The sequence below is a fragment of the Halomicrobium sp. IBSBa genome (genome assembly GCF_017612575.1).
Taxonomy (GTDB): Archaea; Halobacteriota; Halobacteria; order Halobacteriales; family Haloarculaceae; genus Halomicrobium.
In genome coordinates, this window is record NZ_JADPQC010000001.1 from 220,868 (window position 1) to 330,781 (window position 109,914).

The window sequence follows — 109,914 nt, forward strand, 5'->3', positions numbered from 1 at the left end:
ACGTCGCCGTCGACTTCGACATCTGTATCGCCGACGGTGCCTGTCTGGAGGACTGTCCGGTCGACGTGTTCGAGTGGGTCGACACGCCGGACCACCCCGAGAGCGAGATCAAGGCAGATCCGGCCCACGAGGACCAGTGTATCGACTGCATGCTCTGTGTCGACGTCTGTCCCGTCGACGCCATCGACGTGGATCCGGGTCGGGCCGGTCGCATCTGACCGTCTCTTTCTGATACTGGCGGCTGTCACTTCGTGAAGAGCTTCGCCACCCCGGGGTGGCGAAATCGGTCACAGATGTACAGCCGGTAGTATGACTGCGTTTTCACCGCCCGACAGCACCGCGGCGGTTCGCCGACCTCGTGTCAGGAGAATATCCAGCACAAACTACTATTACAGTCCCGTGGGTGAGAACAACACACGAGGTAACAGAGAGCAATGCACACGGTCGTACTGACGAAAGGCGTCCCCGACTTCCGGGAGGGACAGGTGTCCTTCGACGAGGACGGCCACCTCGAACGGGGGAAGACGCCGACGGTGATGAATCCGAACGACAAGCACGCGCTGCGGGCCGCACTCCAGACGAAGGTCCGCAACGGCGGCACGGTGTCGCTGCTGAGCATGGGACCGCCCGGCTACAGAGAGGTCCTGCAGGAGGGGATGGCGGATGTGTACGCCGACGACCTCTACCTGCTCTCCGATCGAGAGATGGGGGCGGCAGACACCTGGGCGACGGCGATGACCGTCGCCACCGGGATCGAGAAACTCGACGCGGAGCCCGACCTGATCTTCGCGGGCTTCAAGACCGCCGACGGGGAGACCGGCCACACCGGACCCCAGACCGCCTGGTGCCTGGAGATGCCGACGATTACCCACGTCGTGGCCCTCGATATCGACGAGGACGAAGGGAGCCTTCGCGCGAAGCGACTCGTCGAGGGCGACGTAAGCGAGATCGAGACCGTCGAGACCGATCTCCCGGCGTTCGTCGTCGCCGACCCGGAGTTCGAGCCCACCTACCGGAAGGCGACCCATCGACTCCGGTGGAAGGACCTCCGGGCAGCGACTCAGGAGCGAGCCGCGAACCTCGATCTGGACGAGGACGTGACCGTCTGGGATCACGAGGATCTGAACCTCGATCCGGACTACATCGGGCTGGACGGCTCGCCGACGATCGTCGCGGGCGTCGACCCGATCCCGAAAGCGCCCGCCGAGCGCGAGGCGACGGTGGTCGACGGCGTCGAGGACGACGTGGGGATGGAACAGGTCTACGACGAACTCGCGGCGTACGCGGCAGGTGACTGACCGTGCCGGAGATCGACCCCACCGACCACGAGATCGCAGCACTCGGTCCGAAGATCAAAGACGTCGACGACCCCGACCAGATCGAGGCGATGCTCGATCTGGAGGCGTCGGGCGAGGACCGGACGGCCGTCGTGACCCTGCTGGAGGATCGCCTGGAGAAACTCACCGCGGCGGACGAGGCGGTCGATCCGACTGCCGTCGACCTCTCGGAGATGACCGTCGCAGACGTGGCGAACCTCGTTCGTGACGTGGACGACGCGGACGTGTTACGGGCGTTACTCGAACGAGAGCGAGCGGGCGAAGACCGGAAGACGGCAAAGAGCCGGATCGAGAGCCGAATCGAGTCGATCGAGGGCAGCGAAGAGGAGGACGGCGACGGTCCGGCGTACGTCCCGCCAGAGGAGAAGTACCCGGAGCTGGACCACCCGACCAGCGAGAAGCGGTGGGTCGAGGGCACCGTCGACGGGACCTACCGCGACATGTGGGTCTACTGTGAAACCCAGCAGGGCGAACTGATCGACGTGTCTCGCGAGATGCTGGGCAAGGCCCGGCGGATGATGGACCAGTACAACGGCGAAGCGACCGACGAGGCGGACGACGAAGCTCCGACCCAGGACTACGGCGGCGACGAGGACGGCGCTCCGGAGGAGGTGGTGGCAGTCCTGATCGGCGACGGCGTGGGCGAACTGGCGGACGAGGCGATCGCGTACGGCGCAGACAGAGTCGTCTACCACGAGGACGAGCGCCTCGGTCGCTTCCGGCACCAGCCCTACACCGAGATCTTCTGTCACATGTGCCGAGACAGTGCGTTCGCGTTCCGCGACTACCACGAGCCCCGGTACACGCTGTTCCCGGCGACGCACAACGGCCGAGATCTCTCGGCGCTCGTCCAGGGCGAACTCGACTCCGGGCTGGCCTCGGACTGCTCGGGGCTGTACATCGAGGACGCTATGATCTCCAACCCCGCCAAGACGGGACAGGCCGGCGACAGCAAGGAGTTCGAGCGCATCCTGCACATGAAGCGACCGGACTTCTCGGGGTTCGAGTACTCCACGATCCTCTGTATCGACAAGCCCCACCGAGACTTCCACCCGCAGGGGGGATCGGTCATTCCAGGGAGCTTCGCGGTGCCCGACCCCGATCCCGAGCGCGAGGGCGAGGTCGTCGAACACGACATGCAACTGGACGAGTCGTGGTTCTCGGTCGCGGTCACGGAGTACGACCAGCTCGACGACGGCGTCGATCTGACCGGTCACGAGGTGGTCGTGGCGATGGGTCGAGGGATCGGCGACGATCCGACCCGCGGGATCGAACTCGGTCTGGAGCTGGTCGACGCCTTCGAAGACGCCGCGTTCGGACTCTCCCGTGGCGTGATCACGTCGTCGTACAGCTTCGACGGTCACGTCGAGCAGTACGTCGGCGAAGACCGACAGATCGGCGAGTCCGGCCAGGTCGTCGAGCCCGACGTGTACGTGGCCGCGGGCATCTCCGGGGCGATCCAGCACAAGGTCGGGATGGACGAGTCGGACACGATCGTCGCGGTCAACACGGACCCCGAGGCCGACATCAGGGAGTTCTCGGATTACTTCGTGGAGGGAGATCTGTTCGAGGTGCTGCCCCGACTCACCGAGGCGCTGGAGTCGGGCGAACTGGCGACGGCGATGCAGGAGGTCAGCGATGACTGAGCACGAACACTACGAGGCCGTCGTGGTCGGCTGTGGCCCCGGCGGCGCGGCGGCGGCGGCGACGCTCGCGAACAACGGCATCGAGACGCTCGTCCTCGAACGCGGGACCGACGCGGGCGCGAAGAACGTCTCGGGCGGGCTCGTCTACGCCGAACAGTCCGCGCCCTACACCATCGACGAGCTGTTCCCCGACTTCCGCGAGGAGGCGACCGAACGGCCGGCGACGGAGAACTACATCCACAACGTCGCTGGCGACCGCGTCAAGAGCTTCGACATCTCGAAGCTCCACCACCACGACACCGCGTGGGCCGACGCCGTGCTCCGGCGGAAGATGGACTCGTGGCTCGGCGAGCGCGTCCACGAGATGACCCGCGAGACCGGCGGCGGACTGCTGACTGACGTGCGGGTCACGGGACTGTTGCGAGATCGTGGCGAGATCGTCGGCGTCGAGACGGCCGAACTCGATCCGATCGAGGCGGATCTGGTCGTCGCCGCCGACGGCGTCAACTCGGAGCTGGCCCGCGACGCCGGGCTGATGGACTGGGAGGAGCCCGAAGAGTGGTTCCAGGGGGTCAAGGCCGTCGTCGACATGCCGCCGGAGGTCATCGACGAGCGGTTCGATATCGACGAGGACGAGGGCGTCGCCCACCTGTTCTCCGGCGACCTGTTCGACGGCGTCCGCGGTGGCGGCTTCCTCTACACCAACGAGGACTCCCTGTCGATCGGGACCGTCTTCCACCTCGACTCCATCGCCGACGAGCGGGCCGAGCCCCACGAACTGCTCGACAACCTCCTCACGCACCCACTGCTGGCCCAGTGGCTCGGCGACGAGTACGAGGAACGCGAGTACGCCGCCAAGCTCGTCCCCGACTCCAAGAAGGCGGCCCACCCCTCTCCCCACAAGGACAGGCTCGTCCTCGTCGGCGACGCCGCCGGCCAGATGCAGGCCCAGGGACCGATCATCAAGGGAATGAACCACGCCGTCACCGCTGGCGCGCTCGCGGCCGAGGCGTTCGCGACCGCGAAGTCTCGGGGCGACCCTCACGACGCGGGCGAACTGTACGAGGGAAAGCTGCACCGCGAGGGCGTGATGGACAAACTCCGTCCGACGAGCTACAGGACGGTCGGTCGACTCGGCGAGCTCGGTCCCGTGGCGTCGCTGATCGACACCGTCGCGGACTCGCCGGTCGGGCGCTTCGCGGTCTCCGCTCTTGGCGAGGACGTGCTGGAACGGCTCTTTGCCTCGCCCAGACTGATGGCGATGATGCCAGACACGCGGACTCCCTACGTGACGATTCCGACGATCATCGCCGAGGAGCTCGGCGAGCCGGTCACCGACGAGAACCGCGTCCAGCCGCCGGCACTCGACGATCGGATCGGGGATCTGACCTACGACGTTGGCGATCCGCACATCGAACTGATCGACAACGACTTCGACGCGTCGGGGACGGCCGTGACGGCCTGCCCGGTGAGCGCGGCGGACTTCGGCGGGGGCTGTTACCGCGACGAGTACGTCCAGACCGACGGCCACGAGGCCCACGTCGTCAGCCTCGACACCCAGCCCTGCGTCGAGTGTGGCACCTGCGCCGTCGTCGCCGACACCCACTGGGAACACCCCGACGGTGGGAAGGGCGTCGAGTACCGGGAGGGATAGACCGACGATGTCGGACGCGACGGCGTACGCGGACCGAATCGAGCGACTGGCCGACGAGGCCACAGTGGCGCGGGAGACAGTCGATCCCGACCCGCCGGACGACGAGCGAGCGATGGCGCTGCTCCGCGAGGGGCTGGGGCCGACCGTGGCCCTGTACTGTGAGGCCCGCACCGGCGAGTCGATCGCGCGGCTCACGACGGCGGAGTTCGACCGCCTCCAGGGTGCGGTCGACGACTGGCTGGCGGCCTACGCGGCCTGCTACGGCGTGACGGTCGATCCCGACTACAGCGTCCGTGCGGCCGCCGAGTTACTCGTCGAGACACACAACATCCGCGACGTTGCCCAGTTGCTCACCGACGTACCAGAACGGTAAAACGCGGTTCTCAGTCGCTCTCTGACGCCGTACGGAGTCTTCACTCCAAAAGTGATAAACCATTAAGTATAGTGGAGTGGTACCAACCCACATGGAACTGACAGAGCCGCTGCAGTTCGACCACGAGGACCGAAAGGCCATCTACGAGTACGTCGAGCGCCACGGCTCGGTCGAGCCCGAGGAGCTGCGGCGCTCGCTGGGGATGGAGCCGCGACCGTTCGGCCACCACGTCGCGATCCTCAAGCGCAACGGAACGCTCGAAGTGATCGACGGAGCGCTGCGAGTCGCCTACGAAGACAGCGCCGAAGAGGAGTTCACGGCCGACGACGTGTCGTTCACGATCCGACAGGCCCGCCAGGAGGACCTGACCGGGCTCGTCGGTGCGATCCGTCAGGCCATCGGTGGCAAGACCTACGTCGACGCCGAGACTGTAGCCGATGTCGTCGACAGCGAGGGCGTCCTCCTGCGGCACAACGAACTCGAATCGCGGATCTTCTTCGTCGCCTGCGTGGAAGACGAGGTCGTCGGCTGGGTCCACCTCAAACATCCAGAGCTCGACAAGCTCAGTCACACCGCGGAGTTGACCCTCGGCGTCCTCGAACAGTACCGCGGCCTCGGAATCGGGAGCCATCTGCTAGAGCGCGGGCTGGAGTGGGCCGCCAAACACGGCTACGAGAAGATCTACAACTCCATTCCCTCGACGAACGAAGAAGCGATCGCGTTCCTCGACGCCCACGGCTGGGAGACTGAGGCCGTCCGCGCGGACCACTACAAGCTCGACGGCGACTACATCGACGAGGTGATGATGGCGAAGGGGCTCTATAGTAACAATTGAAACGATTTACACACCGATCGCACTGCTGTCGTGCGATCGGGTGTGCATTGAATTTCAATGGCTACTCTAGGGCCAGCGGTCCGCTTCGCCCTCGATCGGTACCGGGACGACGCCGTCTCGCTGTGCCCACACCCTGGCGTGGGCCGGACAGACGACGAGGTTCGCTCGCCAGGGGACGTGTAGCTCCACCGCCGCTCGCCGTCGGCAGTCGTCTTCGCCACACTGCATGCGAGAGGGTTGGCGTCGACGGGTGATAGGCGTTCTCGCTCACAGCGCGACGACGACCATCGTCACCAGCATCGCACCCGTCAGCACGGCCTGCATCACCGACGAGCTGAGGATGCCCAGCGTCGTCACGAGCGCCGCCTTCGCACCGGCGCGTGCGTCCTGCTGGCGGTAGTACTCGACGACGAAGACCGTCAGGGTCATCCCGAGGATCATGCCCAGTGGGCCGCCCGAGACGAAAAAGAGGACGACGCCGACGAGACTGGCGATCACGGCCGTCGTGGTCGAGGCCCCGCCGACCTTCGCCGCGACCGCCCCGCCCAGCCAGTCGATCGCCAGCGTCGCCAGCCCGACCGCGAGCAGGACCGCGAGCAACAGCGTGCCGGGCTCGCTGAAGCCGGTGTGCCACCAGTAGACGAGGACGCCTGCGATGGAGAACGGCGCGCCGGGCATCTGCGGGACGACGCTACCGACGACGCCCACGACGAGCAAGACGAAGGCGAGAGCGAGGACCAGGAGATCGATCATGTGTGGCGGTCGAGTTCCTCCGTGAGTGCATCGTCGCCGTACAGCCGTACCAATCTTTCGACGGTCCGGCCCAGCGCGCGCATACACTCGGCCGTCGAGACGAATCCCAGTTCGTCGGCGACGCGGTCCCAGTCGTGGCCCTGTAGCGCCTTCCGGACGAGGAGTCGTTCCTGGTCGTCGGTGAGCGCGTCGGGTTCGGCGGGCGCGACGAGGTGGGCGAGCGCGAGTCGACGAACCGGCTCGGGCGCGGTGTCGAAGACCCCCGCACCGCCGGGGATGCCCGCGACGAGCCTGCGTTCTGGTTCCGAGAGGTCGATCTCGGGCGTCCCGTCGACAGCGCGGAGCACGGTGCGGGCCACGTCGGGATCGAGGTCGTCGAGCGGGTCCGAGAGGACGCCGGCGATCCGGTCGCGGAACCACGAGGCGTGGCGGTCGGCCAGTGCCTCCCCCGCCGTCGAGCAGGGCCGGAGCATGATCGCCGAGTACTCCCCGCTCCGGTCGTTGCGCGTCGTCGAGCAGTGGACGCTCCGGTAGCCGCTGTCCGCCCAGAAATCGACGAGTTCGGGCGTCGCACCGTACCCGACGCCGAGCCAGTCGACCGCGTCCGCGAACTCGTCTGCGATCTCGTCGAGCAGTCGCGAGCCGAGTCCGCGGGAGCGCACCGCCGGGTGTGTCGCGATCCGGAGGACGCGCTGACCGACCGGGACACCGGCGGCTTCGTCGCGCAACTGCGTCGTCAACACGTCGGGGATCATGTTGCCACGGACCCGTCCGCCCTCGTACATCTCCGCCCGAAGCGTCGCCGGCAAATCGCCCTCGCGGGCCAGCAGGGCGACCGAGACGACGTGTCCGTCGTGGGTGAGCACCCGGACGCCGACGTTGGGCGCGTCGAGCAGTCGCGCGAGGTCGTCGGGCTCCGTTCGGTAGTGAGCGAGGACGAGCAGCCCGAAGACCTCCCGCAGCAGGTGCTCGTCGTCGAGCAAGCGCCGGGAGCCACACTGCTCGTAGTCGACGCTGTCGAGGGTCGCGTCGGCGACCACCTGCTCGACGGCCGGCCGCGCGCCGAGCAACAGCGCACGGAAGACCCACGACTCGACGGGATCGCCGGGCGCGTAGCGGATCGGCTCGGTCAGTCGGCGCTCGCACACCGCGAAGTCGCTGTCGGCCAGCCGCGACCGGAACCGGACCGAGAAGCCCCGGCCGGCCCCCTCGTAGCCGTGGACCGTCGTGGTGAACGCGACCGAGGGCGCGTCGAGGAACCGTTCGAGGACCCGAACCGGGAGCGCAGCGGCCTCGTCGACGATCACGAGGTCGGCCTCGTCGGTCGCCGTCGCGGCCGCCGTCGGGTCGGCGTAGCGAACCCGTCCATCGGCCGTCCGGAGTTCGTGGGGCGTCTCGGGGTCGTCGCGTCCCCGGAGTGCGTCCATCGCCGAGAGTCGCTCGCCGGCCCGGTCGAACACCTCGCGCGCGCTCCGGTACTGGGGCGCGGTCACGAGCACGTCGAGCCCGTCCCGTGCCAGCGCCCCCGCGGCCAGGCCGGCGGCGCTGGACTTCCCCCGGCCGCGGTCGGCTTCGACGACGAGCGCGTTGCCCGGGTCGGCCAGTGGCTCGAACCCGCGCACGGCCGCGACCTGATCGTCGGTCAGGCAGGCGTCGTAGACCGCCCGCGGGAAGTCGTGGTCGTCGGGCGGGGCGGGCCGGCCTCTGGGCACGCGCGGAGCGGGGTCGGTGAGCCCCGACCGCTCGATCGTCCCGCTGTCGGCGTCGACGATGGCGATACCGGGGTGTGCCCGGAGCGTCTCGACCAGTCGCGTCCGGAACTGCCCCGCCACGTCTTCGACGGTCGCGGGCGGAACGGCGAGGCGCTCGTCGAACGCGTCGCGTCTGTCGGGCCAGTCCGCCAGCGAGGGCGCGAGCACGAGCAAGAGTCCCCCACCGTCGACGGCACCGACGGCCGCTCCGAGCGCGTTGGGCCGACAGGCCTCGTGACAGTCCAGCACGACGGCGCTGCGGGTCCGGCCCAGTAGCTCGCCAGCGTGGACCGTATCGAGATGTTCGCCGGGGAGACCGTCGGCCGGACCGACGACCGTGAGCGCCTCGCTGCTCACGCCTGCCGCGTCGAGCGCGTCGCCCGCCGCGTCGCGGGTGGCCGACGGCGTGCCGGTGAGAACGAGGACGCGCCGCTCGTCGGCGCGCTGTGCTTCCGCACGGAGCCGTGCCGCCAGTTCCATACCGACACTGTTCCGGCCGCGAGTATGGGCCTGACGGTCCTCTCGGACGGGCCAGACGACCGAAGCGATCCCCGGCCAGCGACCGTGTGGCGGCCTGCCACGGGATTTCGGCTTCGAAACCCCTTTTAGGGCTCGTGTCGCAGTCACGGGTACAGCCTGCACCGGGTTGATGATGCTCCCAGCCTTCTCAGGACTATCCCGGCGGGGGAGCGCGAGCCCGCGTGCAGGAGGTGATCCATCAATGCCAGTATACGTAGATTTCGACGTCCCTGCAGACCTCGCAGACGACGCCCTCGAGGCGCTCGAGGTCGCGCGGGACACAGGAAGTGTCAAGAAAGGAACGAACGAGACGACCAAGGCAATCGAGCGCGGCAACGCCGCACTCGTCCTCGTCGCCGAGGACGTTCAGCCCGAGGAGATCGTCATGCACATCCCGGAACTCGCCGACGAGAAAGACGTGCCGTTCGTCTTCGTCGCCGAGCAGAGTGACCTCGGCCACGCCGCCGGCCTCCAGGTCGGCAGTGCCGCCGCGGCAGTCGTCGACGCCGGTGAGGCGGAAGACGACGTCGAGGACATTGCCAGCAAGGTCGAGGAACTTCGGTGAGGTGACCGAGGATGAGTGCTGAGGAATCCGAAGACAGTGGCTCCACGCCGGCCGAGGTCATCGAGGTCGTGGGCCGTACGGGGATGCACGGCGAGGCCATGCAGGTCAAGTGCCGCATCCGCGAGGGCTCGAACCAGGGTCGGATCATCACCCGAAACGTCCTCGGTCCCGTCCGCGAGGGCGACGTGCTCCAGCTACGCGAGACCGCACGTGAGGCCGACCAGATCGGAGGTCAGTAACGATGCCTCGAACCCGAGAATGTGACTACTGCGGCGCGGACATCGAGCCCGGTACTGGGACGATGTTCGTCCGAAAGAGCGGAACGACGATCCACTACTGCTCGTCGAAGTGTGAGAACAACGCCGACCTCGGCCGCGAGGCGCGCAACCTCGAGTGGACCGAGGCCGGTCGCGAGACCACCGCTGCAGAGCAGGAAGCGGCCGCCGAAGCCGAGGCCGAGGCAGCCGCCGAAGCAGCGGACGAGCAGACGGCAGACGAAGCGGACGCCGACGAAGACGAGTCCGCCGAGGCAGACGAGGCAGCCGACGAGGACGACGCGGAGTCCGCCGAGACCGACGACGAAGAGACCGAGGAGGCCGAGGCATGAGCGAGGACCTCGAACGGACGTTCGTCATGGTCAAGCCCGACGGCGTGCAGCGTGGCCTGATCGGTGACATCGTGAGCCGCTTCGAGGACCGCGGGCTCAAGCTCGTCGGCGCGAAGTTCATGCAGATCGACCGAGACCTCGCCGAGGAACACTACGGCGAGCACGAGGGCAAGCCGTTCTTCGAGGGGCTCGTCGAGTTCATCACGTCCGGTCCGGTCTTCGCGATGGTCTGGGAAGGACAGGACGCCGTCCGACAGGTCCGCTCGATGATGGGCGAGACCGATCCGGCCGAGTCCGCACCCGGAACGATCCGCGGTGATCTCGGACTCGACCTCGGACGGAACGTCATCCACGGTTCCGACCACGAGGACGAGGGCTCGAACGAGCGAGAGATCGAGCTCTTCTTCGACGAGGACGAACTCGTCGAGTGGGAGCGCATCGACGAAACCTGGCTCTACGAGTAAGCCAGCCGCTCCGATTTTTTCGACCAAACGCCGACAGCCGCGCCGAAAGCGGCTTCTGACTCCGGTCCGAGGGACGGATATGAGCATCACACTCTACCAGCTCGATGGCTGTCCGTACTGCGAGTCGGTCGCCGAGCGGCTGGCCGACCTCGACGTCGAGTACGACTCGGTGTGGGTCGACGCGCTCCACTCACAGCGAAACGAAGTCAAGCGCGTCTCGGGCCAGCGCGGCGTTCCGGTCCTCGTCGACGAGGACCGCGGCGTCACCATGGCCGAGTCCGAACAGATCCTCGAGTTCGTCGAGCAGAGCTACGCCCGACCGGGTGTCGAGAAGACGTAGGCGAGTGCTGCCCCGATCGCCACGAACACCATCGGGAACAGGAACATCGCGACGAGCGTCCACAGGAGCGCGGGAGCCGAGACCGCCTGTGCGGTCTCGCCCGTGATCCGCCGGACGAAGACGAACGAGCCGAGCGCCCCGACGGCGACGTAGGGAATGGCGAATCCAGTGGCGACCATCGCGCTCTCTTCTGTGCCTCCGACCGTCACCGGCGGTGTTCGCTGGCGCTCGAAGAGGAACCCGGCAGCGAGGAGCACGACGATCGGGAGGGCGAAAAAGAGGACGGCCGGGAAGAACGGCTGGCCGTACAGGAGATTGTTCAGCCCCGATCCGGCCTGGACGCCCTGCGAGACCGTCGTCGCGATCGGGACGTGGTGAGCGCTGTACACCACGTAGACGTACTGGACGGCCTTCGTCCAGAGCGACCAGTCCGCTCTGGTGACTGCAGAGCCCGAGAGCGCGAGTGCGACGACGATCGCGGCGTACTGGACGACGAGTGTCCCGACCGACGCGAGGGCCGCACGGAGCCACGGGAACTCCGTGAGGGAGGGCTTCAACAGTGGCTGGTCGGCTGCTGTCGAGGCCGCCGAGTCGTCGGTCGCGTCGGTCGTGCTGTCTGTCACTGGTACCTACACGTACGAATCGCGAACACCGCAAAAAGCGTTCCGGTGGTCCTACTCGTCTGCCTCGAACTCCAGGGCCGCGCCGTTGATGCAGTAGCGCTTGCCGGTCGGTTCGGGACCGTCGTCGAAGACGTGGCCGAGGTGGCCCTCGCAGTTCGCACAGACGACCTCCGTGCGGTCCATCCCGTGGCTGGTGTCTCGACGGGTCTCGATCGCGCCCTCGTCGTACACGTCCCAGAAGCTCGGCCAGCCCGTCTCGGAGTCGAACTTCTCCCCGCTGTCGAACAGCGCCGTCCCACAGCCCGCACACTGGAACTGCCCGTCGTCTTTCACGTCGATCAGGTCGCTACTGAACCGCGGCTCGGTGCCCTCCTCTCGCAGGACTCGGTACTCCTCCTCCGTGAGGATCTCGCGCCACTCCTCGTCGTTGGCCGGCGTTTCGTCGGTGGTTTTCTCACTCATGGCTCTCCGTTGGGGACGGAGACACAAAAGCGTAGAGCGATCGAACGGAGATCGCGTCACTCGCCCGACGCCACCGCGCTGGCTCGCGGGCTGTCACCGGCGTGGGGAGTCGCGCGTTCCCGGACCGTCGCCCCGTGGACGCTCTCGGTCGTGTCGTCGACGACGACGACCTCGCCGGGACTGGTGGGGAGTTGCGCTGTCAGCGAACCGGTCAGGTACGTCGGCTGGGCCGCCGTGAGCGCCTCGATGTCGCGGCCCGACGTGAGCCGGTGGGCCACGAGCAGGTCGGACTGGGAGATACCGACGGCCGGGACGGCACTCGGGCGCTGTGTCGCACAGACGAGGCTGACGCCCGGTGTTCGCCCGCGCGTGAGGAGCTGTCGCAGGCCCGGGTCGGCGACGCCGTCGAAGAACGCGTGGGCCTCGTCGACGAGCAGCCAGGGGAGCCGTTCGATCCGACCGTCGATCCGACCACGATAGAGGAGGTCACAGATCGCCCTGACGACGGCGTTGGCCGGGGCCGAATCCAGCCTCGACACGTCGACGACCGTGACCGCACCGTCGGCGAGGGCCGTCGCCGTCAGCCCCGCTGGGTCGAACACGTCCCAGCGGTCGGCCACGTCGAGGTGGTTGCGAACGGTCCGGACCACGCCCGCCGACGCGTCGGCCGACCGGACCGATTCCCGCATCTCCGAGAGCGACTGTCCGTCGCTGGCGGCTTGCCAGAGCAGACTGCCCGCGGCACTGTCGGGGGCCAGCCCCAGCAGCCGACACCACGTCCGGGGTGACAGCGACGACGGCGCGACCCGCGGCTCGTCGACGACGGTGGCCGGAACCGGATCGCCGCTGGCGTCGGCCGTCAGCGTTCCGAACTCTCCCATCGTGTCGACGAGAACCGGACCGGTCCCGCCAGCGCGCGCGAGTCCCTCCGCGATCACGCCCAGCGTGTAGGACTTTCCGTATCCTCGCTTGCCCACGATCGTGACGGCGTGTGGCCGGTCGAGATCGAGGTGGACCGGGCCGACGCCGCTGCCGTCGCTCGCGCGATAGGTGCCGAGTCTGACCGTCGGGCCGCCGTCGAGACCGCGCTCGCGTCCGAGTACGAAGCTCACGTCGCCGTGTCGATCCGTCTTCCCTCAAAAAGGTCCGCGCCGTGTCACAGTCGGCTCAGTCGACCCGTCACGTCGTCCATCCACTCTGGCACGTCCAGGTTCGCCAGCGTGCCGTCTTCCCAGGTCGTCACCACGTCCACGTCACCGTCGCGCGTCACGTCGATGCGCCACTTCCGGCCGTCCTCCGCGGTAACGTCGAAGCGACCTCCGCCGTTCGAGAGTGGCTTGACGTGTTCGACCGTGACGGTATCCCCCGTGTACAGCTCCAGCGTGTCGCCCATATCCGACTGCGAGGGTCGCACGGACTTAAATCACGCACCCGCCGGCGATCGGTGACCGCTCCGAAGGCCGCTGTCACCACCGGTCGCCGTCGGGAGCGAACGAAATCAGCGATTTTTAATTGTGTTCAGACCGACGACACGAGCATGGTCCTCGCAAGCAGCCTCCCCGAAAAGCCAGTGATCCGCACCGACGGCAAAGCACTCGGTGTGGTTCACAACCTGACGATGGAGATAGACACCGGTGATCTGGCGACGTTGATCGTCGAAACCGACCCGTCTGACGACATCCCGGAGACACTGGAGCGGACCGACGACGGACACCTCCGCGTCCCCGCCGACCGAGTGGACGGCGTCGGCGACCAGGTCGTGGTCCGCCCGCCCGAGTCAACGAACGACCATCAGTAACACTGCCGGTCGTCGCTGTATCGTGTGGCCGCTGTCGCGGTATCTGAGTGAGCGCCTGCCAGTACCGACGCTCACCGGCAGGCGACGATGCTCCGGCTCGGGAGCATCGCGAAGTTCTGATAGCACCGGCGACCGCGTTGGTTGTCTGGATGCCGTCTCCGAGTCGATGACTCGCCGACGGTGTGGGGGTGCTGGGCTCGTCCGTACGACGCGTGAAAACCGGGAGGAGCCAGGGGTGGGATTTGAACCCACGAACTCTCGATTACAAGTCGAGTGCTTGGACCACCCAAGCTCCCCTGGCGCAGGCGGTAGTTATGCGGGGACCATTTAGAGGGTATCGCTTTCGGTCGACTTTTCGAAGGCGACGCGGTGGGGTTCGTAGCCGTGGCGACGGTAGAATCGGCGGGCCGCGTCGTTGTCGGCCATCGCCTCCAGCGTGACACAGTCGGCGTCGCGGTCGGCCAGCTCGGACTCTGCGGCCTCCAGCAGTGCCGTCCCGATCCCCTGATCCCGGTCGTCGGGCCGCACGTAGATGTTTCTGATCAGGCCGCGGGTCCGGTCCTGGCGGTACTCGCCGGTTTCGACGGTGAACATCACGAAGCCGACGACGGTGCGGTCGACGACCGCGACGGCGAGTTCGTCCGCGACGGTGTGTCTGAGCACCGCGTCGCGTGCCGTCGAACGGTTCTCCTCGGGGAGAATGTGTGAGCCGTGGCTGCGCTGGCTCCTGGCCAACTCGATCCACAGTTCGGTAACGTCGTCGACCTGGCCGGTCGACGCGAGGGTGATCTCCATACGGTCGATTCAGATGTCTCGACAGTCGTCACAGAGGAGCTGGCCGTTGAACGCTGCCAGGTTGCGAGCGAGCGAGCCACACTGCTCGCAGATGCCCTGGTCGTCGAAGGGCTCGTTGGGGATGGTCTGGCCCGCCGTCGCGGTGGCACCGACTGTCGCCACCTCGTCGGCTACCGCCTGACTCGCCGTCTGTCCCATCGCCTGCTGGGCGGTCGCTTCGCTGCCCAGCGCCGACGTGGCCAGAATGTCGTGTTCCGTGACGATACCAGCCGGCTCGCCGCCGTCGGAGACGACGAGCCAGCTGGTCGACCACGACGACATCCGGTCGCGCGCCTCCGGCAGTGTCTCCTCGGCGGCGACGGTCGGGACGGACTCGGTCATCACGTCTTCGACCGTCGCAGCCGCCGGATCACCGTCGGAGACGAGGTGGGCGAGCACGTCCCTGTCGGTGACGACGCCGACCGGCTCGGAGCCACGCAGCACGACGGCCAGATCGGCCTCCTCTCGAAGCAGCAGTTCCGACGTTTCCAGAACACCGTCCGATTCGCTCACGCCGACGAACTCGCGTTCCATCACCTCCCGCACTGTCACGTTCTCGTTCATGGTAGCTGGTAACACACAGGTGCCCTAAAAGCTACCTGCACTACGCTTATACCCGCCGCGTTCGAACGATAAAGACTGGACCGTCAGAACTCGATCGTGACGTCGTCGCCGGTCGCCCGACACTCTTCGAGGGCGTGCTTGGCGGTGATTCCGGCGTCGGCGGCGACGCCACCCCGGCCGACACCGACCTTCAGTTCGACGCCGACGGTCTCCTGGACGTGATCGATCGCCGCCCGGTAGTCGGCTTCGTCCAGTTCCGGACACGTCGCGATGACGTTGTCCCCGCCGACGAAGAAGGCCAGCGAGTCGTGGGCTCGTCGCATGTGGCGCATCAACTCGGCGTACCCCTGTTCGATCTCGATGAACGTGTCGAACTCGTTGAGCTGGTCGGTGTACTTCTCGGTCGCGTCGTTCACGTCGAAGTGGGCGATCTGTACGTCTTCGTCGGTGCGGAACTCCTCGTCGACGACGCGTCCCTTGAGGATCTCTCGGCGGTGTTCGTCCTGCGCGCTCCCGGCCGCCTGGAGTTGCTCGGTCGCGGTTCCAAGCGCCTCGGCGGGCGTCGTCCCGGTCGCGACGCTCAGACTCATCGTCACCGGATATCGGTTCGCGACCGACTCCTGGATGAGTGCGTGGTCGTCGAGATCGACGCCGTTGCTGACCGCGATCATGTTGTCGAACCGGGTGAAGAAGACGTACGCGTCCCGGTTCCCGAACAGCTGAGAGAGATCGGCAAAGAGGCGCGACTGGAGGGTCTGGAGATCCACTTCGCGGCGTGGCTCCGGCGTCACCGTCCACGGCCCGTAGTTGTCGATCTGTATGTGGGTCACCTGCGTGTTGGTCACGGTTGGCTCACCGTTATCGAGGGACGGCTATTGTTCTGTCGGAACGGTCCGTCGAGTCGGGATCGGTGCGGACGGGCTCGGAAGACGACGGAGCGCGTTTCCCGGTGGCGTACGGTCATCGGGCAACGATCGACGACAATCCGTATCATGGACGGTGTTGGCCGGCCACTGCGTCGTCGGCCAGCGTCACCGTGGCGACCATCGAGTCGTACTCGACGACGCCGGTCGCAGTGAGCTTCGGGAGGTGTCGCTCGAAGAACGCGTCGCGGACCGAACGGCACCGTAAAAAATGTGTCGCGGTCACATACTTCACGCGCCCACTACGCGTGTTCGAGACGGTAGGGCCAGTAGTCGGCCGATCGAAGCGCACGCCCCAGTGCCTTGTGGAACTCCGGGAAGTCCTCGAACTCCGAGCCGTCGACGTGCTCGAAGATGTCGGCGACGGAGACGACGGTCTCGTAGTCGATTCGAACCGGGTGATCGCCGTACTCCGCGACGAACTCCTCGGCCGACAGCGGGAAGTCTGCCTCCTCGTCGATCTTCTTTGCGATCACCGCATGGCCGTACTTTCGACGCCCTTCGCTCCCTTCCTCGCCGTCGGGATCGTGTGGCCAGTCCATACCGGATGGGTAGGGTGACCCACGCAAAAATCTCCCGGTTACCAGCGTTGGAGTGCGACGAGGAGGACGCCGATCACGGCGACACCGCCACCGATCGCGATCTCGGTGAGGCCCACGTCGAACTCCGAGACGGATTCGGGCACAGACACGTCGAACCCGCCGTCAGAGCCAGCGGAATTAGGGTCGCCCGTCTCCGTCTGGCTCTCGCCGTCGTCGGACTCCGACGTGCCGTCGCCGTCAGTCGCCTGTCCGCTGTCGGTCTCGGTCTGTTCGGCGTCTCCCGTCTCGACGACGACGTTGCCCACGAACTGCTCGTCGAGCGCGACACGGTAGTTCCCGTCGCGACTGATCGCCTCGGACACGGTAATCTGTCGGGTCTCGCCGGGGCCGAGCGTCACGGTCTCGTTGCTGACGGCGGTCCCGTCGACCCGCAGCGACGCCGTGTACTCGCCGGCTACGTCGCCCGCGTTGGTGACGTTCGCGCTGACGGACAGTTCCTTCTCGACCCCGTTCTCGCTGGTCGACAGCGTGTGTCCGCCGACCTCGAACACCGAGACGAGCGAGCCGACGAACAGCGTCTCGGTCTCGTTGGTCCGAGCCTCGTAGACGTAGCGACCGTCGACGGGGCCTTCGAAGGTCGTGTTGGTTCGCTGGACGGCACCGTCCGTGCCGCTGTAGATTTCGACCTCGTCGCTGTCCACGTCGGTCGCGTCGATCACGGACTGGTTGACCGCGATCCGGACGCGTCGGTCGTCCACGTCGGCGGCCTGCTGGACGGTGACGGCACCGAAGACGGTGGTCCCGTCACCAGACGGGAGCGAGAACGGCACCGCCTCCGGATCGGTGTAGGTCGCGACCGTCCGGTTGAACCTGTCTCTGCTGGTCCTGAAGGTGAGCGAGTCGACGGCCAGCGAGTCGTTCGTCGCCGGGAAGGCCGCGGTGACTGGCCCGGTCCCGTCGACCGCGCCGGTCCGGACCCTCATGGTTCGCCCGTCGGACCGATACTCGGTCGTCCGCGCGACCGCTCGGTCCACGAGGACCGTCCCGGCCGTCTTCGAGTTGGCGACGATCTCGTACTCACCGGGTTCGTCGAAGGTGAGCGGCACCCGCACGGTCCGCGATCCGCCGCTGTCGACGGCGTAGTTTTCGACGAGTACTTCCTCGCCGTTGGCCGTGACCGTGACGCGACCGGCACCGTCGTCCTCGCCGGTGTTTCGGAGTTTGATCTTCACGTCGACACTGTCGCCCGTCGCAGTCGTCTTCTCGGTCAGCGACGCACCCGCGACGAACACGCGCGGTGCAGCCAGCGCCGGCCCGATACTACTGACGACCAGAAGTCCGGCGACGAGAAGCGCCAGACCGGTCCCGAATCTCGACGACGTTGTGTTGCTCGACATCTGTAACACTCTGTTTGATTGAACAACTTAGCACCACGGTATAAGCTTCGTGTTTTGTGAAAGCGATTTTTTGCCGTCCGGCCGACACTCGATCGTCGTCCCGGACGACGACGAGAGCAGCCATATGCTGGGGAGAGTTCGGGCTGTGCCGCCGCCACGCAGTGCTGGGCGGAGTGAGACAGCGGTGGGACTGGGATTTGAACCCAGGAGGCTTGCGCCACCTGCTTTCAAGGCAGGCGCAATGGGCCGCTCTGCCATCCCACCACGGGACAGTCGTCGATAGCCGGGGGTCGGCCTAAGGAGTGTCGATTGTGGGCGGGCAGCGGTGAGCCCAAAGACCGAAGACAGGGGCCGTCGAAGCGAGTGTAATGGTGACAGAGGAACTCGCACTCGTCGGGACGTACACGGATGGTGACAGCGACGGCATCTACACCGTCGCGGTCGACGGCGACGGCGCTGTCGAGCAGCGGTCGGTCGCGGCCGCGGGGGACGACCCCTCGTTCCTGGCGATCCATCCCAGCGGGGAGTACTGCTACGCGGTCAACGAGGTCGACGAGGGCGGCGTCACTGCCCTGGAGATCGATCGGGCGACCGGCGAACTCACGCGACTGAATCAGGTCAGGACCGGCGGCGGTGCCGACCCGTGTCACTGCACGGTCGACGCAACGGGCCAGTATCTACTCGTCGCCCACTACACCGGGGGCTCGGTCGCGATGTGTCCGATCGCCGAGGACGGCCAGATCGGCGCGCCCTCGGATCTCGTCGAACACACGGGCTCGGGTCCCAACGAGGAGCGACAGGAGGCCGCTCACCCGCACTCGATCCAGCCCGGCCCGGACAACGAGTACGCGTACGTGCCGGACCTGGGCGACGACCGGGTCGTCGGCTACGAACTCGACCTCGACGACGGCACGCTCGTGGCGAGCGACGCGGCGACGGTCGAGCTGGCGGCCGGCTCGGGCCCTCGTCACATGGCGTTCGACCACGACGGCGAGTACGCGTATCTCATCAACGAACTCGACTCGACGGTGACGGTGCTGGAGCGCGACGCGGACACGGGCAACCTGACCGTGGTCGACACCGCGCCGACGGTGGCCGACGACTACGACGGCGAGAACATCACCGCAGACGTCCACGTCCACCCTTCGGGCGAGTGGGTCTTCGGCTCGAACCGCGGTCACGACAGCATCGCCACGTTCGCCGTCGACGACGGGACCATCGAGTTCCAGGGCACCGTGTCGACGCGGGGCGAGTGGCCGCGGAACTTCGCGCTGACGCCCGACGGCGAGACGCTCCTGGCCGAGAACATGGACACGAACGACATCGTCACGTTCGACGTCGACGCCGCGACGGGCGAACTGTCCGCGACCGGTGCGGTCACCGAACTGCCCAGTCCGGTCTGCCTGCAGTTCCTCTAGGGGCGAACGACCGTCGTAGTCCCGTCCCTGTCGACGACTTCGAACCCGAACTCGTCGAGCGCCGCCGTGGTCCGTGTGGGGACCAGTCGATCGGCTCGATTGCGAGCACGCAGGAGTGACACGACCGTCGGGAGGTCCGCGTCCCGTTCGACGACCGGGATCGTCGGGAGAAAGTCGACGGCGAGTCCCGCGTCCGTCGCTCGCTGGACGAGCGTCTCGACGGTCGGCGTCTGGAAGGCGTCCTCGAAGTCGATCGGTTCGGCGAACCCGGCGTAGCTGATCCGGCCGGCCGTCGAAGGACCGAGGACGACGCCGTTGCTCCGGAGCTTCATCGCCGCGGTGTCGATGTGCTGGCGACCGAGCAGGGCGGCCGTCGGCCTCACCACCGCGGCCGTCCGGACGCCTTCCCGTTCCAGCAGGTGCGTGATCGTGTTGCCGGCACGGGCCGACTCGGTCGAGCCGACCTGTACCTCGAAGCGGACCTCGTCGGTGTCGACGACGCCGTCGAGCGCCGAGCGGACCTCGCGCTCGGAGGCTCCGTCCTCGCTGGGGACCTGTTCGTCGGCACGGTAGTTCACGAGCAACTCGGCCCCGCTCCCGTCGATTGCTTCGCAGACGTCGGCGAGCATCGCGGCGTACAGCTCCGACGCTTCGTCCGGCGTCAACCGATCGCGTTCGACGAGGTCCGTGAGCACGGCACCGGATTCGGGCGGTTCGGCCATGACTGCGACAGTGGTCATACCTCTCTCTCCGGCGAGGCGACCCTTTTCACTTTCCACTGGCCGGGCGCGGAAGTTATTGTTTCGGGAGTGATAGCATACACCATGCTCGTCGAGGAGCTCATGTCGACGGCCGTCGTGACCGTCGACCTCGACGCGACGCTCGCCGAGGCCGTTCAGCGCCAGCTCGATGCCGGCGTCGGGTCGGTCGTCGTCCTCGACGACGGGGCTCCCTGTGGGATCGTCACGGAACAGGACGCGCTGGCGGCCGCACTGCGGACCGGGCGGGCGCTGGACGACATTCCGGTCGCGAAGCTCGCACACGGCTCGGTCGTGACGACCACGCCCGAGACGGCGGTCCGGAGCGTCGCTCGACAGATGTCCGACGAGGGCATCAAGAAAGTCCCGGTGCTCGACGACCTCGATCTGGTCGGCATCCTGACGCTGACCGACATCGTCTGGCACCTCTCGGACATCGAGCGAGAGCGCTCCGAGATCGAGGCGACGCGAGAGCGCTGGGAGTCGGCCGAGCGGTTCTGATCGGGCGCTACCGACTTCGGCGTCCCTTCGTCTGGCGGTAGTCCCGGCCGAGCGTCTCGCCGAGGTGTTCGAGGAACGCGTCGCGTTCCGCGTCGGTCTGTTCCCACGGTTCGATCATCGGGAGAAGTTCGAAGCCACGTCCCCGGATCGTCGTCGCGTGGCGCTCTTCGATGGCGAGTTCGTCCTCGCTCAGGGTGGTGTACTCGAAGGCCAGCGCGTCCAGTGACGCCTGTCCGACCGGCAACAGGAGCTCGGGGTTGATCATCCGGACCTCGCTGTTGAGGTATGGCTCGCAGTTCCGGACCTCTTCGTCTGTCGCACCGCGTTCGGGGTGGTGACAGCGGCTGACGTAGGTCAGATAGACGTTGTCGAACTGTGGCCGGTCGGCGTCGGGATCGTCCACCAGCCCGACGCTGTCGAGGATGTCCAGCAACTCTCGCTCTCGCTCGCCGACGAACGGGAGCCCGACCTCGTCGGCCGCCTCGCTGGGCGACTCGCCGAGGACGAGCAGTTCCGCGCCGACGTCGCCGTAGCCGTGGACGACGTTCGAGCGCGTCTCGCAGAGTTCGGGGCAGTTCTGGCACGTCTCGTCCATCCCGTACGGATTGGACAGAGACTCCTGGTCGGCGTCCATGTTAGTCCTCGTCGACGGTGGTCGCGTGCGTGTCGGCGTCTTCGGGATCGTTCTGGGGGCTCGACGGGTGGTAGTCGGTGTCGTACTCGCCGGGCCGGTCGTCGAGCCGGTCCGGGTTGATCCGGCCACCGAGCAGCATGAAGTCGAGCACCGTGCAGTACAGCATCGCTTCGACGACGGGGACCGCCCGCGGCGGGAGGACGGGATCGTGTCGGCCCGTCACCGTGATCTCCTTTCGCTCGCCGGTCTCCCAGTCGACGGTCTCCTGGGTCTTCGGGAACGAGACCGGCGCGTGCCAGGTGACCTCGCCGTAGATCGGGTCGCCGGTCGTGATCCCGCCCTGGATGCCGCCGTGGTCGTTGCCGACCGGTGTCGGGTCGCCGCTCGCGTTGTCCGAGGCTGTCGCCTCGCTCTCGTCGAACGTCCAGTCTTCGGTGTAGTCGGTCCCGGTGGCCGTCCGGGCGTCGCGCCCGATCCCCAGCTCGAAGTCCGTGACCGCGGGGATCGAGTACATCGCCTGTCCGAGGCGTGCGGGTATCGAATCGAACCGCGGCGCGCCGAGGCCCCGCGGAACGCCGCGACACTCGAAGTAGATCGCCCCACCGATCGAGTCGCCTTCCTTCTGGTACTCGTCCGCGAGGTCGCGCATCTCCTCGGCGGCGTCGGGATCGCCACAGCGGACCTCGTTGTCCTCGCTGTGTTCGAGCATCTCCTCCCAGGTCACGTCGTCGGCGACGACGTCGCCGATCTGGCAGACGTGGGCCTTGATCTGTACGTCGTGGTCGGACTGTGCGAGGACCTGTTTGGCGACGCCGCCGGCAGCGACCCAGTTGACCGTCTCGCGGGCCGACGAACGGCCGCCACCGCCCCAGTTGCGCGTGCCGAACTTCGCCGAGTAGGTGTAGTCGCCGTGGGAGGGCCGCGGTGCCGTGATGAAGGGCTCGTACTTCCCCGAGCGGGCGTCTTTGTTCTGTATGACCATCCCGATCGGCGTGCCCGTCGTGTAGCCGTCCTGCAGGCCGGACTTGATCGACACTTTGTCGGGCTCGCCCCGCGAGGTCGTGATCATCGACTGGCCGGGCTTGCGCCGGTCGAGGTCCGTCTGGATCTCTTCTTCGGACAGTTCGACGCCCGCCGGCACACCCGAGACCGTACAACCCATCGCTTCCCCGTGGCTCTCGCCGAAGGTGGTCAGCCGGAAGAGCCGGCCGAACTCGTTCCCGTTCATTACGTACTGGGTTGGGTCGGGGGCATTTCAACCTTACAGTCGGCGTACGACGGTCGAAGTCGGCAGACGAGCCACCGGCGGCCGTGCGTCGACCGTTCGTCGCGCGAGCGGACGGCACAGAGACGCACGATCGACCGAGAAAACGCCGACGATCCGTCTCATACTGCCGGCTGTACCTTCGTGACGAGCTTCGCCACCTCGGGGTGGCGAAATCGGTCACAGATGTACAGCCGGTCGTATCAGTACCGGACGGCCGCGCCGATGTCGTCGAGCACGTCGAAAAAGCCCGGGAACGACACGTCGACGTGTTCGATGCCGTCGACCGTCGTCGTCCCGTCGGCGACGAGCCCGGCGATCGACAGCGCCATGATGATCCGGTGGTCGGCGCGCCCGTCGACCGTCGCCCCCTGGAGGTCGCTCTCGCCGCCGTGGATCGTCAGCGTCTCCTGGCGCTCCTCGACGCTCGCGCCCATCTTCGTCAGCGCCTCGGCCATCGCGCTGACGCGGTCGGTCTCCTTGTAGCGGACGTGTTCGCAGTCGACGATCCGCGTGGTCCCGTCGGCCGCCGCGCCCAGCGTCGCGATGGTGGGCAGGAGGTCCGGCGTGTCGGCGACGCTGACCTCGACGCCGGAGAGGGGTGCGCTCGTCACCTCGATCTCGCCGGCCTCGCGGTCCCAGTCGACGCCGGCACCCATCTCGCGGACGACGTCGACGATCGCCGTGTCGCCCTGCGCGCTCGGATACGCGGACGTGATCGTCAGTCCGTCCTCGCTGGCGAGTGCGCCCGCGGCCAGCAGGTAGGAGATCGAAGAGAAGTCGCCGGGGACGTGGTACTCGCCGTCGGTCGGCGCGTAGGACTGGCCGCCCGGGACTGCGAAGCCGTCCGGCGTCGCCTCGGCCTCGATCCCGAAGTCGGCCAGCACCTCCAGCGTGATGTCGACGTACGGCGCGCTCTTGAGTTCCGTTTCGAGATGCACGTCGATCCCCTCGTCGGTGACGGCACCCGCCATCAGGAGCGCGGTGATGTACTGCGAGGATACGTCGCCGGGAATCGACACCGCGCCGCCGTCGACGGCACCGCCGACGACCAGGGGAGCCTGGCCGTTCCCGCGGGTGCTCTCGGCGCGTCCGTCGAGGTCTGTCGTGATGGCGTCCAGCAGCGGTCCCTGCGGCCGGGAGCGCAGCGACTCGTCACCGGTGAGGACGGTCAGCCCGTCGCCGAGGGCGGCCGTGGCGGTGACGAGCCGCGTCGTCGTGCCGCTGTTCGCACAGTCGACCACGTCGTCGGGCGTCTCCGGCCGCCCGTCGAAGCCGGTCACGTCGAGGACCGTCTCCTCGTCCCGTAGCGCGACGCTGCCGCCGAAGGCGGTGACCGCTCGCATCGTCGCCCTCGTGTCGGCGCTGACGAGCGGGTCGTGTACGACCGCGCCGTCGGCGTATCCCGCTGCGAGAATTGCCCGGTGCGTGTAACTCTTCGACGGCGGCGCTCGTGCCGTGCCACCGACCGTCGACGGACTGATTTCGGCGTTCACGTCCGGCCGGTCGGCTGGCCGGACCAAGAGCGTGTCTGTTTGGGCCCCGAGAGACTAATGAAGGTCGGGAACACACGACGGAACATGGATCCAGACTTCAGCGAACTGGACGCCGCCCTGGACGATCGTGATCTCGACGGCTACCTGATCGACGCCGACTCGACCGACTCCGATCAGTACTACCTCTCGGGGTTCGACGCGCCCGATCCCTTTCTGACGCTGTACGACGGCGAGGTTCACCTGCTCTTCTCTCGGAGCCTGGAGTACGGACGGGCGAAGAAGGAGGCCCGCGCCGACACCGTCGAGCGCCACGTCGACTTCGGGTACCAGCGCAAAGTCGAGGAGTACGGCCCACGGGAAGGCGTTAGCCGCGTGATCGCTGCGTTCCTCGACGCCTACGACGTGGAGTCGGTCGCCGTACCGCCACGATTCCCCCTCTCGACGGCCGACAGACTGCGGGACCGCGGCGTGACCGTCGAGTCGGACGCAGAGAGTGTGATCACGGAGATCCGAGCGACCAAGACCGACGAAGAGATCGAACACATCGAGACCGCCCAGCGGGCCAACGAGGCGGCGATGGCTGCGGCCGAGGAACTGCTCCGGGAGAGTCGCACTGCGGCCAAAGGGCAGTTGCTCTACGACGGCGAGCGGGTCACGAGCGAGCGGATCAAAGAGGAGATCGAGGTGACGCTGTTGCGCCACGGCTGTGCGCTCGACGAGACGATCGTCGCCTGTGGGAGCGACGCCGCAGATCCCCACGACAGAGGGAGCGGGCCGCTGCGTGCCGGCGAGCCGATCATCGTCGACATCTTCCCACAGGACAAGGCGTCGAAGTACCACGCCGACATGACCCGGACGTTCGTCGTCGGCGAACCCGACGAGACGGTGTCCGAGTGGTACGAACTCACCGCCCGAGCCCACGCCGCCGCCCTCGACGCGATCGAGCCCGGTGCCACCGGTGCCGAGGTACACGACGCCGTCTGTGACGTGTACGAGGCGGCGGGCCAGCCGACGCTGCGCAGCGACGAGTCGACCGAGACCGGGTTCATCCACAGCACCGGTCACGGCGTCGGGCTGGACGTTCACGAACTCCCACGGGTCGCGCCCAACGGCGGCGTCCTCGAACCCGGCCACGTCGTCACGGTCGAGCCGGGCCTGTACGATCCCGAGGTCGGTGGCGTCCGCATCGAGGACTTCGTCGTCGTCACCGAAGACGGCTACGAGAACCTCACTGAGTACCCCAAGGAACTGGTCGTCTGACACGGAGCGTCGTCGTTGCGCACCGGCAGGCGTCGCCCCGGAGACACTCGCCGGGAAACCGCGGCAACGGTCCGTCTGAGGGTGGCACGTTCGGACTTCAGAATTAATCATTAACTTTTATTAAGGTTCGGAGGAGAGGGTGATGTACCGATGAGCGTATCACTCGCAGCCGCCGCCGACAGCGACACACCGAACCGCGCCACTCGAACGACACCCCCCTTCCAGACACACGATGGCAACCCGGATACAGACTGAGACGACGACCCGAACCGACGAACAGCACGCGACGACCGACCCCACTAGCGAAGACAGGTACACGCGCCCGTCCGACCACGCGACCGGTTCGAGGGCCGGCGAGTCCTGGACCGAGCGCTGTGGTGCGCCACGGACCTTCGACCCGACGAACCACGCCGCGATGGGCCAGTTCGACACGACCGCCGACCAGCGCTGACGCCGCCGTCCGTGCCAGGTTCCTCGCCCGGTCTGGCGAACGTCGTCGACCCGACAGTCTGTGGTACGAACGGCCGACACCGGCGAATCCAGAGCCCGCAACGACTATCCGCCAGCGCGGCAAAACGGAGGTATGTCCGATTACACCACGGTGTCGATCCCGAAAGACCTGGCCGACAGGGTCGAGGAGACAATCGAGGGGACGAGCTTCTCGTCGACGAGCGACCTCGTTCGCTTCATGCTCCGGAGCATCGTCATTCAGCACCAACAGCAGGGCGAACTCACCGAAGCCGAGTTCCAGGACATCACCGAACAGCTGCAGGACCTGGGCTACATCGAGTAGCTACTCGAGCGCTTCTTCCGGCGGCGCGACGTCGAGGACGGTGAGTGGCAACTCGTCGCCCCGGCGGTCGAACGCGGCGATCGAATCCTCGTCCCAGGGCGGGACCGCGACGAAGATCACCTCGTGGAGGTCGTCGGTCTTCGTCACTTCCAGACGGCCCTCGGGGTGTGAGACGAATCGGCCGTTGCTCTGGGCGACCGGCGTCCCCAGGTCGAAGCCGAAGACTGCACTGACGGAGTTGCCAGCGCTGGGCATGTAGAAGTGGGTGAAAACGTCGGTCGCCGGGTCCAGATCGGCCTCCGGAAGGTCGCCGGCCGGCGTGACCGAGACGGCGACGGTCACGGAGTCCGGATCGGCGTCACGGCCCATGCGGAGCAGCGACTCGACGAGGCCACGCGTCGCGTAGATCACGATCGTGTTTCGACACGAACGTTCATAGTTCCGTCGTCGCCCTACCCGAAGATGAACTCTCTGGCGGTCTTTGCGTACAGCGACGGAGCCCGCGTCCGCGACCCGTCGAGTGCATCCTGGACGGCCGCCGCCGCGTCCTCGTGAATCCCCGCGCCGTGGCCGACGAGGACCCGCTCGGGCGAGAGGCGGGCGAGCTTCCGCGGCGGGAAGAGCCGCAACATCGGGTGGACGCCGAGCCGCTCGCCGCTGGCCCGGAAGTACGACGAGGTGCCGAGCGACTCCGGAACGACCAGCGTCTCCGTGTCGTCGCTGTACAGCGCCGCCTCCTTCCAGAAGCCGTTGTTCTTGAGTTCGTGCATTCGATAGCCCGTCTCGCCCAGCTCTCGCTCGATCAACTCGACGGGTGCCGAGAAGTCGTCGGCGATCTCGCGCATGAACGCCGGCACGTGGACCGCAACGTCGTGGCGGTTCGCGACTGCGGCGGCGTCTCGCTTGTGCCGGTCCAGCAGGACGGCGACGCCCGCGACCTCGCCGTGTTCGGCCACGAGATCGTCCAGCCCGTCGAAGTCGACCGGATCGACGAGCCACACTTCGCCGTCGACCTCGATCGCGTGGCTCGCCCGCTGCATCGTCTCGTCGGGATAGGGCAGCCAGCCGACGCCGTGTTCCCATCGATCGATCGCCTGCCAGTCCGTCGCGGAGCCGGATCCTTTCATCGTGACGATCGTAGGGGCAGGAAACACAAAAGCACGGCCCCACCGGACGGCAGTTCGCCGCGGAGTGTGTGACAGCGGCGACAGAAACGGCTGAAGCGCGCTCGCTGTGGGTGCGCTCGGAGTCCGTCGCCAACGCCTTTGGGACGGACGACGTAGGACCCCCATGGTCGGTGCGCCCCGCCACCTGACGCTCGAAGTGAAGTACCTCGACCGGGCACGGGAGTTCTACGGGTCGGTGCTCGACCTCCCGGTTCGCGAAGACGGGGCCGACGAGGTCGGCTTCGGTGCGGGCGAGGCGACGCTCTGGATTCGGACGCCGGGAGCGGTCCCCCGTGGTGGCCTCCACACTCACTACGCGCTCTCGATCTCCAGAGCGGCCTCCGACGACTGGTACGAACGCCTCGACCGGCGACTGACGGTCGAAGAGCACCGTTTCGGCGACGACCGTTCGCTGTACTGCTACGACCCGGACGGCAACTGTGTCGAACTCGCAGAGACCGTCGACACCGGTGACGGTGTGGTGGGACTGTTCGAGGTCGTACTCGAAGTCGAGGCGCTCGATACCGCCGTCGAGTTCTACCGGACGCTCGGCTTCGAGGTGGTCGATCGCGGCGACCAGCGCCGTCGGGTCCGGTTGACGACGGGTGCGGTCGACCTCGAACTGTGGGAGCCCCAGCTCGGGCTGGCCGACGCCCGCGGCGGCGTCCACGTCGACTGGGGTATCGAAGCGGCCGCTCCGCGAACGGCCGCAGACCGGGTCCGGGGGACCGCACGCTCCGTCGAACACGTCGACGGCGGCAGTCGGCTCCGCGATCCGGACGGTCACTCCCTCACGCTGTTCGAGCCGTAGTCCCGAGAAACGTCGTCGGCCCGGACCGAGCGCCCCAGTCGGCGGTCGACTCCGCCCGTCCGGCTCACTCCAGTCGGTCGGTGTCGATCGTGACGCCGGGCGGCGTGACGATCAGGAACCCACGGAAGTGGACGAGTTCCCCGCCCGTCTCCTTCACGTCGCGGGCGAAGCCAGCGGCCAGCTCGTTCAGGTCGCCGTCGACGTTCAAGACGAGGACGGCACCGCCGTGAATCGTCTCCAGCCACTCGTCCGGGCCGGTCGAGCCGTCCAGAACGCCCAGCACGATTCGATCGCTCCCGTCCCCGCCCTCGTCGGTGTCCATCTGATCTTCGACGGCCTGCAGGTCGAGCCCCTCGAACTCACTCATGCTCTGTCTCTGGGAGCCGAGTGAAAAAAAGCCTCCTCTCGCCGTCGCCGGTGGGACGTGCGCAGTTGCTTCCGTCGTCCGGGCCGTCACCGACGGCTCCGTCATACTACCGGCTGTACATCTGTGACCGATTTCGCCACCCCGGAGTGGCGAAGATCCTCACGAAGTGACAGCCGGCAGTATGTGGTGTACCTGTCGAGGGAGTGATCGCTCTCGGAGAGTGCCACGCCAAAGTGTGTCACGGACGGGCTGTGTCGAGCGATTCGACGACTGTCGAGGGCGACGAGAGACGTATCACTCAAAAGAGGTATGGACAGGTTTAAATACACGGAGCGTCCCGTATCAGACGATTATGTCCAACAACATAGAGGGCACGTCGGAATCTCCGGCGGATCGAGTTCTTCCAGGGCACACTGGATTCCACTTCTGAGATTACAGAAGCACGTATTTTCGACACGACGCTACGTGACGGCGAGCAGTCGCCACGCACGTCGTTTAGTTACGAAGACAAACGAGAGATTGCAGCGATCCTAGACGACATGGGAACCCACGTCATCGAGGCGGGGTTCCCGGTCAACTCCGACGCGGAGTTCGAGGCCGTCCGAGACATCACCGAGGCCAGTTCGGTGACGGTCTGTGGGCTGGCCCGCGTCGTCGAGAAAGACATCGAGGCGGCACTGGACGCCGGTGTGGATCTGGTCCACACGTTCGTCTCGACCAGCGACGTACAGCTACAGGACTCCATGCACGCGACTCGACAGGAGGCACTCGACAGCGCGATCGAGTCCGTCGAGCGCGTCAAGGAGGCCGGCGCCGAGTGCATGTTCTCGCCGATGGACGCCACGCGCACGGACGAGGACTTCCTCGTCGACGTGATCGAGGGCGTCTCCGAGGCGGGGACCGACTGGATCAACATTCCCGACACCTGCGGCGTCGCCACGCCCCGTCGGTTCTACGACCTCATCGAGATGGTCGACGCGGAGACCGAGGCCCGCATCGACGTCCACACCCACGACGACTTCGGGCTGGCGTCGGCAAACGCCATCTCGGGCTACGAGGCTGGGGCGGCCCAGGCACAGGTCAGCGTCAACGGGATCGGCGAACGCGCCGGGAACGCGGCCTACGAAGAGGTCGTGATGGCGCTGGAGAGCCTGTACGACGTGGAGACGGGGATCGACACGACCCGGATCACCGAACTCTCCGCGATCATCGAGGAGAAGTCGGGCATCGACGTCCCCGCGAACAAACCGGTGGTGGGTGCGAACGCGTTCTCACACGAGAGCGGGATCCACGCCGCGGGCGTGATCGAGAACTCCGACACGTTCGAGCCCGGCGTCATGACCCCCGAGATGGTCGGGGCCAAGCGCCAGCTCGTGCTGGGCAAGCACACGGGCCAGCACTCGGTCCGCGAGCGTCTGGTCGACGCCGGCTACGACCCGACCGACGAACACGTTCGGGAAGTGACCCGACGCGTCAAGGACTACGGCGCGGAGAAAAAGCGAGTCACGATGGAGGAACTGACTCGCTTCGCCGAGGACATCGGCGTCCCCGAGTCCCAAGAGGAGGTCCGGGCATAGCGATGCCTCCTCGACCGGTTCGCGACCGTCACAAGCGGCTGGTATCGGCCGGCCGACGCGTCCGGCGAGTCGTGGGTACCGATGGCGCTCGACAGCACGTGTCACGGAACCCTTATTATCCGGCACGCACAGACACTCGACACGATGATGGCGCAGGCTGGTACCGGGGCTCGTTCCGCGGCCAGCCGCGCGACCACGCTTCTCGGCGGTCGTATTGTAGGGGCTGTATAGCCCCTCCTACCACACTTCTCAGCGATCGTCGGACCGGTTTTCCACCAACGCAGGAGACTCCAGCAATGCATACACACACACGACCACGGTATCGAACAGGACAGCGAGGTGAGAGCGATGAGTGAACGAGCGTCGGTCCAGGCCGACGAGGCCGACGCCGACGAAGACGAGGCAGAGCAGGCCCCGGTCACGACCGGCGCACAGTCGGTCGTCAGGGCGCTGGAAAACGCGGGCGCGGAGTACGTCTTCGGCGTCCAGGGCGGCGCGATCATGCCCGTCTACGACGCGCTGTACGACTCCGAGATCGACCACGTCACGATGGCCCACGAACAGGGCGCGTCCCACGCGGCGGACGCGTTCGGCATCGTCTCGGGCGAGCCCGGCGTCTGCTTTGCCACGTCTGGCCCCGGCGCGACGAACCTCGTCACCGGGCTGGCCGACGCCAACATGGACTCGGACCCGATGATCGCGCTGACCGGCCAGGTGCCGACGGACTTCGTCGGCAACGACGCCTTCCAAGAGACGGACACGGTCGGCATCACTCAGCCGGTCACCAAGCACAGCTACTTTGCCGACGACGCGGACACCGTCGGCACCGAGGTCGGCGAGGCCTGGGCGCTGGCAAACGAGGGACGACAGGGACCGACGCTGGTCGACCTCCCCAAGGACATCACCAAAGGGGAGACGGACATCGAGCCGGCCCCGCCGAAGAAGCCAGACACCTACGACGTGCCCGAAGAGGCCGACGACGAGAACGTCCAGGAGGCCGCCGACGCGCTGGCGGCCGCCCAGCGGCCGGTCGTCCTCGCGGGCGGCGGCGTCATCAAGGCCGACGCGGCCGACGCGCTGCGGGACTTCGCCTTCGAGTACGAGATCCCGGTCATCACGACGATGCCGGGGATCGGGAGCTTCCCGGAAGACCACGAGCTCTCGCTGGAGTGGGCGGGCATGCACGGCACCGGCTACGCCAACATGGCGATCACCAACACCGACTGCATGCTGGCGATCGGCACCCGCTTCGACGATCGACTGACGGGCGGAATCGACTCTTTCGCACCCGACGCCGACATCGTCCACGTCGACATCGACCCCGCAGAGATCAGCAAGAACGTCCACGCGGACTACCCGCTGATCGGCGATGCTCGGGCCACGCTCCGACAGCTCTACGACGCGATGCCGTCGGCACCGGACGCCGACGAGTGGCGCGAGCAGTGCCAGGAGTGGAAAGCCGAGTACCCGATGGACTACGAGACGCCCGACGACGAACCGCTGAAGCCACAGTACGTCGTCGAGCGGTTCAGCGAGCTGACGCCGGACGACACGATCGTCTGTACCGGCGTCGGCCAGCACCAGATGTGGGCCTCCCAGTTCTGGGAGTTCACCGAACCCCGCACCTGGGTCTCCAGTCACGGACTGGGGACGATGGGGTACGGCGCGCCCGCCGCCATCGGCGCGAAGCTGGCCGCGCCCGACCAGGAGGTCGTCTGCTTCGACGGTGACGGCTCCTTCCTGATGACCGTCCAGGAGCTCTCGGTCGCTGTCCGCGAGAACCTCGACATCACCTACGTCGTCCTCAACAACGAGGCCGTCGGGATGGTCCGCCAGTGGCAGGACGCCTTCCACGAGGGTCGTCGGATGGCCTCCGAGTACCCGTGGATCCCCGAGTTCGACAAGCTCGCCGAGGCCTTCGGCGCGCGGGGCTTCCGGCTGGAGGAGTACGACGACGTCGAGGAGACGATCCAGGCGGCACGCGAGTACGACGGCCCCTCGGTCGTCGACGCGATCATCGACCCCGCAGAGAACGTCTATCCGATGGTTCCCAGCGGCGGGGACAACGGACTGTTCGCACTGAACGAGCGACATCTGGAGCAACTATGACCGGTGGTATGCCAGGGCCGGCCCCGGACGAGCGGATGCGTCCGGACGGGCGGCGCAACACGCAGGGTATTCGCATCGACCCCGAGGCGGAGGTCACACACGAGCCACGCGAGGCCGTCCTCTCCGCACTCGTGAAACACGAGCCCGGCGTCCTCTCGGAGGTGTCGAGCCTCTTCAGCCGCCGGCAGTTCAACATCGAGAGCCTGACCGTCGGCCCGACTCACGACGACGGGGTGGCCCGGATGACGATCGTCATCGAGGAACCCCAGCCCGGCATCGAGCAGGCGAAAAAGCAACTGCGCAAGCTCGTGCCGACGATCTCGGTGACGGAACTGGACCAGCAGAACACACGCCGCGAACTCGCGCTGATCAAGGTCAGCGGCGAGAAGCCAGACGACGTCAACGCCGTCGCGGACATGTACGGCGGGCAGGCAGTCGACGTGACCGCCGAATCGGTCACCGTCGAGCTGACCGGCAGCAAGCAGAAGATCGACGCCGCCGTCGGCGCGTTCGAGCAGTTCGACGTGCAGGAAGTCGTGCGGACCGGAACCGCAGCACTTGAAAGAGGGGCCGACACACTGGAGAACGATGACTGACAAACTCACGACCGACGTTTACTACGACGAAGACGTAGACGCATCGCACATCGAAGACAAGACCGTCGCGATCCTCGGCTACGGCAGCCAGGGCCACGCACAGGCACAGAACCTCGACGACAGCGGCGTCGACGTGGTGGTCGGCCTGCGAGAGTCCTCGTCCTCCCGGACCGAGGCGGAAGCCGACGGACTGCGCGTCGAGACGCCCGCGGCCGCCGCCAGCGAGGCCGACATCGTCGTCATGCTGGTCCCAGACACGGTCCAGCCCGACGTGTACGAGACCATCGAGGACGGCCTCGACGCGGGCGACACGCTCCAGTTCGCACACGGGTTCAACATCCACTACGGCCAGATCGAGCCCGCCGCGGACGTGGACGTGACGATGGTCGCGCCCAAGTCCCCCGGCCACCTCGTGCGCCGCACGTACAAGCGCGACGAGGGGACGCCGGGCCTGATCGCCGTCGAGCAGGACGCGACCGGCGACGCCAAGCAGGAGGCACTCGCCTACGCCCAGGCTGTCGGCTGCGCGCGAGCCGGCGTCATCGAGACGACCTTCCAGGAAGAAGTCGAGACCGACCTGTTCGGCGAGCAGGCCGTCCTCTGTGGCGGCGTCACCGACCTCGTGAAGGCCGGCTTCGAGACGCTCGTCGACGCGGGCTACGCCCCCGAGATGGCCTACTTCGAGTGTCTGAACGAACTCAAACTCATCGTCGATCTGATGTACGAAGGCGGCCACATGGGGATGTGGAACTCCGTCTCCGACACCGCCGAGTACGGCGGTCTCACGCGCGGTGAGTCGGTGATCGACCGCGAGGGCATGGAAGAGATCCTCGAAGAGGTCCAGAACGGCGAGTTCGCTCGCGAGTGGATCTCGGAGAACCAGGCCAACCGGCCGGCCTACAAGCAGTACCGTTCGGCGGAACAGAACCACCAGATCGAACGCGTCGGCGCGGACCTGCGCGAACTGTTCGCGTGGGACGGCGAGGACGCCGACGCCGACGCTGCGGAAGCACCAGCAGACGACTGACATGAGCAACATGCACGACGTGGATCACACGCATCCACACACGGACGAATCGTTCGGCGGCGCGTTCCGTCGCGGCCCGACAGTGGTCGCCGACGGCGGCGAGCGGCCGACGGAGACAGACGACGCGGAGACCGACACCATGGACGACGTGGACCACGAGTCTCCCACTGAAGGGACGACCCGCGTCTTCGAGCGCGGCACAGAGGGACGGACGGATTCCGTATGAGCCAGAACACACTGTACGACAAGGTCTGGGACCGGCACAAAGTCACCACCCTGCCCAACGGGCAGGACCAGCTGTTCGTCGGGCTCCACCTCATCCACGAGGTCACGAGTCCCCAGGCGTTCGGGATGCTCAAAGAGCGCGGCCTCGAAGTCGCGCGGCCGGACCTGACCCACGCGACGGTCGACCACATCGTCCCGACCGGGAACCAGGATCGGCCCTACGCCGAAGACGCGGCCGAGAACATGATGGCCGAGCTAGAGGAGAACGTCCGCGACGCTGGCATCCAGTTCTCCGATCCGACGACCGGCGATCAGGGGATCGTCCACGTCATCGGGCCGGAGCAGGGGATCACCCAGCCGGGCAAGACCATCGTCTGTGGCGACAGTCACACCTCGACACACGGTGCGTTCGGCGCGCTCGCGTTCGGGATCGGCACGAGCCAGATCCGGGACGTGCTGGCGACCCAGACCATCGCGATGGAGAAACAGAAGGTCCGGAAGATCCAGGTCGACGGCGAACTCGGCGAGGGCGTCGAGGCCAAGGACATCATCCTGGAGATCATCCGTCGGCTCGGCACCGAGGGCGGCGTCGGCTACGTCTACGAGTACGCCGGTGAGGCCATCGAGAACCTCGGCATGGAAGGCCGGATGTCAATCTGTAACATGTCCATCGAGGGCGGTGCCCGCGCGGGCTACGTCAACCCCGACGAGACCACCTACGAGTGGATGAAAGAGACGGACTACTTCCAGGACGACCCCGAGAAGTTCGACGAGCTAAAGCCCTACTGGGAGTCGATCCGCAGCGACGACGACGCCGAGTACGACGACGTGGTCCACATCGACGCCTCGGAGCTCGACCCCGTCGTGACGTGGGGGACCACCCCCGGCCAGGGCATCGGCATCCACGACCCGATCCCGGCCCCCGAAGCGCTGGCCGACGGCAAGCAGGACACGGCGCGACGCGCGCAGGAACACATGCGCGTCGAACCCGGCGAGACCATGGAAGGCTACGATATCGACGTAGCCTTCCTGGGCTCGTGTACCAACGCCCGCCTGCCAGACCTGCGTCGGGCCGCCCGCATCGTCGAGGGTCGAGAGGTCGCAGACGACGTGCGCGCGATGGTCGTCCCCGGCAGCCAGCGCGTCCAGGAGGCCGCCGAGGAGGAGGGCCTGAAGGACATCTTCGAGGCGGCCGGCTTCGACTGGCGCAACGCCGGCTGCTCGATGTGTCTGGGCATGAACGAGGACCAGCTGGAGGGCGACGAGGCCTGTGCGTCCTCGTCGAACCGGAACTTCGTCGGCCGCCAGGGGAGCAAGGACGGCCGGACCGTCCTGATGAACCCCCGGATGGTCGCCGCCGCGGCGATCACCGGCGAGGTGTCTGACGTGCGCGAACTGGAGGAGGTGACCACCGCATGACGGGAACGGAAGACATCCCCTCCGTCGACTACGTCGACGGCACCGGCGTTCCGATTCGGGGCAACGACATCGACACGGACCAGATCATCCCGGCGCGGTTCATGAAGGTCGTCACCTTCGACGGGCTGGGCGAGTTCGCCTTCTTCGACCTGCGCTTCGACGACGACGACAATCAGAAAGACCACCCGTTCAACGAAGACCGCTTCCAGGACGCGAACGTGCTGGTGGTCAACGACAACTTCGGCTGTGGCTCCTCGCGCGAGCACGCGCCCCAGGCCCTGATGCGCTGGGGGATCGACGCCATCATCGGCGAGGGCTTCGCCGAGATCTTCGCCGGCAACTGTCTCGCACTGGGTATCCCGACCGTGACCGCGGATCACGAGACCATCGACGCGCTCCAGCAGTGGGTCGACGACAACCCGGACGGCGAGATCGAGGTCGACGTGGCGGCCGAGACCGTTACCTACGGGGGCGACGAGATCGGCGTCAGCGTGGACGACGCACAGCGACAGGCCCTCGTCGAGGGGATCTGGGACACGACCGCGCTGATGAAGTCCAACGAGCAGTCCATCGCGGCGACCGCCGACTCGCTGCCCTACGTCGACCAGACCCGAGACGAGATCCACTCCGACGACTGAGACGGTCAGCTGTGAATCGGTGACGGATTTCGCCACATGGGGTGGCGACTCTCCTCGCGAAGTGACGGCCAGCAGTACGAGCGGCCACGACCGACGCTGCAGCGCTTTTTCGGCTTCAGACGCCGACGGAGCGTCGGTAACGAACGGCTAACAAACCGAAGTCGGCGTCTGCCATCGGTCATGGCCACGCACGAACGCGGTGAGCGACCGTCGCTGGAGGGGTGGATGACGACCGTGCGCGCCGTCTCGATACTCGCGTGTACCTTCGTCGAGACGGCGGCGCTCGTGGTCTGGCTGGCGATCGTTCAGACCGCGGCGCTTTCGTCGGCGACGGCCCTCGTCGGCTGTGGCATCCTCGCGGTCGGCCTCCTCGTCGAACGCATCCTGAAGGACCTGACGGTCAACGGCGTCGACCTCGCGGTGTCGACGGGGACGCTGGTCGCTCTCACCCTCGCCGAAACGACGGTGTGGACACTGTGGCTGGCGGTTGCCGAAGCTTCGATCGCGGTCGAGGGGTTCGTACTCGCGGCGACGGTCCTCGCGGTCTCGCTGGCCGTGGTGTACACGATCGAGGACAACGCACTCCGCGGCGTCGTCCCCCACTCGTCGTTGCTGGACCTCGGAACCGCCAGTATCGGCGTCGTCACGGCCGTCGGGGCCACGGCCTGGCTGCTGTGTGAACTGCGACCGGCGACGGCCTCGCGGTGGCTCGGGACCGTCGGGTTCGAGAGCGCCGACCCCGCCCTCGCGGGCCTCGGTGTGCTCGCGCTCGCGCTGTTCGTCACGCACAACGTCGGCGTCGCCTACGCACGCAGTTCGTAGACGGCGACGGCGTTCATGTCCGTCGACCCCGCGTGCGAGGGCGGACGACCGGTATCGACACCCTCTTTTCGACGCCCGCGAGACGTACGCGCATGACTCACGAGATCGCAGTGATCCCCGGCGACGGGATCGGACAGGAGGTCACGCCCGCGGCCGTCGACGTACTGGACGCGCTCGACGTCGACTTCGAGTTCGTCGAGGGAGAGGCCGGCGACGCCGTGAAGGAAGCGACCGGCGAGGCACTGCCACAGGAGACCCGCGAGATCGCCGCCGACGCCGACGCGACGCTCTTCGGTGCGGCCGGCGAGACGGCTGCCGACGTAATCTTGCCACTCCGGCAGGTCGTCGACTCCTTCGCCAACGTCCGCCCGGCGGTCTCGTACCCCGGTCTGGACGCCGTACAGCCAGACACCGACCTCGTGTTCATCCGGGAGAACACGGAGGGCGTCTACAAGGGCATCGAGAGCGAGATCAGCGACGGCGTCACGACGTGTACGCGTGTGGTCACCGAGGACGCCTCCCGACAGATCGCCGACTTCGGCTTCGACTACGCCCGCCAGAACGACTACGACGACGTGACCATCGCCCACAAGGCAAACGTCATGCGCGAGACCGACGGCCTGTTCCTCGACACCGCCGAGGCTGTCGGAGCGGACCGCGGTGCGGACTACGACACCGCGCTGATGGACGCGCTGGCGATGCACCTGGTCATGCACCCCGAGGACTACGGCGTCGTGATCTGTCCGAACCTCGCCGGGGACATGCTGTCGGACCTCGCGGCCGGACTGGTCGGCGGTCTCGGCCTGCTCCCGAGCGCGAACGTCGGCGAGGACAACGCGCTGTTCGAACCGGTCCACGGCTCCGCGCCGGACATCGCGGGCGAGGGCGTCGCCAACCCCGCTGCGATGATCCTCTCGGCCGCGATGTTGCTCGATCATCTGGGCTACGAGGACGAGGGCGACCGCGTTCGGACGGCCGTCGAGGCGACGCTCGAAGAGGGGCCGAAGACGCCGGACCTCGGCGGCTCGGCCTCCACCGAGGCGGTCACCGAGGCCGTCGTCGACCGGCTCTAGATCACTCAGTTTCGAGCAAAAACGAACAGCAACGATAGAAAGTAGTAAGTCGCCCGGCCACGAACGCCGGTGTAATGCTGCCAGCCGAGCGCAAGCGGCGGATCGTCGAACTCGTCACGGAGCGTGACGGCTGTTCTGTCGCCCGACTCGCAACCGAACTCGACTTCTCGAAGGCGACGATCCGGCGCGACCTACAGGAACTCGAAGACGACGGCCGGATCGAGCGATCACACGGCGGTGCCGTCCCGGCGTCGTCCGTCGGACAGGAGCGTCCGTACGGCCAGCGCGAAGTCGACCGACTGGACGCCAAACAGGCCATCGCCGCCCGCGCCGTCGACCTGTTGCAGGACGCGCAGGTGGTGTCGTTCGACGCCGGGACGACGACGATGGCCGTCGCCCGCGCGCTGCCGAGCGAGGCCGGCGTCGAGGCGGTGACGAACATGCCCGATCTGGCGACGACCCTGCTGGACAAAAGCATCGAGGTGACGGTGACCGGGGGGACGTTGCGCCGCCGGACCCGGGCGCTGGTCGGTCCGACCGCCCAGCAGTTCCTCGACGACCACCACGTCGACCTGCTGTTCGTCGGGACGAACAGCCTCGACGCCACGACCGGGCTGACGACCCCCAACGAGGCCGAGGCCGCGGTCAAGTCCCGGTTCGTCGAGCAGGCCAGCCGCGTCGTCCTCGTCGCCGACAGCTCGAAGTTCGACGAGCAGTCGTTCGTCACCGTCGCCGACCTCGATGCGGTCGACACGCTGGTGACCGACCGCACACCGGACGGTGCGCTGGCCGACGCCCTCGACGAGGCCGGCGTGACCGTCCTGGAGGCAGATACGTGATCCTCACTGTCACCTACAACCCCGCCGTCGACCAGACGGTCACCTTCGACGAGCCACTGGCCAGCGAGACGGTCAACAGAGCGACCGACGCGCAGTTCGACGCCGGAGGCAAGGGGATCAACGTCTCGCAGTTCCTGGCCGCCATGGACACCGCCACCGTCGCCACCGGGCTCCTGGGTGGCTTTACGGGGACCTTCCTCACGGAGCAACTCGAAGCGGCCGACATTCCCGCGGAGTTCGTCACTGTCGACGAGCCGACGCGGCTCAACACGACCGCACTGGCTGGCGGAACCGAGTACAAACTCAACCAGGCGGGTCCCGCCGTCGACGCGAGCGCCGTCGACGACCTCGTCGACCGCATCGCCGACCACGAGCCCGCTCGCGTGCTCGTCGGTGGCAGTCTCCCGCCGGGACTAGAGAGCGACGCCATCGACCGCATCGCGTCGTCCGGGCCGTGGCGGACGGCCGTCGACGTCGAAGGCGAGACGCTGCGGGCGCTGTCGGCCGACTACGCTCTGTGCAAGCCCAACCGCGAGGAGTTGGCCGCAGCCACCGAGACGGCCGTCGAGACCGTCGAGAAGTGTGTGGCGGCCGCCAGCGCACTCAGAGAGCAGGGCTTCGAGCGCGTCGTCGCGTCGCTGGGAGCCGACGGAGCCGTCCTCGTCGGTCCCGACGGGGCCGTCCACGCCGAACCGCTGGCCGTCGACGTCGTGGACACGGTCGGTGCCGGCGACGCGCTGCTGTCGGGCGTGCTGGCGTCGCTCGAACGCGGAGAGCGTGACGAACTCGCGCTGGCGACGGGAGTTGCAGTTGCGTCGCGCGTAGTCGCACAGGCGGGGACCGGCGTTCCGGATCTCGACGGCGTCTTCGAGGATCGGGCCGCCGTCGAGACGCGACGGCTCTAGAACTTCGATTCGTACTCGTCGACGAACGCACGGACCGTCTCGAACGTCGGCGGTTCGCCGCTGCGCACGAACGCACCGGCGACGGCGTTGCCGACGACGACGGCACCGGCCGGATCGACACCGGTGACCAGTGCCAGCGCGAGGCCGGCGTTGAAGTGGTCGCCGGCACTCGTGGTCAGTTCCGGGTCGTCGACGGAGGGGACGGCCACGTCCGTGGTCCCGTCGGCCCCGGCGACCAGCGACCGGTCGACGCCGTGTGAAACGAACAGGCTGGCGTCGAAGGTCTCGCGGAGCGTGCGAGCCTTCGCTGCGAGCGATTGCTCGCTGCCGTCGCCGTAGGTCTCTGCGAGGAGCTGGGTCTCTGCGCGGTTGGCCGAGACGACGACGCGCGTCTGGGCCGCGAGGCGACCGATGGCCCCCGTCCCACCGTCGAGGCGCTCGGCGTCGAGCTTCCGCACGTCGCCGGGATCGACGAGCACCGTCTCGGGCGGCTCCTCGATGTCGTCCCAGAGCCCGGCGATCCCGTCGAGTACGTCCGGCAGATCGGGCGTCTCCGCCCAGTAGCCGGTGCCAAGCAGGGCCGCGCCGTCGAGTCGGTCACGGAGGCGTTCTCGATCGAACTGGTCCGTGAGAAACGACCAGTCCAGGTCCATCGTCGTCCCGTTCTCGATGAGCATGAGCTTGCCGTCGTCGAACTCGACGGCGTCCGTGTAGCCCGGTTGGCCCAGCGAGTGGAGCTCGCAGTCGGCGAACTCCTCGGCGAATGCGTCACGCACCGGCTGGCCGTACATCCCGATCATCACCGGATCGAAGCCCCAACTGCCGAAGGCCCGAGCGAGGTGACTCGTGTGCCCGCCGGTCCGGGTCCCTCGCTGGAGCCACTCGAAGGAGAGGGAGCTGTCGGCCGCGACGGAGTCGTGGACGCGATCGCCAAAGCCCGCCAGCGTGTCCAGTCGGTCGTAGTCGTCGGGATCGTGGCGATCTGCGACGACCTCGCGGACGCGATCGACGTACCCGTCGAAGCCGAAGACGACTCGCTCGCTCGGGACCGTCTCCGGGAGCTGTGCCCGTGCAACGGCGACGGCGGCCTCGGTCTCGTCGTCGAACGAACTCATAGTTGTACTCACTCTTCCCGTCCCTTAGAGTACGTCGTCTGCACTCGCACCCTCGAAGACGACCCGTTCGAGTTTGTCGAGAATGTCGTACGGGTCCGCGCGTTGCCAGACGTTGCGGCCGACCGCGAGCCCGGAGACACCGGCGTCGAGACAGCCCTCGACGAGTTCGAGGAACTCGCGGTCGGAGGTCTTCGAACCGCCAGAGAGGAGGACGCCGGTGTCGCCGGCCGCGTCGACGGCGTGGGCCATAGCCTCCGGACTGCGTGGATACTTGACCTTCACGAAGTCACCGCCGAGTTCGAGGCCGATGCGGGCGGCGTAGGCGATCACGTCCCGACTCCGGTGCTCCTTGATCGCCTGTCCGCGCGGGTACGACCACATCGCGATCGGGAGGTCGTGGTCGCGCGCCCGCTCCTGGACCGGCCGGAAGTCCTCGAACATCCGCGGCTCGTCGTTGACTCCGGGGTAGACGGTGTATCCGACGGCGTCGGCACCCAGTTCGGCGGCGTAATCCACCGACCAGTTCTGCGGTGCGTACGGTTCACCCATCCAGAGGTCCGAACCGCCGTTGAGCTTCGCCAGCAGATTCACCTCGTCGTCGTAGCTGGGATAGTACGTCTCCGTCAGTCCCTTGCCGACGGCCAGAGCGGTGACGGCGTCGTGAGTCGCCATCTCGAAGACCTCGGTCGGATCGAGACGCTCCTCGACGCCGTCGAACTGTTTTGGCCCGTGTTCGAGCCCGTGATCGTGTGCGAGGACGATCGTCTTGCCGTTGCGGACGAGCGGCGAGTCGTCGCTGACGTGCATGCACGCTCGTACGAAAAACGATCACAAAGCGTTTTCGAATATGATCGTTTCGTATCGTTTCCGATCGTCCTCGGCCAGAGCGTCGCCACTGTCGGGAGTCACGGTCACGAAACGTCGCTCCGCGCGCTACGCGGCGCGGTCGCAGACCATACTCCAGCGCCCGTTCGTCTCTAGCTTCTCCTGGAGCAGTTCCGCGTACTCGGCCGCGAGCTCCTCGGCTTCCTCGATGCGGTCGTCGCCGCCACCGCCCCCACCGAGTCCCAGTGCGTCCTTGACGCCGCCCAGGAGCCCGCCGCCGGTGTCGCCGCTCGAATCACCCCCGCCACCGCCGCCGCCCATCGGCCCCTGCTTGGCGATCCGATCGAGTTCGGGCATGATCGTCGAGAGGTTCGACGTGTCGGCCACGATCTCCGCCGTCTCCGGATCTTCGGCTCCGTGGATCTCGAATTCGAGTGCCGTCATCACGAGGTTCCACTGCTGGTTCGAGAACGACGAGGCCTCGACGCGGTCGTTGAACTCGGTGTCGACCTTCATTCGCTCTGCGGCGATCGCGTTCGTCCAGTCGCTACTCATACACAGCCGTTCGCGAGCCGGGCGTATGAGCGTTTCCCGCCGGCGTCGTCTCGTCGTTTACCACTGTGGCGTCTCCGCCAACTCCGTGACGCATAAGTCGTTCTTTCAGTTAGACAGAGTACATGGACACACAGGTCGGTACAGGGCAAGCAACGGGAGAGAGCGGTGACGCCGCCGGCATGGCGGCAGTACGTGAGGCCCTCGACAACATCGAGGCTGACAGCCCGGACTTCTGCCAAGTCTTCTGTTCGCCAGTCTACGACTACGATGCAGTCCTCTGGGGCATTCGAAGCATCGTCGGTTCGGACACCGAAATCATCGGCTGCTCGTCTTCGGGAGAGTTCACTGAAGCCGGCTCGAAGGCAGAGACTGTGACAGTTGGCATCGTCGCTTCCGATTCGATGGAGTTCTTCACCACGCTCTCGACGGGGCTGGGTGCCGATCATAAGCGCTGCCTGTTCGACGCGGTACACGATCTTCCGGAACCGGACGATCCAGAGATCGACCAGTACCCACACCGTGCGGTAATCAACCTCCACGACGGCATCGTCAGCATCGGAGACGAGATTACGAAGCTTACCGAACAGTATCTCGACGACGACCAGATTCCGATTGTTGGCGGCTCTGCTGGAGACGACCTTCGACTGGAGGAGACACACGTATTCTGTAACGGACAGGTCGAATCAGACGCCGTCGCGCTCGCGCTACTGGCCTCTGAAGATCCATTCGCGGTAACGGTCAACCACGGCCACGAACCGATCTCGGAACCGATGACCGTCACCCAGGCCGAAGGGAGCACGGTCCACAAACTCGACGGACGGCCGGCTTTCGAGGCCTGGCGGGATGCGATTCGGACAGACGCGAAAGAGTCGTACGGGATCGACGTCGACGACTTGGAGGCCGATTCCGAGGAGTTTCTGATGTTACTCGGCCGCTACGAGCTGGGTATCGAGTCAGAACCTGACGCAGACGCCCAGAGTATCGCGTCTCGGATCAGAGATTTCGTCGCGTCCGCGTTCATCTCGACGGAGGGATACAACATCCGGTGGCCGGGACAAACCACAGATACCGACGGCTCGCTCGGATTTACCGTAGACATTGCCGAAGGAACTGAGTTGCGTGTCACACACAGCAGCAAACCCGATCAAGTCTCGGCCGTCGAAACAGCCGCATCGAATGCCGTCGACGAACTCGGCGGCGATGCCGTCGCTGGCGGGTTCGTCTACGACTGTGCGTGTCGGGCGATGATTCTGGGCGACGACTTTGACGACGTAGTCGACGCGATCAGCCGTTCGATCGATGCACCGTTCGCTGGCTTCGAAACATACGGCGAAGTCTGCTCGGCAGACGAGGACTACACGGGCTATCACAACACCTCTGCAGTTGTGTTCTTGTTCCCAGAGTAACCAGCAGCTGCCGTCGTGCTATTGCCCACACATCAAAAAATAGTCTCCTCGGGGCTTAGAACGCGTCGTCGTGCAGCGTGATCTCGGCGTGGAGTTCGTCCTGAAGCGCCGAGTGAACGTGACAGATCTCCTCGCCGAGTTCGACGATCTCCTCGACGTCGTCGCCGAGGTCGGCCTCGACCTCGATCTCGAACGCGACCGCTTCGAGATCGTCGTCGTCGTCGAGGTCAGCAGCGACTTCGGCCTCGACAGCGCCGAGATCGTCGTAGCTGGTCTGGTCTGCGGCGACGCGCAGCGCCGGGATGTAACACGAGATGTAGTCCGCCGCCAGCACCTGGTTCGGAGACGGACCGTCCTCGCTCAGCGCGTCGACGACCAGTTCCCACTCGTCGTCGATGACGTTCGTGACCGTGTACCCTTCCTCACACGTACTGCTGACTTCGATATCTGCCATAGCACTCGTGGGGTCGGACGGCTCCGCCGTAAACGTTGTCGATCCGTAATACTGAGGGTTACACGAGCGAGGGAGAAAGCACCTCACAAAAACGAGGACCGCTCCTCACTTCGTTCGTCGCGCCGCTCGGCTTTTGGAGACCCGCCTATCGGCGCGTCTCCCTGCTCGCGTGAACGAGAGCCCTCGCTCCGCTCGGCCTCTCGCTAGTCGTCCGCGCTCGCCGTCTGCCCACCGACCACGTCGATCTCGCCGGCGTCGAGTTCCTGTTCGATCTCGCGGGCGGCCTGGACCATGTTCTCCATCTTGCCGTAGGCGACCTCGCGGGGCAGGAGCTTGATCCCGCAGTCCGGGGAGACCGTCAGCTGCTCGGGCGGGACGACCTCCAGCCCTTTCTTGATGTTGTCCTTGATCTCCTCGACGGACTCGACCTCGGCGACGTGGGCGTCGACGACGCCCATCGCGAAGTCCTTCGTGAACTCGTCCGCTTTGAACACGTCGAGTTGCTCGTAGTCGCCGTTGGCGAGTTCGAGGTCGTACTCGTGGACGGGGTACTCCAGCATCTCGGGGTAGATCCGCGAGTAGTCGCCGTAACAGACGTGCAGGCCGAGGCGCACGTCTTCGGGGATCCCGTCGGCGATGCGTTCGAGACACTCGCCGACGATGGCGTGGTCGTCCTCGTACTGGGCGAGAGCCGGCTCGTCGATCTGGACGTACTTACAGCCGGCGTCGACGAGGCGCTCGATCTCCTCGTTGACGAGGTCTGCCAGGGCGTAGGCGGCCTCCTCGGTCGTCTCGTAGGCCTCGTTGAAGGCCCAGCGAGCGAGCGTGTAGGGACCGGTGATCGGGACCTTGACCGGGCGGTCCGACACGGACGACGTGAACTTGTACTCGTCGACGAGCCACTCCTCGTCGTACTCGACTTCGTCGGCGATCGAGGGCTTGTCGAAGTAGTTGTGGCCCCACACCTTCACGCGGCCGTTGAACTCGTAGCCGTCGATCAGCTCGGCGAAGTACTCGACCATCTCGTTGCGGCGCATCTCGCCGTCGACGACGGTGTCGAGCCCGGATCGCTCGTGTTCTCGCGTGATGAGTCGAGCGGCGTCGTCTTTCGCCTCTTCCCAGTTGTGCTCGTCGAAGTCGGCGTCGGGATCTTTGAACAGCTCGCGGGCGCGGTCGTGCCACTTGGGCTTGGGGTAGGAGCCGACGACGCTGGTCAGCAGGAAGTGGTCGTTGTCGTGGTCCTCGGGTCGGAACTGCTCGCGGGGACCGGTCATGCTTCCACCTCCTCGATCGCGGCGGCGTCAGCCAGTGCCTCGATCTTGGCCTCGAACTTGTTCTGCGGGAGGTAGAACAGTTCGGTGTTGGCCGTCGCGTAGACGGTGTCGTAGTCGCCGTCGGTCTGCTCGACGAACCACTCGACGCGCTCGCGGATCGTCTCCGGGGTCTCGACGAACGTGTTCTGTCCGTCGACCAGCCCGAGCGCCACGTCGTCTTTGGTGCCGTACTCCTGGACGTTGTAGACGTTCTGCTCGTGGTCGGCGATCAGGTCGAAGCCGATGGCGTCCACGTCGGCGTCCATGAGGTGGGCGTACACCTTCTCGTCGAGAGCGCCCCAGTAGGTGTGAGCGACCACGTCGGCGTCGACGGCCGAGGCGACGGTGTCGATTGCCTCGCTGGCGCGCTCGTCGACACCCTCACCGGGCGCGTTCTCGACGAGAGACGGCTCCAGCAGGAACAGCGTCTCGACGTCGGGGAACTGGTCGGCCTCGGCGGCGAGGAAGTCCGCGACGGCGTCGAGGAACGCTGCCTCGTCGCCGTAGTGCTCGTCGGTCGCGAGGTCCGCGAGCGAGTACGGACCCGGCAGGACCGCCTGGAGACCGGCGTCGACGTGCTCGGCCGCAGCGTCGAGTTCGCCGGCCACGTCGCCGGAGGCTTCGAGGTCGCCGGTGACGACCGGCTCCCTGTAGAAGTTGTTGTTGTTGTAGTAGCGAACGATCCCGCGGGTCTCGACGTTGTCGGCGACCGCCAGCGGGTGGGCGATCATGTCGTCCCATCGCAGCTGGCCCTCCGTGACGCGGTCGAGGCCGGCGTCGGTCTGGACGCCGACGACCTCCTCGCGAGCGCGGTCGTAGGCGTCGACGATCTCCGGCCCCTCCTCACCGCTGACGAGGTCGGACTTCTGGTGGCCTTTCAATCGAGACAGTTCGTCTTTCGCCCAGTCCGGGAGCGGGAACAGACCGGGTGTCGTGGCGACTACCTGTGTCATTACGGCTAGGTTGGAAATGACGGGCTTTAATATTTCCTATATCAGAAAATGCTCCATGGTTATTGGTCGGCGGTCCGACGACTGGGCGTCACTGGCCGATAGTGGTGCGTGCTACCGCACCTATATCTGTGCGACGTTCGAAGCTACAGTATGGCACACAGCCCCGAAAACGTCGTCGAGTTCGTCTGCTCGAACTGCCAGGTGACACACGCCGGCACGCCGGTTCACCGCTCGGCGGGCGATCACCAGTTCGAACCACCGGAGGCCTGTGGTGCCTGCGGAGCGACGGCGTTCGTCCCGACCAGCGAGTGGATTCACCACCACGAGTGACGCCGCCCGGTCGTCTCACGCGAGCGTCGACCCGGCGTCTGCCCGCCCCGTAGAGCGGCCCATCTCACAGTACACAGCCGATCACGGGAGCGGGCTCTCGTCTCGGGACTCGAACCGGATCACGACCAGTCGCTCGTAGGGGTGGGCTTCGTCGGCGACGATCTCGCCCGCCAGCCCCCGCTCGTGAGCGTAGCGCTGTACGTCGCCGATCCCGGTGAGGCTGCTGATCAGCAGGAAGACACGCCCGCCGGGAGCCAGCACGCGCTCGACCGCTTCGAGGAAGGGGTCGACGAGCCTGCGGCCGTCTTCCCCGCCCGAGAGCGCGTGTTCCATCCAGTCGTCCCACTCCTTGTCTGGCTCGGTGGGCAGATAGGGCGGATTGAACGTGACGAGATCGAAGGCGTCGTCGCGGAACGGATCGAGTAGGTCGGCACGGACGGCCGGGACACCGCGAGCCGCTGCCTCGCGACAGGCGTCCGGGTTCAGATCGGACGCGACCACGTCGACGCCCGCCTCGGCCAGCATCTCGGCGACGTAGCCCGAGCCCGTTCCCACGTCGAGCCCGCGGTCGCCGGGCGTGGCGTGTGACCTGGCCGTCCGCGCCAGCAGGTCGGAGTCTTCTGCCGGCTGGTACACCGTCTCCGTGTCGCGCTGTGTGGCGAGTGAGGGGCGGCCGTCGTCGTCCGTCGGAGGCTGGTCGGGCATCGCTAGTACTCTCCGGGTCGGCCGGTCTCGTAGGCGAGCGTCGCCAGCGCTGCGAACGTCGCGGGGGATAACTCTCCCGCGCGCTTGCTCATCAGCGACTCGTCTGCGGCGTCGACGACGGCGTCGGGATCGCCGAGGTCGGTGATGTGGGCCGTGTTCCGGACGGCGTTTCGCATCGTCTTGCGACGCTGTGTGAACACGCCCTTGAGGAAGTCCATGAAGAAGTCGTCGTCCGGGACGGTGTAGTCGGGTTCGCGCGGCCGGAGCCGGACGACGGCACTGTCGACGCGGGGCTGTGGGTCGAACGCCGTCGGCGGTACCGTCTCGACGATCTCGACGTCGGCGTAGTGGCCCGCCGTCACCGAGAGCCGCCCGTAGTCGTCGCTTCCGGGGTCGGCTGCCATCCGTTCGGCGAACTCCTGCTGGAACATCAGGACGAGGGGCTTGCCACGCGGGAGCAGCCGGAACGCGATCTCGCTGGAGGCCCCGTAGGGGAGATTCGAGACGCTCGCGGAGAACTCGGGCAGGTCCACGTCGAGGGCGTCACCCTCGACGATCGTCAGGCGATCGGCGTCGATGGCGTCGGCGAACTCCTCGCGCAGGTGGGCCGCGAAGTCGGGATCGCGCTCGATCGCGGTCACCCGATCAGCGACCGCGAGCAGTCGATCCGTCAGCGCGCCGGGGCCGGCACCGACCTCCAGTACGTGGGATCGGTCCATCTGGTCGGCGTAGCCCGGAATCCGGTCCAGAACTCGATCGTCGACCAGGAAGTGCTGGTCCTGTCGGGTGTCCGCTCGCTTGCCCGCACGGGCGACGAGCGCGTCCGGATCGCGAGCGCCGTCGGCCCCCTGGGAGGGCGATCCGTCGGTAGTCATCGCTCGCGAATAGCGGGCAGACCCGTAAAACGCTGTCACTTCCGGGCCGACTATGACTGGTCTTCGCGGCGCACGAACCTGCTGTACTTCAGGTCGTCCTCGGATAGCTCTTCGAGGATCCGTTCGACCAGGACCTCCTTGGGGTTGTGGAGGCCGCTGACTCGTTCTTCGAGTTCCTCGAAGCTCTCGAAGGGCTTGCGCTTGCGCTCGTCCAGAATGGAGTTGCGCAGCTTCTTGCCGATTCCGGGCAGCAAGTTCAGCTGGTGGAGCCGGAGGGTGATCGGTTGGGCCTCGTTGTAGAAGTCGACGAACCGATCTGCCTCTGCCTCGACGAGGTCCTCGACGGCGTAGTCGAGCTCGGACTGGGCACCGCTCGGGAGATCGTCGTACTCGACGACGCTGACCCGGTCGAAGTCGGTGCTGTGAACGTCGATGCGGTCGCCGAAGGTCACGTCCGTCTCCGCTCCGACCACGATCTCGTAGAGCCGGAAGTCTTCGGTCCCCATCGCGTACGCGAGCGGCTGCTTTTGATACTGTGGCCGGTCGTCATCGGACTTGCCGTGTGGCAGGAAGTCCAAGACGACGGCCGGTTCGCCGTCGTCACCGCTCTCGGTATCGCTCATGCCAGTCGATAGGTCTAGCGCCCACTTAATGGCGTGGGTCGGCGAGGCCGGTGACAATCGCCACGCGGCCGACCGATCTATAGATAAGCAAGGCGAGTGCCGCGGGGCTCGACCCCGAGGCGGTTCACGCGTACTGTTTGACGACGTTGAGAATCTCGTCGAGTTCGTCGCCCGACAGCGAGTACCGCTCCTGTGCGAACACGGAGCGCAGCTCGTCGCGATCCAGCGGTCGGAGGTTCGCGATCTTGTAGGCGGTCGCCTCGTCGACCTTCTCCAGGTCCCGTAGCTGGTCGACGAACTCGTCGGCCTCGTCGGGATCGAGCATCGCAAAGCGGTTGACGTGCTCGATCGCACGAGCGAGCTCGTAACGCATCTCTCGATCCTCGTCCATCGAGCGCTCGGCTTCGATGTCTTCGAGGATCTCCTTCGTTTCGGCGATCGTGAGGTACTCCTCGTCGACCTTCTCTTTGAAGATCGTCATACCTTACTCCTGTCGGCGGAGGTGTGCGGGCGTGACGATGATCGTCTTGTCCTTGCCGCTGTCGTTGATCTCGACCTTGTAGGCTTCGCCCTGCTGTCCGAGGACGACGCCGGTCGAACCGTCGAAGCGCGGGTGGAAGCGACCGTCGTTGACCGACGGGTCGATCTTGAGGTGGACGGTGTCGCCCTCCTCGTACTGCTCGACGGCGCGCTGGGGCGGCGAGGTGCCGCGCTCGCGAGGCTTGTTCTTCAGCTTGTTCCGCGTTCCTTTGAGGGGTCCATCCGAACTGGGCATTCGTGCGGAGGGGTAATCCGGTCGTCCTAATAAAACGTGCGTTCCCGTCTCGCCAGTTCGACCGCGACTGTACGCCCGGCAGGACGAGACTGCACCGTGAGTCGGCGGCGAGCGTCGCGACTCGGCGCGTCGAACCGCAGTGAGGAAGTCGCTCGGTCTATATCCGGCCGACGTTCTCGACGGAGACCGACTCCACGTCGTCGACGTTACTGAAGGCTTCCTCGACGGCTTCCGTGCCACCGCTGTCGTCGGGGACGATCACCGTCGGGAACAGGGCGACGAGCCCGAAGGCCACGTCGTCGCGCTCGACGCCGTTGATCTTCGCGCCTTCGGGGAGTGCGCCTTCCAGACGCTCCTGGAGCGCGTCCAGGTCGACATCCGGGCTGTTCGGCATGACCTTGATCTTGGCGGCGACTTTCCCCATCGTTAGGGCCCCCGGAAGCCACAGTCGGGACACTCGTAGAGGTTGCTCTGCTTGCGGCAGGTCCCACAGCGGTAGATCTGCTGACCGCAGTCTGGGCACTTGAACGCGGCCGCGTTCGTGCCGGCGATGTTGATGCCACACGAGACGCACTTCTGTGTGCGTTTTTGCTGAGTTTCGCTCTCGCTCATACACGCTGGTATCCGGCCACGACTTTTAACGATTGTCAAACGCGCCGGAGTGGACGGCGGTTTCTCGAACGGACGCGATAGCCCGCCGGACTAGCTCCCCGGCAGGATGTCACCCAGCGCGGCACCGATCGCCATCGGGAAGAAGGCCACGACGCAGACACAGAAGTCCAGCCACGGATCCGCCCAGTCGACGACGCCCCAGACGCTCAACAGTGTGACTGCCGTCACGAACGACGAGCCGAGGACGCCCACGAGTCGCCGCGGGACGAGACCGAAGAACGCGTAGGCGACCCGCACGTCCTGAATGTCGGCCACGTAGAGGATCCCGACGACCACTGCGACCGTCGCGAGCAGCGTCAGGGCCAGGAACGGCGGGCGAGCGGCGATGAACCGACCGGAGTCGACCGTCCCGCCCTCGACGGCCATCGGAATGCCAAAGAGCAGCGCGCCCAGCACCGACTCCGCGAGGTCCGCACGGTCGAATCCCCAGACGACCCGGCCGAACACCGGCCCGTCGTCGTCGACCTCGCTCGCCGTCTGCATCGCCTCGCGGACGCGGGCTCGTTCTTCTGGAGAGTCGACGAGGTCCTCAAGCTCCGAGAGGTCGTCGAACAGGTCGCTCATGTCGGCGTCGTCCTGCTCGACCGGCGAGTCCCCTCGCCGCCGCTCGGATCGGCTCATCGCTCACCGGGCTCTGCCGACCGGGCTTCGACGGTCGGGTTCGGCTGGGCGGGTCCGACTCGCTCGCCCTGTTCCCACTCGTAGAACCCGGTGCCGGTCTGGCGGCCCAGTTCGCCCGATTCGACTTTCTCGAAGAGCAGGTCCGGCGGATCGAACCGAGCGCCGAGGTCAAGCGCCAGTGACTCCAGTGCCGACAGGACCGTATCGAGGCCCAGTCGGTCGGCCAGTCCGAGCGGACCGATCGGGTGATCGCGACCCAGTTCGAGCGCGCGGTCGATGGCCGGAACGCTCGCGACGCCGTCCTCGACCATCCTGACGGCCTCCGCGATGGTCGCCAGGTCCAGTCGAGTCGTCGCGAATCCCGGCGTGTCCCGGACCACGATCGGCGTGGCGTCGAGCGACTCGACGAGCGACACCGCGCGGTCCCGTGTGTCTGCCGTCGTCTGCTCGGCGACGACGAGTTCGACCAGCTGGCTCTCTGCCGGATCGATCACGTGGATGCCGACCGCGCGGTCGGGCCGACGGAGACCAGCCGCGACGGCCGTAATTCGGTCGTACGTGTCTCCGACGACGAGCAGCGTCTCCGGCCCAATCTGTGCCTCGATGTCGGCGAGCAGGTCCCGGCGAGCGTCGATCTCGCGTCCGGTGACGTCGAAGACAACGTCGGCACCGCCGACGGCCGCTTCCAGTCCGGTCGTGCCGTCGATCGCGTCACTGTCACCGCGAGCGCGACGCTGAACCGCGTCGACGCTGTCCATCACGGCGTTGGCGTCGTCCCCGTAGAGGCGAACCGACGCCTCCGCCCGGAGACACCACGCCGCGAGGGCGTGACTGGTGGTCGAGGTCCCGAGTACGGCAACGTCCATGCGTGACATCGGGTCGCCACACCGGATAAGCCTTTACTGGAACTCACCGCTCGTTGCGGACCTCGCCGTGGGAATCACCCCCGATCGATGGATTCACACCAGGGACGCTGAAACGAGATCCGTGCAAAGAGGGGCTGAGCTGTCACATTCCGTCGAGTAAGCCAGTGTTACTATCGGCACTGGTCGCCACCAGCCAAACGTTTATATGTCTGAATTGTTTCTCCATAAAAGGACACATGGAGCGCCCCACCCGCCAGCGCGAGCACGACGGGACGCAGGAGCAGGAAACGGAAGAATCCGAGCAGACCTGTCCTGAGTGTGACTCGACGGCAATATCGACGGACGGGAGCGGCGAACTCATCTGCGAAGACTGCGGACTTGTCATCGAAGATGAGAACATCGACCGCGGCCCGGAATGGCGCGCGTTCAACCATTCTGAACGGCAGAGCAAGTCCCGCGTCGGGGCACCGACGACCCAGACGATGCACGACAAGGGGCTGACGACGACGATCGACTGGAAGGACAAGGACGCGTACGGCCGGTCCATCTCGTCGAAGAAGCGATCCCAGATGCACCGGCTGCGAAAGTGGCAAGAGCGAATTCGGACGAAGGACGCGGGGGAGCGCAACCTCCAGTTCGCCCTCTCGGAGATCGATCGGATGGCGTCGGCGCTGGGCGTCCCGCGCTCGGTGCGGGAAGTCGCGTCGGTGATCTACCGGCGCGCGCTGGACGAGGACCTCATCCGCGGCCGCTCCATCGAGGGCGTCGCGACCTCCTGTCTGTACGCCGCCTGCCGACAGGAGGGCATCCCACGGAGCCTCGAAGAGGTCTCGGACGTCTCTCGGGTCGAGCAAAAGGAGATCGGGCGCACGTATCGCTACGTCGCCCAGGAACTCAAGCTCAAGATGGAGCCCGTCGACCCCAAACAGTACGTCCCGCGCTTCGCCAGCGAACTCGAACTGAGCGAGGAGGTCCAGTCGAAGGCCAACGAGATCATCGACGTGACCGCCGAGCAGGGCCTGCTGTCGGGCAAGTCCCCCACGGGCTACGCCGCGGCGGCGATCTACGCCGCGTCGCTGCTGTGCAACGAGAAGAAGACCCAGCGAGAGGTCGCCGACGTTGCCCAGGTGACCGAAGTGACGATCCGGAACCGCTATCAGGAACAGATCGAAGCGATGGGGATCCACTGAGACGGATCACTGGCCACGAGAACGGCCGGCAGTACGAAACGGGATCACGTCGCCCCCGTCACGCTCGGGACGCGTTTTCACGATACTTTTTGCTGACGTTCGACCGAAGCGCAGCCAGTGACCGAGCGTCTCAGTCAGACGGCTGTGCGTCGTGGTCCGGAGCCATCGCCGCGTCCTCGTCCTCGAACACCTGCGTCCCGAGTTCTTCGACGATCGCCTCGCCACTGAGCGCGAGCAGGCCGAAGCCGACCTTCGTCACCACGTCGAGGTAGGCGACGACCAGCGCCGTCGTTTCGAGGTCCATCAGCCCGAGTCCGGACTGTCCGACGATCCAGATGACCGGATAGACGCCCCAGAGCACGACGACGAAGTTACGGAGCGTCTCGTAGACCCCGAATCCGACCTCCGAGAGCGTGTCGACGGCAGCGTCCGTAATCGCGCCGTACAGCAGGTAGCCGACGCCAGCGAAGGCGGCCGCGCCCAGCGCGAACAGCCCCCAGGCGAACAGGCCGCCCGACAGCGCGCCCGCGAACCCGAAGACGATCGTCAGGACCTGCAGGCCGACGAGCTTCCCGATCGTCTCGCGGTCGGCACCCGCGAACAGCCCCAGGAACAGGACGTTCAGGGGCGTCGTCAGCAGCCAGTCGACGTAGCGGGGAATCCAGACGGTGTGCGTTCCCGTGTCGAAGCCGCCGATGCCGAGTGCCATGATCGCGTAGGCGAAGATCGCGATGCCGGGAATCGAGACCAGCACCGCGTACCGCGTGCGTCTCTCGGCCGGGACGAGCCTGAAGCCGTAGGCGAGAATCGCCGTCCCAGCGAGCATACCGATCGTACCGAGTGTGAACCAGAGTTCTATCATCGTTAGTCGTCGTCAGTGGCCGCAGTCGTCTGCTGGCCGGGACTCTCGGCAGACTGCACCGAGAACCGGTCGAGCGCCTGTTCGAGTTCGTCTGCACGCTGTCTGAGTTCCGTCGCGGAGTCAGACACCTCGCCGATGGAGTGTGCCTGGTCCTCGGCCGCACCGGCGACCGTGTCCGCCTCCGTCGCGGTCTCCTGGCTGATCTCGGTCAGCGTGTCGATCATCTCCAGCAGTTCCGTCGCCGTCTCTGCCTGCTCTTCGGTCGCCCGGTCGATCTCCTGGATACCGGCGTCGACTTCCTCGGTGTACTCGACGATGGTCTCCAGGGCGTTGACGGCCTCTTCGACGGTCTCGACGCCGTCGGTGATCCGCTGGCTGGTCGACTCCATCGTCTCGACGGTGTCGCCGGCCTGTGACTGGATGCGTTCGATGCGTTCCTCGATGTCCCCGGCGGCCTCTTTGGTCTCTTCCGCGAGGCCCTTGATCTCGTCGGCGACGACGGCGAAGCCCGCGCCCTCCGCGTCGGCGTGGGCCGCCTCGATCGAGGCGTTGAGCGCGAGCATGTTGGTCTGCTCGACGATCTGGGTGATCACCGAGACGATCTCGCCGATCTCGTCGAGGTCCTCGTCGAGTGCGTTGATCTCGGCGACGGTCTCCTCGGTCTCGGCTTCGATGCTGTTCATCTCATCGATGGCCTCCTGGGCCGCTCTACGGCCGTCTTCGCCGACCTCGGCGGCCGACTGGGACGTGTCGGCCACCTGCTGGGCCGACGCCGCCATCTCCTCGGAGGCCGCAGAGAGATTCTCCATCTCCGAGGCCGCGTTCTGGAGCCGCTCGCTCTGTTCGTTCGTGCCGTCGAAGATCTCCTGGATCGACTCGCTGACCTGCTGGCTGGCCCGGTCGACCCGCTGGGCGTTCGTCCCCACGTCGTCGCTCGCCTGCAACACGTTGCTCGCGAAGGACTTCATCTCGGCGATGGTCGTAGAGAGATCCGCCAACATCGCGTTGATCTCCTCGCCGACCTCGCTCATCGCGTCGTTCATGCTCTCGGTGTCGACGCGGACGGTGAGGTCGCCGTCGGCCGCCGAGGACAGTGCGTCGCTGTACTCGGTGGCCTTCAGTTCGAGGTGGCCCGTCAGCGCCTCCATCTCGGCCTGCTCTTCCTCGGCGTCCTCGCGGGCCTGCTCGGCGTCGCTCTTGGCTTGCTCGGCCTCCTGGCGGGCCTGCTCGGCGTCTGAGATCGTCTCTCGGAGGTTCGTCCGCATGTCGTCGAGCGACTGGTACAGCGAGCCGATCTCGTCGGTCCGGGCGGTGGTCAGGTCCACGTCGAGATCGCCGGCACCCATCTCCTCGGCCCTGTTGGAGAGTCGGCGAAGCGAGACGATCGTACCGCTCCCGATCGTGACGCCGACGAGTCCGAGGTTGATCACCGCGAACAGCACGATCCCGATCAGGTCGGAGTTGATCTGGGAGCTCAGTGCGTAGGCCTCGCTCCGGTCCGAGTGGACCATCACCGTCCAGTCGGCCGTTTCGAGCGTCGTCATGCCCATCAGCGTGTCGCCCATCGCCATGAATCCGGATTCACCCGACGCCGGCATCGTCATGCTGCCGTCGTGTGCCGTGTTGATCTTGCTACTGTTGGGGTGGGCGATGTACTGACCCTCGTCGTTGACCACGGCAGTGTAGGACCCGTCACGCTGGTCGGAGAACGCCTCCGTCCGCTCCTTCAGATCGGTCATGAAGACGATCGCGTGATCGCTGTCGCCCTCGACCGGCGAGAGGATGGCGATGATCGGATGGTCGACGATCGAGACCTGGAACGGATCGGTCACGTGCGTGTCGTCCGGCCCCTCGAAGTTCGGGGGGTCGGTCGCGAACGGTGCTCCCTGCTCGCTCGCGTCGACGCCGACGAAGTCCTCGTTCGAACTGGCCTCGATCTCCATCGTCGTCGTGTCGACGTAGTGGACTGCGACGACGTCGGCCGGGAGCCTGTCGTTGTCCTGTAAGGTGTTCAACTGCGCCTGTACCTCGCTGGTCGACCCAGACTCGAAGACCGACAGCGCGGAGGTCATCCGGACGCTCTGTCGAGCCGACCCGAGCCACGCGTCGATCTGGTCGGCCTGAGTCGCCGAGGTCGCACGCAGGTCGGACTCGACTTCGGACTCCAGTTCGTCTGAAGCCTGAACGCTCACCACGGCACCGACGGCGATGACGACGACCACCGCCAGCGCCAGCGCGAGTCCGAGGCGCAGTGCGTAACTGTCCCCGATAAACTCAGGAAGGAGAGATGATGTCTCAGAACTCATCGTTTCGACGCTGGGCGTTCACGGATTAATAGATTCGCGCGCAGTTTTCAGCGGTGATAAACGGATGCTGAAACGCGAGCGTTCGCCGGGGTGTCATCTCCGTCGAGGGCCGATCCGTCGCCGTCAGAACCCACAGAACTGTGTTCGCCCGTCGATTCGCGACGTGTCGGCTGTGCCAGACACGCCACCGAGTCGTCGGACACGTCGCCTCGCCGTTCGTACCACCTGCACTTCGTGTCCCAGCCCGCGTCAGCGGCGAAACGAGCGCCGCCGTCGGTATCCAGACTGGGTTTTATCCGCTGTCGGCCCGAGCTATCTCCTATGTCAGTCGACTTTGATTTCGACGGCAGCGTCGTACTGGTGACCGGCGTCGGCGGTGCTCTCGGTGGTGCCGTCGCTCGTGCGTTCGACGACGCCGGTGCGACGGTCTGTGGTGCCGACATCGTCGCTCCGGAGAGCGAGGACTTCCTGCTCGACGAGACGGCGGCAATCGACTACTACCAGGGCGATTTCACCGACGAGGACGACGTGGCCGACATCGTGGCCAGCGTGGTCGAAGAGCACGGCCGTCTCGACGCCCTCTGTAACATCGCCGGGACGTGGCGCGGCGGCGATCCGATCCACGAGACCGACGCCGACACGTTCGACTTCCTGTTCGACGTGAACCTCAAGACGATGTTTCTGGCGTCGAAACACGCCCTCCCGCACCTCCGGGAGAGTGAGGGTGCCGTCGTCTCGGTCTCGGCGCGCTCCTCGCTGGAGGGTGGCGCGGGCGACGGGATCTACCGTGCGACCAAGGCCGGCGTGCGACTCCTGACCGAGACGATCGCCGCAGAAAACGAGGGAGTCGTCCGGGCCAACGCGGTCATGCCGAGTGTCATCGACACGCCGATGAACCGCGAGATGATGCCCGACGCCGACTTCGAGACGTGGGTCGATCCGGACGATATCGCGACGATGATGCTGTTCCTCTGCTCCGAGGGAGCCACCGTCACCAGCGGCGCTGCGGTCCCGGTGTACGGCGAAGCCTGACGCACTCGGTAGCCCCGGCCTACCGAACGCAGCGAGCCAGTCGCCCGCTCCTCAGATAGCGTCGACGGCGTCGAGCACTTCGTCGTACGCCGGCTCGACGCCGGGATCGTCGCTCACCCAGGCGTACTGGACGACACCGTCGCCGTCGATGACGAAGACAGAGCGTTTGGCGACGCCGTCGACGCCCAGTTCGTCGAAGTCCATCGAGAGGCCCCACTCGTCGACGATCTCGCGGTTCGAGTCGCTGAGCAGGTCGAACTCCAGACCGAGCTTGTCGCGGAACTCGTTCTGTGAGAACGGCGTGTCGATGCTGACGCCGTACACGCTCGCGCCGGCCTCGCTGAAGTCGTCGAGGCGATCCTGGAACGTGTTCATCTCGTGGGTGCAGACGCCGGTGAACGCACCGGGGAAGAAAGCGAGGACGATCGGTGCCTCGTTGAGGCGGTCTGCGAGCGTGAACGACTCGATGTCACCATTCGCCAGCGGTGCCGTAAACGACGGCGCTTCGTCACCAGTAGAGACCATCACTGACCCGTAGCGGGTACCAGATCAAGTCGTTTGCGTTCCAGAACCTCCCGAGCGATACGGTTCGTCGATCAGGGTGAGCAAAAAGCCTATATTAGACCTCACGCTAAGTCCTGCTACAATGGTAGCAACCCTACTGCAGATCGGTTTACCGGGGACCCAGGAGATGATGATCATTCTCCTGATCGCGGTCCTGCTGTTCGGTGCAAACAAGATCCCGAAGCTCGCTCGCTCGACGGGTGAGGCGATGGGCGAGTTCCAGAAAGGCCGCGAGGAAGTCGAGCAGGAACTCGAAGAGATCCGCGAGGGGCCAGGCGAGAGTCAGGGCGCGACCGAGGAGCCCGACTCCGAGTTCGTCGAGACGACCGCCGACGACACCGCTTCGGAGACTGCCTCCGAGACAGCCACCGAGTAACGCCCGCGACGGTCCCGACAGGTTCCCAATCCCTTCTCCATCCATCCACCGTTTAGCGCCTGCCCTCCACGGCGGAACAGCAGCGTTTTTGAGGGCTCTCACACACCGACTGATAGGGGCGTGTGGCCTAGTGGACGAGGGCGAGGGGTTCCTAACCCCTCGATCGCGGGTTCGAATCCCGCCACGCCCGTGCAGCGACCGCAGGGAGCGAACCGGAACGGGATTCGAATCAGGGAGGTCGCGCGCAGCGAAGCGAGCACGTCCGACCGTGGTTCGAATCCCGCCACGCCCGTGCAGGGAGGAGTGTAGCGACGACCGACCGGAAAACGGTTCTCGCTGTCACGGCGGGCGCGACAGATACGACGAGAACGTGGTTACTCCTCGACGACGATACCGCCGCGCTGGCCGAGTCCCTCGTGGGGGCGGCAGGCGTACAGGTAGACGCCTGGTTCGTCGAGGGTCACTTCGAAGTGGCGGCCGCTCTCGCTGTAGATGTCCGACTTCTCGATGTCGCCCTGGAATCCGATGTTGTGTGCGCCACCGTCGCCGGTCCACTCGAACGCGACGGTGGTTCCGGTCGAACACTTGAGTGCGAGCGGATCGAACCCGAAGTTGCCGCCGTTGCCGGGGCTGCCGACGGTCACGGAGACCGCGTCCGAGCCCGTGCGGTCGGCGAGGCTCCCGTCCCAGCCGTCGACGTCGACGAGCCAGTGGTCGAGATCGGGATAGCCACTCTCCGGTGGCTTCCGGACCCGGATCACGCCTTTCAGGCCGTCTTCGCGCCGGGGTTCGGAGACGTAGGGGTACACGCCGGTCGTCTCGAAGTGGTGAGAGTAGGTCTCGTTTGGCCGGTCGGTGGCGTCGCCGCTGTCGAAACTGCCGTCGACCGCGACGACGTTGTGTGGGCCGCCGTGGTCGAGCCACCGCCACACCACCGTCGTGCCGGGCGTGACGGTGACCGCGGGCGGGTCGAAGGCGTAGCCGTCGCCCTCGATCGGGTGTCCGACCAGAATCTCGACCAGGTCGTCGTAGCCGACGTTTCGGGAGCCCCCGTCGTAGCCGTTGGCGTCGGCGAGCCACGCGTCGAGGTCGTCGACCGGGGCGTCGGTCGACGAGGGTGTCGCTGTCGTCGTCGGCGGACTAGTCGTCGCGGGTGAACCGGACCGAGCGGAGCCGAGACGGGCGGCGAGTGCCGGGATCGACGCGAACGATACGCCCTGGAGGAGCTGTCGTCTGGAGAGGGACCGTCGCATAGCGAGTGAGGCTACCGGGGGCTCGCCCCTAAAGGGGATCTCCGGTTTGCAGAATCTGGAAAGCATGACTTTTCCCTTTACATTGTGGGGATGATACTACGGTGGGCACGCCGCACGCGGTTCCCGGCCGTCCGACTCGGACCGCTACCATTCCCAAGCCTCCACCCGACTGGCAGACAGTCCTGTTCCGTCTGGTCCGGTCGGACGCGACCGCGGCGGCCACGCGCCCACAGAGACGCATGACTGACGAGGTGCCGTCCGAACAGGCCCTGTTCGATGCACTGGCCGATCCCGACTGCCGGACGATCGTCGCCGCGCTCGACGACCCGATGACGGCCAAGGGGGTCGCCGACGAGTGTGATCTCTCGCGGACGAGTGCCTACCGGAAACTGGAGACGCTGAGCGACGCAGCGCTGGTCGCCGAGCGAACGAAGGTCCGGGACGACGGCCACCACACGACGCAGTTCGTCAGGGACTTCAGGGGCGTGTTCGTGGCCTTCGACGGCGACGAATCGTTCGACGTGGACGTCGTCGACCACGAGGAGACACCGGACGAGCGCCTCGCGCGCTTCTGGTCACAGATCAGTGAGGAACTATGAACACGGAGATACCGCTCGTCGTCATCGTCTTCAAGACGGGCACGCTGGCGCTCGGTGCGTTGATCACGTATTTGGCCGCGAAAGCGGGGTACAGGACCGGCGCGTCCGGACTGCTGTACCTCGCGGCCGGATTCGGCGTCGTCACGCTCGGCTCGCTGCTGGCCGGCATCGCCGATCAGTTGATCGCCGATCCGTCGGTGGCACTGGTCGTCGAGAGCGCGTTGACCTTCGTCGGCTTCGGGATCATCGCGTACTCGCTGTACGTCACGAGAAGTAGTGGGACCGACCGCGTTTGAGACGCGTCGATCCGTGAGCGGTGTCGCCACCCGCTGGCGGCGAGACGACTGTCGCGAGGCTGAAGTCGGCCAGATCGTCACTCGACGACGATCGCGCCCTTCATCCCCAGCGACTTGTGGGGCGTACAGTAGTAGAGGTAAGTACCGCTCGATTCGAAGGTGTGCTCGTACTCGACGCCCTCGGTGTTGACTGCGCCACCGGAGTCCAGCGGACCGTCACCCTCGGACTTCACGTTGTGGGTGCCGCCATTGCCAGTCCACTCGAACTCGACCGTCGTGCCCGAAGAGATCTGGACGGCAGCGGGGTCGTACCCGAACGCGCCGCCGTTGGCCTCTGCACCGACCGTGACGGTGACGGTGTCCTGACCGGTCATGTCTGCGACCGTCCCGTCGAAGTTCGACGTTTCGCCGAGATAGTTAGCGACCTCGTCGCCGGCTTCCATCGACGAGCCACCGCTCTCGGTCGCACTCTCAGTCATCTCTTCTTCGGTGGCGCTTTCGGTCATCTCGTCGTCGGTCGCGCTCTCGGTGGCGTCGCCGCCGTCTCCACTACAGCCAGCGAGAAGACCTGCTGCAGCGATTGCACCGGTACTACGGAGGAGCGTCCGTCGGTTCAGGGAGTCACTCATAGACACAGTGGAGTAGGGGAAGGAGACGGATAAGGTGGCCGAACACGGGGAATCCCGCCGGATGGGGTGCGATGACACGCGACAGCGAAACACGGCTCGTCGGGGAATCTACCGGCGTCGAAGCGGCGACGACCAACGTTCGTTGGGGTGGTGTTCATGGTTCGTGTGGGCAAAGATGGAGACATGCGACAGAGTGGTTCGCAATGACTGTGCTGGTGCTTGGCGACCAGCTGTCCCGGCGATTCGGTCCACTCGCCGACCGGCCGGACGATCGCGTGGTGATGATCGAGTCCAGGGAGTTCCTCCGTCGGCTGCCCTACCACCCGCACAAGCCGACGCTCGTGTTCAGTGCGATGCGTCACTTCCGGGACGCGTTGCGCGAAGCGGGCCGGACCGTCGACTACCACCGAGAGGAGACGTTCGAAGACGGGTTCGAGAGCCATCTCGAGCGCCATCCCGACGACGATCTCGTGACGATGACCCCGGCGAGTCACGGCGGCACCGAGCGGCTGCGGACGCTGATCGAGCGACACGGCGGGACGCTCACGACAGTACCGGACGAGCGGTTCCTCTGTGCGCCAGCGACCTTCGACGAGTGGACGGACGGCCCGCCGTACCGTCACGAGTCGTTCTACCGATCGATGCGCCGGGAAACCGGTTACCTGATGGACGGCGACGATCCGGTCGGTGGCGAGTGGAACTACGACGAGCAGAACCGCGAGACGCCGCCCGACGACTGGGAGCCCCCAGCGGTGCCGACGTTCGAACCCGACGAGACGACGCGTCGGGTCCAGTCGTGGGTTCGCGACCACTTCGACGGTAGCTACGAGCGAGCGCCCTACGGCGGTGACTGGGCCGATCCGGAGCCGTTCCGGTGGCCGGTGACGCGACGGCAGGCAGTTCGGGCGCTGGACGCGTTCGTCGAGGATCGCCTCGCCGACTTCGGGGCGTATCAGGACGCGATGGTCGAGCGCGAGTGGGCGATGGCGCACAGCCTGCTGTCGACTTCGCTGAACCTCGGACTGCTGGGGCCTGCGGAGGTCGTCGAGCGCGCGATCGAGGCCTACGAGACCGGTGACGCACCGCTGCACAGCGTCGAGGGGTTCGTCCGGCAGGTGATCGGGTGGCGAGAGTTCGTCCGACACGTCTACCGTCGGGAGATGCCCGAGCTGGCGACGGCCAACCAGCTGGATGCGAGCGAGGACCTCCCGGAGTTCTTCTGGACGGGCGAGACGGACATGGCCTGTCTGGACGCGGCCATCGACGGCGTCCGCAAGCGGGGCTACGCACACCACATCGAGCGGCTCATGCTGCTGTCGAACTTCTCGTTGCTGCTCGGTGTCGAGCCGGCACAGCTCAACCGCTGGTTCCACGCAGCCTACGTCGACGCTTTCCACTGGGTCACGACGCCCAACGTCGTCGAGATGGGGCTGTACGGCTCGGGTGCGTTCGCCACGAAGCCCTACGCCGCCTCGGCGAACTACGTCGACAAGATGAGCGACCACTGCAGCGACTGTCCGTACTACAAGACGAAGACGACCGGGGAGCGAGCGTGTCCGTTCAACGCGCTGTACTGGGACTTCCTCGACCGTAACGAGTCACAGCTCCGGTCGAACCACCGGATGGGACTCGTCTACAGCCACCTCGACGACAAGGACGACGATCAGCTGACGGCGATCCGAGAGCGAGCAGACGAACTGCGGACGCGAGCCGCCGACAGCGAGCTGTGAGCGCTACTCCTCGCCGCTCTGTCGGCGGCGCATCTCCTGGCGGGTGAACTGCGGCGACGCGCCCAGGCCGGGACCGCGCCGACCGCGAAACGACCAGACGAGCGCGAGAGCGAACAGCGCCGTCAGCCCGCTTACGGCGACGAGGGCCCGCAGCGCCCCCATCGCGTAGAGCCCCGCGATCGCGAGGAGGCCGACGCTGACACAGAGCCCGTAGACGAGCCGCCGTGCCATCCTGCGGAAGGCACCGCGGTCGTCCTCGATCACCGTCGACAGCGCTAGCTCGCCCCGCTCGACCTTCGCCAGGGCGTCGTCGAGTCGGGGCGGGACCGCGACGGTCGCCCGTGCGCTGGCTCGCAGCTGGTCGGTCACGCGCTCGCGGATCTCCTCGCCGCCACTCGCCATCCCCCGTTCGAGGACGTAGTCCGTGACGACTTCGATGAAGTCGAACTCGGGGGCGAGCGTCCGGGTCACGCCGTCCAGAACTGTCGTCACGCGGACGACGTGGGCCAGATCCTGCGGGATCCGCATCGGGAACTCGTACATCGCGCCCTCGAACTCGGCGATGATCCCCTCGACGTCGAACTCGTCCAGATCGGCCCCACGGAACTGCTCGAAGGCGATCTCGAACAGTTCGCGCACCATCTGGCGGTCGGCCGTCGGGTCCAGCGCCTCCATGGCGACGAACGAGTCGATCACCTGATCGATGTCGTCGGTCGCGATGCCGACGTAGAAGTCGACGAGGTGAGCGCGAGTCTCCGGCCCGAGCTGGCCGGTCATCCCGAAGTCGTAGAAGACGATCGTGCCGTCGTCCTGTACGGCGAGGTTGCCGGGGTGGGGGTCGGCGTGGAAGACGCCGTCCTCGACGATCATCTTGATGTAGATTTCGGTCAGGCGCGTGACGATGCGCTCGCGGTCGACCCCCAACTCGTCGATCGCGGCCACGTCGTCGATCTTCGTCCCCTCGACGTAGCGCATCGTGAGGACGCGGTCGGTCGAGTACTCTGGCAGCGAGTCGGGGATACACACGTCGTCGACCGCGGCGAAGTTCTCGCGGACGGTGTCGAGCCGGCGGGCCTCGTGGGCGTAGTCCATCTCCTCGCGGATGGTCACCGTGAACTCCTCGGCGAGGTTCCCGAGCGTGAACGCCTGGCCCGGCGGCGACGCCCAGCGCAGGACCGGCGTCAGCGTCGCCACGACTCGGAGGTCCGACTCGACGCGACGACGGACGTTCGGCCGGAGGACTTTCACCGCGACCCGGTCCCCGTCGACCTCGCCGACGTACACCTGTCCGAGGCTCGCGCCGCTGATCGGCTCGGTGTCGAACGTCTCGAACACCGAATCGATCGGTCCCAGTTCCCGCTCGATCACCGGCTCGATCTCCGCCCAGGGGGCCGGCGGGACCTGGTCCTGAAGCTCAGCGAGCACGTCGACGTAGGCCGCCGGCAGCGCGTCGGGCCGCGTCGAGAGCATCTGCCCGATCTTGACGAACGCGGGGCCGAGGTCGACGAACGTCGCTTTCAGAGCCCGCGCTCGCCGGGCCTGCTGGGCACTGGTCACTTCGCGCGACCGACCGAAGAGGAGGTATCGACGGCGATCACGCAGGAGGGTGATCGCGAACGGGACGAACTGCCAGGAGATGACGACCGCGCGCCAGAGCGCACGCAATCGGACGCTCAGTCCGGTCGGCCGGCGCACGGTCTCGCTACCGGTTCGCTGGTCGTCGGTCTCTTCGATAGTGTCGGTCCGGGCCACAGTATAGGAGCGTCTCAGGTCGCGTGCCGCTTGAGAGTATCGGAGAAGTGCGGTGGTCAGTAACGGAAATATCGAAGCGATCGACTGTCGCCGAAAGTTCGGCGTAATAAAACCTTTTTACCGGCGAGCAGGAATCAGATCAGAGATGGTTTCGCTCCCCGAACGGGTCACCGACATCGAACTCTCGCGTCGGGACCGACTCGTCGTCTACTACGTCCTCGGACTGACAGCACTGGTCCTTATCTACGCACTGGTCTACAACACCCTGATGGCGCGTCTGGAAGGCGTCGACCAGTCGATCTTCGCGTCGTTCGAGTGGGTCGTCCAGACGATGACGACCACCGGCTACGGCCAGGACTCGAGTCTGTGGACACATCCGATCACGCTCGTGTTCGTCGCGCTGACGCAGCTGTCGGGGATCGGAATCGGCTTTTTCACGCTCCGGCTCGTGATCATCCCGCTGTTTACCGGCGCAGAGGTGAACCTCGACGATCGGCTTACACCCAAACAGGACCACGTCATCATCTGCGAGTACCGGCGCGACTCTGCCGTATTGCTCGACGAACTCCGGGAGCTGGACATCGACTACGTCCTGGTGTCTTCGGACGAGCAAGAGGCGAAAGACCTCTCTGACGAGGGGTACTCCGCGATCCACGGCTCCCCACAGGACGCCGAGAGCTTTCGGCGTGCGAGTATCGACAGCGCACGGGCGGTGATCACGGACGCCGGTGACGCGAACGTCAACACGATCCTGACGGTGCGGTCGATCAGAGACGACGTCGACGTGATCGCGCTGACAGACGACAGCGACGCCGAAGACGTGCTCACTCAGGCCGGAGCCGACAGCGTCCTCTCGCCACACGGCGTTCTCGGCCACCGCCTCGCGGAAAAAGCAATCTCGTCGTTCAGTTCGAAGCTGACAGACACGATCGAACTCGGCGCGGACATGGAGGTCACGGAGATTCCCGTCGATCACGACAGCCGCCTCATCGGGAAACGGCTCCGGGACACGAACATCAGGGAACGAACGGGCGCGAACGTCATCGGGGCCTGGATCGACGGCGAGCTCCAGCTCCCTCCGGACCCTGGCGCGGTCATCCGCCAGAACACCGTGTTGCTCCTCTCTGGTGATCACGAAGCGTTGGAGGCGTTCGGGAGCGTGACCCAGCCCTCTCGGACGATCAGACGGCACGATCGGATCGTCGTCGCCGGCCAGGGAGAAGTCGGGCAGGCCGCCCGCGCGGCCATCGACGAGGCGGGGATCGACGCGGTGACGATCGACATCGAGGAGGGTGACGAGGTGGACATCGTCGGCGATGCAACCTCGAAAACGACGCTCCGCGAGGCGGGGATCGAGACTGCGGGCGCGATCGTCGTCGGCCTGCCCGACGACTCGGCGTCGCTGCTGGCGACGGTACTGACCCGCTCGCTGGACGACGACATCGAGATTCTCGTGCGGGTCAGCGACACCGACGCGACGCGGAAGGCTCTCAGTGCCGGTGCCGACTACGTGTTGTCGGTGCCTCGGGTGAGCGCACGAATGGTCGCTCGGGAACTCCGGGGTGAGGAAGTGCTCGCACCGGCGAGCCAGATTCGGCTCGTCCGCGTCCCGGCAACACAGTTCGCGGGCCAGACACTCGCGACCTCGGGTATCTACGAACAGACCGGCTGTCGGGTGATCGCCATCGACGACGGGTCGGATGAGATGGTCACAACCGATCCCCAGCGAGAGTTCACCGGCGAGGAACACCTCACACTCGTCGGACCGGACGAGGCGATCCAGCAGTTCCTCAAGCGCTACGACATCTCACCGACAGACGAACGCGGGATCTAGCGCAGCCGGCCCAACAGCTGGTAGTCGGTGTCGGGGACGTAGCTGCGGAACAGCAGGCTGTTGGTCAGCACGGAGACGCTGGACAGCGCCATGGCACCGGCAGCGAGCACCGGCTGGAGCAGGCCCAGCGACGCCAGCGGGATCATCAGCGTGTTGTACCCAAGCGCCCAGACGAGGTTCTGCTTGATCTTCTGTAGCGTCGCTTCCGAGACGCGGATCGCCTTCAGCACGTCCGCCGGATCGTCTCGCATCAGCGTCACGTCGGCCGCTTCGATCGCCACGTCGGTGCCCGAACCGATCGCACAGCCGACGGCCGCGGTCGCCAGCGCCGGGGCGTCGTTGACGCCGTCGCCGACCATCATCGCCTCGCGCCCGTCGGCCTGGATCTCGTCGACGGCGTCGGCCTTGTCTTCGGGGAGCACCTCGGCCATGACGTTGTCCGGGTCGATCCCGACCTCACGGGCGACCGCGCGAGCCGTCCGCTCGTTGTCGCCGGTGATCAGCCACACGTCGAGATCGCGGTCTCGCAGGTCGGCGACGGCGTCGCTCGCGGAGGGTTTGATCGTGTCCGCGTCGGCGACGACACCGACCACGCGGCCGGCCCGCTCGTCGATTTCGCCGTCCGCGTCGCGGGGACGGAATCCGACGAGCATCGCCGTCTTCCCCTCCGATTCGAGTCGCTCGCGGTCCGAGTCGGCGGGGGTCGGGTCGATGCCGTTGGCGTCCAGCAGTCGGGGGCTCCCGACGAACACCTCCCCGCGATCGATCGTCGCTCGCACCCCCTTGCCGGGGACGTTCTCGAAGGACTCGGGCGACTCGATGTCGAGGCCGCGCTCGCGTGCACCCTCGACGATCGCCTCGGCCAGCGGGTGCTCGCTCTCCTGCTCGGCGCTGGCGGCCAGCGCGAGCACGTCGTCCTCGTCGAAGGCCGTCGGCTCGTCGCGCGCCTCGCGCTGGACGCCACCGTCGGGCGCGGCCGGATCGAGCGCCACGACGTCGGTCAGTTCCATCTCGCCCTCGGTGAGCGTCCCCGTCTTGTCGAAGACCACGGCGTCGACGTCGCGGACCCGTTCGAGGATGTCGCCGCCCTCGAAGAGGACGCCGTGTTGGGCACCGATTGCGGTGCCGACCATCGTCGCGGCCGGCGTCGCCAGGCCCAGCGCACAGGGACAAGCGATCAGGACGGCGCTGGCGAACACGACGATCGCGAACTCGGTGACGCCGATCGGACCGCCCACTGCCTCGGGGCCGCCGCCCAGCAGCCCCCACACGGGCAGCGCGTCGACGAACCCGCCCAGGACGGCGGGGAACTGCCACCACAGGACGCCCCACAGCAGGGCGTTGGCGATGACCGCCGGGACGAAGTACGCCGAGATGCGGTCGGCGATCCGCTGGATGTCTGGCTGACGCGACTGGGCGTCACGGACGCGAGCGACGATCTGCTGGATCGCCGTCTCCTCGCCGACCTTCGTCGCCTCGACGACGAGCGCGCCGTTCTCGTTGATCGTCGATCCGATCACCTCGTCGCCCTCGGCTTTCTCGACCGGGACGGACTCGCCGGTGACCATCGACTCGTCGACCGCGGATTCGCCGTCGACGACGACGCCGTCGGTCGGGACCTTCTCGCCGGGCCGGACCTTCAGCCGGTCGCCGACCGCGACCGCTTCCAGCGGGACCTCCTCCTCCTCACGGCCGTCTTCGTGGACGACCGTGGCGGTCTCGGCCTCCATCTCCAGCAGCGAGCGGATCGCCTCGCCGGCCTGGCCCTTCGAGCGGGCTTCGAGGTAGTTGCCAAGCGTGATGAACACGAGGATCAGCGCGGCCGTGTCGAAGTACAGCCCCGCACCGGGGATCAGCCCGATCAGGGCCGCGACGCTGTAGACGTACGCCGTCGACGAGCCAAGCGCGATCAGCACGTCCATGTTCGCTCGACCGTTGCGCACCAGCGCACGGTAGGAGTTGACGTAGAAGGGCTTCCCGAGCGCGATCTGGACCGGCGTCGCGAGCGCGAAGGCGAACCAGCCCACGTCGACGCCAGCCAGCGAATCGCCGAGCAGTCCCAGCCCGAGGACGTGATCGACCAGCATCACCAACAGCGGGACCGAGAGCGCGCCGCCAAAGAGCGTGAGGCGAAGCTGGCGGCGGATCTCTTCCTGCCGCGCGAGGTCGCGCTGGTCGCGGCCGTCCCCGCCGTCTCCGCCGTCGGCTCCGTCCTCCCGGACCGGCGTGTAGCCCGCCGACTCGATCGCCTCGTACAGGTCCGAGCGGTCCGCCTCGGCCGGGTTGTACCGGACCTGTGCCTCGTCGGTGGCGTAGTTCACGTCGGCCGCGACGACGCCGGGCGTCGCCAGTAGCGACTCCGCGTTGGCCTCGGCACAGTTGGCACACGACATGTCCGTGATGCCGACCGAGACCGTCTCGTCGACGGCACCGTAGCCGGCCGACTCGACGGCGTCGTAGATCGCCGACAGCGACGTGACCTCGGGGTCGTACTCGACGCGCGCCTCGTCGGTGGCCGCGTTGACGTCGGCCGATGCGACTCCATCGAGGGCATCGAGGGCGTCCTCGATCGTGGCTGCACAGTTCGCACAGCTCATTCCCGTCACCGACAGACGGGTCGTCCTGGTACTCATCTTGTGTATCGATACGGGCTCCTGTTTCATGCGGTTTGCCCCTTCGAAACCAATGGCTCTAGCAGGCCAGAGTTTCGAGTCAAAGGGAATAGTGGCCCGGAACGATCGCTTCCAAACCGCTCACATACCGTCCCGGAGCTGGTCGTACGTCTCGACGAACTGTGACTCACAGGACTCACAGCAGAAGTAATACTCCGTCCCGTCGAGGACGCGGCTCGTCCCCTCGTCGTCGACGGTGTTGCCACACTCGACACAGGTCGGAGCCAGTTCGGCAGAGCCGACGCTGGGCGACCAGACGGTGTCGGCGAGGACGCGCACGTCGAATTCGTGGACGTACTGGAGCAGGTCCCACTCTTCGAGCAGCGACGTTACGTCGGCCTCGGGCACCGTCGCCGTAAAGAGGAGTCGCGCGTCGACGGTCCGAAGCACGTGTTCGACGGCGTCGACGGTGCCCAGCCGCGTCGCCACGTCGGCGGCGATGTCCGGATCGACGGTCAGTTCCACGAGGACGGAGACGCCCTCTCGGAGCATCTGGCGGTCGAGTTCCACCGTGAACCGTCGCAACAGCCCGCGCTCCTGTAGCCGTTCGATCCGGTCCGACACCGCGGGCCCGGACAGATCGACCGCGTCGCCGATCTCGCTGTAAGGCCGGCGGGCGTCTTCTAACAGCAGTTCGAGGATCTGGCGATCCGTGTCGTCGAGCGTGTCCATGGTCAGGCAGTGCCCGCGTTCTCTTCTGTAGCAACGGGCCGAACGTGTATCAGTTCTGCGACGCGGTCGGGCAGCGAGACCTCGCGGCCGTCGATTGCGACGGTGACCATCCCGATCGGAGCCACGTCGACGACTTCCAGGCGGCTCTCTGGGGCGATGCCCCGCTCGGAGAGGTACGCCAGCTCGTCGGGGTCCCGGTCGCTGATCCGCTCGACGACGACCTCGTCGCCGGTCTCGTGTTCGCCCAGCGTCTCGCCGAACTCCTCGTCGAGGGGCTCCAGGGTCTCGCTGGGGATCGGGTCGCCGTGGGGATCGACCTCGGGGTCGCCCAGCGCGGCCGCGACGCGGCGCTCGAACTCCTCGCTGATGTGGTGTTCGAGCCGGTCGGCCTCGTCGTGGACCTCCGACCAGTCGTACCCCAGGTGTTCGGTGAGGTACGTCTCCAGCAGCCGGTGGTGGCGGACGACTTCGAGCGCGACGGTCTCGCCCTCCGGTGAGAGGTGTGCTCCCTTGTACTTCTCGCGCTCGACGAAGCCGGCGTCGGCGAGCGTATCGAGCATGCTCGATGCCGTCGGCGGCGTCACGTCGAGTGCGTCGGCCAGCGACGAGGTCGAGACCGGCCCCTCCTCGTCACGCTGGAGCTGGTAGAGGGCTTTCAGGTAGTCCTCCATCTTCGCGCTCAACATTCACTCTCGGGTAGGGCCATCGCAAGGAAATAAGTATCGTTGCCGAGGGTTCGGCCGCGCCGTTCGACCGCTCGCGCTCAGCGCTCGGGCGGCTCCGAGCCGTCCTGACTCCGGACGCCGTCGCCGTCGTCGGCGGCCCACTTTCGCTGCTGACCGGTCAGGATCCACAGCACCGCGTAGCCGGCCACGCCGACGACGAACAGCGTCGCCGGGATCAGGAACGGGCCGAACGTGTCGACGGCTGTCGCGACGACCATGTGCCGGCTAGGGTCACCGCCGGCATAAGTGCCAGCATCCGGTCGGGCCGTCGCTCACAGTCTGTGTCCGGGCGGCCGAACCGTCTGCGCGACGAGCCGGCGGCTCTCTGTCCGGCTGGACGACAAAATCAGCGACGGGAACGACCTACAGCAGGTCCTGGTCGTCGAGCTGTTCCATCACGCTGTCGACGAACTCGTCGACGCTGTCGTAGGGGAAGTCCCCGCCGAGCTTGGTGTTGAGCTCCATGGCCGTCATCGAGAAGTCGCCGGACTCGAACTTCGTCGACGGCCCGTTGGGCAGGGCCGGGACGAGGTCCATCGGACTGGAGATCGGGTAGTCGGCTTCCTCGAACGCTTCGGTGAACTGCTCTCTGAGGTCGTCTTTGTCTGCCATGTCATCCCGTTTGTCGACCGGTCTAAAAAAGCATTCGACCACACCACACAGCCACATTGTTTAGAGTTTATTCTGGGAACCGCCGGGTCGCCGCGGACGGACCGTCAGTCGTCCGCCGCGACCGGTTCGCCGTGACTGATGTCGGTCCCCAGCAGATCGAGGAACTGTGCGAGCCACTCGTCGTGGTCCGGCCAGGCCTGGCCGGTGACGAGGTTGTCGTCGGTGACGACCTCGTCGACCCACGAGCACCCGGCCGCCTCACACTCCGCCCGGACGGCGGGGAAAGACGTCATCTCGTACCCGTCGAGGACGCCGGCAGCCGCCAGAATCTGTGGGCCGTGACACAGCGAGGCGACGGGCTTGTCCGCCTCGAAGAAGTGCCGCACGGCGTCGAGCACCGGCTCGTGGGTCCGGAGATACTCCGGCGCGCGCCCGCCCGGCACGACCAGCGCGTCGTAGTCGCTGGGCGTCACGTCGGCCAGCGTCGCGTTCAGCTCGAAGTTGTGCCCGCGGCTCTCCATGTAGGTCTGGTCGCCCCGGAAGTCGTGGACGGCCGTCTTGATCGTCTCGCCGGCCTCCTTCTCCGGACAGACCGCGTCGACCTCGTGGCCGACCATCTGCAGCGCCTGGAAGGGAACCATTATCTCGTAGTCTTCGCCGAAGTCGCCGACGATCATGAGGATGTCACTCATTGGAAACACCGCGCTCGCCGAGAGCGCGTTAGAGAGTGACACAGCCGGCGACAATAAATCAGATGGTAAACTGACAGATCCTCGTCAGGCAATCGACAAGAAGAGAGTTCAGCGGTCGGAGAGAACGGTGTCGATCTCGGCGATCGAGTCGAGGACGTGATCGGGTGCCACGTCGCTGTCGGCGAGATCCGCTCGCGTCGTGGCACCCGAGAGCACCAGCGCGGTCTCCATGCCGGCCCGTTCGCCCATCGCGATGTCCGTCGAGAGGCGATCCCCGATCACGAGACAGTCCGACGCCGGAACGTCCAGCCTGTCGAGTGCCGCCTGTGTCGCCTGTCGCGACGGCTTGCCGAGGATCAGGTCGGGCTCCGCTTCGAGGACACCGGCGACCGCGTTGACGATGGCTCCCGACCCCGGCGTCGGCAGGCCGTTCTCACCGGGAAACGTGCGATCTGGATCCGTTCCGAGGAAGGTCACGGCCTCGTCGTAGGCCCGGAGGGCGTCGACCATGTCGTCGTAGTGGAAGTCGGGACTCCACCCCGCGAGCAACACGTCGGCTCGCTCGGGCTCGTCGGTGAGCGCCACCCCTTCGGTGTCGAGAATCTCCGCGATGCTGTCCGTGCCGACGAGAAACACGTCGTCGTCGGCGTGGCGGGCCCGGAGGTACTCGGCGGTCACGTCGGCCGCCGAACAGGCCTCGCCCGGACGGACCGTCACACCGAGGTCGGCGAGTCGGTCGACGTAGGCCGCACCGCTCCGGGTCGGGTTGTTCGAGAAGAAGAGGAGCGACTCGCTGACGGCCCTGAGGGAGTCGACGGCCGTCGCGGCCCCAGAGACGAGGTCGTCGCCGTGATACACCGTTCCGTCGAGATCGACGATCACGCCGCGGCTCATCGAGGGACGCTACGGACTGGATCGCCAAAGGCCGACCGGTCAGTCGACGAAGGTGACGCCGCTGATCTCGACGGCCAGGCCGCCGTCCTCGCTCTCGCCCAGCTCGACCGACCAGCCGTGGGCCTCGGCCACGCGCTCGACGATAGTAAGTCCCATGCCTGTCCCCTCGGTATCGGTCGAGTATCCCATCTCGAAGGGGTCGTCGTCCGTCGAGAGGTCCATGCCACAGCCGTCGTCGGCGACGACGAACCCGTCGTCGGTCACGCTGACGGTGATAGTCACCGGATCGGCGTCCTCGGCGTCCTCGGCGTCCGACGGAGGACAGCCGTGGTCGACGGCGTTCCCGTAGAGGTTCGAGAAGATGCTCCCGAGACGGCCGTCGTCGGCCTGAATCCGGGCCGTGGAGTCGACCACCAGTTCCGCCTCGCCGCTGTCGGTCACCATCCAGCTCTCGCGGGCGATCGTGCCCAGGTCGACGACGCTGGGGTCGTCGACGGTCTCGCCCTCGCGAGCGAGTGTCAACACGTCGTCGATCAGCGACTCCATCCGGTCGAGCGAGCGCGTCAGTCTCGCCTGAAGCTCGGCGTCGTCGCCCCTATCTTTCTCTAACAGCTGGAGTGCGGACTGGGCCACGTTGAGCGGATTCCGCATGTCGTGGCTGACGACGCTGGCGAACTCTTCGAGGCGCTCGTTCTGGCGCTTGAGCTCCCGTTCGCGCTCGACGCGCTCCGTGATGTCCCGAGAGACCAGCTGGAACGACGGCCGGTGGCTGTGTACGTCGATCGGGACGTAGATGTTGTGAAACGACCGGCCGTCGATCTGGTCTTCCGCGTGGGTCGGATCGCCGTCCTCGATGACGGACTGGCCGACCGCAGTCCGGTCCTCGCCGACCGCCCCGAGGACCGCAGCCAGCGTCTGGCCGACGAGTTCCTCCCGGCTGATGTCGGTGAACTCGGCCATCGCCGGGTTGGCTGCGAGGATCGTCCCGTCCTCGGCGACCTGTGCGATCAGGTCCGGAGAGGTGTCGACCAGCAGCTCGTACTTGGCCTGAGTGCGGCGCTTCGAGACGACGTTGCGAATCCGGTTTGCCAGGCGTCCGTACTGCTTGTCTTCGACGACTTCGAGCTTCAGCAGGTAGTCGGTGACGCCCGCGGCGATGGCCTCGCTGGCGACCTCCTCGTCGCCGCGTCCGGTGAGGAGAATAAAAGGGATGTCGGGCTCGCGTTCCCTGACCGCATCGAGAAACTCCAGGCCGTCCATGCCGGGCATCTCGTAGTCGCTCACGATACAGTCCACGTCGTTGTCAGAGAAGTAGTCGAGAGCCGCCTTCGGGTCGCTGGCCGCGTGCGTGCCGAAGTCGTGGTCCTCGGCCAGCGTCTCGGCGGTCATCTCCGCGAAGAATTCGCTGTCGTCGACGACGAGGACACTGAGTTGTTCTCGACCGCTACTTGGCGTTGTCACGTGGGACACCAGTTCGATTATCGTGGTATTGCGTGAACGGACACTTATAGATACTCGATGCAGTCGTGTCGCCACCGTGTCCACTGGCACACCCCGACGACAGCCTCACTCGCGGAAGACGCTCGTCCACCGCGGCCCGGCGCGTCTCGTCAGCACCAGACCCACGACCGCGCCGACGAGTGCGATCGCCACGGCGACGACGCGCACGAGGAGCGGGTCGACGCGCACCGCCAGCGCGGCGACCACGAGCGGCGTCGCCAGCGCGGCGAGGGCGGCGCCGAACAGCGCGAACCGCGGCGTATCGAACAGCAACTCGTTTGGCGAGAGCCCGGTCACCGCCGCAGTCACGCCGAAGACGTACAGCGCGACCAGCGGCTGAACGACGGCACCCAGCGCGACCTCGGCCAGAGGGTACCACAGCAGCGCGACCGCGAGATAGAGCAGCGACGCCCCGACCGACAGCAGGAGGTACGCCCGCAACGCGCCGCGAAACACCGCGTCGTAGCTGACGGGGTACCGGAGGTACTCGCGTGGGTCCCCGAACTGGGTCACCCAGCTGTAGGTCGTGAACCCGCCCAGGCCCAGCAGCGTGCCGAAAGCGATGCCGACGCCCGGTTCGATACCCGTCGCGGCCGTCACCTGCCGGAGCACCAGCGCCGTGACGCCGAAGAGGACGCCCATCGAGAACAGGACCTTCCAGACCGAGCCCGCCGAGCGCGCGACGGCGAGCAGCGGGCGGCGCGTCAGCCCGTCGGGCGCGACGGCGACCAGCAGGCGATCCAGCCGGCGGTGGCGGCCGTCCTCGCCGTCGTCTTCGGTCGGCTCGAACAGCGCGATCCCGAGGCCGCCGAGAGCGAGCGGCGGGACCACCGCGACGACGACGCCCGCCACGGACGGATCGGTGAACAGCCGGTACGGCGTCAGCGCGACGGGATCGGTGCCGGTGGCGACGACCGCGACCACGCCAGCGGCCAACGCGACGCCGACCGCGAGCGCGTTCCGCGCGGCCAGCGCCGCGAGTGCGAGGCTGGCCGTCGCGCCGAGCGCGAACGCCAGCGTCACCGTCAGCCAGGCGAGTGCGACCGTCGCGGGTGCCATCCCGCGGCCGACGGCGACCACGCCGAACCCCGCCAGCACGGGAGTGACGAACAGCCCCGAGTAGTAGAGGACCTCCTTCACGAGGAAGAGGCCGAGGAGCCGTTTCATCGACAGCGGGAGCGTCCGCGCGGAGAAGAGCAACAGCGTCACGTCGCCCAGCACGTCCCGCAGGGCGTCCCGGCCGACGAGACCGATCGTCCCGACCTGGAGACCGAACAGCGCCACCAGCGCGTGCAGCCCGGCGAGGACGGCCGCGGACTGGGTCCCGGTGGCTGCCAGCAGCGCGGTTCCCAGCGCCGTGAGTGCGCCGATCGCCAGCGGGAACCCCGCGAACCGACGGCCGCCGAACAGCTCGCTGTGGAGTCGCCACTCCTCGCGGACCATCCACGACAGCAGCGTCTGGTTGGACGCCGTCATCCGACGACCGCCTCGCGCTCGGCGTCGACCTCCGCGACGAACACGTCCAGCAACTCGCCGTCGTCGAACTCGCGGGGATCGCAGGTCGCGACCAGCCGGCCGTCGGAGACGATACCGACGCTGGTACACAGCTCCTGGGCCACCTCGACGAAGTGCGTCGAGAGGAAGATCGTGTTGCCCTCGGCGCAGTAGTCGGCGAGGTGGCGCTTGACCTGTTCTTGCATGATCGGGTCGAGGTTGACCAGCGGCTCGTCGATGAAGACCAGTTCCGGCTCGTGGACGAAGGCGGCGGCGAGCATCACGCGCTGGCGCTGGCCCTCCGAGAGGTTCGTCGACAGGGTGTCGAGCGTCTCGGCGAACGACAGTCGCTCGGCCCACCGCTCGACGTGTGCGTCCGGATCGGACAGCTCCCGGACCTCGCAGACGAATTCGAGGAACTCCCGCGGCGTGAGGAAGCTCGGCGGGTCCTCCCGCTCGGGCAGCGTCCCGATCGCCCGACGGACCGCCATCGGCTCGGCGACGGGATCGTGGCCCAGCACGGTCTCCGTGCCCGACGTGGGCGTCCGCTGGCCGGTCAGTATCTCGATCGTCGTGGTCTTGCCCGATCCGTTCGGGCCGAGCAGCGCGAACAGCTCGCCCTCCCCGACCGTCAGCGACAGTCCCGACAGCGCGTCGAGGTCGCCGTACTCCTTCGTGAGCCCCGTCGTTTCGATCGCCGGCATGGGGCTATCCAGTAGACGGCTCGGCTTAGCTGTTGGGTCGGCCACTCACCGTTCGGCGACGAGCGGCCGGTCGCTACAGCGGTTCCAGCACGCCCACGCCCATCTGGACGCCGGAACTGTAGTGGGCCAGCGACTCGCCGTCGAGGGCGTCGACCCCCGCCGTGTTCAGCAGCGTCGTCTCCGTCACGGTCGCGTCGGCGGGCTGGACCGTCCACGGCGGGTGTCCCACCGACCCGACGAGCCGCGTCTCCAGCGGCCCGGTCGTCACGTAGCGCTCGCGGTCGAGCAGGAAGGCGGCGAGGGTGTCGGGAGCCGTCGTCGTCGGCGTTCCAGTCGGCTCGAACGTGACGCCCAGTCGCGCGTCCGCGGCGTCTCGCCGCCGCGAGACGACCTCCGTGCGGCCGTCCTGGCGGCGTCGTCGTACGTCGGCGTGGGACGCCGGCAGGTGAAAGAGCGTTCGGAGGGCGTCGGCGGCGAGACGGTCGGTCACGTCCAGCGAGAGAAAGGCGACCGCACGGTCACCGGACGGCGTCTGCACGTACGTGCGGACGGCGACGCTCTCGACGTGCTCGCGGACGGGGACGCCGAAGGCGTCGAAGCGATCGATCGAGAGCGACAGCACAGACACCCACGCCGTGTCGTCCATCGTGTCCGGTTCGGCCCAGTTGGGAAGCACGGCACGAACCGCGGCAGGCGCGACCGGCCAGTGGAGGAAACACACGTCCGAGAGCGTGATCGAGAGGGGACGCAGCGGCCCGGACATGTCGCTCCGTAGGAGCGCGAGGAGCTTGAGTGATCCGGCGATCGAGGAGCGCCGCCGCCGATCAGCCGTGTCGGTGGAGTCGGCCCGCGGTCACGTCGAGGCCGGGACTGAAGTGGACGACCCGCTCGGAGTCGGGCGTGTCGAAGCCGCTGGCGGCGAACAGGTCGTTGCGGTCGAACGTGACCGTCGCCGGTTGGAGGTCCCACGGCGGGTGGTCGATGTCGGCGAAGTAGATCCGGCCGCGGTCGTCGGCCACGTAGAACCGATACCGCTCGGTGAGGAACGTGGCCAGCGAGTCGTCGCGTGCGGGCTCTGGCAGGCCGGTGGGCTCGAAGCTGGCCCGAAATCGAACGTCCGGGGCGTCGGGATGAGTGCGCACGCTCTGGAGGCGCGTCCGCGAGCCGTCACGATGAGCGGTCATCCGAGCGCGGTAGTAGGGCAGCCGGAACAGCCGGCGAGCCACCGCGACGCCGAGCCGGTCGTCGGCGTCGAGGTTGTAGAAGTACACGCCGGGCTGGCCGTCCAGCGTGACGTACGTCCGGAGGTTCAGCTCGTAGAACGAGCGTCCGATCGGGGAGCCCCGCGGCCGGATGTCCGCCATCCGGAAGGGGACGACGCCGAGCCACGCAGACCCGTCGAAAGTGTCGACGGAGAGTCCCTCGGGCAGCGACCGAGCGACCGTCTCGACCGGGACCGGCCAGTGGGCGAACAGGACGTTTCGCCACTCCATCGAGAGCAGAGGGCGCATACTCGACGTTAGGCGCGAGGGCAATAAGGGGTGTCGCCCGGGGAACTTTGGGCCTCCTCTTCCCAGTGGCGGACATGACGTGTGCAGTCAGACAGAGCGACACCGTTCGGTGGCGTGTGGCGGTGTTCGGCAACCCGACCGAGATATCTCACGAGCACAACTGCGAGACAGCCAGGAGCCAGCGATGAGCGGCGACGAGGCAGCCCAGGCGGGCGTCGGTGAGCCACCGGAGCGCTGTCCGATCTGTGAGACCGCTTACAACTCTGTCTCGGTCCACGAGGAGGGCGTCGCGGTGAACCTGATCGAGAACGAGCGCTTCCGACGGGTCTGCTTCGAACCGATCGACGACGGCGGCCCGCAGTTGCGGTTCTACCACCACACCCACGAACAGGCCGGCACGACTCCGTCGAGCGAGCGCGGAACCCCCGGTGGACGGGTGCCCTAACCCTGTTTTCGGTGTAAAACTACGTAATATGTGTCGCTTCGACTCCCGCTCGCCCCTCCGAGGCCCGCTGCTCACGTGTCGCTTCGACTCCCGCTCGCCCTTCCGAGGCCCGCTGCTCGCTTCGCTCACAGCGCGCCTCGCACCCAGCGCGCCTCGCTACTCGTGACCCGAAACCGGCACCGGCTCGTAGGGCGCTTCCAGCCACTCGACGTCGCTGTCGGCCAGCGAGATGTCGAGCGCGGCGACGGCCTGTTCGAGGTGCTCGATCGTCGTCGTCCCGACGATGGGGGCGTCCACGGCGTCCTTGTGCAGGAGCCACGAGAGCGCGATCTGGGCCATCGTCGCGTCCTTCTCCTCGGCCAGTTCCTGAACGCGCTCGTTGATCTCGCGGCCGCCGCCCTCGAAGTAGGGATGTTCTCGCGCGTAGTCGTCGGTCTGGCCCCGCGTCGTGGCGTCGAACTCCTCGTGAGGGCGCGTGAGGTAGCCGCGGGCGAGCGGGCTCCACGGGATGACGGCGACGTCCTCCCGCTGGCAGAAGGGGAGCATCTCGCGTTCCTCCTCGCGATAGAGGAGGTTATAGTGGTTCTGCATCGTCTCGAAGCGGCTCAGGTCCTCCCGCTCGCTGGTCCCCAGGGCATCGGCGAACTGGTAGGTCCACATCGAGGAGGCACCGGCGTGGCGGATCTGGCCGCGGCGGACGGCGTCGTCCAGCGTCCGCAGCGTCGTCTCGATGGGCGTGTCGTCGTCCCAGCGGTGGGTCTGGTAGAGGTCGACGGTGTCCATCCCCAGCCGCTCCAGCGAGGCTGATAGCTCCTGCTCGATGGCCTTCCGCGAGAGGCCGCCGGAGTTGGGGTCGTCCTCGTCCATCTGGAAGAACCCCTTCGTGGCGACGACCTGCTCGTCGCGGTCGTACCCCGACAGCGCCTCACCGAGGACGCGCTCGGACTCGCCCGCCGAGTACATGTTGGCCGTATCGAAGAAGTTGATCCCCAGGTCGATCGCGCGGTCGATGACCGCTCGACTCTCGGACTCGTCGAGGACCCAGTCGCGCCACTCGGAGGTGCCGAAGCTCATACACCCCAGACAGATCTTCGAGACCTCGATCCCGGTCGAACCCAGCGTCGTGTACTCCATACCCGAGCCAGCAGACGGTGCCACAAAAAGGTACGTCGGCGACGGTCGACTACAGCGACTCGGGCTCGACGCGGGCGACGTACCGGCGCGCGACCACGAACAGCACCACGGCGGCGACGACGTAGCCGGCGACGTGGCCGTAGGTCACGAGCGACGGGCTGTCGACCGCGAGCTTGGCCGCCGTCGTCGATGGGTGTTCCGGCAGGAGGATCGCCGCGCCGAAGACCACCAGCGTCAGGACCGAATACAGGAGTTGTGCGGGCCGTCGGCGACCGAGTTGCAGTCCCAGCACGACGCCGAAGACGACGACGATCGCCGCCGTCGCGGCGACGAACACCAACAGCGCCAGCGGATTCGACACCGCGATGCCGTTGACCGACAGCAAGCCGATCCACAGCGCCGCCTGTGCCGGTGCCAGCGCGATCATCGCCAGGGACTTGCCGTCGACCACGTCGACCAGGCTGACCGGCGCGACCCGCAGCAGTTCGAGCGTGCCGCGTTCGATCTCCTCGGTGATGGTGTCGACGGCGACCGAGCCGCTGATGAACGGCGGCAAGAACAGCAAGAGCGGGATCAAGACGGTGTAGGTGAAGCTGAAGTACGGGCTGGCGTTCGCCTCCGGCGGGAGTTCGAGGGGCGGCGCATCGAGCGATTCGGCGCGCTCGAACCGTTCGTTGCGCTCCAGGGTCTTCAGCACCTCGCGCAGTTGGACGACGATCAACGTCGTCCGGATGCTGCTGTCGGGCGCGATCGCCGTCACCCTGATTACCTGGCCGTCACTGTCGGGTGACGCGTACGTTCCCGTCAACACCGCGTCGACGCGTCCGACGTTGAACGCCTGCTGTGCGTCGTCGGTCGCGTCGAACGCGACCGGCTGGACGCCGTCGGTCTCCGCGACGGCCTCGAACAGCTCTTGCTGGGCGTCGCCGGTGACGGCCATCTCGATGCCGCCCGACTCGACCGAACCGGGATCGTACAGCGACGTGAGCCCGACCACGAGGAACGACGAGAACGCCGCCACGAACAGCTGGATCAGAATCGCGAGCACGATCGTCTTCTCGCGCCCGAGCGACGCCAGGTCCCGGCGGGCGATCACGAGCCGCGGGTCCAGCGAGCGATCACTGGCCAAGGGCGATCACCACCGTGTAGTTGTAGGCGAAGTGAATCACCATCGCGGCCCCCAGGGCCAGCAGGTACGACCGCCGAGAGCGCCGCGCCCCGAGCGAGGAGACCGTCGCGGTGACGACGTGCAAGAGGAGCGGCAGGAGCAAGAGGACGGGGACGGTGACCCAGAGCGGCACGCCGGACGGCAGCAGTTCCAGCCCGACCTGGCTGGTCTGGATCTCGCGGAGTCCCGGATTGACCAGTTGCGCCACGAGCGTCACCTTCTCTGCCAGGAAGAACCCCACGCCACTGAGTGTGCCGACGATCACCCCGGTCCGGAGCGACCGGTCGTACCGACCGCTGGTGTAGCCGGCGTAGAGGTGCAGACTCTTCGCGACTTCTTCGATGAGGACGACCGCACCGAGGATCAGAGGGATCGTCAGTGCCGCCGACAGCCCCTGCAGCGGGAAGATCAGTGCGATCGCCACCAGTTCAGCGACTAACACGAGCGGGATCAGCAACACGGAGAGTTTCAGCGCACTCCAGTTCGACTTGATCCGGCCCGAGAGCGCGTCGAGCACTTTCAGCGGGATCGCTCGCTGGGTGAACATGTCCTCTTCCCGGTAGAGCCCGGCCCCCAGTCCGAACAGGACGACGGCCGTCAACGTGGGCGGAATCGTCGAGAACGCGAAGTTACTCGCCGTCACAGTCTGGGCCTGGAGATCGCGAACCACGACCGTCAGCGGCGAGATCAGCGCGATCGGCGTCACGTCCGTGAAGATCGCCGGCACGAAGGCGTAACTGGTCAGCGAGACCGTCACGGTCACCGTGACAAAGGTCAGTTCCTTGAACGACCGCGCGAACATCGCGCCACAGAACGTCGCCGAGAGGAAGAGCAGTGCGATCGGGAGCATCGCCAGGACCGCGATCGGCCCGCCGCCGGCAGTCAGGTTCCCGAAGCGCAGACCGAGCGTAATCGCCGTCACGACGCCCATGGCACCGAGGAAGTACGGTAGCGTCTTCCCAGCGACGATGTCGAACCGGCTGACTGGAGAGACCAGCAGCAGTTCCCCCCGGCGGTTGAGCCGCTCGGAGAGCATCGTCGAGCCGTAGGCCTGGATGACGAAGTTCATCGGGACGATAAACAGGAAGGCGAGCACGAGCGACTCGAAGGGGAAAGGCGGCTGAATGTCCGAGGGAGAGCCGGTGGTCGACCCGCCCGTCAGTCCCGCACCGAACCCGGCCAGCCCCCCGGCATCGCTGTCGGTCGAGCCGCTGGCACTGCCGCCGTCGCCGCCGCTCCCACCGCCAGCTCCGCCGGCACTGCTACCGTCACCGTCGCCGTCGCCGCCATCGCCCGAGCCGCTGTCGGACGCGATCGTCTCAGAGACGCCGGACTGTTCGAGGTAGACCAGCGTCACCGAAACGGGCTCTGCGGCGGTCTGGTTGTCGTCGCGGGCCATCCGGCGGCTGTTGTACCGGTCGACGCTCGTGCGGAACTCACCGAGCGCCGCCCGCTCTTTGGGGTCTTCCGGACTGCTCGCCAGCTGTGTCCCGACGAAGAGCAGTTCCTGGTCGCCGCGTTCGACCGCCGCGGGGTCTGGCTCCTGGACGACGAACGCCGCGTCGTCGCTGGCCGGGGCGTAGTAGGAACTCGACTCGTCGACGCCGATCCGGTAGAGCCCGCTGTCGAGTCCGCTGGCCCCGCTGCTGGCTGCGAGCCCGGCGACCAGCACCATCGCCACGACCGAGACGGCCATGATGGCGACGGTCCGCTTGTCGACGCCCCCGGCGTTCTTGGTCACCTCCCACTTGGCGATCCGCAGTAGCTTCCGCGGATTCATCTAGGCCTCCTCGACGTAGCGGGTCCCCGGCGTCTCGCTCTCGGCGACGTTGAGGAACACCTCTTCGAGACTCGACTCCTCGGTCCTGATGTCGATGACCTCGCCGCCGCGTTCGGCGGCGGCCGCCCGTACGTCCTCGACGCCGTCCATCGTCTCGACGACGCGCCGCCAGTTGCCGTTCTCCGCGACCGCGCCGGGCACCTCGACGGTCGCGTAGACGTGGTACTCCCGGTCGCCGTACTCGTCCTGGAGGGCTTCCAGATCGCCGCGAGCGACGATCTGGCCCTCGTTCATGATCGCCACGCGGTCACAGATCGTCTCGACGTGGTAAAGGTTGTGCGCCGAGAAGACGATGGTCTTGCCCTCCCGAGCCAACTGCTCGGTGAACTGGATGACGTAGTTCGTCGTCAGCGGGTCGAGTCCGCTGGCGGGTTCGTCGTAGACCAGCACGTCCGGATCGTTGATCAGCGATCTGGCGATGGCGACCTTCCGCTTCATCCCCTTAGACATGTCGCCCAGCTTGCGCTCGCGGTGTTCGAGTTCGAGCTCGTCCAGCGTGTCGTGCATCCGTTCGGTCGCCACGTCCGTCGGCACGTCGTACAGGTCCGCGAAGAATCGGAGGTACGACAGCGGCGTCATCTCCTCGTAGAGGGGCGATTCCTCGGGGAGGAAGCCGAGTTGCTGGCGCATCTCGGTGTCGGTCACGTCGTAGCCGGCGACGGACACGTCGCCGCTGGTCGGTTCGAGCAGGCCGGAGAGCATCTTCAGCGTCGTCGTCTTGCCCGCACCGTTCGGGCCGATGACGCCGAACACCTCGCCCTGGTCGACGGAGAACGTGCTCCCCTCGACGGCGACGAAGTCCCCGTACTCCTTGCGAAGGTCCCGAGCTTCGATCATCTGCCCGACGCTTGTGACCGAACTCCCCTATAGTTGCCCCCCGTTTATTAGCAGTGAGAACGAACTACAGCCGTGGCGCTGAACGTCGATCGAACTCCAGACGGGCGTCGCCTCTGTGTGAGCCGAGTGATTCCGGCGACCCGCGACGCCGCCTGGGACGTTCTCACGGACACGAACCAGTGGCCCGACTGGGGACCGTCGGTGCGGGCGGTCGAGTCGAGCGAGCGGATCGTCGAACGGGGAACGACCGGCCGTGTGACGACGCCGGTCGGGACGGTTCCGTTCGAGATCACGAGCTGCCGGGACTACCGGTGGACGTGGCGGGTCGCGAAGATCCCCGCGACCGGCCACCGCGTCGAGCACGTCCGCGCGGACCGCTGCCGGGTCGTCTTCGAGATTCCACTGCTCGCGGCGGGCTACGCGCCCGTGTGCCAGCGTGCGCTGGGCCGGATCGAGGCGCTCCTGCGGGACTGACCGATTGAGCCCGGCGTCTCCCGAGCCCGTCCGGACGTAGTTCTGCCGGACGCCGTGCGCTCGACCGGGCAAACGGCGACGAGAACCCGGCTCAGGGCGTCTGGACGCGGGCCTTCGATACCCGGTGGATCGCGTCGTCGATCCCTTCGCCGTCGCAGTCGTCGTTCGGGCATCGATAGTGCCAGCCGTCCTCTGTGCCCGCCCGCTCGGAGAACCGTTCCCCGCACTCGTCACAGAACAGCTCACCGGCACTGCAGGTGTCTCGGTGGAGTTCGAGTTCGAGTTCGGTGTCGAAGGTGCGCTTGCACTCCCGGCAGATATGTGGCATAGTTGAGCGTTCCCGCTCACCCACTATAACTACATCGGAACGTTCACGTCAGGGGGTCTCCGACCCGGAAACCGAGTATTATCGGTAAAATCGCTGGACGGCTATCCAGCGAGTGTCGGCGTGACCCGTCGAAAGTAAAAGATCGTGAAGGTGTCTCCGATCGCCGGTTCGCGGGCTGCTGTCTGGCCCGCTACAGGATGTCTTCGACGTGGTCGACGACTTCCTCGGGCGTGTCACCGACCGGCACGGAGATAGACTCGCTTCGCGCCGAACCACGCACTGCTCGTTAGCACAGAGCAGTTGCCACAGTTGGCTGGATCGGTCAGTACAGCCAAAGCACTGAGCAGTAGCATCCGCGTGAGCAAAGCGAGCGCGGGAGGTCGAAAAGCCGACCAGTTACCGACAGAGTTCCGGACCGTGGAGGTCGAAGTTGAACTCGTGGGTGTGCATCGTTCCCTCCTGACCAGTTCGGCTTTCGACTTCGACCGTGTGGCTCTCAATCGCACCCCAGGGAATGTCTGTCACTTTGAATGTCATCGAGGTGAACGATGTCGAGGACGCTTCGTCACCGGAGTAAAACCACGAATAGTCCCACGCACGGGTGGAACTGGTCGCGTCGTCGTATTTACTGGCGAGTTCTGCTGACTTCTTCGCGTAGTCATAAAGGTCGACTCCGACTTTCACAGGTGTCGCGACAGTATCTTCGAATAAGTCGACCCCGAGTTTGAACGTCTCGACAGCCGCGTCGTGCGCAAAGTCGTGCAGGGAGTAATCGTCATCCACTGAATCTGCACTCGCACGACTGATCCAAGTCGGTTCGCTGTCCGGGTCGGGGAAATCCCACTCTGCCGATGTACTCCCCTCGTCCGGATACTCTATGTTGACAGTCTGATCCATGATATCGATCTGTGGCTCACCGTCCGATTTCACGTACGTCGTTGCCAGTTGGTGAACATCCACGTAGTACTTTGCTCTGTTACTGTTCTCATCTTGTAGGATCGGCCCATCGACTTCGACCACAGCCACTTCTGCGAACTCTTTTTCGACAAAGTCGGTAGATCCGTCTTTGCCGCTCAAATAGGTCTCGGTCACACTGGAGCGGTCCGAGTACGGGTCGTCACAAGAGCCTGCACTGGCCGCACCTGTAGCGGAGGCACCAACGGTGACGCCGACTGCGGCGGTTCCAACTCCTTTCAACAGTGCTCGTCGTGTCTTTTTATTGGACATCGCATTTAACTTAAAACCTATTTTATACTTATCCGCTTATAATACAAAAACATAGAGATATATAACAATCAGTGTACAGGTTCAGCGATCCTAAGCAGGTCTCTCGTTTCCAGTGTGGACCAGGGTCCTAACCGGAATTCTTCACCGACGACTCTTTAATTAGTCTGCTACTGCTGGCGGTCTCAACTGGTGAAGATCCAGAGGGCGATCGCGCCGACGGCCATCAGTATGACGTCGTCCGGATAAAAGAGCGGCACAGTCCCGCCTCCGGCTATAGTAGCCATTGAAAGAAGGTGTCATAGAATGGTTGGCTGGTTTTCTGACACCGATCGAGAGGACTGCTGTTGCTACTTCTGCATACCGGCAATTTTCCCTAGCTCTCAGACACCGCTTTTCGGGAAGCTATTGGTACTGCCGGCTGTAAGTCTGTAAAGAATTTCTTGACCCCGTGCTCGCGAATCTCTTGAAACAGTTACAGCTGGCAGTATGAGAGATGTGACTGGTTCTGTGACATCCTCACCGCTCGTCTATCGAGCCTTCGCTCGCGAGGACGCCGTTCTCCCCAGCGCGTCGCTCTCGGAGTCGGTCAGCAAAGAAAAATCCAGCGAACGGCGATTCGTCGTCGCTACAGGATGTCTTCGACGTGGTCGACGACTTCCTCGGGCGTGTCACCGACCGGTACGCCGTTGCTCTCCAGGGCGTCGATCTTGGACTCGGCGGTGCCGGTCCCGCTGCCGGAGACGATGGCACCGGCGTGGCCCATGCGCTTGCCCGGCGGGGCGGTGCGGCCGGCGATGAAGCCGGCGACGGGCGTGTCCATGTGCTCGCCGATGTAGCGGGCGGCCTGCTCTTCGTCCTCGCCGCCGATCTCGCCGCACATGACGACGGCCTTCGTGTCGGGGTCGGCTTCGAACAGTTCCAGCGCGTCGATGAAGCTCGTCCCGATGATCGGGTCGCCGCCGATACCGATGGCGGTCGACTGGCCGATGTCGCGGTTGGTGAGGTTGTCGACGACCTGGTAGGTCAGCGTCCCGGAGCGAGAGACCAGACCCACGTCGCCCGACGAGAAGATGTTGCCCGGCAGGATGCCGAGTTTCGCGACGCCCGGCGTGATGACGCCCGGACAGTTCGGACCCACGAGGTGGGTGTCGGTCTCGTCCTGCTTGCGCTTGACGCGGGACATGTCCTGGGTCGGAATGCCCTCGGTGATGGCGACGACGAGGTCGACCGGTGCGTCGAGTGCCTCGAACAGGGCGTCACCGGCGAAGGCCGGCGGGACGAACACGACGGCGGTGTTGGCGTTCTCCTCGCGTGCGGCGCGGTCGACGGTGTCGTAGACCGGCACGCCAGCGACCTCCTGGCCGCCGCGGCCGGGCACGGCACCGGCGACGACGTTGGTGCCGTACTCCATCATCTGCTCGGTGTGGAACTTCCCTTCGCCGCCCGTGATCCCCTGAACGACGACGCGGGTGTCCTCGTCGACTAATACACTCATGCTTCCACCTCCTCGGCGTAGATGACTGCCTGTTCGACGGCGTCCTCCAGCGTCTGTCGTACGGTCACGAGGTCTTCGTTGAGAATCTCCATGCCTTCCTCCGCGTTGGTGCCCGCGAGTCGGACGACGACGGGCTTGGGAATCTCGTCGAACTGTTCGAGCGCCTGGTTGATCCCCTTGGCGACCTCGTCGCCCCGCGTGATCCCGCCGAAGATGTTGAACACGACGGAGTCGACGTTGTCGTCGGAGAACACCATGTCCAGCGCGTTGGCGATCCGCTGGGCCTTCGCACCGCCGCCCACGTCGAGGAAGTTGGCCGGCTCGCCGCCGAAGTGGTCGACGAGGTCGAGCGTCGTCATGACCAGCCCGGCACCGTTGCCGATGATGCCGACGTTGCCCGACAGGCGGACGTAGTCGAAGCCGTACTCGTCGGCCTTCTGTTCGAGTTCGTCGCCGGCGTCGGCCTCGTCTTCCATCTCCTCCAGGTCGGGGTGACGGAACAGGGCGTCGTCGTCGACGTTCATCACGGCGTCGGCCGCGATGACCTCGTCGTCGGCCGTGACCATCAGCGGGTTGATCTCGGCGTCGGAGCCGTCCTTGTCCTCCCAGAGGTCGTACAGCGTCTTGAGGACGCCGGCGACGTCGTTGGCGACCTCGCGGTCGACACCGGCGTCGTAGACGACCTTCCGGGCCTGGTAGTGGTGCATGCCGAAGGCCGGGTCGATGTGCTCGCGCGCGATCGCCTCGGGCTCTTCTTCGGCGACCTCCTCGATGTTGACGCCGCCGCGTGTCGAGACCATCGCGACGGGTTCGCCCTCGCCGCGGTCCATCGTCACGCCGACGTACAGTTCGTTGACGAAGTCGACGGCTTCCTCGACGAGGACGCGGTCGACGTGGAGGCCCTTGAGGTTCATGCCGAGAATCTCGTCGGCGTACTGACGGGCCTGCTCGGCGTTCTCGGCGAGCTTGATCCCGCCGGCCTTGCCGCGGCCGCCCACCTGCACCTGTGCCTTGATCGCGACCGGATAGCCGATCTCTTCGGCGGCGTCGACCGCGTCGTCGACGGTCGTCGCCAGCGTCGATGCGGGCGTCGGAACCCCCGCGTCGGCGAAGACCTGCTTCGCCTGGTACTCGTGCAATTTCATGTCATACGTAGGGGCGTCTCGCGCCCGCTTAAATCCCATCTTTTTCCCCTGCCGGAGGCTGTTGCCGGCACGCGCGAGCGGTCCGATCAACCGTCGACCGACGACGGCCCACGTAGTCGCTCACGGCCCCGGAGCAGTGCCACGCCGACGAGTAACACAGACTGATGCAGGACAGCACCGAGCGCGACAGCGCCGAGGGCCAGCCCCGCAGTCACCGTCAGCGACGCCCCTTCGAGAACCGACACGGCGATCACCAGCAACGCCGCGACGGTCCCGTTCCCCAGCGAGCGGGGGAGTTCGTCCCGAACGATCTCCAGGGCCGAGCGATCCGTCGCGTCGCCGTTCAGAAGTGCTGCGAAGCACATAGCACCTGCTGAGGACTGGAGACAGTTAACTCGACCGTGCGATTCGGCGGCGGAATCGCCGAATTTAGCCCCACCGGCCACGAAGCGCCGGTATGGATCAGGCCACCGAATCGAAGGTCGCCGACCTCGTGGCGTCCCTGCGCGAGAGCGACACCGCCGTCGTCCTCACCGGCGCTGGCGTGAGTACCGCCTCCGGCATCCCCGCCTTCCGCGGCGAGGACGGCCTTTGGTCGGAGTTCGATCCGAAGGCGTTTCACCGCCGACGGCTGGACGCGGACCCCGCGGGGTTCTGGGCCGACCGTCTCGAACTCAGGGAGCGACTCACCGGCGGCGGATCGGTCGCGCCCAACGCCGCGCACGAGGCCATCGCGACGCTGGAAGCAGAGGGACACGTCGACGCCGTCGTCACCCAGAACGTCGACGGCCTCCACAGAGGGGCCGGTACCGAGGATCTGATCGAACTCCACGGGACCAACGAGCGGGTCGTCTGTGACGACTGTGGGCGGCGGACGGCCGCCGAGCCGGTCTTCGAGCGGGCGGCCGGAGGAGAGCGGCCGCCACGGTGTGAGTGTGGCGGCGTCTTGCGGCCCGACGTGGTGCTGTTCGGCGAATCGCTACCGGGCGAAGCGATCGAGCGGGCGAACCGGCTGGCCCACCGGGCAGACTGGCTGCTGGTCGCGGGGTCGTCGCTGACCGTCGATCCCGCCGCGGGGCTCCCCGGCAGGGCGGCGCGGTCGGGCGCGACGGTCGGCATCGTGAACCTCGATCCGACGGAGAAAGACGACGCGGCCGCGGTCGTCGTCAGAGCGGACGTGACGACGATACTGCCGGCGATCGAACGGCGCGTCTAGAGTTCGACGCCGCCGGGAATGAGGCTCCGTCCGCGGCTGAGGCTGCCGCTCTCGTCGTAGACGAGCAGGATCTCCTTCGTGTAGACCGTCGATTTCCCGTCGCCGTCCGTGAGCCGGAGGCGGTATCTGGTGTCCTCGCCGTCGCTGGCGGCGGCGACGACCGACTCGACGACGCTCGGGGCGACGTTCGCTTCGAGGACGTACTCGCCGTTGTGGCGGTTCGCGATCGAGAGGACGCCAGCCGCCTCGCTGCCGTCGGCTCGGGTGCGATAGGTCACGTCCAGTTCGCCCGCGTCGAGTGTGCCACCGTCGCTGGTGAGTCGATCCGACAGGAGTTCGTCGGGACCGTCGAACGCGATCGCGATTACCGGATCGTCGGTCGACGACTCCTCGGTCCCGCTCACGTCGATGTCGAAGTAGTCACGCCGCATCTCGTACCCGACAGTAGGGAACGCTTGGCAAAGAACGTAACGGCGATTGGTACCACGACACACGGGTTCGGACGGAGCCGACAGCTATAATCCACAGTGGGACGCGGTGACGGGCATGGCCTGGGTCAAGTCCGAGTACGCGCCGGAGCTCGCGGTCCTGTCGACGTGGCTCGTGGCGCTGTTGCCGTGGTCGGGGGCCGTCCTGCCGATCGAGGTCGGCGGTCGCCAGGTGACCGTCGTCGTCATCCGGTTCCTCTACTTTCGGCTGCAGTACATCTTCGGCATCTCCTTCGGCGAGCAAGAGCGGCCGTTCCTCTGGGTGGTCGAGGCACCGGCGTTCAACCAGACTCTGACGACGGCGAGCTGGGTGTGGGTCGGGGCCGCAGTCCTCTCGCTGGTTCCGCTGGCGTTGAGTGTCGCCTACTACGTCGACGAGGACGCCCACGAAGCGGCGATGCCGGTCGACCCAGTCCGGCTCCAGGGCGCGCTGCTGGCACTGTTGGGCGTGGGGCTGGCCGCCGCGACGCTCCTGTTCTGGGACCGCCAGCCGATCACGATCCCGGTCGGCACCGTGCTGACGCTCGTGTTTGGCACCCTCCTGCTGACGGTCGACCGGACCGACGACGAGGGCGTCGGCGAGGAGTGACGCCGCCGGCCCACGGAATTTCAGTTCGCAATACTTGGAGGGGCTCATTTAAGTACGTCGGCGAAGTATCGTGAGACGATTCCACACGGTATCGAGCGATGGCAGGCGACGAGATAGAGCACGACGGATCGAGTTCGACGCCGCTGTCGGGCGTGCGCGACTGGCTCTCGCGGACGGCTCGCATGCTCAGCGGCGCGGCCGTCCCGTCGACAAACTACGATCCACAGCGCCACGGCAAACTGGTCGAGTACACGGTGCCCGAGCAGTACGACGAGATCGACCGCTACTGGCTCAACGCGCCCTTCGCCTTCGCCTCGATCAACCACGATCCCGAGGCCGACGAACAGTTCTACCAGGTCGTCGAACCCTCGCTCGACGAGTTCGAGCGCGATCTGCTCGATCGGCTCTTCGAGGACATCCGCGGTCCGCTCATCTACCGCGAGGACGTGAGCGACGACCCCGAGGCGGCGCTGGCCGCGGCGCTGCGAGACCGGATCGAGGAGTACGGCGTCGTCGTCGAGCCCGAGACGTTCTACCGGCTGCTGTACTACCTCTATCGGTCCTTCCTGGGCTACGGCCGGATCGACCCGCTGATGCACGACCCCGATATCGAGGACATCTCCTGTGACGGGACCGGCCTGCCGATCTTCGCGTACCACGACGCGTACACCGACATCGAGACCAGCGTCGTCTACGAGGAGGGCGAGCTGAACGACTTCGTGATCCAGCTCGCACAGCGGTCGGGCCGACACGTCTCCGTCTCCGAGCCCGTCGTCTCGACGACGCTGCCCGACGGCTCGCGGATCGAGCTGGCACTCGGCGAGGAGGTCACGCCCCGGGGCTCCGCGTTCACCATCCGGAAGTACGCCGACGAACCCTTCACGCCGATCGACCTGCTGAACTACGGGACCTTTTCCGTCGAGATGCTGGCCTACCTCTGGCTGGCCATCGAGTCCAACAAGTCCCTGATCTTCGCCGGGGGGACGGCGGCGGGCAAGACGACCTCGATGAACGCCGTCTCGATGTTCATTCCGCCCCGATCGAAGGTGTTGACCATCGAGGACACCCGCGAGCTGTCGCTGTACCACGACAACTGGCTCTCGTCGGTGACCAGGGAGCGACTCGACGAGTCGGACATCACGATGTACGACCTGCTGCGGTCGGCGCTGCGCCACCGCCCGGAGTACATCATCGTCGGCGAGGTCCGCGGCGAAGAGGCGATCACCCTCTTTCAGGCGATGAACACGGGGCACACGACGTTCTCGACGATGCACGCCGACTCGGTCCAGACGGTGATCAACCGGCTGGAAAACGAGCCGATCAACGTGCCACGACCCATGGTCCAGAGCCTCGACATCCTCTGTGTGCAGGTGCTTGGCCGCTCGGGCGGGGAACGCGTCCGGCGGGCCAAGACCCTCGCCGAGATCGAGGGAATCGACCAGCGGACCGGGGAACTCGACTACTCCAACGCCTACGCCTGGCAGGCCGACGAGGACTACTTCGAGGACTCCAACAGCGATCTGCTGGACGAGATCAGGCGCGAACGGGGCTGGAGCCAGTCGGAGTTGCTCCGAGAGATGGACGATCGAAAGCGGTTCCTGCGATACCTTCAGGCGGAGTCGATCACGGACTACCGGCGCTTTACCGCGATGGTCAACAAGTACTACGCGGACAGCGAGACGGTGATGGAGCGGATCGACCAGGTCGACCTCGACGCGACACCCTGACATGCAACTCAATCCACTGGGGACGCTCCCCGTCTTCGTGGTCATCGCGATCCTGTGTGTGGTCGCGCTCGCGATGCTCGACGAGACGTTCGACACGTCGCTGACACGGTTCAGCCGACGGCTGTTCGGGCGGTACGTCCCGGAATCGGAGGACCGAGACCGCCTCCTGAAGTCGGCGTTCGTGGTGTACACCTACCGGACCTACGCCGCCCGGACGCTGCTGTACACGGCGCTTTCGGCGCTCGGCGGCGCGATCACCGGAGTCTACCTGTTCGGCGGACTCCTGCTGGCGATTCCGGGGATCGTCGACCTCATGATGGGATTGCCCCGGACGATGGTCAACGCGCTGGGGATCCGCGGGTTCGAACTCGTGTTGACCCAGCGTGAGATCCTGCTGATCCTGCTGAGCGGGGGCGTGATCACCGGCGTGACGGCCGCGGGGCTGACGTACTGGCTGCGCTGGGAGCTGCCCCGAAGCCGGGCCGCGGTCCGCCAGCGAGCGATCGACGAGGGACAGGGACGGACCCTCGCGTTCCTCTATGCCCTCTCGCGGGGCGGCGTCTCCTTCCCGGAGGCGTTGCGGACGCTCTCGGACAACCGCGAGATCTACGGGGCCAGCGCGGAGGAGGTCTCGGTCGCGGTCAGGCAGATGGACCTGTTCGGCCAGGACATGATCACCGCCGTCAGGGGGATGGCCGGTCGGACGCCCAGCGAGGACTTCCAGACGTTCGCCGAGAACCTCGCGAGCGTCCTCCAGAGCGGGCGCAGCCTCTCGACGTTCCTCAGAGAGCAGTACGAGCGGACGAAAGACGAGAGCGAGCGCCGCCAGGAAGAGATCCTCGAACACCTCGCGACGGTCGCAGAGGCGTACGTGACGGTGCTGGTCGCCGCCGTGCTCTTTTTCATCACGATCCTGCTCGTGTTCGGCCTGACCCTGAGCGACACGCTCGTGTTCATCCAGATGGTCGGCTACCTGATGATCCCTCTCGCCAACGCCGGGTTCATGCTGTACCTCGGCCAGCGGCTGGCGATCCTGGGCATCGGGAACAACAAGACGACCACGCTCCTCGATCGGCGAGCGACGACGACGTTCGCCAAACCGACCGACTCGGGCGGGTCGACGGCGACCGACGGCGGCTACGCCGACTCCATCGAGCGACGCCAGCTGGCCGTCTACGACCGGATCGCGACGGTCAAGCGCCTCGTCACCTCGCCGGTCGAGACGTTCCTCTGGAACCCCTCTCGGGTGCTCTACGTCACGGTGCCGGTCGCCGTCCTCGCGGTCGCGCTCCGGGCACCGGCGGCCTTCGAGACGGGGACGGTCAACCTCCGGGTCCTCGACGACGTCCTGATCCAGTCGCTCCTGTTCGTGCTGGCGACGTTCGCGGTCGCGCGGGAGCTGTACACCCGGCGAATCCGCCGGATCGAGGCTGCCACGCCGGAGCTGCTCGAACGGCTGGCCAGTCTCAACGAGGCCGGCATGACGGTCGTCGAGAGCCTGGAGCGCGTCCGCGGGACGGACGTGGGCGCACTCAGCGAGGAGGTCGACCGGATCTGGGCGGACGTGACGATGGGTGCCAACGTCGAGGACGCCCTGACGAGGTTCGGCCGCCGGATCAGGACGACCTCGATGTCGCGGGTGGTCACGCTGTTGATCAACGCCATGCGATCGAGCGGCAAGATGGGGCCGATCCTGCGGATCGCCGCCGATCAGGCCCGCTCTGACCACCGGCTGCGCCGCCAGCGCCGCCAGGAGATGCTCACCTACCTCGTCGTCATCTACATCTCCTTTCTCGTCTTCCTGGTCATCATCGCGTCGGTCCAGGAGGTGCTCGTGCCGGCGTTGCCTTCCAGCGTTCCGACCCCCGAGAACACGGGGCGACTGGGCGTCAACGTCGATCAGTTCGCGCGGCTGGGCCAGGTCGACAAGGCAGCGTACACGCTCGTGTTCTTCCACACGGCGCTGATCCAGGCGCTGTTTACCGGCTTCGTCGGCGGGCAACTCGGCGAGGGGTCGCTCAGAGACGGGGCCAAACACGCCGCGATCATGCTGGGTGTGGCCTACGTGGTGTTCCTCCTGCTGTCCTCGCCGGTGGCCTCGCTGACCGTCGACAGTCCCGCCGCCGGACAGGAGCGCATCACGGTCGATTCCGCCTCGCTGTCCGACGGCGGCTACGTCGTCGTCTACGAGGACGAAGCCGGCGGCGAGATCGTCGGCCAGTCGGCGTATCTCGTCGCCGGCACCCACGAGGACGTGACGATCGAACTCGACAGCCCGGTCGAGCGGCGGGACTCGCTGGTCGTCGTGGCGCATCTCGACACCGACGGCGATCGAGTGCTGAACTACGGCGGCTTCGAGCGAGACCGGCCCTATCCCGCGCCGGGACAAGGCGAGTTCGTCACCGTACCGGTCACGGTCGAGTAGCCGACGCGCATCGAAGGGTGTTTGCGACGCCGGATCGGTAGCCTCCGGTAATGGAGTTCGCCGAGTTCGCCGCGACGGCGGCCGAGATCGAGGGCGAGAGCGCCGACATCGCGACGACCGAGCTGGTGACCGGGCTGCTCGCAGACGCCGGTGACGACCTCCCGATTCTCACACGGCTCGTGCAGGGACGGGTGTTCCCGGCCTACGAGGCGACGAAGCTCGACATCGGCCCGAAGCTGTGTTACGAGGCGCTGGCGCGGGCGGCGGGCCGAAACGTCGCCGTCGACGACATCGAGGGCCGCGTCGCGGACGTGGGCGAGATCGGTGCCGTCGCCGCCGACCTCGACCTGGGCGGCCAGCAGGGACTTGCTGCCTTCGGCGCTGGCTCGCAGTCCCCGCTGACCGTCGCCGAGGTGGCGGACGAACTCGCGGCCATCGCGTCGGCCAGCGGTTCGGGCAGCCGCGACACGAAAGTGGAGACGCTGTTTGGCCTGTTCAACCGCGCCAGCAACGAGGAGGCGTGCTATCTCGCCCGGATCGTCCTCTCGGAAATGCGGATCGGCGTCGGCGAGGGGACGGTGCGCGACGCCATCGCGGCGGCCTTCGACGCGCCGGTCGACGCCGTCGAGCGCGCGCTACAGGTCACCAACGACTACGGGAACGTCGCCCGGGTGGCCCGAGACGAGGGGGCCGACGGGCTGGCCGACCTCGAACTGACGGTCGGCCGGCCGGTCAAGGCGATGCTCGCACAGGCCGGTACCGTGACCGAGGCCCTCGAAGACTGGGAGACCGCAGCGGTCGAGTGGAAGTACGACGGCGCTCGGGTCCAGGTCCACTACGACGGCGAGACGGTCCGGCTGTTCTCTCGGAACATGGAGGAGGTGACCGAGCCGCTGCCGGAGGTCGTGTCGGCCGTCGAGGACGCCGTCGACGGTCCGGTGATCCTCGACGGCGAGGTCGTCGCGGTCGACGGCGACGGCGATCCGCTCCCCTTCCAGGAGGTGCTGCGACGCTTCCGGCGCAAACACGACGTGGCCCGTGCCAGCGAGAACGTCGGCGTTCGCCTGCACGCGTTCGACTGCCTCCACGCCGACGGTCGTGACCTGCTGGACACCGCCCTCGTCGACCGACGAGACGCGCTCGACGCGGTGCTGGGCGACGCCGACGCAATCCGGTCGACGTGCTGGCTCGCGGACGACACCAGACGGATCGAGGACATCGCCGACGAGGCGCTGGCCGCCGGCCACGAGGGGATCATGCTGAAAGATCCAGACTCGACGTACTCGCCGGGCAAGCGGGGCAAACACTGGCGCAAACGCAAGCCCGACGTGGAGACGCTCGACCTCGTCGTCACCGGCGCAGAGTGGGGCGAGGGACGGCGAGCGACCTATCTGGGGACCTTCGAGCTGTCGGCCCGGACCGACGACGGCTACGCGCCCGTCGGCAACGTCGCGACCGGCATCACCGACGAACAGCTGGCGACGCTGACCGAACTGCTGGAGCCACACGTCACCCAGGAGACCGGCCAGCGCGTCGAGATCGAACCGGCCGTCGTCTTCGAGGTCGGCTACGAGGAGATCCAGACCTCCTCGACCTACGAGTCGGGGTACGCGCTCCGGTTCCCGCGGTTCGTCGAGGTCCGCTCGGACAAAGCCGTCGCGGACGGCGACACGCTCGAACGGATCGAACGACTGACCGCCCAGCAAGGGTGACACTGTCGGGTGTGAGGAACGGCCGCCCGCGTCACGGGCCATTTATACGCCGCTCGGCCGAACCGTGATCCATGACCGTCCACTTCGAGGACCTCACGCTGGACTGGCTCGGCTACGCGACCCTGCGGGTCGAGAGCGACGACACGACGATCTACTTCGATCCCGGACGCTACGGCGTCCTCACGGGCGAGTGGGAACCCCACGTCGAGGGGATCAACCACCCGCCGACACAGGACTACGACGCGCGGGACGGCGACGTCGTGCTGGTCACTCACATCCACCACTACGATCCGGACGGCATCCGCCGGGTGGCGAGCGAGGACGCCACCGTCGTCCTCTTCGAGGGGATCGACGTCCACGCGACCGACCGCGACCTCGACCGGCCGGCCGATCTCGACTTCGAGGTCGTCGAGGTGAGCATGGAAGACGAACTCGTCGCCGCCGACTGCCCGATCTGGACCGTCCCGGCCTACAACGAGGAAGACGGCCCGAACGTCGAAGACGACGGCACGCCGATCCACCCGAAGGGAATCGGCTGTGGCTTCCTGGTCGAGATCGGCGGCGAGCGGGTCTTCTGGCCCGGCGACTCCGACGTGTTGCCCGGCCACGAGGAACTCGACGTGGACGTGTTCGTCCCGTCGATCGCGAAGAACTACACGATGGATCGCCACACCGCCGCCGACCTCGCGGCGGAGATGCGACCGGACTGCGTGGTGCCGATCCACTACAACACCTTCGAGTCCCTGGAGGGCGACGACGAGGCCTTCGCAGTCGACGTTGCGGGCCGTGGCGTGCCGGTCGCACTGGATCACTGAGACACCAATCGGCTCGCCCTATTCCCCAGCGCTGGTCAGGAGATTTCGGACCTCGTCTGCGACCGCCGACGCCTGCGGAGCCTGATATTCGGCGTAAGCGAACCGGCCGGCGGCACAGTTGACCGATTCTGGCGATGCACCGCTGCCCAACCGCTGTGATCCATCCCGAATCCGATCGACTGCCGGTTCGACCAATCTGCGACCGAACCGATCCTGCTTCTGGAGTGTCGACTGGACGTTCGAGACCGCGCGCTCACGCAGTGACGCCAGTTGCGCCATCGAGAGCCGACCACCGTACGTTCCGCCCTCGATCTCGTCGACGACGGTTTCGAGCGTCGAGAGCGCCGTTCGACGGCGACCCGCTTCGAGGACGGCACCGGCGTAGGACGACTCGCCGATCGCGTCGAGGAGTTCGCTGTTGGAGTGGTCGCGTGCGATCTCGCGGGCGACGCGGAACCACGATTCTCTCGGCGTCCCCGACACGTCGCCGTCGAGTGCCGAGACGCCCTGTTCCAGATATCGTTCCAGTGCGGTTTCGGTCCGCCTGGCACGGCGGCGAAGCCACGTCGCCGTCGCCATCATCGCTGGTCGGTAGCTGTCGCCGTCGTCGGGTAACTGGTCGCGATACCGCCGGGCGTCGGAGAGCGTGGCCTCGGCACGGACCATCTTACCGACGAGATAGCCGACTTCGTCCGGATCGGCGGTCGGTGCCTCGGGGAACGGTGGGTACGGTTCCAGTTCCCGTGTGACCGTTCGGAGCATCGACTCGAGGACGAGGTGTTGGTGCACCGCGCTCGTCGGATCGGTGCTCCGGTACTCGTGAGCGGCGACGAAGTCGGCCCGATCCGAGCGGATCGCGTCGCGTCGCTCCCGGAGCGCCGAGCGTTCGATATCGCCGGTCGCCGCCCGGTAGCGACCGAGGAGGCGAGCGGCCTCGACGCGGTTCCGTCGCCAGTCGGACAATCTCTCGCGCGGGGTTCGCCGCGAATCCTCGTCGCTTTCCCCGTCGCTGTCGTCGGCTTCGCGGCTCTCGCTGTCGACCCGGTCGGCCAGTGCCGACCGCTCGTTCTCGATCGATCTGGCAGTGGCCGCGTTCGGGAGCGACACGGATTCGGGGACCTGTTCGAGGAACGCCCTCGCGCGGTCGCGGTGGAACGCGATCATCGACGACGGGGTGGTAAAAGGGAACTGTATCGACGGGTCCGGAATGGCCTCCTCGGCGATATCACGAAGCCGTTCCTCGTCGTATCTCGTCCCGGTCGAGAGAGTCGAGCAGCCGGCGAGTGCGGCGAGGATCGTGCCGGTCGTTCCCAGCGCCCTGCGGCGGGTCACTGTTCGTCGCATCACGCGCCCTCCGTCGTCGTGTCCCGGGGGCCGAACCGGTCAGTACACTCGCTGCTCGTGCTCGCTGTCGGCTGATCGAACTGATCGCTCGTGAACGGGACCCGTATCGCGATCCCCACCTCGACCTCGGTGTCCGTGGAGCAGTCGACGTCTGCCGCCCGGCGTTCGCGGCACAGTGTCACACTCAGCGATCCGGGTCGACGCCAAACGCTCTCGACGTGCTGGCGATCACATTCTGAAACCCGCCGGCGGTAGAGCAGGACGGATCGCTCCTCGAAGTCGGTCTCCCGGACGAACGAACCGAACTCGTCGGCCTTCGATCCGTCGGTCGGGAACGAGAGGGCGTCGATATCGTCACTCGACCCGACGACGAGCGACTCCCCTGATCGTCGGTTGCCTGTGTATCGATAGGGAGCGCCGTCGGCGCGGCGGAGCGTCACGACGGTGTAGTCGGTCACGGGATCGGTCTGTGGCTTCTCGGTCGGTTCGGAGTCGCCGGAAAAGGATTGACACCCAGCGACGGTGAGACTGGACAGCCCAGTAGCTGCGCGGAGCACGCTACGGCGTGTGGAGGGCATCGTCTTAGCGAACGCTGCGCGGTGTCCAAAAACCCGTCGGCAGCGATCTCGTCTACTCACTTCCTGATCTCGACGACCGACAGAACCACTCAGTGAACGACTCCGGTCGCACTGGACCATTGAACCTCGTTTCGGTCGCTCACTTTGCTGCCGCGCCCGAAAGGGGGTTACACCACACACCCCTACGGAGGGTGCATGACTACCGCACTGTTCATCGTCAGCGAAGAAGGCTACTGGGGCGAGGAGTGTATCGAACCGCTCACGACGCTCACCGAGGCGGGCGTCGAGGTGACGGTCGCGACGCCGACCGGGAACCCGCCGGTCGTCGACGAGCGATCGATCGACCCCGAGGAGGTCGGCGAGGAGACCGCCGAACGCGTCACGAGCGTGGCAGAGAGCGACGACCGCCTCAACGACCCGATCGCGCTGGCCGACGCCGATGCCGAGGCCTACGACGCCGTCGTCTTCCCCGGCGGCCACGGTGCCGAGTGGGACGTGACCCAGGACGTACACGCCCGTGACGCGCTCCGGACCGCGGTCGAGGGCGAGACAGGGACGGCGCTGGTCGTCTGTCACGCCGTCGGCATCCTCGCGTTCACCCGCGACTCCGACGGCGACATGCTCGTCGCCGACCGGAACGTCACCGGCTTCCCCAACGCCTGGGAGGAGGGGATCGTCGACGAGCAGGACCTGCTCCCCGACGGACGCAAGCTGCCCTACTGGGTCGAAGACGAGGTCGAGGCCGCGGGCGGCGTCTGGGACGCCGAACTCGACGCCGACACGTCGGTGACCGTCGACGGCGACCTCGTCACCGCACGAGGGCCGCCCTCCTCACACGCCGCAGCGGTGACGCTACTGGACGAACTCGGCGTCGAAGCGTAATCGCGACGAGATCACGCTGACCAGTTCCGCGGATCGAGCGCGTAGTAGACGGCAGTCATCGCGAGCGCCATCAGTACTGCATCGATGAGGAGGGGGTCCCCGCCGATCACCTGGCCAGCGACGACGACGGCGATCCCGGTCAGCAGACCCGTGAGAGCTGCGTATCCGCCCCGCGATAGGTTCTCGATCCACCCGTTCACGCGGCTAGAGAGGGGACGGTCAAAGGGCATCTACGAGGATGCAGCACGCACTCGTCCCTCAGTCTTTCGCGTGTCAGGTACAGCATCGCTGGTCGACGTTCGAGCGACAGGACGCCCATCTCGGTCAGCCGTTCGTCCAACTATCTGCCTGAACCGCTCCTCGATGCACGTCCCTAGAGGACGCCCATCTCGGTCAGCCGTTCAGGCAGATACGTATCCGTCACGAAGTCCAGTCCCCGCGAGGCCAGTGCCTGCTGTTCGGACTTCTTCCCGATGTCGAGTTGGAGTTCGATCTGCTCCTCCCAGAACTCCGTCTGGAAGCGTGGGTCCTCCAGCTCCGATTCGAGGGCGTTGATGTCCGAGTCCGAGAGGGGGTCCGTCGGCAGGTCGTACTCGACGATGTCCTCCGGACGGATGCCGATGAACTGGGCTTCCGGCGTCGCGAGGTACTCCGAGAGGTGGGCCGACTTGATCGAACCGTAAGCGACCGAGCCGTAGATGCGGTACGACCAGGGGTCACCGTCAGTGAAGACCACGACGGGCAAGTCGAGTTCGTCGTGGAGGCGCTTGGTCAGCCGCCGGGTCGCACGGGCGGGCTGGCCGCCCAGGTGGACGACGATGGAGTCGTACTCGTCGTCGAACCCGTTCTCGACCAGCCGGTCGCGCATCCCACCGGTCTCGACACAGAGGACGAAGTCGGCGTCGTTGTCGAGGAACTCGATGGTGTCTGGGTTGTTGGGGATCTGGTAGCCGCCCTGGCCCACGTCGTCCTGGCAGTGGATCTCGCGGTCGCCCCGCCTGGTCTGCTCGCGCAGCAGCAGCGGTCCCATCACCTTCGCGCCGGACTCCTCGGGGCGCATGTGGAAGTCCTCGCGTTTGACCTCCGAGACGATCTCTAAGTCCTCGATGAGGTTGTTCGACTCGTCCTGTGTGTTGAACTGGGCCTCGTCGAGGTCCCAGGACTCCGAGAGGTAGTACAGTTCACGCAGGGTCGAAGAGCGATCCTCTTCGAGTTGCTGTGCGAGGAAGTCGATGGTGTAGGTCGCTTTCAGGAGCTTCTGGGCTCCGGAGACGGTCTTCGCCGACCGGGTCGAAGAGCGGTCGCCGTAGACCCACACGTCCTTGTCCTCGTCGTACTCGATGTTGGACTTCGTTCGGGTGGGAATCTGCATCGTCGGCACGTCGCCCTCGGCGAACTGGTCGTAGAAGTCCGCCGCGAGGTCGAGCAGCTGTTCGCGGGCTTCTGCCTCGTTGAGGTTGCTATCAGTACTCATAGATTACGCGTTCACCGTCAGTTTCTCGTCTTCGACGCCGTCGACTGCGATGTCGAACTCGGCGTCGCCGTCGAGCTGATACTCCAGGACTGCGTCGTCGCCGGCAGCGACGGTCGTCTGCCACTTGACGAACCACTCGCCGTCCATCTCGACGACGTTCGCGCCGTTCGTGGCCCGTGGCTCGGCCGTGACGATGTCCGTCAGGTCGATGTCGGCGTTGGTGTCGTCGTTGTTCTCGACGACGACCCGGACCGTATCGCCCTCGACCTCGCGCTCGACGAGGACGTTGTTCATGATGCGGGCCATCGAGTCGTCGATGTCCAGTTGCTCGTTGCCGGTGACCGTCGCGAGCTTCTCGGCCATCTCGGGGAGGATCGTCGCGAGCTTGTTCTCTTTCTTCCGGCGCTTTTGCATCGATCGGCGCTTGTTGAGGTAGCTCTTTAGCTCCCGTGCGGCCTCGCGGATCGCCAGCTCGATCTCGGACTCGATCTCCGGGATGTTGGCGACGGCGTCCTTGGACTCGCTGGTGAAGGGGACGTTCGTCGAGGCGATGTGGACCATGACGACTGCGGCGTCGTTGGGGATGCCGCTGCCCCCCGGCTGATCGAGGCCGTAGTTGCGCCAGTTGATCGACTTGACCACGTCGGTCGTCGCACAGGCACCGCGCTGGTACACGAGCGGGACGCGGTTAGCAAAGCGCATCACCTGGGCTTGATCGTGTTCGATGTCGCCGCCGTAGGCGATCCCCGCCTCGACGATGAACGGGTCGCCGCCGTGGACGGAGGCGTCCCGAGTGGAGGCGGCGAAGAAGTCCGCGTCGAACTCCTTTTTCAGCCCGGCCTCGACGAGTTCGGCGGTGATCGGTGCGAGACAGTCCGTCGGCGGTGCGATGATGTCGGTCTCGCGCATCGCCTCCAGCAGGTCGCTGGCGATGTCGCGGTCGTCGGCGATCTCGCTCACGTTGGGGGGATCGTCCGAGACCCGCGCGGCGACCTCCCAGAGGGCGTCGACGATCTTCTCGCGGGCGGTCTCGCCGAACGTGGTGTCGTCGCGCTCCTCGGTCATGTCGGCGGCGCGGTCGACGTAGGACTCGAACTCGGCGTAGGTCAGCCGGTGGCGGTCGTCGTCGAACTTGTCCGCGATTCGCTCGGCGATGCCCTGCACCGCGGCGTCGTCCTTGCGCGTCGTCGTGACCTCGTCGACGAGTTCGTACACGTCCGGCGTTCGATCGGCGGTGATCTCGCTCCACGCCGCCTCGATGGCGGCCTCGCGGACGGTGTCGCCGAAGGTCTTCTCGTAGTCGTCCTCGATCCGGTCGGCGTGGCCGTCGACGATCTCTTCGAGGCGACCGTGGGCGACCCGGCCGGCCTCCGAGACGGCGCTGGCGACCGCATCGGCGAACGCCGCGGTGGCGTCTTTGCCCTTGTTCGAGACGGCCTGCTGGACAGCTCGCGCCACGTCCGTTCCGTCGGCTTCGCCGTCTTCACCTCGTTGCCCCTCCGGGGCAACGCTGTCGTCGTGGGGCTCCGGGCCGTACCACGTCATCTCGCGGCCGTAGTACCGGTCGTTGAAGTTCGCGATGACCTCGTCGCTGGTCTTCTGGCCCACCCGGGTGAACTCGCCCTGCATGAACCCCGAGATCGAGTACGAATCCGTCGACTCCAGCATCTTCAACAGCGTGCCGAGTTCGACGCCGTGGGGGTGGGGACGGATCTCCTCGGTCTCGTCCGGGAGCTGGTCGGTCGTCCGTTCGTACTTGAGGTGTTCCTTGGGCTCGACCAGTTCGATGCGGGCGTGGGGGTTGACCACCGCCGTGTGCTTGATGTAGTCGTGGAGCTGCTGGCGGGCCCGCATGTTCGCCTCCATCTCCAGTTCGATGCGGGTGCCGTGGGGTCGTTCCCAGGTCGTCGTGTCCTCGACGCTGATCTCGGGTTCGTTGGCGTCCGTGTCGACGATCAGTTCGAAGTACTGGGCGTCTGCGTGTTGCTCGGTCCGGCTGGTGATCTTCGCCGGCTTGCCGCTGGTCTTCTGGGAGTGGAGGACGGCCGCCGAGATACCGATCCCCTGCTGTCCCCGGTTCTGCTCGCGCTTGTGAAAGCGCGAGCCGTAGAGCAGCTTCCCGAAGATGTTGGGGATCTGTTCTCGGGTGATGCCGGGGCCGTTGTCTTCGACGATGAGCCGGTAGTAGTCCCCCGCTTCCTGGATCTCGACGTAGATGTCGGGGGTGATCCCGGCCTCCTCACAGGCGTCGAGCGCGTTGTCGACGGCCTCCTTGACGGCCGTGACGAGCGCCTTGGCCCCCGAGTCGAACCCGAGCATCTGCCTGTTCTTCTCGAAGAACTCGGCGATGGAGATGGATCGCTGGCTCTCGGCCAGTTCGTCGGCGATCCCCTCTCCCTCCCCGAGACGAGACTGATACGAGGTCATTCGTGGCGGTACGTATCAGCGGACAGCTTAAAAGGTGTTCGCCACCGGAGTGAAAGTGATCGCCCCCCCCCACACTACCGTGAGACAGTCGCATTACTGGATACGGTTGCTCCCAGGGAGACGTTTCGAGAGGGTCGACACGACCCGTGGGCGATGTCGGAGGACGCTTCGGGCGCTCCGCCACGCGTGCGCGTGCGGGAAGTTTAAGACCCCCGCACGACTAGACGCAGTAGATTCTATGTCACAGGACCGTGATTACGGTGCGGAACAGATTCAGGTTCTGGAGGGGTTACAGGCCGTTCAAAAGCGGCCGGCGATGTACATCGGGTCGACCGACTCCAGAGGCCTCCATCATCTCGTCTACGAGGTCGTAGACAACTCCATCGACGAGGCACTCGCCGGGCACTGCGACGAAATCACCGTCACGATCCACGAGGACGACTCCGTCTCTGTCTCCGACGATGGCCGCGGCATCCCGGTCGACACTCACGAGAAGCACGACCGGCCCGCGCTCGAAGTCATCATGACCGTGCTCCACGCGGGAGGGAAGTTCGACAGCAAGTCCTACCAGGTCTCCGGTGGGCTCCACGGGGTGGGCGTCTCCGTCGTCAACGCGCTCTCGAAGTGGCTCGAAGTCGAGGTCAAACGCGACGGTGCCGTCTGGAAACAGCGGTTCGACCACGGCGAACCGGAGTACGAGCTCGAACGGGTTCGCGACATGGAACCCGACGAGGAGACGGGCACACAGATCCGTTTCTGGCCCGACGGCGAGATCTTCGAGGCGACCGACTTCGTCTACTCGACGCTGGCGTCTCGCCTCCGGGAGCTTGCCTTCCTCAACTCCGGCGTCGAAATCTCGCTGGTCGACGAACGCGACGGCGAGTCTCAGACGTTCGTCTACGAGGGCGGCATCAAGGAGTTCGTCCGGTATCTCAACGAGACCAAAGAGCCTCTCCACCGCGACGTGATCTACTTCGAAGACGAAGAGCAGATCGAGGACGGGCCGGTCCAGGTCGAGATCGCCATGCAGGGCACGGCCGAGCTTCAGGGGTCGATCCACGCCTTCGCCAACAACATCAACACGCGAGAGGGCGGCAGCCACATGACCGGGTTCAAGACGGCCCTGACCCGGACGGTCAACGACTACGCCACGAGCAACGGCCTGTTGAACGATCTCGACGACACCCTCTCGGGCGAAGATATCCGCGAGGGACTCACGGCCGTCATCTCCATCAAACACCCCGACCCGCAGTTCGAGGGCCAGACGAAGACGAAGCTGGGCAACAGCGAGGTCCGGGGGATCGTCGAGTCGGCGATGCACGACGGTCTCGGGACGTTCTTCGAGGAGAACCCCGACACGGCGGAAGCCATCGTCGGGAAGGCCGTCGAGGCCGCGAAGGCCCGCAAGGCCGCGAAGAAAGCCGAGGAGCTGACCCGGCGCAAGTCCGCGCTGGAATCGACGGCGCTGCCCGGCAAGCTCTCCGACTGTCAGACGCGCGATCCCGACGACGCGGAGCTGTTCGTCGTCGAGGGCGACTCTGCCGGCGGCTCGGCCAAACAGGGACGCAATCCGGAGTTCCAGGCGATCCTCCCGATCCGCGGGAAGATCCTCAACGTCGAGCGACACCGCCTCGACCGCATCCTGGAGAACGACTCGATCCGCAACGTCATCACGGCGCTCGGCACCGGTATCGGCGACGAGTTCGACATCGAGGACATCCGCTACAAGCGGATCATCATGATGACCGACGCCGACGTCGACGGTGCCCACATTCGGACGCTCCTGTTGACCCTGTTCTACCGGCACATGAAGCCGCTGCTGGAAGCCGGCTACGTCTACGCTGCCCAGCCCCCGCTCTATCGGGTCCGGTACAACGGCGAGACCTACGACGCGATGACGGAGGCAGAGCGGGATCGACTCGTCGAAGAGAAGTGTGACGGCAATCCCGACCAGGTCCAGCGGTTCAAGGGTCTGGGCGAGATGAACCCCCAGCAGCTGTGGGACACGACGATGGATCCCGACCAGCGGATCCTCAAGCAGATCACCATCGAGGACGCCGCCGCCGCAGACAAGATGTTCTCGGTGCTGATGGGCGACGCGGTCGAACCCCGCAAGGAGTTCATCAAGGAACACTCGCCGGAAGCCGACTGGGTGGACATCTAACATGAGTTCTGAAGCACCTGACCCCGACGATCCGCAGGCAGCGTCGCGCGTCGACCGCGTCCGCATCGAGGACGAGATGGAACAGAGCTACATCGACTACGCGATGAGCGTCATCGCCGGTCGTGCGCTCCCGGACGTTCGCGACGGGCTCAAGCCCGTCCACCGTCGGATCCTCTACGCGATGCACGAGATGGGCGTCTCGTCGCGGTCCTCTCACCGCAAGTCCTCCTCGATCGTCGGGGAGACGATGGGTGATTACCACCCCCACGGTGACAGCGCGATCTACGACACCCTCGTCCGGATGGCCCAGCCGTTCGCGATGCGCTATCCCCTCGTGGACGGACAGGGGAACTTCGGCTCGATGGACGGCGATCCCGCGGCCGCGATGCGTTACACCGAGGCCCGGATGTCGCCGATCTCGGAGGAACTGCTCGCCGACATCGAGAAAGACACCGTCGACTTCCAGTCGAACTACGACGACCGACTGCAGGAGCCGGAGGTCCTCCCGTCGGCGATGCCGAACCTGCTAGTCAACGGTTCCTCGGGGATCGCCGTCGGGATGTCGACGAACATCCCGCCGCACAACCTCGGCGAGGTGATCGACGCGACGATTCACCTCATCGACAACCCCGACTGCGAGGTCGAGGACCTGATGGACCACGTGAAGGGGCCGGACTTCCCGACCGGCGGCAACATCGTCGGCAAGGACGCCATCTACTCGGCGTACTCGACGGGGCGGGGTCGCCTCCGCGTCCGGGCGGACTACGAGGTCGATCCCGAGGAGAACCGGATCGTCGTCACGGAGATACCCTACCAGGAGAACAAGGCACGGATGGTCGAGCGGATCGCCGAGGACGTCAACGAGGGCGTCATCGAGGGGATCGCCGACCTCCGCGACGAGTCGGACCGCAACGGCGTCCGCATCGTCGTCGAACTCAAGCGCGGCGCGAACGTCGACGTGGTCGAGAACCAGCTCCTGGAGAGCCACCTCGAATCGACCTTCGGCGTCATCAACCTCGCGCTGGTCGACGACGAGCCCCGCGTGCTCACCCTCAAAGAGACGCTCGAACACTACGTCGATCACCGCCGGGAGGTCGTGCGTCGGCGCTCGCAGTTCGAACTCGACGAGGCCCAGGACCGCGCACACATCCTCGAAGGTCGCCTGAAGGCGCTGCAAAACGTCGACGACGTGGTCGAGCTGATCCAGGACTCGGAGGACCGCGACGAGGCCCGCACCGAACTACAGAGCCAGTTCGACTTCTCCGAGGAGCAGGCGGCCCACATCGTCCGGATGCAGCTTGGCTCGCTGACCTCGATGGAGACCGCAGAGATCGAGTCGGAGTACGAGGACGTACAGGCCCGGATCGAACGGCTCCAGACGATCCTCGACTCCGAGTCGGAGCTTCTGACGGTCATCAAAGACGAGCTTCGCGAGATCAAAGCGGAGTACGACGACGACCGCAAGACCTCGATCCTCGAAGCCGAGGGCGAGGTCACCCACGAGGATCTCATCCCCGAGGAAGACTGTGTCGTCGTCATCACGGAGGACGACTACATCAAGCGGATGCCCGTCGACGTGTTCGACGCCCAGAACCGGGGCGGCAAGGGGATCATCGGCTCGGACCCCAAGGAGGGCGACCGCGTCTCGAAGGTCTTCCGGGCGAACAGCCACGACTACCTGCTCTGTTTCACCAATCAGGGACAGGTCTATCGCCTGAAGACCTACGAGATTCCGGAGATGTCCCGCACCGCCAGAGGCAAATCGGCGGTCAACATCATCGATCTCGGCGACGGCGAGGAGATCACCGCCGTGGTCTCGACGGACGACTTCGAGGAAGACGAGTGCCTGACGATGGTCACCCGCAACGGCTACGTCAAGCGCACCTGCGTCGACGAGTTCGAGAACATCCTCTCGACGGGGATCATCGCCGCGAAGCTCGAAGACGGCGACGCACTGGTCGACGTGGAGGTCACCGACGACAGCGGCGATCTGGTCGTCGCCACCGAGGGCGGCATGACGATCCGCTTCGACGAGTCAGAGGTCCGCGAGATGGGACGTTCGGCCCGCGGTGTCCGCGGGATCGACCTGCAAGACGGCGACAAGGTGGCCGCGATGGTCGCGACCGACGGCCACGACGACCGCGCACTCCTGACCGTCACCGAGAACGGGTACGGGAAGCGCACCCTCCTGTCGGAGTACAGCAAACAGTCCCGCTACGGGAAGGGCCTGATCGACATCAAGACCGACGACCGCAACGGCCGCGTCGCGACGGCGAAGGCGGTCCGCGAGGACGATCACCTGGTCATCATGAGCGAGAGCGGCCAGATCATGCGCATCCCCGCCGGTGACGTGTCACAGGTCGGCCGCAACACGAAGGGGGTCAAGATCATGGAGCTCGACGGGGCAGACAACGTGGCGAGCGTGACGGTGGTGCCCGCCGAGGTCGAAGCCGACGAGTAGCACAGCGTCCTTTTTCGCCACCGGGAGAGCACGCTCTCCCGAGACCGCCTTCGCTCCGCTCAGGAGAACCACGTTTTTGCCGCGAGCGGTGAGCGCAGAGCGCTCACCCGAGCGGGAAAAACGTGGTATCGGAACTCGACGGGGCGGACAACGTGGCGAGCGTGACGGTAGTGCCCGCCGAGGTCGAAGCCGACGAGTGGTACACGGGCCGCTCGGCGACGCAATCTTTTGGCGGTGAGGGAAGTACAAAAAAGCGTAGTATGAAGACGCTGGGCTACGAGAGGGAAACGAATGCCAGACGTTCCGCGCCACAAGAGCAAACACGAACGGCTGGCCGCCCACCCGCTCGTCACCGACGAGGGACGCGTGACGCTCGTCGAGCCACTGGACCGGAGCCGGAACGGCGAAGTCCGGAGCGCCGTGCGGCGCGAGGTAGCGGCCGCGGGCGTCGACTGTCTGTTCGCGGACTTTCGCAGCGGCTCCGACGTCGACTGGACGGGACTGTACGAGGCGCTGCGCGCCGAGGGCGCGTCGCGCCGACGGATCGGGGCCGTGCGAGACCTCGCCGATCGGTTCGAACGTCCGTATCCGTCACTGCTGCGACTGCGTGTCGATCCCGACACGGAACTGGACTTCGAGCCGGGGCAGTACGTCACGCTGCGCAGCGGCGACACGCCGCGGGCGTACTCGCTCGCGAACGCGCCAGCGGAGCACGAACTGGAGTTCTGTATCCGGCGCGTGCCCGGCGGACGCCTCACCAGCGAACTGTTCGTCCACGTCGAGGAAGGCGACGAGGTGGTCGTCCGTGGTCCCTACGGCGAGATGGCCCTCTCGAACCCCTCCAGCCGGGACGTGGTCTTTCTCGCGACCGGCACCGGCGTCGCCCCGTTTCGCAGTATGATCGAGCACCTCTTCGCGACCGGGCAAGACACCTATCGAGGCACGGAGCGGGACGTGTGGCTGTTTCTCGGCTGTGCGTGGCGCGACGACCTGCCGTATCGCGAGTGGTTCGAGTCGCTGGCCGAGGACCACGAGCGGTTTCACTTCGTCCCGACGCTGACGCGAGAACCACTCCTGAGCGACTGGACCGGCGAAGTCGACTACGTCCAGCAGGTGTTCGCGAAGTACCTCGACGGGGCAGCGGTCGATCGCTCGTCGGTCCCGCAGTCGATGCAGCGCTACGTCGAGGCAGAACCCGTGGGGACGCAGGCTCGGCTTGACCCCGACAACCTCGACCTGTACGCCTGTGGGATCAACGCCATGGTCGAGACGCTCGTCCGGACGGCGCGGTCGGTCGGTGTCCCGGAGGCACACATGGACTACGAGGGGTTCGGGTAGGGCCGTCGACCGACGCTGTTTCGCGAGCGCCGCGACGGGACATCGCGAACCGGCGGCGGACACAGGGTAGACGGCCTACTCGGCGAAGCCGTCGGCTCGCAGGGTCTCGTAGATGGCGTTGAGCTGGTGGTAGCCGACTTTGACCTCTGGCGTGTCGTCGATGGCGTCGGTCGCGACCTCGTTGTCCGGCGTCAACTGGAAGTACCAGTTCCCGTAGCGGTCGTTGACCGCGTGGTCCAGCGCGTAGTTCCAGATCCGGTCGTACCACGCTCGATACCGCTCGTCGTCGAAGCGGTCGGCCAGCAGTGCGGTCGCGCCGATCCCCTCACACAGTGGCCAGTAGTACTTGTTCTCGACGAGCGGGTCGCCGTCCCGGTCGAAGTTGTAGACGAAGCCGCCGCGGTCGTCGTCCCAGCCGTTCTCGACGGCCGCATCGAAGAAGCGAACGGCGCGGTCGGCGAACCACGACGCTTCCCGGTGGCGGGCGAGCACCAGCAGGAGCTTGCTCC

119 protein-coding genes and 3 tRNA genes (2 of these 122 only partly in view) are annotated in these 109,914 nt (G+C 66.4%); 51 read left to right on the forward strand and 71 right to left on the reverse strand.

Going from position 1 to position 109,914, the window contains the following annotated elements:
- The 6 genes from IL252_RS01175 to IL252_RS01200 form a co-directional block, all read left to right on the forward strand.
- Positions 1-218: the 3' portion of a ferredoxin family protein gene (locus IL252_RS01175; RefSeq protein WP_015763560.1), read on the forward strand. The gene continues 112 nt to the left of window position 1, outside the view; only the last 218 of its 330 coding nucleotides appear in the window; the start codon falls outside the window, past its left edge; the stop codon is at positions 216-218.
- Positions 219-434: 216 nt separating this feature from the next.
- Positions 435-1,298, forward strand: coding sequence for an electron transfer flavoprotein subunit beta/FixA family protein (locus tag IL252_RS01180; RefSeq protein ID WP_208626040.1), 864 nt, complete (start codon positions 435-437; stop codon positions 1,296-1,298).
- Positions 1,299-1,300: 2 nt separating this feature from the next.
- Entirely contained in the window at positions 1,301-2,983 is a 1,683-nt protein-coding gene (locus IL252_RS01185; protein ID WP_208626043.1) for an electron transfer flavoprotein subunit alpha/FixB family protein, read from the forward strand.
- Entirely contained in the window at positions 2,976-4,637 is a 1,662-nt protein-coding gene (locus IL252_RS01190; RefSeq protein ID WP_208626045.1) for an FAD-dependent monooxygenase, read from the forward strand. The genes IL252_RS01185 and IL252_RS01190 overlap by 8 nt, the downstream gene beginning before the upstream one ends.
- Before the next feature lie 7 nt (positions 4,638-4,644).
- On the forward strand, positions 4,645-5,010 hold the full coding sequence (locus tag IL252_RS01195) for a hypothetical protein (RefSeq protein WP_244256691.1): 366 nt from the start codon (positions 4,645-4,647) through the stop codon (positions 5,008-5,010).
- 91 nt (positions 5,011-5,101) lie between these two features.
- A complete protein-coding gene (locus IL252_RS01200; protein ID WP_208626048.1) occupies positions 5,102-5,845 on the forward strand; it encodes a GNAT family N-acetyltransferase in 744 nt (247 codons plus the stop codon).
- A 66-nt stretch (positions 5,846-5,911) separates the two neighbouring features.
- Here the strand turns inward: IL252_RS01200 and IL252_RS01205 are convergent, their stop codons facing one another.
- Genes IL252_RS01205 through tmcA form a run of 3 tightly spaced genes read right to left on the reverse strand, consistent with a single transcriptional unit; the run spans position 5,912 to position 8,829 of the window.
- A complete protein-coding gene (locus tag IL252_RS01205) occupies positions 5,912-6,073 on the reverse strand; it encodes a hypothetical protein (RefSeq protein WP_208626051.1) in 162 nt (53 codons plus the stop codon).
- 39 nt (positions 6,074-6,112) lie between these two features.
- Entirely contained in the window at positions 6,113-6,598 is a 486-nt protein-coding gene (locus IL252_RS01210) for a DUF456 domain-containing protein (protein WP_208626052.1), read from the reverse strand.
- Positions 6,595-8,829: a tRNA(Met) cytidine acetyltransferase TmcA gene (gene tmcA, locus IL252_RS01215; RefSeq protein ID WP_208626055.1), complete on the reverse strand. Its 2,235-nt coding sequence runs from the start codon at positions 8,827-8,829 to the stop codon at positions 6,595-6,597. Before tmcA ends, IL252_RS01210 begins: the two co-directional genes overlap by 4 nt.
- 241 nt (positions 8,830-9,070) lie before the next feature.
- On the opposite strand from tmcA, the gene rpl7ae reads away from it, so the two are divergent.
- The 5 genes from rpl7ae (at position 9,071) to IL252_RS01240 (ending at position 10,844) form a co-directional block, all read left to right on the forward strand.
- Complete coding sequence (gene rpl7ae / locus IL252_RS01220) at positions 9,071-9,433, forward strand: 50S ribosomal protein L7Ae (RefSeq protein WP_015763569.1); 363 nt, start codon at positions 9,071-9,073, stop codon at positions 9,431-9,433.
- 11 nt (positions 9,434-9,444) lie between these two features.
- A complete protein-coding gene (locus IL252_RS01225) occupies positions 9,445-9,672 on the forward strand; it encodes a 30S ribosomal protein S28e (RefSeq protein ID WP_015763570.1) in 228 nt (75 codons plus the stop codon).
- A 2-nt stretch (positions 9,673-9,674) separates the two neighbouring features.
- Positions 9,675-10,040: a 50S ribosomal protein L24e gene (locus tag IL252_RS01230; protein WP_208626058.1), complete on the forward strand. Its 366-nt coding sequence runs from the start codon at positions 9,675-9,677 to the stop codon at positions 10,038-10,040.
- Entirely contained in the window at positions 10,037-10,504 is a 468-nt protein-coding gene (ndk, locus tag IL252_RS01235) for a nucleoside-diphosphate kinase (protein ID WP_170094582.1), read from the forward strand. Before IL252_RS01230 ends, ndk begins: the two co-directional genes overlap by 4 nt.
- Positions 10,505-10,583: 79 nt before the next feature.
- Entirely contained in the window at positions 10,584-10,844 is a 261-nt protein-coding gene (locus IL252_RS01240) for a glutaredoxin (RefSeq protein ID WP_208626061.1), read from the forward strand.
- Here the strand turns inward: IL252_RS01240 and IL252_RS01245 are convergent.
- The 4 genes from IL252_RS01245 to IL252_RS01260 are packed head-to-tail and all read right to left on the reverse strand — an operon-like array spanning position 10,814 to position 13,322.
- Entirely contained in the window at positions 10,814-11,467 is a 654-nt protein-coding gene (locus IL252_RS01245; protein ID WP_208626064.1) for a hypothetical protein, read from the reverse strand. The genes IL252_RS01240 and IL252_RS01245 overlap by 31 nt on opposite strands.
- 51 nt (positions 11,468-11,518) lie before the next feature.
- Positions 11,519-11,929 (reverse strand): peptide-methionine (R)-S-oxide reductase MsrB, encoded by a 411-nt coding sequence (gene msrB, locus IL252_RS01250; protein ID WP_208626065.1) that lies wholly within the window; start codon positions 11,927-11,929, stop codon positions 11,519-11,521.
- A 56-nt stretch (positions 11,930-11,985) separates the two neighbouring features.
- The gene (locus IL252_RS01255; RefSeq protein ID WP_208626068.1) at positions 11,986-13,041 is read right to left on the reverse strand and encodes an ATP-binding protein; all 1,056 of its coding nucleotides are present in this window, start codon (positions 13,039-13,041) and stop codon (positions 11,986-11,988) included.
- 44 nt (positions 13,042-13,085) lie between these two features.
- The gene (locus IL252_RS01260) at positions 13,086-13,322 is read right to left on the reverse strand and encodes a hypothetical protein (protein ID WP_015763577.1); all 237 of its coding nucleotides are present in this window, start codon (positions 13,320-13,322) and stop codon (positions 13,086-13,088) included.
- 144 nt (positions 13,323-13,466) lie between these two features.
- Here IL252_RS01260 and IL252_RS01265 point away from each other — a divergent pair, with 144 nt between their 5' ends.
- On the forward strand, positions 13,467-13,727 hold the full coding sequence (locus IL252_RS01265; RefSeq protein ID WP_208626071.1) for a PRC-barrel domain-containing protein: 261 nt from the start codon (positions 13,467-13,469) through the stop codon (positions 13,725-13,727).
- Between the two features lie 227 nt (positions 13,728-13,954).
- On the opposite strand, the gene IL252_RS01270 is transcribed toward IL252_RS01265, so the two are convergent.
- The 8 genes from IL252_RS01270 to IL252_RS01305 form a co-directional block, all read right to left on the reverse strand.
- Positions 13,955-14,028: transfer RNA gene (locus IL252_RS01270), tRNA-Thr, on the reverse strand.
- A gap of 26 nt (positions 14,029-14,054) precedes the next feature.
- On the reverse strand, positions 14,055-14,522 hold the full coding sequence (locus IL252_RS01275; protein WP_208626073.1) for an N-acetyltransferase: 468 nt from the start codon (positions 14,520-14,522) through the stop codon (positions 14,055-14,057).
- Between the two features lie 9 nt (positions 14,523-14,531).
- Positions 14,532-15,125 (reverse strand): CBS domain-containing protein, encoded by a 594-nt coding sequence (locus tag IL252_RS01280; RefSeq protein ID WP_208626076.1) that lies wholly within the window; start codon positions 15,123-15,125, stop codon positions 14,532-14,534.
- Between the two features lie 83 nt (positions 15,126-15,208).
- A complete protein-coding gene (locus IL252_RS01285; protein ID WP_153553697.1) occupies positions 15,209-15,970 on the reverse strand; it encodes a GTP cyclohydrolase III in 762 nt (253 codons plus the stop codon).
- A gap of 145 nt (positions 15,971-16,115) precedes the next feature.
- The gene (locus tag IL252_RS01290; protein WP_208626079.1) at positions 16,116-16,274 is read right to left on the reverse strand and encodes a hypothetical protein; all 159 of its coding nucleotides are present in this window, start codon (positions 16,272-16,274) and stop codon (positions 16,116-16,118) included.
- A 16-nt stretch (positions 16,275-16,290) separates the two neighbouring features.
- A complete protein-coding gene (locus IL252_RS01295; RefSeq protein ID WP_153553699.1) occupies positions 16,291-16,590 on the reverse strand; it encodes a DUF5785 family protein in 300 nt (99 codons plus the stop codon).
- A 38-nt stretch (positions 16,591-16,628) separates the two neighbouring features.
- Complete coding sequence (locus IL252_RS01300) at positions 16,629-17,987, reverse strand: CARDB domain-containing protein (RefSeq protein ID WP_208626082.1); 1,359 nt, start codon at positions 17,985-17,987, stop codon at positions 16,629-16,631.
- Between the two features lie 182 nt (positions 17,988-18,169).
- Positions 18,170-18,251, reverse strand: a tRNA-Ser gene (locus tag IL252_RS01305).
- A gap of 104 nt (positions 18,252-18,355) precedes the next feature.
- Here IL252_RS01305 and IL252_RS01310 point away from each other — a divergent pair.
- Positions 18,356-19,405: a lactonase family protein gene (locus IL252_RS01310; RefSeq protein WP_208626085.1), complete on the forward strand. Its 1,050-nt coding sequence runs from the start codon at positions 18,356-18,358 to the stop codon at positions 19,403-19,405.
- Here the strand turns inward: IL252_RS01310 and IL252_RS01315 are convergent.
- Positions 19,402-20,145, reverse strand: a complete 744-nt coding sequence (locus tag IL252_RS01315) for a hypothetical protein (RefSeq protein WP_208626088.1) — start codon at positions 20,143-20,145, stop codon at positions 19,402-19,404. The two genes, IL252_RS01310 and IL252_RS01315, sit on opposite strands and share 4 nt — an antisense overlap.
- An 84-nt stretch (positions 20,146-20,229) precedes the next feature.
- On the opposite strand from IL252_RS01315, the gene IL252_RS01320 reads away from it, so the two are divergent.
- On the forward strand, positions 20,230-20,664 hold the full coding sequence (locus tag IL252_RS01320) for a CBS domain-containing protein (protein WP_208626090.1): 435 nt from the start codon (positions 20,230-20,232) through the stop codon (positions 20,662-20,664).
- A gap of 7 nt (positions 20,665-20,671) precedes the next feature.
- Here the strand turns inward: IL252_RS01320 and IL252_RS01325 are convergent, their stop codons facing one another.
- The 3 genes from IL252_RS01325 to aroA form a co-directional block, all read right to left on the reverse strand.
- Complete coding sequence (locus IL252_RS01325) at positions 20,672-21,298, reverse strand: uracil-DNA glycosylase family protein (protein WP_170094595.1); 627 nt, start codon at positions 21,296-21,298, stop codon at positions 20,672-20,674.
- 1 nt (position 21,299) lies between these two features.
- Positions 21,300-22,526 carry a chorismate synthase gene (gene aroC / locus IL252_RS01330; RefSeq protein ID WP_208626093.1) on the reverse strand — a complete coding sequence of 409 codons (1,227 nt, stop codon included), beginning with the start codon at positions 22,524-22,526 and terminating at the stop codon, positions 21,300-21,302.
- 239 nt (positions 22,527-22,765) lie between these two features.
- Positions 22,766-24,058: a 3-phosphoshikimate 1-carboxyvinyltransferase gene (gene aroA, locus IL252_RS01335; RefSeq protein ID WP_208626095.1), complete on the reverse strand. Its 1,293-nt coding sequence runs from the start codon at positions 24,056-24,058 to the stop codon at positions 22,766-22,768.
- 84 nt (positions 24,059-24,142) lie between these two features.
- On the opposite strand from aroA, the gene IL252_RS01340 reads away from it, so the two are divergent.
- The 3 genes from IL252_RS01340 to IL252_RS01350 all read left to right on the forward strand — a co-directional run bounded on the left by IL252_RS01340 (position 24,143) and on the right by IL252_RS01350 (position 26,111).
- Positions 24,143-25,318, forward strand: a complete 1,176-nt coding sequence (locus IL252_RS01340) for a Xaa-Pro peptidase family protein (RefSeq protein WP_208626097.1) — start codon at positions 24,143-24,145, stop codon at positions 25,316-25,318.
- A 232-nt stretch (positions 25,319-25,550) separates the two neighbouring features.
- Complete coding sequence (locus IL252_RS01345) at positions 25,551-25,769, forward strand: hypothetical protein (RefSeq protein ID WP_208626099.1); 219 nt, start codon at positions 25,551-25,553, stop codon at positions 25,767-25,769.
- Positions 25,770-25,901: 132 nt separating this feature from the next.
- Entirely contained in the window at positions 25,902-26,111 is a 210-nt protein-coding gene (locus IL252_RS01350) for a ribbon-helix-helix domain-containing protein (RefSeq protein WP_015763592.1), read from the forward strand.
- Here the strand turns inward: IL252_RS01350 and IL252_RS01355 are convergent, their stop codons facing one another.
- Together IL252_RS01355 and IL252_RS01360 are read right to left on the reverse strand one after the other, a co-directional pair.
- On the reverse strand, positions 26,112-26,522 hold the full coding sequence (locus tag IL252_RS01355; RefSeq protein WP_208626102.1) for a hypothetical protein: 411 nt from the start codon (positions 26,520-26,522) through the stop codon (positions 26,112-26,114).
- A gap of 41 nt (positions 26,523-26,563) precedes the next feature.
- Positions 26,564-27,238 (reverse strand): hypothetical protein, encoded by a 675-nt coding sequence (locus IL252_RS01360; protein WP_208626104.1) that lies wholly within the window; start codon positions 27,236-27,238, stop codon positions 26,564-26,566.
- A 163-nt stretch (positions 27,239-27,401) separates the two neighbouring features.
- On the opposite strand from IL252_RS01360, the gene IL252_RS01365 reads away from it, so the two are divergent.
- Positions 27,402-28,088, forward strand: coding sequence for a VOC family protein (locus IL252_RS01365; protein WP_208626107.1), 687 nt, complete (start codon positions 27,402-27,404; stop codon positions 28,086-28,088).
- A 64-nt stretch (positions 28,089-28,152) separates the two neighbouring features.
- Here IL252_RS01365 and IL252_RS01370 read toward each other — a convergent pair whose 3' ends face one another.
- Positions 28,153-28,455: a DUF5779 family protein gene (locus IL252_RS01370; RefSeq protein ID WP_153553715.1), complete on the reverse strand. Its 303-nt coding sequence runs from the start codon at positions 28,453-28,455 to the stop codon at positions 28,153-28,155.
- A gap of 392 nt (positions 28,456-28,847) precedes the next feature.
- On the opposite strand from IL252_RS01370, the gene IL252_RS01375 reads away from it, so the two are divergent.
- From IL252_RS01375 to pfkB, 11 genes are all read left to right on the forward strand, one after another.
- On the forward strand, positions 28,848-30,032 hold the full coding sequence (locus IL252_RS01375; RefSeq protein ID WP_208627358.1) for a LeuA family protein: 1,185 nt from the start codon (positions 28,848-28,850) through the stop codon (positions 30,030-30,032).
- Between the two features lie 348 nt (positions 30,033-30,380).
- Positions 30,381-32,141, forward strand: coding sequence for a biosynthetic-type acetolactate synthase large subunit (ilvB, locus tag IL252_RS01380; RefSeq protein ID WP_208626110.1), 1,761 nt, complete (start codon positions 30,381-30,383; stop codon positions 32,139-32,141).
- An 8-nt stretch (positions 32,142-32,149) separates the two neighbouring features.
- Positions 32,150-32,737, forward strand: a complete 588-nt coding sequence (gene ilvN, locus IL252_RS01385; RefSeq protein WP_170094604.1) for an acetolactate synthase small subunit — start codon at positions 32,150-32,152, stop codon at positions 32,735-32,737.
- Complete coding sequence (ilvC, locus tag IL252_RS01390) at positions 32,730-33,764, forward strand: ketol-acid reductoisomerase (RefSeq protein ID WP_153553719.1); 1,035 nt, start codon at positions 32,730-32,732, stop codon at positions 33,762-33,764. The genes ilvN and ilvC overlap by 8 nt, the downstream gene beginning before the upstream one ends.
- 1 nt (position 33,765) lies before the next feature.
- Positions 33,766-33,990, forward strand: coding sequence for a hypothetical protein (locus IL252_RS01395; RefSeq protein ID WP_208626112.1), 225 nt, complete (start codon positions 33,766-33,768; stop codon positions 33,988-33,990).
- The gene (leuC, locus tag IL252_RS01400; RefSeq protein ID WP_208626115.1) at positions 33,987-35,408 is read left to right on the forward strand and encodes a 3-isopropylmalate dehydratase large subunit; all 1,422 of its coding nucleotides are present in this window, start codon (positions 33,987-33,989) and stop codon (positions 35,406-35,408) included. Before IL252_RS01395 ends, leuC begins: the two co-directional genes overlap by 4 nt.
- Entirely contained in the window at positions 35,405-36,046 is a 642-nt protein-coding gene (gene leuD / locus IL252_RS01405) for a 3-isopropylmalate dehydratase small subunit (protein ID WP_208626117.1), read from the forward strand. The genes leuC and leuD overlap by 4 nt, the downstream gene beginning before the upstream one ends.
- Before the next feature lie 180 nt (positions 36,047-36,226).
- A complete protein-coding gene (locus tag IL252_RS01410) occupies positions 36,227-36,868 on the forward strand; it encodes a hypothetical protein (RefSeq protein WP_208626120.1) in 642 nt (213 codons plus the stop codon).
- A gap of 92 nt (positions 36,869-36,960) precedes the next feature.
- Positions 36,961-37,941, forward strand: a complete 981-nt coding sequence (locus IL252_RS01415; RefSeq protein WP_208626121.1) for an isocitrate/isopropylmalate dehydrogenase family protein — start codon at positions 36,961-36,963, stop codon at positions 37,939-37,941.
- A 74-nt stretch (positions 37,942-38,015) separates the two neighbouring features.
- Positions 38,016-38,780, forward strand: coding sequence for an HTH-type transcriptional regulator GlpR (gene glpR, locus IL252_RS01420; RefSeq protein ID WP_208626123.1), 765 nt, complete (start codon positions 38,016-38,018; stop codon positions 38,778-38,780).
- Positions 38,777-39,685 (forward strand): 1-phosphofructokinase, encoded by a 909-nt coding sequence (pfkB, locus tag IL252_RS01425; protein ID WP_208626124.1) that lies wholly within the window; start codon positions 38,777-38,779, stop codon positions 39,683-39,685. The genes glpR and pfkB overlap by 4 nt, the downstream gene beginning before the upstream one ends.
- Here pfkB and IL252_RS01430 read toward each other — a convergent pair.
- The 3 genes from IL252_RS01430 to IL252_RS01440 all read right to left on the reverse strand — a co-directional run bounded on the left by IL252_RS01430 (position 39,682) and on the right by IL252_RS01440 (position 42,180).
- Complete coding sequence (locus IL252_RS01430) at positions 39,682-40,800, reverse strand: PfkB family carbohydrate kinase (protein WP_208626127.1); 1,119 nt, start codon at positions 40,798-40,800, stop codon at positions 39,682-39,684. The two genes, pfkB and IL252_RS01430, sit on opposite strands and share 4 nt — an antisense overlap.
- A gap of 24 nt (positions 40,801-40,824) precedes the next feature.
- Positions 40,825-41,607 carry a class I fructose-bisphosphate aldolase gene (locus IL252_RS01435; protein ID WP_170094613.1) on the reverse strand — a complete coding sequence of 261 codons (783 nt, stop codon included), beginning with the start codon at positions 41,605-41,607 and terminating at the stop codon, positions 40,825-40,827.
- Between the two features lie 126 nt (positions 41,608-41,733).
- A complete protein-coding gene (locus IL252_RS01440; protein WP_170094614.1) occupies positions 41,734-42,180 on the reverse strand; it encodes a DUF5799 family protein in 447 nt (148 codons plus the stop codon).
- Positions 42,181-42,302: 122 nt separating this feature from the next.
- Here IL252_RS01440 and IL252_RS01445 point away from each other — a divergent pair, with 122 nt between their 5' ends.
- On the forward strand, positions 42,303-43,586 hold the full coding sequence (locus tag IL252_RS01445) for an FIST signal transduction protein (RefSeq protein WP_208626130.1): 1,284 nt from the start codon (positions 42,303-42,305) through the stop codon (positions 43,584-43,586).
- A gap of 55 nt (positions 43,587-43,641) precedes the next feature.
- Here IL252_RS01445 and IL252_RS01450 read toward each other — a convergent pair whose 3' ends face one another.
- The 3 genes from IL252_RS01450 to IL252_RS01460 all read right to left on the reverse strand — a co-directional run bounded on the left by IL252_RS01450 (position 43,642) and on the right by IL252_RS01460 (position 46,306).
- On the reverse strand, positions 43,642-44,040 hold the full coding sequence (locus IL252_RS01450) for an OsmC family protein (protein WP_208626133.1): 399 nt from the start codon (positions 44,038-44,040) through the stop codon (positions 43,642-43,644).
- Between the two features lie 203 nt (positions 44,041-44,243).
- Positions 44,244-45,314, reverse strand: a complete 1,071-nt coding sequence (locus tag IL252_RS01455; protein ID WP_208626136.1) for a methionine synthase — start codon at positions 45,312-45,314, stop codon at positions 44,244-44,246.
- Complete coding sequence (locus IL252_RS01460) at positions 45,311-46,306, reverse strand: 5-methyltetrahydropteroyltriglutamate--homocysteine methyltransferase (RefSeq protein WP_208626138.1); 996 nt, start codon at positions 46,304-46,306, stop codon at positions 45,311-45,313. The genes IL252_RS01455 and IL252_RS01460 overlap by 4 nt, the downstream gene beginning before the upstream one ends.
- A 150-nt stretch (positions 46,307-46,456) precedes the next feature.
- Here IL252_RS01460 and IL252_RS01465 point away from each other — a divergent pair, with 150 nt between their 5' ends.
- Positions 46,457-46,636, forward strand: a complete 180-nt coding sequence (locus IL252_RS01465; protein WP_015763617.1) for a hypothetical protein — start codon at positions 46,457-46,459, stop codon at positions 46,634-46,636.
- Positions 46,637-46,717: 81 nt separating this feature from the next.
- Here IL252_RS01465 and IL252_RS01470 read toward each other — a convergent pair whose 3' ends face one another.
- From IL252_RS01470 to IL252_RS01510, 9 genes are all read right to left on the reverse strand, one after another.
- Positions 46,718-47,341, reverse strand: coding sequence for a HemK2/MTQ2 family protein methyltransferase (locus IL252_RS01470; RefSeq protein ID WP_208626140.1), 624 nt, complete (start codon positions 47,339-47,341; stop codon positions 46,718-46,720).
- Positions 47,342-47,343: 2 nt separating this feature from the next.
- Positions 47,344-48,216: a 16S ribosomal RNA methyltransferase A gene (locus IL252_RS01475; RefSeq protein ID WP_170094618.1), complete on the reverse strand. Its 873-nt coding sequence runs from the start codon at positions 48,214-48,216 to the stop codon at positions 47,344-47,346.
- A 50-nt stretch (positions 48,217-48,266) separates the two neighbouring features.
- A complete protein-coding gene (locus tag IL252_RS01480; RefSeq protein WP_208626143.1) occupies positions 48,267-48,839 on the reverse strand; it encodes a DUF655 domain-containing protein in 573 nt (190 codons plus the stop codon).
- A gap of 124 nt (positions 48,840-48,963) precedes the next feature.
- Positions 48,964-49,320 (reverse strand): RNA polymerase Rpb4 family protein, encoded by a 357-nt coding sequence (locus IL252_RS01485; RefSeq protein WP_170094621.1) that lies wholly within the window; start codon positions 49,318-49,320, stop codon positions 48,964-48,966.
- Between the two features lie 3 nt (positions 49,321-49,323).
- A complete protein-coding gene (locus IL252_RS01490; protein WP_208626146.1) occupies positions 49,324-49,614 on the reverse strand; it encodes a 50S ribosomal protein L21e in 291 nt (96 codons plus the stop codon).
- A 157-nt stretch (positions 49,615-49,771) separates the two neighbouring features.
- On the reverse strand, positions 49,772-50,038 hold the full coding sequence (locus tag IL252_RS01495) for an elongation factor 1-beta (RefSeq protein ID WP_170094622.1): 267 nt from the start codon (positions 50,036-50,038) through the stop codon (positions 49,772-49,774).
- A 2-nt stretch (positions 50,039-50,040) separates the two neighbouring features.
- On the reverse strand, positions 50,041-50,226 hold the full coding sequence (locus IL252_RS01500; RefSeq protein WP_015763624.1) for an HVO_2753 family zinc finger protein: 186 nt from the start codon (positions 50,224-50,226) through the stop codon (positions 50,041-50,043).
- Between the two features lie 90 nt (positions 50,227-50,316).
- Positions 50,317-50,907 carry a DUF2391 family protein gene (locus IL252_RS01505; protein WP_208626148.1) on the reverse strand — a complete coding sequence of 197 codons (591 nt, stop codon included), beginning with the start codon at positions 50,905-50,907 and terminating at the stop codon, positions 50,317-50,319.
- A complete protein-coding gene (locus IL252_RS01510) occupies positions 50,904-51,773 on the reverse strand; it encodes a 3-hydroxyacyl-CoA dehydrogenase family protein (protein WP_208626151.1) in 870 nt (289 codons plus the stop codon). The genes IL252_RS01505 and IL252_RS01510 overlap by 4 nt, the downstream gene beginning before the upstream one ends.
- A 236-nt stretch (positions 51,774-52,009) precedes the next feature.
- On the opposite strand from IL252_RS01510, the gene IL252_RS01515 reads away from it, so the two are divergent.
- A complete protein-coding gene (locus tag IL252_RS01515) occupies positions 52,010-52,963 on the forward strand; it encodes a transcription initiation factor IIB family protein (RefSeq protein WP_015763627.1) in 954 nt (317 codons plus the stop codon).
- Positions 52,964-53,093: 130 nt separating this feature from the next.
- Here IL252_RS01515 and IL252_RS01520 read toward each other — a convergent pair whose 3' ends face one another.
- Both IL252_RS01520 and IL252_RS01525 read right to left on the reverse strand, forming a co-directional pair.
- A complete protein-coding gene (locus tag IL252_RS01520; RefSeq protein WP_208626153.1) occupies positions 53,094-53,825 on the reverse strand; it encodes a bacteriorhodopsin in 732 nt (243 codons plus the stop codon).
- A gap of 2 nt (positions 53,826-53,827) precedes the next feature.
- Positions 53,828-56,131, reverse strand: coding sequence for a methyl-accepting chemotaxis protein (locus IL252_RS01525; RefSeq protein WP_208626156.1), 2,304 nt, complete (start codon positions 56,129-56,131; stop codon positions 53,828-53,830).
- A gap of 321 nt (positions 56,132-56,452) precedes the next feature.
- Between IL252_RS01525 and IL252_RS01530 the strand changes: the two genes are divergently transcribed.
- Complete coding sequence (locus IL252_RS01530) at positions 56,453-57,163, forward strand: SDR family oxidoreductase (RefSeq protein ID WP_208626157.1); 711 nt, start codon at positions 56,453-56,455, stop codon at positions 57,161-57,163.
- Positions 57,164-57,214: 51 nt separating this feature from the next.
- On the opposite strand, the gene IL252_RS01535 is transcribed toward IL252_RS01530, so the two are convergent.
- A complete protein-coding gene (locus tag IL252_RS01535) occupies positions 57,215-57,688 on the reverse strand; it encodes a redoxin domain-containing protein (protein WP_208626160.1) in 474 nt (157 codons plus the stop codon).
- A 121-nt stretch (positions 57,689-57,809) separates the two neighbouring features.
- On the opposite strand from IL252_RS01535, the gene IL252_RS01540 reads away from it, so the two are divergent.
- Together IL252_RS01540 and IL252_RS01545 are read left to right on the forward strand one after the other, a co-directional pair.
- Positions 57,810-58,103, forward strand: a complete 294-nt coding sequence (locus IL252_RS01540; protein ID WP_015763632.1) for a twin-arginine translocase TatA/TatE family subunit — start codon at positions 57,810-57,812, stop codon at positions 58,101-58,103.
- A gap of 116 nt (positions 58,104-58,219) precedes the next feature.
- Positions 58,220-58,293: transfer RNA gene (locus tag IL252_RS01545), tRNA-Arg, on the forward strand.
- A 184-nt stretch (positions 58,294-58,477) separates the two neighbouring features.
- On the opposite strand, the gene IL252_RS01550 is transcribed toward IL252_RS01545, so the two are convergent.
- Positions 58,478-59,356, reverse strand: coding sequence for a halocyanin domain-containing protein (locus IL252_RS01550; RefSeq protein ID WP_208626162.1), 879 nt, complete (start codon positions 59,354-59,356; stop codon positions 58,478-58,480).
- A gap of 239 nt (positions 59,357-59,595) precedes the next feature.
- On the opposite strand from IL252_RS01550, the gene IL252_RS01555 reads away from it, so the two are divergent.
- Positions 59,596-59,955 carry a helix-turn-helix domain-containing protein gene (locus IL252_RS01555; protein ID WP_208626165.1) on the forward strand — a complete coding sequence of 120 codons (360 nt, stop codon included), beginning with the start codon at positions 59,596-59,598 and terminating at the stop codon, positions 59,953-59,955.
- Entirely contained in the window at positions 59,952-60,251 is a 300-nt protein-coding gene (locus IL252_RS01560; RefSeq protein WP_170094633.1) for a hypothetical protein, read from the forward strand. The genes IL252_RS01555 and IL252_RS01560 overlap by 4 nt, the downstream gene beginning before the upstream one ends.
- Before the next feature lie 77 nt (positions 60,252-60,328).
- Here the strand turns inward: IL252_RS01560 and IL252_RS01565 are convergent, their stop codons facing one another.
- Positions 60,329-60,880 (reverse strand): halocyanin domain-containing protein, encoded by a 552-nt coding sequence (locus IL252_RS01565; protein WP_208626167.1) that lies wholly within the window; start codon positions 60,878-60,880, stop codon positions 60,329-60,331.
- Between the two features lie 203 nt (positions 60,881-61,083).
- Between IL252_RS01565 and IL252_RS01570 the strand changes: the two genes are divergently transcribed.
- Positions 61,084-62,610 (forward strand): cryptochrome/photolyase family protein, encoded by a 1,527-nt coding sequence (locus tag IL252_RS01570; protein WP_208626169.1) that lies wholly within the window; start codon positions 61,084-61,086, stop codon positions 62,608-62,610.
- A 3-nt stretch (positions 62,611-62,613) separates the two neighbouring features.
- Here the strand turns inward: IL252_RS01570 and IL252_RS01575 are convergent, their stop codons facing one another.
- Positions 62,614-64,362, reverse strand: a complete 1,749-nt coding sequence (locus tag IL252_RS01575) for an AarF/ABC1/UbiB kinase family protein (protein ID WP_208626170.1) — start codon at positions 64,360-64,362, stop codon at positions 62,614-62,616.
- A 145-nt stretch (positions 64,363-64,507) separates the two neighbouring features.
- Between IL252_RS01575 and IL252_RS01580 the strand changes: the two genes are divergently transcribed.
- Entirely contained in the window at positions 64,508-66,196 is a 1,689-nt protein-coding gene (locus tag IL252_RS01580) for an NAD-binding protein (protein WP_208626172.1), read from the forward strand.
- Here the strand turns inward: IL252_RS01580 and IL252_RS01585 are convergent.
- The 12 genes from IL252_RS01585 to IL252_RS01640 form a co-directional block, all read right to left on the reverse strand.
- Positions 66,193-68,829: a heavy metal translocating P-type ATPase gene (locus IL252_RS01585; protein WP_208626174.1), complete on the reverse strand. Its 2,637-nt coding sequence runs from the start codon at positions 68,827-68,829 to the stop codon at positions 66,193-66,195. The genes IL252_RS01580 and IL252_RS01585 overlap by 4 nt on opposite strands.
- A gap of 120 nt (positions 68,830-68,949) precedes the next feature.
- Positions 68,950-69,540, reverse strand: a complete 591-nt coding sequence (locus IL252_RS01590; protein WP_208626176.1) for an AsnC family transcriptional regulator — start codon at positions 69,538-69,540, stop codon at positions 68,950-68,952.
- Positions 69,541-69,542: 2 nt separating this feature from the next.
- Entirely contained in the window at positions 69,543-70,226 is a 684-nt protein-coding gene (locus IL252_RS01595) for a metal-dependent transcriptional regulator (RefSeq protein ID WP_208626178.1), read from the reverse strand.
- Between the two features lie 77 nt (positions 70,227-70,303).
- Entirely contained in the window at positions 70,304-70,483 is a 180-nt protein-coding gene (locus IL252_RS01600; protein ID WP_153553755.1) for a hypothetical protein, read from the reverse strand.
- 145 nt (positions 70,484-70,628) lie between these two features.
- Positions 70,629-70,877, reverse strand: a complete 249-nt coding sequence (locus IL252_RS01605; protein WP_153553756.1) for an MTH865 family protein — start codon at positions 70,875-70,877, stop codon at positions 70,629-70,631.
- 104 nt (positions 70,878-70,981) lie between these two features.
- Complete coding sequence (locus tag IL252_RS01610; protein WP_170094644.1) at positions 70,982-71,569, reverse strand: DJ-1/PfpI family protein; 588 nt, start codon at positions 71,567-71,569, stop codon at positions 70,982-70,984.
- Between the two features lie 108 nt (positions 71,570-71,677).
- Complete coding sequence (locus tag IL252_RS01615; protein ID WP_208626180.1) at positions 71,678-72,463, reverse strand: HAD-IIA family hydrolase; 786 nt, start codon at positions 72,461-72,463, stop codon at positions 71,678-71,680.
- Between the two features lie 39 nt (positions 72,464-72,502).
- Positions 72,503-73,924 carry a response regulator gene (locus IL252_RS01620; protein WP_244256704.1) on the reverse strand — a complete coding sequence of 474 codons (1,422 nt, stop codon included), beginning with the start codon at positions 73,922-73,924 and terminating at the stop codon, positions 72,503-72,505.
- Positions 73,925-74,029: 105 nt separating this feature from the next.
- Positions 74,030-75,439: a hypothetical protein gene (locus tag IL252_RS01625; RefSeq protein ID WP_208626185.1), complete on the reverse strand. Its 1,410-nt coding sequence runs from the start codon at positions 75,437-75,439 to the stop codon at positions 74,030-74,032.
- A complete protein-coding gene (locus IL252_RS01630; protein WP_208626187.1) occupies positions 75,436-76,161 on the reverse strand; it encodes an ABC transporter ATP-binding protein in 726 nt (241 codons plus the stop codon). Before IL252_RS01630 ends, IL252_RS01625 begins: the two co-directional genes overlap by 4 nt.
- Positions 76,162-76,234: 73 nt before the next feature.
- A complete protein-coding gene (locus IL252_RS01635) occupies positions 76,235-76,924 on the reverse strand; it encodes a YqjF family protein (RefSeq protein WP_208626190.1) in 690 nt (229 codons plus the stop codon).
- Positions 76,925-76,985: 61 nt separating this feature from the next.
- Positions 76,986-77,672: a YqjF family protein gene (locus tag IL252_RS01640; RefSeq protein ID WP_208626192.1), complete on the reverse strand. Its 687-nt coding sequence runs from the start codon at positions 77,670-77,672 to the stop codon at positions 76,986-76,988.
- A 184-nt stretch (positions 77,673-77,856) separates the two neighbouring features.
- On the opposite strand from IL252_RS01640, the gene IL252_RS01645 reads away from it, so the two are divergent.
- Positions 77,857-78,117 carry a hypothetical protein gene (locus IL252_RS01645; RefSeq protein ID WP_208626195.1) on the forward strand — a complete coding sequence of 87 codons (261 nt, stop codon included), beginning with the start codon at positions 77,857-77,859 and terminating at the stop codon, positions 78,115-78,117.
- A 156-nt stretch (positions 78,118-78,273) separates the two neighbouring features.
- Here the strand turns inward: IL252_RS01645 and IL252_RS01650 are convergent, their stop codons facing one another.
- The 4 genes from IL252_RS01650 to IL252_RS01665 are packed head-to-tail and all read right to left on the reverse strand — an operon-like array spanning position 78,274 to position 83,096.
- Positions 78,274-79,251 (reverse strand): aldo/keto reductase, encoded by a 978-nt coding sequence (locus IL252_RS01650; protein WP_208626198.1) that lies wholly within the window; start codon positions 79,249-79,251, stop codon positions 78,274-78,276.
- Between the two features lie 49 nt (positions 79,252-79,300).
- On the reverse strand, positions 79,301-80,380 hold the full coding sequence (locus IL252_RS01655) for an ABC transporter permease (protein ID WP_170094661.1): 1,080 nt from the start codon (positions 80,378-80,380) through the stop codon (positions 79,301-79,303).
- Entirely contained in the window at positions 80,370-82,199 is a 1,830-nt protein-coding gene (locus IL252_RS01660; protein ID WP_208626201.1) for an ABC transporter permease, read from the reverse strand. The genes IL252_RS01655 and IL252_RS01660 overlap by 11 nt, the downstream gene beginning before the upstream one ends.
- Entirely contained in the window at positions 82,200-83,096 is an 897-nt protein-coding gene (locus IL252_RS01665; RefSeq protein WP_170094665.1) for an ABC transporter ATP-binding protein, read from the reverse strand.
- 117 nt (positions 83,097-83,213) lie between these two features.
- Between IL252_RS01665 and IL252_RS01670 the strand changes: the two genes are divergently transcribed.
- Complete coding sequence (locus tag IL252_RS01670; RefSeq protein WP_244256716.1) at positions 83,214-83,570, forward strand: SRPBCC family protein; 357 nt, start codon at positions 83,214-83,216, stop codon at positions 83,568-83,570.
- A gap of 91 nt (positions 83,571-83,661) precedes the next feature.
- Here IL252_RS01670 and IL252_RS01675 read toward each other — a convergent pair whose 3' ends face one another.
- The 5 genes from IL252_RS01675 to IL252_RS01695 all read right to left on the reverse strand — a co-directional run bounded on the left by IL252_RS01675 (position 83,662) and on the right by IL252_RS01695 (position 88,130).
- Complete coding sequence (locus IL252_RS01675; RefSeq protein WP_153553770.1) at positions 83,662-83,898, reverse strand: transcriptional regulator; 237 nt, start codon at positions 83,896-83,898, stop codon at positions 83,662-83,664.
- A 396-nt stretch (positions 83,899-84,294) separates the two neighbouring features.
- The gene (locus IL252_RS01680; protein WP_208626204.1) at positions 84,295-84,990 is read right to left on the reverse strand and encodes a hypothetical protein; all 696 of its coding nucleotides are present in this window, start codon (positions 84,988-84,990) and stop codon (positions 84,295-84,297) included.
- 760 nt (positions 84,991-85,750) lie between these two features.
- Positions 85,751-86,620: a succinate--CoA ligase subunit alpha gene (sucD, locus tag IL252_RS01685; RefSeq protein ID WP_208626206.1), complete on the reverse strand. Its 870-nt coding sequence runs from the start codon at positions 86,618-86,620 to the stop codon at positions 85,751-85,753.
- Positions 86,617-87,765, reverse strand: a complete 1,149-nt coding sequence (sucC, locus tag IL252_RS01690) for an ADP-forming succinate--CoA ligase subunit beta (RefSeq protein ID WP_208626209.1) — start codon at positions 87,763-87,765, stop codon at positions 86,617-86,619. Before sucC ends, sucD begins: the two co-directional genes overlap by 4 nt.
- 86 nt (positions 87,766-87,851) lie before the next feature.
- Entirely contained in the window at positions 87,852-88,130 is a 279-nt protein-coding gene (locus IL252_RS01695; RefSeq protein WP_208626212.1) for a hypothetical protein, read from the reverse strand.
- Between the two features lie 92 nt (positions 88,131-88,222).
- On the opposite strand from IL252_RS01695, the gene IL252_RS01700 reads away from it, so the two are divergent.
- Complete coding sequence (locus tag IL252_RS01700) at positions 88,223-88,981, forward strand: Sir2 family NAD-dependent protein deacetylase (protein ID WP_208626214.1); 759 nt, start codon at positions 88,223-88,225, stop codon at positions 88,979-88,981.
- Here the strand turns inward: IL252_RS01700 and IL252_RS01705 are convergent.
- Positions 88,978-89,412 carry a DUF5793 family protein gene (locus IL252_RS01705; RefSeq protein WP_208626217.1) on the reverse strand — a complete coding sequence of 145 codons (435 nt, stop codon included), beginning with the start codon at positions 89,410-89,412 and terminating at the stop codon, positions 88,978-88,980. The genes IL252_RS01700 and IL252_RS01705 overlap by 4 nt on opposite strands.
- Before the next feature lie 115 nt (positions 89,413-89,527).
- On the opposite strand from IL252_RS01705, the gene IL252_RS01710 reads away from it, so the two are divergent.
- From IL252_RS01710 to IL252_RS01730, 5 genes are all read left to right on the forward strand, one after another.
- On the forward strand, positions 89,528-90,058 hold the full coding sequence (locus tag IL252_RS01710; protein WP_153553776.1) for a hypothetical protein: 531 nt from the start codon (positions 89,528-89,530) through the stop codon (positions 90,056-90,058).
- Between the two features lie 98 nt (positions 90,059-90,156).
- Positions 90,157-91,785: a type II/IV secretion system ATPase subunit gene (locus tag IL252_RS01715; RefSeq protein WP_208626219.1), complete on the forward strand. Its 1,629-nt coding sequence runs from the start codon at positions 90,157-90,159 to the stop codon at positions 91,783-91,785.
- Between the two features lies 1 nt (position 91,786).
- Positions 91,787-94,210 (forward strand): type II secretion system F family protein, encoded by a 2,424-nt coding sequence (locus IL252_RS01720; protein ID WP_208626222.1) that lies wholly within the window; start codon positions 91,787-91,789, stop codon positions 94,208-94,210.
- Between the two features lie 50 nt (positions 94,211-94,260).
- Positions 94,261-95,922 (forward strand): ATP-dependent DNA ligase LigA, encoded by a 1,662-nt coding sequence (gene ligA / locus IL252_RS01725; protein ID WP_208626225.1) that lies wholly within the window; start codon positions 94,261-94,263, stop codon positions 95,920-95,922.
- A 71-nt stretch (positions 95,923-95,993) separates the two neighbouring features.
- On the forward strand, positions 95,994-96,737 hold the full coding sequence (locus IL252_RS01730; protein WP_208626227.1) for an MBL fold metallo-hydrolase: 744 nt from the start codon (positions 95,994-95,996) through the stop codon (positions 96,735-96,737).
- 18 nt (positions 96,738-96,755) lie between these two features.
- Here IL252_RS01730 and IL252_RS01735 read toward each other — a convergent pair whose 3' ends face one another.
- Positions 96,756-98,081 (reverse strand): hypothetical protein, encoded by a 1,326-nt coding sequence (locus tag IL252_RS01735; RefSeq protein ID WP_208626230.1) that lies wholly within the window; start codon positions 98,079-98,081, stop codon positions 96,756-96,758.
- Positions 98,081-98,659 (reverse strand): hypothetical protein, encoded by a 579-nt coding sequence (locus tag IL252_RS01740; protein WP_208626233.1) that lies wholly within the window; start codon positions 98,657-98,659, stop codon positions 98,081-98,083. Before IL252_RS01740 ends, IL252_RS01735 begins: the two co-directional genes overlap by 1 nt.
- Before the next feature lie 195 nt (positions 98,660-98,854).
- Here IL252_RS01740 and IL252_RS01745 point away from each other — a divergent pair, with 195 nt between their 5' ends.
- Positions 98,855-99,541 (forward strand): DJ-1/PfpI family protein, encoded by a 687-nt coding sequence (locus IL252_RS01745; RefSeq protein WP_208626234.1) that lies wholly within the window; start codon positions 98,855-98,857, stop codon positions 99,539-99,541.
- Between the two features lie 11 nt (positions 99,542-99,552).
- On the opposite strand, the gene IL252_RS01750 is transcribed toward IL252_RS01745, so the two are convergent.
- The 3 genes from IL252_RS01750 to IL252_RS01760 form a co-directional block, all read right to left on the reverse strand.
- Positions 99,553-99,771 (reverse strand): hypothetical protein, encoded by a 219-nt coding sequence (locus IL252_RS01750; RefSeq protein WP_208626237.1) that lies wholly within the window; start codon positions 99,769-99,771, stop codon positions 99,553-99,555.
- A 143-nt stretch (positions 99,772-99,914) separates the two neighbouring features.
- Complete coding sequence (locus tag IL252_RS01755; RefSeq protein ID WP_015763675.1) at positions 99,915-101,015, reverse strand: DNA topoisomerase IV subunit A; 1,101 nt, start codon at positions 101,013-101,015, stop codon at positions 99,915-99,917.
- Positions 101,016-101,018: 3 nt separating this feature from the next.
- Complete coding sequence (locus tag IL252_RS01760; RefSeq protein ID WP_208626240.1) at positions 101,019-103,442, reverse strand: DNA topoisomerase VI subunit B; 2,424 nt, start codon at positions 103,440-103,442, stop codon at positions 101,019-101,021.
- 238 nt (positions 103,443-103,680) lie between these two features.
- Between IL252_RS01760 and gyrB the strand changes: the two genes are divergently transcribed.
- The 3 genes from gyrB to IL252_RS01775 all read left to right on the forward strand — a co-directional run bounded on the left by gyrB (position 103,681) and on the right by IL252_RS01775 (position 109,405).
- Positions 103,681-105,606, forward strand: coding sequence for a DNA topoisomerase (ATP-hydrolyzing) subunit B (gyrB, locus tag IL252_RS01765; protein WP_208626243.1), 1,926 nt, complete (start codon positions 103,681-103,683; stop codon positions 105,604-105,606).
- Position 105,607: 1 nt separating this feature from the next.
- Positions 105,608-108,067 (forward strand): DNA gyrase subunit A, encoded by a 2,460-nt coding sequence (gene gyrA / locus IL252_RS01770; RefSeq protein WP_208626246.1) that lies wholly within the window; start codon positions 105,608-105,610, stop codon positions 108,065-108,067.
- Positions 108,068-108,358: 291 nt separating this feature from the next.
- Positions 108,359-109,405 (forward strand): FAD-binding oxidoreductase, encoded by a 1,047-nt coding sequence (locus IL252_RS01775; protein ID WP_208626248.1) that lies wholly within the window; start codon positions 108,359-108,361, stop codon positions 109,403-109,405.
- 75 nt (positions 109,406-109,480) lie between these two features.
- Here the strand turns inward: IL252_RS01775 and IL252_RS01780 are convergent, their stop codons facing one another.
- On the reverse strand, positions 109,481-109,914 hold the 3' portion of the coding sequence (locus IL252_RS01780; protein ID WP_208626251.1) for an AGE family epimerase/isomerase. The gene runs 778 nt beyond the window's last position; 434 of the gene's 1,212 nt are visible here — the last part of the coding sequence; the start codon falls outside the window, past its right edge — the gene reads right to left on this strand; its stop codon occupies positions 109,481-109,483.

Excerpts from the sequence above, each read along its gene's own strand:
- IL252_RS01525 (WP_208626156.1), bottom strand. The coding sequence starts at position 56,131 with ATGAGTTCTGAGACATCATCTCTCCTTCCTGAGTTTATCGGGGACAGT.
- IL252_RS01360 (WP_208626104.1), bottom strand. The coding sequence starts at position 27,238 with ATGAAAGGATCCGGCTCCGCGACGGACTGGCAGGCGATCGATCGATGG.
- IL252_RS01440 (WP_170094614.1), bottom strand. The coding sequence starts at position 42,180 with ATGAGTAGCGACTGGACGAACGCGATCGCCGCAGAGCGAATGAAGGTC.
- gyrA (WP_208626246.1), top strand. The coding sequence starts at position 105,608 with ATGAGTTCTGAAGCACCTGACCCCGACGATCCGCAGGCAGCGTCGCGC.
- IL252_RS01730 (WP_208626227.1), top strand. The coding sequence starts at position 95,994 with ATGACCGTCCACTTCGAGGACCTCACGCTGGACTGGCTCGGCTACGCG.
- IL252_RS01710 (WP_153553776.1), top strand. The coding sequence starts at position 89,528 with ATGGCCTGGGTCAAGTCCGAGTACGCGCCGGAGCTCGCGGTCCTGTCG.
- IL252_RS01480 (WP_208626143.1), bottom strand. The coding sequence starts at position 48,839 with ATGAGCGATACCGAGAGCGGTGACGACGGCGAACCGGCCGTCGTCTTG.
- IL252_RS01415 (WP_208626121.1), top strand. The coding sequence starts at position 36,961 with ATGACTCACGAGATCGCAGTGATCCCCGGCGACGGGATCGGACAGGAG.
- IL252_RS01720 (WP_208626222.1), top strand. The coding sequence starts at position 91,787 with ATGCAACTCAATCCACTGGGGACGCTCCCCGTCTTCGTGGTCATCGCG.
- IL252_RS01665 (WP_170094665.1), bottom strand. The coding sequence starts at position 83,096 with ATGATCGAAGCTCGGGACCTTCGCAAGGAGTACGGGGACTTCGTCGCC.
- IL252_RS01645 (WP_208626195.1), top strand. The coding sequence starts at position 77,857 with ATGAGCGGCGACGAGGCAGCCCAGGCGGGCGTCGGTGAGCCACCGGAG.
- IL252_RS01475 (WP_170094618.1), bottom strand. The coding sequence starts at position 48,216 with ATGACTACCGACGGATCGCCCTCCCAGGGGGCCGACGGCGCTCGCGAT.
- IL252_RS01340 (WP_208626097.1), top strand. The coding sequence starts at position 24,143 with ATGGATCCAGACTTCAGCGAACTGGACGCCGCCCTGGACGATCGTGAT.
- IL252_RS01555 (WP_208626165.1), top strand. The coding sequence starts at position 59,596 with ATGACTGACGAGGTGCCGTCCGAACAGGCCCTGTTCGATGCACTGGCC.
- IL252_RS01280 (WP_208626076.1), bottom strand. The coding sequence starts at position 15,125 with ATGAACGAGAACGTGACAGTGCGGGAGGTGATGGAACGCGAGTTCGTC.
- IL252_RS01180 (WP_208626040.1), top strand. The coding sequence starts at position 435 with ATGCACACGGTCGTACTGACGAAAGGCGTCCCCGACTTCCGGGAGGGA.
- IL252_RS01745 (WP_208626234.1), top strand. The coding sequence starts at position 98,855 with ATGACTACCGCACTGTTCATCGTCAGCGAAGAAGGCTACTGGGGCGAG.
- IL252_RS01435 (WP_170094613.1), bottom strand. The coding sequence starts at position 41,607 with ATGCACGTCAGCGACGACTCGCCGCTCGTCCGCAACGGCAAGACGATC.
- IL252_RS01515 (WP_015763627.1), top strand. The coding sequence starts at position 52,010 with ATGGAGCGCCCCACCCGCCAGCGCGAGCACGACGGGACGCAGGAGCAG.
- IL252_RS01755 (WP_015763675.1), bottom strand. The coding sequence starts at position 101,015 with ATGAGTACTGATAGCAACCTCAACGAGGCAGAAGCCCGCGAACAGCTG.
- leuC (WP_208626115.1), top strand. The coding sequence starts at position 33,987 with ATGAGCCAGAACACACTGTACGACAAGGTCTGGGACCGGCACAAAGTC.
- IL252_RS01590 (WP_208626176.1), bottom strand. The coding sequence starts at position 69,540 with ATGGACACGCTCGACGACACGGATCGCCAGATCCTCGAACTGCTGTTA.
- IL252_RS01200 (WP_208626048.1), top strand. The coding sequence starts at position 5,102 with ATGGAACTGACAGAGCCGCTGCAGTTCGACCACGAGGACCGAAAGGCC.
- IL252_RS01605 (WP_153553756.1), bottom strand. The coding sequence starts at position 70,877 with ATGGCAGACAAAGACGACCTCAGAGAGCAGTTCACCGAAGCGTTCGAG.
- IL252_RS01190 (WP_208626045.1), top strand. The coding sequence starts at position 2,976 with ATGACTGAGCACGAACACTACGAGGCCGTCGTGGTCGGCTGTGGCCCC.
- ligA (WP_208626225.1), top strand. The coding sequence starts at position 94,261 with ATGGAGTTCGCCGAGTTCGCCGCGACGGCGGCCGAGATCGAGGGCGAG.
- IL252_RS01550 (WP_208626162.1), bottom strand. The coding sequence starts at position 59,356 with ATGCGACGGTCCCTCTCCAGACGACAGCTCCTCCAGGGCGTATCGTTC.
- ilvN (WP_170094604.1), top strand. The coding sequence starts at position 32,150 with ATGCCAGGGCCGGCCCCGGACGAGCGGATGCGTCCGGACGGGCGGCGC.
- IL252_RS01775 (WP_208626248.1), top strand. The coding sequence starts at position 108,359 with ATGCCAGACGTTCCGCGCCACAAGAGCAAACACGAACGGCTGGCCGCC.
- IL252_RS01315 (WP_208626088.1), bottom strand. The coding sequence starts at position 20,145 with ATGACCACTGTCGCAGTCATGGCCGAACCGCCCGAATCCGGTGCCGTG.
- IL252_RS01640 (WP_208626192.1), bottom strand. The coding sequence starts at position 77,672 with ATGCGCCCTCTGCTCTCGATGGAGTGGCGAAACGTCCTGTTCGCCCAC.
- IL252_RS01240 (WP_208626061.1), top strand. The coding sequence starts at position 10,584 with ATGAGCATCACACTCTACCAGCTCGATGGCTGTCCGTACTGCGAGTCG.
- IL252_RS01350 (WP_015763592.1), top strand. The coding sequence starts at position 25,902 with ATGTCCGATTACACCACGGTGTCGATCCCGAAAGACCTGGCCGACAGG.
- IL252_RS01615 (WP_208626180.1), bottom strand. The coding sequence starts at position 72,463 with ATGAGCCGCGGCGTGATCGTCGATCTCGACGGAACGGTGTATCACGGC.
- IL252_RS01445 (WP_208626130.1), top strand. The coding sequence starts at position 42,303 with ATGGACACACAGGTCGGTACAGGGCAAGCAACGGGAGAGAGCGGTGAC.
- IL252_RS01535 (WP_208626160.1), bottom strand. The coding sequence starts at position 57,688 with ATGGTCTCTACTGGTGACGAAGCGCCGTCGTTTACGGCACCGCTGGCG.
- glpR (WP_208626123.1), top strand. The coding sequence starts at position 38,016 with ATGCTGCCAGCCGAGCGCAAGCGGCGGATCGTCGAACTCGTCACGGAG.
- IL252_RS01490 (WP_208626146.1), bottom strand. The coding sequence starts at position 49,614 with ATGCCCAGTTCGGATGGACCCCTCAAAGGAACGCGGAACAAGCTGAAG.
- IL252_RS01495 (WP_170094622.1), bottom strand. The coding sequence starts at position 50,038 with ATGGGGAAAGTCGCCGCCAAGATCAAGGTCATGCCGAACAGCCCGGAT.
- IL252_RS01660 (WP_208626201.1), bottom strand. The coding sequence starts at position 82,199 with ATGAATCCGCGGAAGCTACTGCGGATCGCCAAGTGGGAGGTGACCAAG.
- IL252_RS01230 (WP_208626058.1), top strand. The coding sequence starts at position 9,675 with ATGCCTCGAACCCGAGAATGTGACTACTGCGGCGCGGACATCGAGCCC.
- IL252_RS01740 (WP_208626233.1), bottom strand. The coding sequence starts at position 98,659 with ATGCCCTCCACACGCCGTAGCGTGCTCCGCGCAGCTACTGGGCTGTCC.
- msrB (WP_208626065.1), bottom strand. The coding sequence starts at position 11,929 with ATGAGTGAGAAAACCACCGACGAAACGCCGGCCAACGACGAGGAGTGG.
- IL252_RS01580 (WP_208626172.1), top strand. The coding sequence starts at position 64,508 with ATGGTTTCGCTCCCCGAACGGGTCACCGACATCGAACTCTCGCGTCGG.
- IL252_RS01735 (WP_208626230.1), bottom strand. The coding sequence starts at position 98,081 with ATGCGACGAACAGTGACCCGCCGCAGGGCGCTGGGAACGACCGGCACG.
- ilvC (WP_153553719.1), top strand. The coding sequence starts at position 32,730 with ATGACTGACAAACTCACGACCGACGTTTACTACGACGAAGACGTAGAC.
- IL252_RS01520 (WP_208626153.1), bottom strand. The coding sequence starts at position 53,825 with ATGATAGAACTCTGGTTCACACTCGGTACGATCGGTATGCTCGCTGGG.
- IL252_RS01500 (WP_015763624.1), bottom strand. The coding sequence starts at position 50,226 with ATGAGCGAGAGCGAAACTCAGCAAAAACGCACACAGAAGTGCGTCTCG.
- leuD (WP_208626117.1), top strand. The coding sequence starts at position 35,405 with ATGACGGGAACGGAAGACATCCCCTCCGTCGACTACGTCGACGGCACC.
- IL252_RS01395 (WP_208626112.1), top strand. The coding sequence starts at position 33,766 with ATGAGCAACATGCACGACGTGGATCACACGCATCCACACACGGACGAA.
- IL252_RS01410 (WP_208626120.1), top strand. The coding sequence starts at position 36,227 with ATGGCCACGCACGAACGCGGTGAGCGACCGTCGCTGGAGGGGTGGATG.
- IL252_RS01610 (WP_170094644.1), bottom strand. The coding sequence starts at position 71,569 with ATGAGTGACATCCTCATGATCGTCGGCGACTTCGGCGAAGACTACGAG.
- IL252_RS01705 (WP_208626217.1), bottom strand. The coding sequence starts at position 89,412 with ATGCGGCGTGACTACTTCGACATCGACGTGAGCGGGACCGAGGAGTCG.
- IL252_RS01485 (WP_170094621.1), bottom strand. The coding sequence starts at position 49,320 with ATGACGATCTTCAAAGAGAAGGTCGACGAGGAGTACCTCACGATCGCC.
- IL252_RS01530 (WP_208626157.1), top strand. The coding sequence starts at position 56,453 with ATGTCAGTCGACTTTGATTTCGACGGCAGCGTCGTACTGGTGACCGGC.
- IL252_RS01505 (WP_208626148.1), bottom strand. The coding sequence starts at position 50,907 with ATGAGCCGATCCGAGCGGCGGCGAGGGGACTCGCCGGTCGAGCAGGAC.
- IL252_RS01540 (WP_015763632.1), top strand. The coding sequence starts at position 57,810 with ATGGTAGCAACCCTACTGCAGATCGGTTTACCGGGGACCCAGGAGATG.
- IL252_RS01565 (WP_208626167.1), bottom strand. The coding sequence starts at position 60,880 with ATGAGTGACTCCCTGAACCGACGGACGCTCCTCCGTAGTACCGGTGCA.
- IL252_RS01205 (WP_208626051.1), bottom strand. The coding sequence starts at position 6,073 with ATGCAGTGTGGCGAAGACGACTGCCGACGGCGAGCGGCGGTGGAGCTA.
- IL252_RS01600 (WP_153553755.1), bottom strand. The coding sequence starts at position 70,483 with ATGGTCGTCGCGACAGCCGTCGACACGTTCGGCCCGTTCCTGATCCCG.
- IL252_RS01265 (WP_208626071.1), top strand. The coding sequence starts at position 13,467 with ATGGTCCTCGCAAGCAGCCTCCCCGAAAAGCCAGTGATCCGCACCGAC.
- IL252_RS01630 (WP_208626187.1), bottom strand. The coding sequence starts at position 76,161 with ATGCCGGCGATCGAAACGACGGGGCTCACGAAGGAGTACGGCGACCTC.
- sucD (WP_208626206.1), bottom strand. The coding sequence starts at position 86,620 with ATGAGTGTATTAGTCGACGAGGACACCCGCGTCGTCGTTCAGGGGATC.
- IL252_RS01470 (WP_208626140.1), bottom strand. The coding sequence starts at position 47,341 with ATGCCCGACCAGCCTCCGACGGACGACGACGGCCGCCCCTCACTCGCC.
- IL252_RS01275 (WP_208626073.1), bottom strand. The coding sequence starts at position 14,522 with ATGGAGATCACCCTCGCGTCGACCGGCCAGGTCGACGACGTTACCGAA.
- ilvB (WP_208626110.1), top strand. The coding sequence starts at position 30,381 with ATGAGTGAACGAGCGTCGGTCCAGGCCGACGAGGCCGACGCCGACGAA.
- IL252_RS01450 (WP_208626133.1), bottom strand. The coding sequence starts at position 44,040 with ATGGCAGATATCGAAGTCAGCAGTACGTGTGAGGAAGGGTACACGGTC.
- IL252_RS01715 (WP_208626219.1), top strand. The coding sequence starts at position 90,157 with ATGGCAGGCGACGAGATAGAGCACGACGGATCGAGTTCGACGCCGCTG.
- IL252_RS01210 (WP_208626052.1), bottom strand. The coding sequence starts at position 6,598 with ATGATCGATCTCCTGGTCCTCGCTCTCGCCTTCGTCTTGCTCGTCGTG.
- rpl7ae (WP_015763569.1), top strand. The coding sequence starts at position 9,071 with ATGCCAGTATACGTAGATTTCGACGTCCCTGCAGACCTCGCAGACGAC.
- IL252_RS01595 (WP_208626178.1), bottom strand. The coding sequence starts at position 70,226 with ATGTTGAGCGCGAAGATGGAGGACTACCTGAAAGCCCTCTACCAGCTC.
- IL252_RS01320 (WP_208626090.1), top strand. The coding sequence starts at position 20,230 with ATGCTCGTCGAGGAGCTCATGTCGACGGCCGTCGTGACCGTCGACCTC.
- IL252_RS01510 (WP_208626151.1), bottom strand. The coding sequence starts at position 51,773 with ATGGACGTTGCCGTACTCGGGACCTCGACCACCAGTCACGCCCTCGCG.
- IL252_RS01225 (WP_015763570.1), top strand. The coding sequence starts at position 9,445 with ATGAGTGCTGAGGAATCCGAAGACAGTGGCTCCACGCCGGCCGAGGTC.
- IL252_RS01300 (WP_208626082.1), bottom strand. The coding sequence starts at position 17,987 with ATGTCGAGCAACACAACGTCGTCGAGATTCGGGACCGGTCTGGCGCTT.
- IL252_RS01750 (WP_208626237.1), bottom strand. The coding sequence starts at position 99,771 with ATGCCCTTTGACCGTCCCCTCTCTAGCCGCGTGAACGGGTGGATCGAG.
- tmcA (WP_208626055.1), bottom strand. The coding sequence starts at position 8,829 with ATGGAACTGGCGGCACGGCTCCGTGCGGAAGCACAGCGCGCCGACGAG.
- IL252_RS01635 (WP_208626190.1), bottom strand. The coding sequence starts at position 76,924 with ATGTCCGGGCCGCTGCGTCCCCTCTCGATCACGCTCTCGGACGTGTGT.
- IL252_RS01295 (WP_153553699.1), bottom strand. The coding sequence starts at position 16,590 with ATGGACTGGCCACACGATCCCGACGGCGAGGAAGGGAGCGAAGGGCGT.
- IL252_RS01695 (WP_208626212.1), bottom strand. The coding sequence starts at position 88,130 with ATGTGCTTCGCAGCACTTCTGAACGGCGACGCGACGGATCGCTCGGCC.
- IL252_RS01455 (WP_208626136.1), bottom strand. The coding sequence starts at position 45,314 with ATGACCGGTCCCCGCGAGCAGTTCCGACCCGAGGACCACGACAACGAC.
- IL252_RS01325 (WP_170094595.1), bottom strand. The coding sequence starts at position 21,298 with ATGGACGCCGACCAGGAGTCTCTGTCCAATCCGTACGGGATGGACGAG.
- IL252_RS01465 (WP_015763617.1), top strand. The coding sequence starts at position 46,457 with ATGGCACACAGCCCCGAAAACGTCGTCGAGTTCGTCTGCTCGAACTGC.
- gyrB (WP_208626243.1), top strand. The coding sequence starts at position 103,681 with ATGTCACAGGACCGTGATTACGGTGCGGAACAGATTCAGGTTCTGGAG.
- IL252_RS01430 (WP_208626127.1), bottom strand. The coding sequence starts at position 40,800 with ATGAGTTCGTTCGACGACGAGACCGAGGCCGCCGTCGCCGTTGCACGG.
- IL252_RS01570 (WP_208626169.1), top strand. The coding sequence starts at position 61,084 with ATGACTGTGCTGGTGCTTGGCGACCAGCTGTCCCGGCGATTCGGTCCA.
- IL252_RS01310 (WP_208626085.1), top strand. The coding sequence starts at position 18,356 with ATGGTGACAGAGGAACTCGCACTCGTCGGGACGTACACGGATGGTGAC.
- IL252_RS01260 (WP_015763577.1), bottom strand. The coding sequence starts at position 13,322 with ATGGGCGACACGCTGGAGCTGTACACGGGGGATACCGTCACGGTCGAA.
- IL252_RS01365 (WP_208626107.1), top strand. The coding sequence starts at position 27,402 with ATGGTCGGTGCGCCCCGCCACCTGACGCTCGAAGTGAAGTACCTCGAC.
- IL252_RS01650 (WP_208626198.1), bottom strand. The coding sequence starts at position 79,251 with ATGGAGTACACGACGCTGGGTTCGACCGGGATCGAGGTCTCGAAGATC.
- IL252_RS01700 (WP_208626214.1), top strand. The coding sequence starts at position 88,223 with ATGGATCAGGCCACCGAATCGAAGGTCGCCGACCTCGTGGCGTCCCTG.
- IL252_RS01675 (WP_153553770.1), bottom strand. The coding sequence starts at position 83,898 with ATGCCACATATCTGCCGGGAGTGCAAGCGCACCTTCGACACCGAACTC.
- IL252_RS01625 (WP_208626185.1), bottom strand. The coding sequence starts at position 75,439 with ATGACGGCGTCCAACCAGACGCTGCTGTCGTGGATGGTCCGCGAGGAG.
- IL252_RS01760 (WP_208626240.1), bottom strand. The coding sequence starts at position 103,442 with ATGACCTCGTATCAGTCTCGTCTCGGGGAGGGAGAGGGGATCGCCGAC.
- IL252_RS01460 (WP_208626138.1), bottom strand. The coding sequence starts at position 46,306 with ATGACACAGGTAGTCGCCACGACACCCGGTCTGTTCCCGCTCCCGGAC.
- IL252_RS01195 (WP_244256691.1), top strand. The coding sequence starts at position 4,645 with ATGTCGGACGCGACGGCGTACGCGGACCGAATCGAGCGACTGGCCGAC.
- IL252_RS01370 (WP_153553715.1), bottom strand. The coding sequence starts at position 28,455 with ATGAGTGAGTTCGAGGGGCTCGACCTGCAGGCCGTCGAAGATCAGATG.
- IL252_RS01585 (WP_208626174.1), bottom strand. The coding sequence starts at position 68,829 with ATGAGTACCAGGACGACCCGTCTGTCGGTGACGGGAATGAGCTGTGCG.
- ndk (WP_170094582.1), top strand. The coding sequence starts at position 10,037 with ATGAGCGAGGACCTCGAACGGACGTTCGTCATGGTCAAGCCCGACGGC.
- IL252_RS01560 (WP_170094633.1), top strand. The coding sequence starts at position 59,952 with ATGAACACGGAGATACCGCTCGTCGTCATCGTCTTCAAGACGGGCACG.
- sucC (WP_208626209.1), bottom strand. The coding sequence starts at position 87,765 with ATGAAATTGCACGAGTACCAGGCGAAGCAGGTCTTCGCCGACGCGGGG.
- aroC (WP_208626093.1), bottom strand. The coding sequence starts at position 22,526 with ATGAACGGGAACGAGTTCGGCCGGCTCTTCCGGCTGACCACCTTCGGC.
- IL252_RS01345 (WP_208626099.1), top strand. The coding sequence starts at position 25,551 with ATGGCAACCCGGATACAGACTGAGACGACGACCCGAACCGACGAACAG.